Raw genomic sequence first — 115,343 nt, 5'->3', positions numbered from 1 at the left:
GGCGGTCGCCCGTCCCGGGTCCGCCGGGCACACCGGGCTCACCGGGCTCACCGGGCTCACCGGGGCGGCGGGCCACCGCCCCGGCATGCGGATGCCCGGCGGCGAGGGGGCGTACGACGTGCGGTTCTTCGTGTTCGTCGTCGCCTGCTGGCTGGTGGCGCGGACGGGCGTCCACGTCGCCGCGCTGGCGGGCTCCGGCGCGGGCCCGGCACCCGGGCGTGGGCGCGCCGATCCCGGGCCGGACGATCCCGGGCCGGCCGCGGCGCTGCTTCACGAGGCGGGCAGCGCCGCGATGGTCGTCGCGATGGCGGCGATGCTCGCGTGACGGCGCAGCTGCGTACGTTTGACAACCACCGCCGCCCGGAACGTCCGGGCGGCACGAGGGAAGGGGCGGTACCCGAGGGTGCGTTCGACCGATGACTCCGCGACGATCCTGACCGCGCACCTGGGCCACGGCCTCGCCGCCGCCAAGGCCGTGGTCGCCGTGCTGCCCGACGGCCGCGCGCCGCGTGTGGCCGAACTCCTGGGCCCGGGCGGCCCCCACCCGCTCACCGCGGGCCCGGTCGGTGCCGTCCCGGGCTGGCGGGCGGGGCCCTTCGCGCGCGTCCCGCTCCCCCGGGACCTGCCCGCCGGCACGTACACCGTGCGGATCGTGGACGGCGGCGGGCGCGAGACGGTCTCGGAGCCGTTCGAGATCGCCCCGGACCGGCTCCAGCGGCAGACGATGTCCGACGTGCTCGCGTACTTCCGGGCGATGCGCTCCAGCGGCGAGATCGACCGCAAGGACCGGCACGCGCGGCTGTGGGCCGACGACAGCGGGCGGGAGGTGGACGCGAGCGGCGGCTGGCTGGACGCGAGCGGCGACCCGAGCAAGTTCCTCAGCCACCTCACCTACACCCGCACCATGAGCCCGCAGCAGATCCCGCTGTGCGCCTGGGCGTTGGCGGCGGCCGGGGACGTGCTCGCCGAGCGGCATCCCGAGCTGGTCCGCTCGCTCGGCGCCCGGCTGCGCGACGAGGCCCTGTGGGGCGCCGACTTCCTGGTCCGCTTCCGTGCCCCCGAGGGCTACTTCTACACCGGCGTCTTCGACGCGCTCACCAAGCGGCTGGACGAGCGGTTCGTGACGGCGCCGCTGGCGGAGTGCGTCCGTACCGACGGCTACCAGGCCGCGTACCGGCAGGGCGGCGGCCTCGCGATCGCCGCGCTGGCCCGCGCCTCCACCCTCGACGACCACGGCGACTTCACCGGCGCGCAGTACCTGGACGCGGCGCTGGGCGGCTTCGCGCACCTCGAAGCGCACAACCTGGAGTACCTCGACGACGGCACCGAGACGGTGGTCGACGACTACGCGGCGCTGCTGGCGGCCTGCGAACTGGTCGCGGCCGGCGCCCCGGTGGTCGCGGCGGCCCGGCGCCGGGCACGGCTGCTGGTGCGCCGGTACGTACGGCCGGACGGCGGCGGGCCCGGCTGGTTCACCGCCGACGCGGAGGGGCGGCCCTTCTTCCACGCGGTGGAGGCGGGCCTGCCCGTCCTCGCCCTGCTCCGTTTCGCGGCCGTCCTCCCCGACTCCCCCGAGGCCGGCGAGGCCCGTTCGCTGGCGGTGCGGGCGATGCTCGACACGCTCGCCCGCACCTCCGCGGTGCCGAACCCGTTCGGCTACCCGCGGCAGCGGGTGCGCCCTGCGGGCGGCACCGACCGTGACGCGTTCTTCTTCCCGCACGCCAACGAGACCGGCTACTGGTGGCAGGGCGAGAACGCCACCATCGCCTCGCTCGCCGCGGCGGCGTCCTTCTGCGCCGGCGCCGAGGGCGTGTCCGCGGCCGACCGGGAGCGGCTGCTGGACTTCGCCGACGACCAGTTGGCGTGGATCACCGGCCGAAATCCCTTCCAGGCGTGCATGCTTCAGGGCCGCGGACGCGGCAACGTGGACTACGCCTCGGACTTCCCCAACCTGCCCGGCGGCATCGTCAACGGCATCACCTCCGGCTGGACGGACGAGGACGACATCGCCTTCCTCCCCGCGAACGCCCCGGAGGAGGAGTCGTGGCGGTGGGCCGAGCAGTGGATTCCGCACACGGGCTGGTTCCTCCTCGCGGTGGCCGCCGCACGCTGACCCCGGGCGCCCGGGCGGCCCCGCGGGCGCTCAGGTCTGCACGGCGTAGAAGAGACCGCTCTTGCTGCCGACGTAGACGACGCCGTCCGCCACGGTCGGGGACCAGGCGGGGCCGTTCGTGGGGAAGGCCCAGCGCTGCTTGCCCGTCGCGGCGTCCACCGCGTAGAGGTGGCTGTCGGCGCTGCCGGTGTACACCACACCGTCCGCCACGGCCGGTCGGGAGTCGACGAGGTCGCCGGTGCGGAAGGCCCAGCGTTTGGCGCCCGTCCTCGCGTCGAGCGCGTACAGGCGCTGGTCGTCGGCGCCGAAGTAGACCGCGTCGCCGGCGACCGTGGGCGTGGAGTTCACCCCCTCCACATCGAAGGCCCAGCGCTTCGTGCCCTTGACGGCGTCGAGCGCGTACAGGTGGTGGTCGAGGCTGCCGAAGTAGACCGTGCCGCCGGCGACCGTGGCCGACGAGCCGACCACGTGGCCGGTCAGGAAGGACCAGCGCACCTTGCCGGTGGCCGCGTCCAAGGCGTGGAGGTAGTGGTCCAGCGTGCTGATGTAGACCAGGCCGCCGGCCACGGCGGGCGACAGGGTGATCAGGCCGTCGTGCGGGAAGTGGTGGCTCCAGCGCTTGCTCCCGGTGACGGCGTCCAGCGCGTACAGGTTCGCGTCGGCGCTGCCGAAGTAGAGCACCCCGTCGACCATCACGGGCGACGAGTCGATGAGGTTGCCGGTACGGAAGACCCAGCGCTTCCGTCCCGTCGTGACGTCCAGCGCGTACAGGTTGCCGTCGTCGCTGCCGGCGTAGAGCAGGCCGTCGGCGACGGCCGCCGTCGACCGCATCAGGCCGTCGCCGGCGAAGGTCCAGCGCTGCCTGCCCGTCGCGGCGTCGAGGGCGTAGAAGTTGTGGTCGTTGCTGCCGAAGTAGACGACGCCGCCGACGACGGTCGGCGTCGTCTCCACCTGGTCGCGCGCGATGAACTGCCAGCGCTTCTGGCCGGGTCGGAACGTGCGCTTCGGTGTGGAGGGGGTCGGTCCGGTGGTGGGGGCTCCTCCGGCGGAGGGCGAGCCGGCCGAGCCGGAACCGTCGTCGTTGGCCTTCCACAGGGCGATGCCCGCTCCGGCGGCCACCGCGACGCCGGTCAGGGCGAGCAGGGCGCTGCGCCGCGAGAGGGGGCCGGGAACGACGCCGGGGTACGGAATCACCGGTGGTGCCGGGTCGGGTGCCGGGTGGTCCGGAGCTTGCGGCGGGACGAGGCCCGGGGCAGCCCGGTCGCCGGGCTGGGTGAGCGCCTCGTGCAGGGCGGGAGCGGGGGCGGCCGGCGGCTCGGCGGCAGCGTGCAGCGTCGGCGCGTGGGGTATGTCCGGCGCCGCGGGAGGTACGGCCGTACCCCGCGGTGGCGCGGAGGCGGCGTCCGCAACGGTCGGAGTGGGGCGGGGAGTCGGAGTCGTCCCCGCAGCCGGGGCCTCGCTGTGCCCCGCAGGCGCGTCCCCGGTCGACGGCGACGACGGCTCGGGAGCCGCGGCCGGTTCGGCGCCCTGGTTGCGGGGCAACGCGGCCGCGCTCCGCTCCCGGACGAAGCGGTTGACCGCGTCCGGCATCCAGCCCTCGGTCAGCAGCAGCGTCGCGTCGGACGCCGCCCGGTCCTCTCGCGTGCCCATCAGGCGGAGCAACTCCCCCACCTCCGGCCGGTCTTCGGGCCGCTTCGCCAGGCAGGCCGCCACCAGGTCGCGCACCTCGGCCGGCAGGGCGGAGAGGTCGGGCTGCTCGTACACCGCGCGGAAGTGCAGGGCGTGCGGGGTGCCGGTGCCGAACGGGCCGATGCCGGCGGCGGTGAACGCCAGGACCGCGCCGAGCGCGAAGACGTCGCCGGCCGGGCCGACCGGCGTCCCGGTCAGTTGCTCGGGAGACATGAAGCCGGGTGTGCCGATCGTCATGCCGGTGTGGGTCAGCGCGCTGGCCTCGCTCGCCGACGAGATGCCGAAGTCGATCACCCGGGGTCCGTCGGGCGCCAGCAGCACGTTGGACGGTTTCAGGTCGCGGTGGACGACACCCGCCGCGTGGATGGCCTCCAGCGCCTCGGCGAGACCCGCGCCGAGCGCCAGGACCGGCTCGGCGGGCCAGGGACCGTGCTCGGCCACCGCCTCGCCCAGCGACACCCCGGAGACGTAGACGGTCGCCAGCCACGCGGGCGCCCCGTCGGGGTCGGCATCGACGACGCCCGCGGTGAAGGCCCCGTTCACGCGCCGGGCGGCCGTCACCTCGCGGGCGAAGCGGCGGCGGAAGTCACCGTCCCGGGCCAGTTCCGGCCGGACCACCTTCACCGCGACCGGGCGCCCGCCGGGCGAACGCCCCAGGTACACCTGCCCCATGCCGCCCGCGCCGATCCGCGCCACGATCCGGTACCGCCCGACCTGGTGCGGGTCCTCTGGTTCCAGGACGTCGAACACGGCCCGCTCCTCCTTGCGACACGGCAGCTGTCCCCGGGTACTTGACAGCGCATCATGTCAGATCGGCATCCTGCGCCGACCAGGCCCGCGGGGTGGGGTCAGGAGTCGAAGCCGGCGGTCCAGGGCTCGTGCCACGGCGGGCGGCCGTGGACGAGCGCGTCGGCCTCGGTGGGTCCCCAGGTGCCGGGCTCGTAGGGGTGCAGCGGGGCGGGGTCGTCGAGGAGGGGCTGGACGATCCGCCACGCCTCCTCGACGCCGTCCTCCCGGGTGAACAGGCTGTGGTCGCCGACGAGGGCGCCGTGCAGCAGGCGCTCGTAGGGTTCGAAGGGCTCGCCGAGTTCCCGCATGAAGGACGCGTCCAGGGTCAGCGGGCGCCAGGTCTGCTCGCCCTGGGCGACGAGTTGCAGGCGCACGCCCGGGTCCGGGTCGATCCGCAGCACGATCTGGTTCTGCTCGGCCTGGTGGGGGGTGGGCAGGAACGCCAGCCGTGGGGCGCGGCGCAGGACGAGGCGCACCTCGGTGTTGCGCACCGGCAGGTTCTTCCCGGCGCGCAGGAAGAACGGGACGTCGATCCACTTCCAGTTGTCGACCTCCAGCCGCAGCGCGATGTACGTCTCGGTGTCGGAGTCGGCGGCCACGCCGGGAGTGTCGCGGTAACCGGCGTACTGGCCGCGGACGCTGTGGCGGGGGTCGGCGGCGCGTACGGCCTTGAGCACCTCGGCCTTGCGGTCCCTGAGGCTGTCGGCGCCCGCGTCGGCGGGCGGGTCCATGGCGACGGCGGCGAGCACCTGGAGCAGGTGGTTCTGGACCACGTCGCGCAGCGCTCCGACGGGGTCGTAGAACGCGCCGCGGTCCTCGATGCCGAAGTCCTCCGCCATGGTGATCTGTACGGCGCAGACGCTGTCGCGGTCCCACAGGCCGGCCAGGGCGGGGTTGGCGAAGCGCAGGTACTCCAGCTCGATGACCGGTTCCTTGCCGAGGAAGTGGTCCACGCGCAGGAGCTGGTCCTCGCGCAGGACGGCGCGCAGGCGGGTGTTGAGGGCGCGCGCGGAGGCGAGGTCGTGGCCGAACGGCTTCTCGACGGCGACCCGTGCGTCGGACAACAGGTCGGCGACGCTGAGCTGTTCGACGATGGGGCCGAAGAGCTGGGGCGGCATTTCGAGGTAGTACAGGGCGGAGTGGCCGGGGCCGATCTCCGCGCCGAGCCGCGTGTAGAGCGCGGGGTCGGTGACGTCGCCGTGCAGGTAGGTGACGCGCTCGGCGAACCGCCGGAAGACGCCGTCGTCGATCTGCTGCCCGGTGGCGGCGATACGGTCCCGGGCCTGCGCGACGAAGTCGGCCGTGGTCATCTCGCTGCTGGCCACGCCGATGACGCGGCAGCTGAGGAGGCCGCGCTTTTCGAGCCGGTACAGGGCGCGCAGTGTCATCTTGCGGGCGAGGTCGCCGGTGATGCCGAACACGACCAGGGTGTCCGCGGCTCTCGGCTGCTCGGTGGGGGTCATCACGCGGTCCTCCCGGTGCTGCGGAGCCTGGCGCGCGCCGGGCCGGGCACACGCGCGCCCTTTTTCCAGGGTGCGCCCTGGCGGGGCGGATCACCAGGAAGGCTCGCCGGGGAGCGGGGAACGGGGCGGCCGGTACGGGGGCGGTGTGGGGCGTTCTGGCGTTCAGTGACGGTCGGGACCGGGGTCCGGGTAGGGAGCGGGGTCCGGCTCTTCGGGGGCGTCGGGTATCGCGTCGAGGCAGCAGCGGACGAAGTCCTGGATGACGGGATCGCCGTCGTCGGCGGGCGCCCAGGCCACGCAGACCCGGCTGGGACTCACGCCGGTGACCGGGCGGTAGGTGACGCCGGGCCGTGCGTAGAAGCGGGCCGCGGACTCGGGGGCGAGCGCGATGCCGTCGCCGTTGGCGATCGCGCTGAGCCACTCGTCGGGCTGGTCGGTGACGGCGCCGATCCGGACCGGGCGGCCGTCGCGTTCACCGGCCGCCGTCCAGTACTCCTGCCACTGGCCGGTCTCGGCCTTCGCCGCCACGTACGGCTCGTCCCACAACTCGCGGAAGGCGATGGAGGTGCGCGAGGCCAGCGGGTGGGCGGACGGCAGCGCGACGCACCGCGGTTCGGTGAACAGCACCTCCCACCGGTAGGAGTCCTGGTCCGGGAAGGGCATCCGCAGCAGCCCGACGTCCACCTCGCCCGCGGCCAGCCCGGCGGTCGGGTTCGACCAGGACGCCTGCCGCAGGTCGGCGCGCCAACCGGGCCGGCGGCGGGCGAACTCCGCGACGATGGACGGCGTCGCCTCGTTGGCCGCGCTGGCCAGGAAGCCAACCCGCAGCACGCGCGCCGCCCGTCCTTCCGCGGCCTGCGTCTGGCGCAGCACGCGGTCCCAGTCGGCCAGCAGCGCGGGCACCCGCTCGGCCAGCGCGCGGCCCGCCTCGGTCAGCGCCATACCGGACCGGGACCGGGTGAACAGCCGCATCCCGAGCTGGTTCTCCAGCTGCTTGATCTGCTTCGTCAGCGCGGGCTGCGACACGTACAGCCGCTCCGCGGCGCGGGTCAGCGTCCCCTCGGCGGCCACGGCTGCGAAATAGCGCAGCAACCGCGTGTCCACATCCATTCCGCCAGGTTATAGATGCAGGTATTGGACGGCAACTGGGGGTTCGACCAGGGTGGGTCGTGCGGGTGGACGGGGTTCCGGCGCAGGAGCGGAGCCCGCCGCCGACGGCGCTCCCCGCGGTCTCCACGTGCCGTGCGGTCGGACGCCCGGTAGCCGTCCGCCGCCCTCCACCCCACCGCCTCGCTGCCCTACCGCCGCACCGGACGGGACCCCCGTACCGGACCCACCGAACAGGAGACGTACGTGTACCTCGCCTACGCGACTATCACCGCCGTCACGATCGCGATCAACGGCGGCATGGCCGTCGCCGACCTCGCGAAGGCGGACTTCGTCCTCGCCAACTCCGCGCGGGTGGGCGTGCCCGCGTCCTGGGCCCGCCCGCTCGGCACGCTCAAGGGCGCCGGCGCGGTCGGGCTGCTGCTCGGACTGCTGGGCGTGCTGCCCATCGGCATCGCCGCCGCGATCGGACTCGTGCTGTACTTCGTCGGCGCGATGGCGGTGCACATCAAGACCCGCGTCTTCGCCAACATCGCCTTCCCCGCCGCCTACTTGGCGCTGGCCGTCGCCTCGCTCGCGCTGGCCGTCGCACGCTGAGCGCGGCGCCCGCCCCGGAGCGACGCCGGGTGCGCGCGCCCTCCACGGCGCGCGCGTCCTCCGGCGTACGCCTGTCCTAGCTGTCGGCGGCCGTCGCCCCGTGCCAGCGCACCTCGCCGTCGTGCCACTGGCCGGTGGGTGCGAGCCCGGCGGCGGTGGCGACGGCGGCCGAGGCGGCGTGGTCCGGGTGGATGTGGGCGATCACGGTCGGAACGCGCTGCCCGGCGAGCCAGTCCACCAGCCCGCGCGCGGCCTCCGTGGCGATGCCGCGGCCCTGCCACGGCGTGCCGACCACCCACGCGATCTCGGCGACCTGCCCGCCGTCCTCGATGCCGACGGTCGCCTGGACGGTGCCCACCAGGCAGCCGTCCGCGCGCAGCCGGACCACCCAGTTCAGCCAGCCCACGGCGGGGTCGGGCGAACCCGCGGCCAACCGCTCGTACCGCGACCGCAGCGCCTCGGGGGTGGCCGGCTCGCCGCCGATGTAGTGGTGCAGGGCAGGGTCGGCGAGCACGCCCGCCATCTCCCCGGCGTGCCCGGGCTCCAACGGCAGCAGGTCGAGACGGCCGGTCTCGAACGGCAGCGGGGCCAGGCACCCGGCGCGGGCCCGGTCGATCGCCACGTCATTGCTCCTTCTGCGGTGTCCGGTCGGGCGGCGTCCGCCCGCGGGGTGTGCGTGGACCCGGATGCGGTGGTCGCGGCCACCCCCGCCGGATTCGTACGCGGGTGCGGGTCGTACGGCTCCCGGTGGTACTTTCCCGCGTCCGTGCCGACCGCGCCCGCAGCATACACAGCAGGCGGCATCTCACAATGCGGTCCCGTCGTTGACAATGACGACGTGGTGGCACGGTCCGGTCCGCGGCTCCGCATGGGGCCGGCCGGGCGGGACGGGACGAGGGGGAAGGTCGGGATGGCCGGGACGGGCAGCGCGGGCAGAACGGGTGGAGCGGATTCGGCGGACGCGGCGGGCTCCGCGGACCCGGCGGCCGGGGCGGACGACGCGACGGCCGCCGTGCTGGCCGAGCGGGCCGCGCGGGCGGCGGGCGGGCTGTTGCGGCGGCTGCGCGGGACGCAGGCGGCGCGGGGACGCCCGAAGGACGGCCACGAGATCGTCACCGACGCGGACTTGCGGGCGGACGCGCTGATCAGGGACGTGCTCGCGGCGCGTTTCCCCGCGCACCGGATGGTCAGCGAGGAGACCTGGGACGGGTGGCGGGAGGGCATGTTCGACGGTCCGGTGTGGGTGGTGGACCCGATGGACGGCTCGACGAACTTCGCGCACGACTACCCGTACGTCTCGGTGTCGGTGGCCTTCGCGGTCGACGGTGTGGTGCGGGCGGGCGCGGTGCACGCGCCGTTCCTGGGGCAGACGTTCACCGCGGTGAAGGGCGGCGGGGCACGCTGCAACGGGTCGCGGCTGGCGGTCGCGGACACGTCGGTGCTGGGCGACGCCCTGGTGGGCACGGGATTCCCGCACCGGCGCGAGGAGTTGGACGCGGTGCTGGAGCGGGTGCGGCGGCTGCTGCTGAACTGCCGTGACGTGCGGCGCGCGGGTTCGCCCGCGCTGGACATCTCGCTGGTCGCGACGGGCATGCTCGACGCGCACACCGAGAGCCTGGCGCCCTGGGACGTGGCCGCGGCCGGGCTGATCGCCACGGAGGCGGGGGCGCGGCGCGGGAACCTGCTGCCCGAGCCGTTCCCGCTGCCACCCGACCTGTCGGGCACGGGCGTCGTCGTGGCGGCGCCGGGGGTGTACGACGCGCTGTGGGAGTTGCTGGCGGCGGAGGGCGAGGTGGCCTGAGCGCTCGGCGCTTCCGCGTCACCGCCCACGCTCGGCGCTAGCGCATCACCGCCCGCGCTCGGCGCTTCCGCGTCACCGCCGTCCCGACGACATCGGTTACGCGGAGGCCCCGTGACCGGCCGAGTGGTCCATGCGGCGCAGCGCCGGGAGCATCAGGATGCCCAGCAGGATGGTCGGCACGCCGCCGATCACGAGCGACCAGCGGCTGCCGAAGTCCTGGGCGACCCAGCCGACCAGCGGCCCGCCGACCACGGTGGTGCCGCCCCAGGCCAGCGCCCACAGCGCCATCACGCGGCCGCGCATCGCGGGTGCCGCGGCGAGCTGGAGCGCGGTCTTGGACAGCGAGTTGAAGCTGATGCTGCCGTAGCCGACGAAGAACAGCGCGAGCAGTTCCCAGGGCAGCGTCGGGGCGAACGCGGCCGCGGTGATGGCGACGCCCCAGCCGGCGGCGGCGAACGCGAGGGTGCTGCTGCGCCGGGGGTTGCCGCGGCTGGCGGTCACGAGGCCGCCGATCACCGCGCCCACCCCCATGACGGCTGCCATCGCGCCGTAGGTGCCCGCGCCGCCGTGCAGGGCGCCGCGCGCCACCAGCGGGAGCGTGACCGGGAACTCGTAGGCGAGCGCGCCGGTGACCGTGATCATCACCAGCGGCAGCAGCAGCGCCGGGGTGCGGAAGGCGTAGCGCAGGCCGGCCCTGACCTGGCCCTTCTCGCGGGGCGGGCGGTCGACGGGGTTCATTTCGGCGGGCCGCATGAGGACGAGGCTGACCAGCACGCCCGCGAACGACGCGGCGTTGAGCACGAAGCAGGTGGTCAGGCCGGCCCCGGCGACGAGGGCGCCGCCGGCCGCCGCGCCGAGCACGCGGGCGAGGTTGACCGACACGGAGTTGAGGGTGACCGCGTTCGCGAGCCGCTCGCGCGGCACCAGGTCGCCGATCAGGCTCTGCCGGGCCGGGTTGTCGACCACGGTGAGCACGCCGAGCGCCAGCGACAGCGCGACCACCCCGGTGAAGCTCGCGGCGCCCAGGGCCGTCATGAGCGCGAAGGCCAGCGCGACCGCGGCGGACGCGGACTGCGTGACGTACAGCAGGCGGCGCCGGTCGTAGCGGTCGGCGATCAGGCCGCCGAACGGGCCGAGCAGTGCCAGCGGCAGGTAGCGGGCGGCGGTGGCGATCCCGAGGTCGGCGCCGCTGCCGGTCAGCCGCAGCACCAGGAACGCGAGCGCCAGCGTCTGCATCCAGGTGCCCGCGATCGACACCGCGTAGCCCCAGAAGTAGAGGCGGTAGTTGCGGATCGACAGCGAGCTGAAGGCGCGCGGCAGCCGGTGTGCGCGCGCCGCGCCCTTGCCGTAGTCGCCGAGGTCGCCGTGGCCGGGCCCGTCGCCGGTGGCGCGTGCGGCGGCTGTACGGGGGCCGCTCGGCTCGGGTCCCGGCGGCGGGGGCTGGGGCTGGGGCGGGGGCTGCGAAGGGCCGGTCGCGCCCGTCACGTCGGGCCCGCTGTCCGGCCCGGCGTCGCACCTTCGGGCAGCTCGAACTCGGCGAGCCGCTCCAGCAGCTCGCCCGCCGCGACCAACACGCGCTGCTCCTCCGGGTCCAGCAGCGCCTCGACCGCCCGACCCAGCCACGTGTCGCGCTGGCTGCGCGCGTCCGCGACGGCCGCGCTCCCGGCGGGGGTGACCGCCACCAGCACGCGCCGCGCGTCCTCCTCGTCCCGGCTGCGCCGCACGAACCCCGCGCCCTCCAACTCGCGCAGCGCCGCCGCCACGTTCGAACTGGTCATCTGCAGCTCCTCCGCGAGCCCGCGCGGCTGCGCACCCCCCAGCCGATCAGCCGCCGCGAGCACCTGCCGGGCCGTCCTCGACACCCCATGCGTCGGCCCCGCCTCGCGCCGCAACCGCCGCTGAAGCTGCTTGAACTGCGCGCGCAGCCGCAACACCTCACGATCCTCCATACCCCTATTCTACATAGCTATCCCACATAGCCAAGGGCTCCGAGCGAGCAGGGCTGGACGCGGTGGGCCGCGTGCTCCTTGTCCGCCCGGGGGCCGCAGCACGCCGCCCCGGGTGCCGATCCGGCGCGGGGTGGTCAACCCGGCGCTCCACCGCACCGAGTGGGCCGGCAGCAGCGACTGCACCTTGCGGTCCTCCGGCACGAGGCCGATCCCCGCCTCGACCGCGTCGGCCGGGCGCCGCGGGCGGACTTCTCCACCCCGTTCTCCCCCACCACGGCCACGATCCGCCCCCGGGCCAGGACCAGTCGCGGGATGCCGAGCACCTTCACCGTGCTGTACGACGTGCTCAGCGCGATCCCGCTGCCCCCCAGCACGCCTGGGACAAGACCTCCGCCACCGCTGCTCGATACGCGGCTCCGGCGGGCGGGAGTCAGCGCTCGTTGGGCCCCGGCGTCTGGGACTTACGGTGCTTTCCGGTGCCGGCGCGGAGGGGGTTCGGTGTCGGCAGCGGGGCTTGGGCGGGTGGTTCGTGGGCCGCGGGATGAAGGATGCGCTTCGCTTCCGCGAGGTTGGCCGCGACGGCGTGGGGCTCCCAGGTGTGGCCGTTCCACCGCTGGATCAGGCGAGGGGCCTCGGGGTTCACGTGCCCTGCTCGTGGGCCGTCGCCGGGGAGCAGCGGGAGCGCGCGGAGCCGTCCGATCTTGGCGTCGCGGCGTTCCGCCCACTCGGTCAGCGGTTCGTCGTCCATTCCGCTTCTCCATGATTCGACAGCCACTCATGCACGAGGGTAGTGCCTCCGTGAAGGCCCTTCTCGTCTCAGTCGAGGCGGTGCTCCCAGCGCAGGTCCGGTGCTCCGTCGATCCAGTAGCGGTGCGCCGCCTGCGTGACGCGGAGGCGAACCGAGTCGATCTCGGGGTGGCCTGCCGCCTGCCAGGCGAGGAGCGCCTGTTCGATCGTGTCCCAGAGAGGCAAAGGGCCGCCCTGCCGCGCCGTCCAGTTGTTGCCGTCGGCGGTGAACTCGGCGAAGCACTCGCGCTCCGGGTCGAAGAGGTACAGCAGCTTGGTCCCGTCACTGAGAGTGGCGCGGACGAGTTGGGCACTGGGGGCGGCGAGTTGGGCGACATACGCGGGCATCCAGTCGTCGAGCAGGGTCGGCGGCACCGTCGTCTTCCGCTCACTGTCGACGTAGGCCGTCCGGGCGGACAGGTCGCCGGCGATCGGCACCACGGCTTGGGCGCGGGCCTGCATGAAGGAGGAACGGGCGATGATGCGGCCTTCGGCGTTGCCGTCGTCGTCGACGGTGACCTTGGCCAGGCCGGTTCCGTACGGCCAGGAACCGATGGTGGCGAGGATGGTGCCGCCGGGCTTGGTCTGGCGGACCCAGGTGTGCGGGATGCGGCGGACGGCGCAGGTGGCGATCACACGGTCGTAGGGGGCGTTGCGGGGGTGGCCGAGGAGGCCGTCGCCGGTGACGGTCCAGGCGGAGTAGCCGAGCGTTTCCAGGGCGGTGTCCGCGCGCTGCGCTACCTGCGGGTCGAGTTCGACGGTGGTGACGTTGTCCGCGCCGAGGTAGTGGCACATCAGGGCGGCGGAATAGCCAGTGCCGGTGCCGATCTCCAGTACCCGGTGGCCCGGTTGCAGGTCCAGGCTTTCAATCATGCGGATCACGGTGGCCGGGGCGGTGGAGGAGGAGGTGGGCACCCCCGCCACGGGTTCGATGGTCTGGTCGGCGGTGAGGTGGCCGTCGAGTTGGGTGGTGAGGGTGTCGTAGCGGTACGCGCGCTCCAGCCATGCGGCCGGGGCGGTACCGGAGGCCGTGACGGGCCTCCACACGGGGCCTTCGTCGAGGAACACGCCGGGGTGGAGGAACGGTTCGCGCGGTACGGCCTCAACGGCCGCCCGCAGTAAGGGTGATACGAGTACCCCGTCGGCCGCGAGCCGCTCGGCCAGGCGGCGGCGTCGGCGTGTCGAGTCGGTCATCGGCGTTCTCCTCGGGCTTCGGTGAGCAGGTCGGCGAAGGCCGCGGACATCGGCAAGCCGGTTTCTGTCTCCAGCCACCCCCACTGGCCGTTCGGGTTCAGCTCCAGCCACCAGTAGTTGCCCGCCCGGTCCACTGCGAGGTCGAAGCTCCCCGATACCAGACCCTGGACTTCGAGATAGGTGCGCAGGGCTGTGGTCACCCGGTCGGGGATGTGCTCGACGGTGTAGGTGAGGGCGCTGTAGTCCCTGCGCCAGTCCAGGAGGGTGGAGTTGATCCGCACGGCGAAGGTCCGCCGGCCGACGACCAGGACGCGGATGTCGGCCATCTTGTCCACGCGGGCCTGGAACAGGTGCGGGGCGACGCGGATGCTCTCGTCGATCTCGCCGGCGGACACGGGTTCGGCCCAACCGGTGACCGGTACGCCGTCCCGCGTGTACGGGGTCCAGCGCAGCGTTTTGAACACCACGTCGCCTGGGGTGCTGGTGATGAACTCGCTTGCCTCGTCCGGGTCGTTGGTGATGAGTGTGGGCGGGACGGATAGTCCGAGGCTTTGTGCGAGGGCGAGCTGGGCGGGCTTGTAGTCGGCGGCGGCGATCTGAAGGGGGTGGTTCACCCACAGCGGGCGGTCCATGGCGTAGAGGATGCCGCCGAGTCCGAAGCGGACCTGGGTGGCCGCGAAGCGGGCGTCGTCCGGTTGCAGGTGGGCGAAGGCGGGCCACTGGGGGCGGCGCCAGTACACCGCACGGACCCGGGTCAGATCAGCGCTCCTCGACGGGGTGCGCACTCGCCCGGTCATGGCGGCCGGGCGGGTGCTGAACCGAGCCGAGACGGTCAGGTCGGCGCCGATGTCGGCGGGGTTGAACCTGACCACGGGTACGTTCCGCCGATTGAGTTCGGTGATCACCATGTCGGCGGTCAGGTCGTCCGCCTCGGTGACCACCAACACCGGCCGGTCCTCGGTCACGTCGTCAGTCCTGCTGCGAGTCCTGGTCGTGGCCCTGATCGTTCTTCGAGTCCGAGTTCGTGATTGTCGAGGTCTCGGTGCCCTTGCTGGTGCCGTGCGCGCCCATCTCGACGACCTGGCCGGTCCGGTCGCGGAACACGCCGAGTTGCGTGGCGGGGTCGAGAGCGACCGTGGAGTGCGGGCGGCGGATGGTGGTGGGGTACGGCGCGAGGCGGCGGGAGCCCCAGGGCGCGGTGGGCTGTTCGGCGATGGTCTTCACAGGGTGCTCTCCTCTTGTGGGCGGGCGGGTAACGGAATGGCTGATGTTTCGGGACTTGTCCGCGGGGTGCGTTGTGGAGGGCGGCCTCCGTGAGCCCGTCATCAGTCCTGGGACTGCAAACGCTTGAGAAGAGAATGGCGCTACAGTCCCAGGACTGTCAACAGTCCTGGGACTGTGTTTCACTGGACGCCTTGAGAGGAGGCACGATGGCGTCGAAGTGGCGGGAACTCGCGGATCGTCTCGCGGAGCAGATCCGGGACGGCAAGTACAGACCGGGCCAGCCGTTGCCGCATATCCGCGCGCTGGTGGAGGCAGGTGAGGGCTCCAAGTCCACCGTCCACATGGCGTACAAGGCGCTGGAAGCGGAGGGACTGGTTACGTCGTCGCGCGGCCATGGCACGGTGGTGCGGCACCGGACACCGCTCAAGCGGCTCGGCATCGCGCGATATGACAAGGCGAAGTGGCGGGACGGGGACGAGGTTGCGTTCATTGCCGACCGAGTCGCATCGGGCCGTCCGTACAACCGCGGCGAGCAGACGCAGACCGTGGGTCTGGTGAAGGGAAGCCACCTGGTCACCAGCGCGCTGGGGCTCTCGGACGGAGCGGAGGTGTACGCCCGCGCCCGGCTCGTCAAGGAGGGCCACCAGCCGACGCACACTCTGACCAGCTATTACCGCCCCGAGCATGTCGAGGGCACACGCATTGTCGATCCCAGTCCCGGGCCAGCCGGCCGTGGCGGCGGGTTCCGTGTCCTCTACGACGCGGGGTACGAGATCGACCACATGCAGGAGCAACTCTTCGCTCGCATGCCGACGGCCGAGGAAGCAGAGCTGCTGAAACTTCCCGCGAGTGAGCCTGTTGTGGAACTGCACAGGACTACCTACACCGCCGACGGCACGGTTGTGGAGTTCGCGCTCGGGCTCCACGCCGCATCTCGGTTCGCGTGGGAGTACGAATTCGATGTGCCGGACTCGGCGCAGGACGGGGAGCGTGCGTGACCCTCTCGCCGACCGCGCACGCGGACGCCCTGCTGCTGTGGGACTACCTGCGGATGCACCACGCGCCGCGCCCGTGCTCGGTCGCCATCGCCCTGGGCAGTCATGACCTCACCGTGGCGGACACCACGGCGGATCTGTACTCGCGCGACATGGCTCCTCTCGTGGTGATGACCGGAGCCACCAGTCCAACGTCCGCTGCTCGCATGCCACTTGGCGAGGCTGTGCACTACCGCAGGCGGGCACTCGAACTGGGCGTACCGGAATCAGCGGTCCTGCTGGAGTCGGAGGCGAGGAACACCGGGGAGAACATCACGAAATCCCGGGCGCTCCTGAAATCCACCGGCGTCGAGGTGACGTCACTCCTCCTGGTCAGCAAGCCGTACGAGGAACGACGGGCCTACGCGACGCTGCGGAAGCTCTGGCCGTCCGTGGACGCCGTCTGCGCATCGGCGCCCATGACCTACGACGACTACGTCTCCGCCATCGGCGACGAAGACCTGGTCGTAGCCATGATGGTCGGCGCTACACAGCGGATCATCATCTACCCCGAGCGAGGACTCATCATCGACCAACATGTCCCGGCCGAAATCCACGCTGCCTACGGACGGTTGTGCGACCGCGGCTTCACCGGCCGCCTGGTTCGTGACGAGTCGCGAACCGAGCCGCGGCGCGTCTGAGCTGATCGCACAGTCGGTTGAATCCGTCGGAGTACAGCGTGGCGGACCGGTGCCTGGATCAGCCCCCGCGCAGACTCGCGCTCCACCCTCGCACGCCCGACCGACCCGCCGACGCGCCTACCCGCCGAACCGCCTACCCGCTCACGCCCGCACCGCGTGTTCCGCCGCGCCGAGCAGCGCCAGGTCCTCTCCGTCCCGGCGCACCGCCAACCGCAGTGCGGCCAGGGCAGGATGACGGGCCGTCAAGCCCGCGGTGAACGGGGGGCCGAGCCGGTCCCACGCCGCAGTGGCGGAGCCGCCGACCACCAGCGTGTCCGCCTCGAAGGCCGCCAGCCAGGGCGCCAGGGCGCCGCCCAGGGCGTGCAGGGCGTCGTCGATGACCACCTGGGCGACCGCCTCGCCGTCCGCGGCCCGGGCGGACAGCCCGCGCAGCCCGTCCACCGGCGCGCCGGTGAGCGCGGTGTAGCGGGCGGCGAGCGCCCGGGTCGAGACGGCGTCCTCCAGCGGCCGGCCGCCGATGGCCAGCAGGTCGGCGCGGCCTTCGGGCGGGACGCTCGGCCCCGCCACCACCGGCGTGCCGCGGTCGAGGAACGCCGAGCCGACACCGGTGCCGAGCGTGATGGCGACCAGCCGCCGCCCGCGGCCGCCCGTGCCGCGCCACGCGCCGAGGCCGAACGCGTGGGCGTCGTTGAGGAAGCGCAGCCGCGCCGGCCCGCACCGCAACCGCGGGGCGAGGTGCTCCGCGACGGGCAGGCCGTCCAGGGCGGCGAACTTCCCGACGTCCCGGTACCGGGCGGTCCCCGTGGCGTAGTCGAACGGGCCGGGCACGGCGACACCCCACGTGCCGCCGACCGTCCGGCCGCGCAGGGCGGGCGCGGCCAGCACGCGGTTGGCCGCGTCGGCGAGCGCGGCGAGGAAGTCCTCCGCGCCGGTGTCGGGCCGCAGCGCCAGGCGCTGCCGGGTGCCGTCGAGGACACCGGCCCGGTCGGGGTCGACGGCGGCGGCCGTGACATGCGATCCGCCGACTTCGAGGACGGGTATGGCGCCGGGCGCCTCGGTGGAGTTCACGGCGGCCTACCGGGGTACCGGGTGGTCGATGAGCGTGGTCGAGATGGTCACCCGCCGCGGGTGCAGGGGCACGGTGCTGCGCTGGCGTTCGAAGAGCAGTGTCGCGGCGGCCCTGCCGACCTCGGCCGGGTCGTAGGACACCACGGTCAGCGGCAGGTGCAGCAGGTCGGCGAGTTCGATGTCGTCGAAGCCGGCGAGGGCCACCGGCTCCTGGTCGGCGGGCCGGTCGCGCAGGGCCAGCAGCGCGCCGACGGTGTTCCGGTTGTTCGCCGTGAGCAGCGCGGTCGGCCGGTCGGGCAGGGCGAGCATGGCGCGGGCCGCCTCCTGGGCGAGCGCGCTGTCGCCGCGGTGCCGGCTGACGTAGCGCTCGTCCACCGCGATGCCGGCCTCCTCCAGCGCCAGGGCGTAGCCGCGGAAGCGCTCCGAGCCGGTCCACAGCGAGGGGGGCAGGCCGAGGAAGCCGATCCGCCGGTGGCCGCGCTCGATCAGCCGGCGGCACGCGGCGCGGGTGCCGCCGAAGTCGTCGACGAGCACGCAGTCCACGTCGACGTCCATCGGCGGGCTGGCCGCGAGCACCACGGGGGTGTCGCGGAGCCGTTCGCCGCCGAGGTGGCTGTGGTCGTGGCTGGCGGGCACGACCACCAGGCCGTCCACCCCGCGGTCCAGCAGGTCGGTGACGACGTCGCGTTCGACGTCGGGGTCCTCGCTGGTGCTGCCGAGCATGACGCGCGCCCCGTAGCGGACGCACACCTCCTCGACGCCGACGGCGAGTTGGGAGTAGAAGGGGTTGGCGAGGTTGGTGACCACCAGGCCGATCAGCTCGTTCGGGCCGCCGGAGCGCAGCCCCCTGGCGAGCTTGTTCGGGCGGTAGCCGAGCGCGGCCACCTCGGCGAGCACCCGCTGGCGGGTGGCCTCGCCGATGCCGCGCTGCCCGCGCAGGGCGCGGGAGACCGTCATCGTGCTGACGCCGAGCCGTTCGGCGACGTCCCGCATGGTCAGGGACGTCACGGGATCGGGTTCGGTACTCATGCCACCTGCGCCTTGACCAGGCGAGCCAGGTCCGGCCCCTGGTTCTGCACACGGTATGCGGTGACGGAGGCCGGAACCGCGAGAGTCTCCGCATAGTGTACGAAGTGCCGGTCCCCCGCGGCGGTCGTCACGAGCACGCCCTGCCCGTCGACGACGGTCAGCACGTGGAAGCGCCCGGCCGTGTCCTGCTCCGCGGTGCCTTCCGGGTCGATCACGAGCCGGCGCACCTCGAAGAACATGTCGGGCAGCGCGCCGAGGAGTTCCTCGCGCCAGCCGTCGCCCCGGTGCACGGTGCGGGGCCGCTGGACCAGGTCGCGGGGCACGGCCTCGCCGGAGCGGCGCGGGTCCAGGTTGCGGAAGGCGTGCTCGACGTGGACGGCGCGCTGCCGGTCGGCGGCGTCCCTGCGCAGCCAGTCGTAGAAGCGCAGGGAGTACAGGTACGGCGTGGCGCTGACTTCGAGGACGACGTTGCCCTCGCCGCTGCCGTGCGGGGTGCCGGCCGGCACCAGGTAGAGCTGGCCGTCTTCGGCGGGGAAGGTCTGGACGTAGCTCTCGATGTCGAACTCCTCGCCGTGCGCGTCGGCGGCGTGCGCGCGGGCGTGGAAGGCGTCGACGTCGGCGTCCTGGCGCAGCCCGAGGAAGACCTTGCTGTGCGCGCTGGTCCGCATCAGGTAGTAGCTCTCGTGCTGGGTGTAGGGCCAGCCGAAGACGGTCCGCATCTCGTCGGTGCGCGGGTGGCAGTGCACCGAGAGGTTGCCGCCGCCGACGGTGTCCAGGTAGTCGAAGCGGATCGGGAAGGAGGTGCCGAAGGTCTCGTGCACGTCGGCGCCGAGCATGTCCACGGGGGCGAGGGCGACGACGAGTTGGAAGGGCACCTCCACGCTGCGGCCGGTGCCGGTGCCGGTGCCGGAGCCGGAGCGGATGCCGGAGCCGGTGTCGGAGCTGGCACCGTCTCCGTCGTCGCCGAGCAGCACACCGCTCTCCGGCGCGATGAGTTCGTAGCCGAGTGCGGTGTTGGCGGCGCCCGGGTTGTGGCCCAGTTTCTCCTGACCCCAATGCCCGCCCCACGGAGTGGAGTTGAAGGTCGGCAGGGTGCGGAAGGGCTGCCGGGCGAGGCGGCGGCAGGAGGCCCGCAGCGCGTGCCCGCTGATCGAGGCCGGCGTTGAGGTATCGGTAACGTCGAACCAGCGGTCGATCCGGTCGGCCGTCGCGTCGCGGTGCCGGTCCTGGAGCGGCCAGTCGATGTAGAACAGCCGCCGCAGGCTCGGGAGTTGGCCGGCCGGTGCGCCGAGGTTGCGGCCGGCGCCGCGCCCGACGGCCGCTTCGGCGTACCGCTTGGGGACGTCGGCCCACCACACCGCGTCCACGCCGGGCGCCGACGCGGCGCCGGGGCCGACCAGGACGCGGAGCGCGCCGCCACTCTCGCCGCCCTCCGCCCCGCCGCCCGTTCCGCCCTCGGGCCCGGACGCCAGCGCCGCCAGCGCGCCCGGGCCCAACAGGTCGGACAGGCTGCCACCTGCGAGTCTCGCGAAGTCCGGGTCGTCGCGCAGCGTTTCGGACTCGGTGAGGCGGCGGATGTCGGCCCAGTCGCGCGCCGCGTCGCGGACGTCCGCGACGGTGACGCGGGGGCGGGTGGCGGCGAGGGCCGCCGTCAACTCGCGTGCGACGGCCTCCCATTCGACGGCCGCGGGACCATCGACCGCGAGCAGCCGGACGGTTGCGCCCAGGGCGTCCGCCGCGTCGGCCCATCCCACCATGACGGTGCCGTCGCTCACGGGGTAGCGCGGCCGGGGGTCGTACTGCGACGAGTGCACTGTGACCTCTGGACGGTCGACCATGTCACCAACCTTATCGAGATAACGTCAACGTTAAGTCTTCTCAAACCCTGAGCACACCTGTACGTTACCGATAACTTAGCAGGCCGCTGAACCCGTGACGAGGGGGTCCCATGGGGATGATCGACACGACGCGGACGGTAGGCCGGCGCACGGCGCTGGCCGCGTCGTTCGCCGGGGCCGCCGCCCTCGCGCTCAGTGCATGTGAGCGCGGCACACTCACCAAACCCGCACCGGCCGACACGCTCTCGCTCTTCAACGACAACCCGAGCTGGACGCCCGGATACCACGCCGCCGGGAACGAGTTGCGCCGGCTCGGCGGCTACCGGCTGGCACCGCAGGCCGTGCCCAACGTCAGCAACTACCAGCAGATCGTGCGGATGTCCGCGCAGACGGACTCCACCGCCGACCTCGTCAAGTGGTGGAACGGCTACCGGCTGCGGGACGTCGCCCGCGCCGGCATCCTCGCCGACGTCACCGGCGCGTGGGACGAGGCGAAGAGCCGCGGCTGGTGCGACGACCCGGCGCTGCGCGAGACGTTCACCGCCGACGGCCGGCAGTACGGCGTGCCCCTGTACAAGTCGTACTACGCCGTCTTCTACAGCAAACCGGTCTTCGCCCGGCTCGGCGTCGAGGTGCCCACCACCTGGCAGGAGTTCCTGCACGTGGTGGACACCGCGCACGCGCGGCACATCACGCCCATCTCGTCGGGCGGCGCGACCAGTTGGGAGTCGTCGATCTGGTTCCAGCAGCTCGTCAACGGGCTGGACCACCAGTTCTACCTCGACCTCACCGCCGGCAAGCGGTCGTACACCGACGCCGAGTGCCGCCAGGCGATGGGGGTGTGGAGCGACCTGTACCGGCGCGGCGCGTTCTCCTCGCCCGACGCGTCCGTCTCCGACCTGCCGGGACGCTTCGCGCAGGGCACCACCGCGATGTGCCTGCACGGCACCTGGAACACCGGCGCGTTCCTCACCGCCGGCATCAAGAACGCGGACCTCGGCGCGTTCCTGCTGCCCCCGCCGCCCGGCGGGACGAGTTCGGTGGTGGTGGAGAGCGGCGTGCTGGCGGTGTCGGCCAAGGCCCACAAGCGCCAGGGCGCCCTGGACACCGCCCGCACCTGGTTCGACCCGGCCGTGCAGCGGGCGTGGACCGGGTTCCTGCGCGACACCTCCGCGGACCCGTCGGTGGTGCCGGACGTGGGGGCGGTGCGCGAGGTCGCCGCGCAGGTCCGTACGCAGCGGCCGGCGCAGGCCATCCGCTACTGGGAGGCGTCCCCACCGGTGCTGATCGAGGGAAACGTGCAGGATCTCAGCGCCTTCATGATCGACCCCACGGCCGCCCGGGCCGCGCGGACCCTGGCGAGCATGCAGCGCCGAGCCGAAAAGGAGTGGAAGGCGTGGAAGTCCTGACCTCTGGAGCCAAGACGGTCCCCCGCACGACGACCCGCCGATCCGGGAACCCGGCCCGCGTGCCCCGGCACGGCGGCGTCCGGCGCGCCGCATGGGTGGGTGCGTTCCTCGCGCCCGCCGTGGCGCTCGTCGCGGCGCTGCTGGTGGTGCCGTTCGCGGTCACCTCCTACCGCAGCCTGTTCGACGACAACGGCATCACCGCCCGCTTCGTGGGCCTGGCCAACTACCGTGCGCTGCTCACCGATCCCGACTTCGGCCGGTCGCTGCTCAACACGGTCATGTGGGTGGTCGGCACGCTGGTCCTGCCGGTGCTGCTCGGTCTGGTGCTCGCGGTGCTGACCCACTCGGTGCGCTGGGGCGTGGTGGCCCGAACCGCCGTGGTCATCCCCTACGCCCTGTCCGGCTCCGCGACGGCCCTGCTGTGGACGTACCTGCTGAAGTCCGACGGCGCCGTCAACCAGACGCTGCACGCCATCGGGCTCGGCGCCTGGCAGCACGACTGGCTGCTGCACTGGCCGCTGAACACGATCGTGATGATCGTGGCGACGACCTGGCAGTCCACCGGCGCCGCCCTGCTGCTGTTCCTGATCGGTCTGCAGACCATCCCGACCGAGACCATCGAGGCGGCGAAGATCGACGGCGCGCAGGGCCTGCAGCTGTTCCTGAAGGTGATCGTGCCCCAACTGCGGCCCATGACCGTGGTCGTGGTGGGAATGTCCATCGTCAACAGCCTCAAGACCTTCGACATCGTGTGGCTGCTGACGCAGGGCGGCCCCGGCACCGCGTCCGAGACGCTGGCCCTGACGATGTACCGGCAGACCTTCACCCTCAACCGGTACGGCTACGGCGCCGCCGTGTCCGTCGTGCTGACCGCGGTGGTCGTCGCGGCGTCCTGGCTCTACCTGCGCCGGCAGGTCCAGCCGCAGCGGGGAGGCGTGGCATGACCGGCCGGGCGGTACGCCATGTGCTGGTCGCCCTGGTCTCGGTGCTGTGGCTGCTGCCGACCTGGCTGGTGGTCGTCAACGCGTTCACCCCGTCGAAGCAGTACACCGGCTCGCCGCGGTGGTGGTTCGGCTCCTGGGGCCTGACCCGCAACATCCGCGCCGCGTTCTCCAGCGCCGACGTCGGGCGGGGCCTGCTGAACACCTTCCTGTACGCCGTCGTGGGCGCGGCGATCGCGGTGGTGATCGCGGCGCTGGCCTCCTTCGCCGTCACCGTCATGCCGGTCCGCCGCCCGGCGATCTGGTTCTGGGCCATCTTCATCGGCACCGTGCTGCCGCTGCAGACCTTCCTGTCCCCGCTGTTCACCGGATACGCCCGCACCGGCCTGTACGACACCCAGTACGGCATGGTGCTGATCTACGTGGCGCTCACCGTGCCCTTCGCGTTCTTCGTCAACCGCAACTTCATGATGACCGTGCCGCGGGAGATCTCCGAGGCCGCCCAGCTCGACGGCGTCAACTGGCTGCGGATGTTCCTCTCCATCCACCTGCCGCTGGCCAGGAACGCCCTGCTGGCCGCGTTCATCTTCCAGTTCACCTGGATCTGGAACGACCTGCTCTTCGGCATCACGCTCTCGCTCAGCCCCAACGTGCGTCCGGTGATGGCCACCCTGGCGGACCTGAGCGGCAACTACTCCACGGTGGGCCCGCCCGTCGTGCTGGCCGGCGCGCTGGTCGCGTCGGTGCCCACCGTGGTGCTCTTCTTCGTCTTCCAGCGCTTCTTCGTCAACAGCCTGCGCCTGACGTCCTGACGTCAGCCCCTCCGGACCGCAGCACCGGCGTCCCGACGTCGACACCTGCGGACCGCACCACCGACGTCCTGACCGAACCACCTTGGGAGAGACAGCTCATGACGACGCGTGCCCTCGTACGCGACCGCCGATGGTCGACCGACAAGGCCCGGACGAGCATGGTCGGCCTCGCGGTCGCCGCCACCGCCCAGGCCGGCGGCACCCGGCTCCGCGCCATGCCGGAACACCTGGTCCGGCGTACCCCGTCCGGCGCGCTGCGCTGCGTACGGATACTGATCGACGGCGACCGGCCCGACCACGGCGGGTGGACCTTCACCGCCGAGGCCGCCGGCGGCGGGACGATACCCGTGCAGGCCGTGCCCGCACCCGGCGGGCAGCGGCTGCTGCTGCCCCTGGAGAGCGCCCCGCGCGACCTGCGGATCACCGCCACCGGCCACGGCACCTCCGCGGTGCTCGCCTTCGTCCTTCAGCCGCCGCGCGAGTGGACGATCCACCTGGTGCACCACTCGCACCTCGACATCGGGTACACCGACCCGCAGGGCACGGTGCTCGGCGAGCACGTCGCGTTCCTGGACTCCTGCCTCGACCTGACCCGGGCCACCGACGACTGGCCGGACAACGCCAAGTTCCGCTGGGCGGTGGAGTCGCTGTGGTCGTTCGAGCAGTGGGCTGCCGCCCGGCCGGCGGCACGGGTCGCGGAGTTCATCCAGCGGGTGAAGGCCGGCCAGATCGAGCTGACCGCCATGCCGTACAACCTGCACACCGACACCTGCTCCACGGACGAGCTGCACGAACTGCTGCGGCTGGCCCGGGGCGTCCAGCAGACCCACGGCATCGACTTCCGCAGCGCCATGCAGACCGACGTGCCCGGCACCGTCGCCGGGCTGCCCGACGCCCTGACCCCGCTCGGCGTGCGCTACCTGTCGGTGGCGCACAACTGGGCCGGCCGCTCGGTGCCCAACATGAACGGCGGCGCGCAACTCCCCCGGCTGTTCCGCTGGCGCGCCCCGTCCGGGAACGAGCTGCTGACCTGGATGACCGACAGCCCGCACGGCCTCGCCTACATGGAGGGCCCGGTGCTCGGCTTCGACACCTCCTACGAGATGGTCGACGACCTGCTGCCCGCGTATCTGACCGCGCTCGCCACCAACCCCTACCCCATCCCGCCCGAGCTGTTCGGCTCGCCGGGGCCGACCGCGGGCCACCGCGACCCGTACCCGTGGGACCTGCTGCACCTGCGGGTCCAGGGCCACTTCGGGGACAACGCGCCGCCGCGGCTGATCCTCGCGGAGACGGTGCGCCGCTGGAACGAGACCTGGGCCGCGCCGACCCTGCGGCTGTCCACCAACACGGACTTCTTCACCGACGCCGAACAGCGGCTGGGCGACGCCGTCCCCGTCTTCGAGGGCGACTGGGGCGACTGGTGGGTCGAGGGCGTCGGCTCCGGCGCCCGGCCGCAGGCGATGGTCCGCCGCGCGCAGGCGAAGGTGGCCGACGCGACCACGCTGTACGGCATGGCCGCGCTCACCGACCTCGCCGGCCGGGCCGGAACCGCCCCCTCCGCCGAAGCCGCCGAAGCCGCCGGCCCCGCAGCGCAGGCCCCACCCGCCGCGCACGCCGCCGACGCCCGGCTCGGCGCGGCCGGCGTCTACCGGTCGATCTCCCTGTTCAACGAGCACACCTGGGGCGCGGCCGACCCCTGGACCCACGGCGACGAGGGGATGAACTCCGGTGACCAGCAGTGGCACTGGAAGTACGGCTACGCCCTGCACGGCGACAACGACGCCGACACCTTCCGCGACCACGCGTCGGCCGCGCTGGGCGCCGCACTGCCGACCGCGGCCGGCGCCGACGCCACCTTCTGGGCGGTCAACACCACGTCGGCGCAGCGCACTTCGGTCGTCGCGCTGTTCGTACGCGAGAGCCGCGTCCCGCTGGACCGGGCGCTGGCGGTGACCGACGGCCGTACCGGCAAGCCGCTGCCCACCGTCGTGACGCCGCAGGTCAACCCGGTGCACCGGGACGCGGGCCGATGGGTGCACGTCGAGGTGCCGGACGTCCCGCCGCTCGGGCTGGTCCGGCTGGACCTCACGGCGGGCGAGCCGGGCACCGCGGTCGCCCCGCGCACCGACGGCCACGCCGAGGACGGCGGCCGCCGGGTCCCGCTGCCGACCGCCGACGACCTGGTCCTGGAGAACGACCACCTCACGGTGCGGGTCGACCTCGCCCGCGCCTGTGTCGCCTCGATCACCGAGAAGGCCACCGGCCGCGAACTCGTCGACCAGGACGCCGTCGTGGGCTTCAACGGCTACGTCTACGACACGTACACCTCGGCGCCCGGCTACAACCACCAGGCCAACAAGACCACCACGTCCGACGAGCTCGAACTCCTCGGTTCGCGCTCGCTGGCCCGGCCCGCCGTCCTGCTCGAACGCGTCGACGACGCCCTCGGGGCGCGTCTGACCTACGAGTACGCGGCCGACGGGGTCCACCTCGCCCGCACCACCGTCAGCCTGGGCCGCGACGACGCCCACGTCGTCCTCGACAACCGCTTCGACAAGCCCGCGACCATGGCGAAAGAGAGCGCCTACCTGGCCTTCCCGTTCGCCCTCACCGACCCCGCCGTCCGCTACGAGATCACCGGCGCCCTGACCGGCACCGGCCTCGCCCACGTCCCCGGCGCTCCCCAGCACATGCGCGCCGTACGGTCGTTCGTCGCGCTCGGAGACGCCGGCGGGCCGGTCGCGTGGGTGACGCGCGACGCGCCCCTGGTCGAGCCGGAGACCATCCCGCTGCCGTACGCGCCGTTCCCCGACTCCACGGCGCCCCGGCAGCCGGGCACCCTCTACTCGTGGGTCCACAACAACCTCTGGGACACCAACTTCCCGGCCCAGCAGGCGTTCGACACCACCTTCCGCTACGCGGTCGGCGTCCGCCGGCGCGGCGAGACCATCGCCGCCGAGGCGCTGGGCCTGCGCACCGCCCAGGAGATCGACCACCCGCTGGTGGGCGTCGCCGCGCACGGCGAACCCGCCGCGGACGACCCGGGCGAGCGCGCGCTGCTCGCCCTCGACGATCCGTACGTGCGGGTCGTCGACGCGGCGCCGGTCCCGGCGCAGGGGCGCGAGGCGGACGAGGGCGGTTCCGCGCCGGCCGACCTTTTGGTCCGCCTCCAGTCCTACGCCGACGAACCCCGTACCGTCCGGCTGCGCTGCGGCTTCTCCGTCGCGCACGCCGAACGCGCGACCTACCTCGGCGACCACGCGGGCGAGGCCACCCGCGACGGCGCCGACGTGCTCGTGGAGATCCCGCGCCTGGGCAGCACGGCGGTCCGCCTGCGCCCGCGGGCAGGCGGCTGACCGTTTCGGGGGCGGCGCCGCCACGGCGCCACCCCCGGGCGGTTCGGCCCGCTGTCCGTCCCGACCTGCCTACCCTGAGGAGCGTGCCGACCTCGACCTACCACGTACGCAGGACCTCTCTCGGGCTCCCAGAGCGCGCGCACCGAGCGGCGTCTGCCGCTCGGTGAGCACGGTCCGTCCCCACGAGGTCGCGGCAGCGGTTCGAGGGTGTGGCGGTTATCGCTGCCGTGTCACGCGTCGATCTGCTCGAAGATGTGCGGGTAGGACACGATGTCGTCGGGGAACTCGGCCGCCATGCGCTGGAACTCCGGGCTGCCGAACGCCGTGGCGAGCGCCTCGGTCGACTCCCAGACCGCGACGTTCATCAGCAGCCGGCTGTCCCCCGTTCCCTGGTGCATCTGCAGGGAGACGAATCCCGGCTGGGCCTTCATGAACTCGGCCTGCCGTCGGAAGAGCGCGAGAAACGATTCGGTCCGCTCCTTCGGGACGAAGAAGGTGTTGGCCAGGACGATGGGCCCGGTCGCCTCCTTGAACTGCGTGAACATGGGCGTGTGCGGGTCGAGACTCTGCAGCTTGGCCATTTTCGGCACTTCCTCTCGCTGTCGGTCGGGGGGTTCAGACGAGGGCCGCGACCAGCAGGGTGAAGGCGGCGATGATGACGGCGACGCGGACGTAGTGGAGAAGGAGCCAGCGGTCCATCTGCTCCTTCCAGTCGGCGGGCCGGTTGTCAGGGGTCCACGTCTTGTTCCGGTTGTTGATCGGGACGAGCAGCAGGACTGACATGACCACGCTGAGGATCAGCAGCGCGCCGGCCGTGACGACGAGGCCGGTGTGGTGGTGGTGCCACCTGGCGACGGCCCAGACGACGGTGAGGACGAGCGAGGTGATGTACCAGACCGGCATCACGGCGCCGAGCATCCGGCCCCCGTGCGCGTGGCCTTGTTGCCTGCTGTCCTCGGGGAGCGCGTTGAGGATCGGATTCATGACGAAGGCGACGGAGAACTCCACCCCCACCATCACGCCGACGACCACGGTGGTGAGCACCTCGAGCGCGTTGACCATGACGACCCCCTGAGAATCTAGTGTTGCTAGGTGATGAGTCAACGCTAGTACTACTAGAGCTTGCTTGTCTAGCGCTGCTAGGATCGGATCATGTCGGTAAAGGAACGCAAGGAGCGCGAACGGGCGGCCCGCGAGCGCCTGATCTTGGCGACGGCCCGCGAACTCGCCGAGCAGCAGGGCTGGGACGCCGTCACCACCCGCCGGCTCGCCGAGCGCATCGAGTACAGCCAGCCGGTCCTCTACAGCCACTTCCGCGGCAAACGGGAGATCATCGGCGCCGTCGCTTTGGAGGGCGCCGCCGAGCTGGCGGCGGCGGTGCGGGCCGCGGCCGCCAGGGCGAACGGCCCGCGCGAGCGGGTCACCGCCCTCGCCCGCGCCTACCTCGACTTCGCCGAGCAGAACCCGGCGGTCTACGACGCCATCTTCCAGCTCGACGGCGGCCTGGCGTTCGCCCAGGAGGAGACCCCCGAGCCACTGAAGGACGCCTTCGCCGCGCTGCTGGAGAGCCTGGGCGAGGTCGCCGGGGACGGCGTCCACCCGGGGCTGTTCACCGAGGTCTTCTGGGCTTCCCTGCACGGCCTGGCAACCCTGACCCGGTCAGGCCGCCTCCTCCCGCAGGACGCCGAACCGCGAGTGGCCCTCCTGGTCGACCGCCTCGCCCACCTCTGACCCCGCCCGACCGGTCCGCGGCCGGGGCGCCTGGTCGGGGGTCAGTTCGGCTCGGGCTCGTCGGCGTCGAGGAGGTCGTGGACGCGTCGGCGTAGCGCGTAGCGGACCGTGGCGGGGGTCAGGACGCGCAGGGGTGTGGCGAGGTGGAGGAGGTGGTCGGCGAGTTCTTCGGGGCTGGTGCCGCCGATGGTGACGAGGGTCGCGCGGGTGCCGTCGGGCCGGTGAGTGGCGCGGTTGCGGGGGACGAGCACCTGGGCGCGGTCCAGGGGAAGGGGGACTCGCACGGTGGTGTAGAGCGGGTAGCCGCTGGTGAGCATCGCGGCTACGGGGACACGTTGCGCACGGAGCGTGCCGACGGCGGGCCGTCCACCACGACCGCGAGACCTCGGTGGTCGTCCTGGAGTAGGTGGTGCACGGCCGGGTGCTCGCCACCGGAAAGCGGTACAGCAACCACTTCGTGTCGGTGATCACCATCCGGGACCGCAGAATCACGCACTGGCGCTCCTCTCTCGACCCCCTGGCCGTCCTCGACGCGCTCGGCGCCGACGTGCCGGTACGCGAAGCGAACTGACGGAGCGTCACCGCCACGCGACGGCTACGGGGCCGCTGGTTCAATGGCTGCGTGGATGAGGTGGATGACACAGTCGCGTGGGCCGGTCGTCGCGTGCTGGAGGGCGGCGTCCGGGAGGCGGTGTTCCGTCTGCCCCGAAACACGGGCACCGTTCCGGGTGTGCTCTGGCTGCCGCCCACCCCGTCCTCCGCACCCCCCGCTCTGGTCCTGCTGGGACACGGCGGCAGCGGGCACAAGAGGAGCGCGCGGGTCACCGGCCTGGCCTGCTGGTTCGCGTCGCGGGTGGGAATCGGCGCGCTCGCCATCGACGGGCCGTATCACGGCGACCGGGTCCCCCGCCCGCTGCCGGCCGAGGAGTACCAGCCCCGCATCGTCGAAGAGGGGCTCGACGTCGTTCTCGACCGGATGACGGGCGACTGGCTGGCGGTGGTGGATGCCCTCGGGGCCCTGGGCCTCGTGGACACCGCGCGCCTCGGCTACCTGGGCCTGTCGATGGGGACACGCTTCGGCCTTCCGCTGGCGGCCGCGCTGGACGACCGCATTCGCTGCGTCGTCCTCGGCAAGTTCGGCCTCCGGCAGGCGCCCGGCATGCCCGCCGGTCTGGACGTCCCCCGGCGCGTCGTGGCGGACGCGCGGCGGATCACCGCGCCGGCCCTCTTCCACCTCCAGTGGTACGACGAGATCTTCCCCAGGGAGGGCCAGTTCGCGCTCTTCGAGGAGCTCGGGTCGCCCGACAAGCAACTGCTCGGCTACGCGGGCGCCCACGCGGAGACCAAGCCCGAAGCCGTCGCGTACTGGCGGGACTTCGTCGCGCGCCACCTCCGCGATGCGCCCCCGCTGGGGTCCCCCGCATGAAGTGCGCCGCGATGAACGTGCTGACGCCGACGCCGGAGAGTGTCCCGGCGCGCCGGCCGAAGTCTCAAGTCATCGACACCGAAAGCCACTTCACCGACGCCGGCACGGTCAGCGGGAGAGGTTCGGATAGGCCACGCGGGCCAACCCCTCGGCGATCGAGCAGCCGGTTTGCTGATCGGGCGCATAGGTCAGGTCCGCTGTCCCGAATGACGTCGGCCATGTGACGACGCACGTGCCCTGGTTGGCGCGATAGACCTCATAGGCGCCCTTGATGCCCGCGTACGGCACCGATCCGGGGTCCCCCGACCGCGCGTCCGCCATGCTCTCGGTGTCGTAGCCGACCGTGAGGTCCCGGTCCTGGCCCGCCCCCCACTCGCACCACCGGGAGCGCCCACGAACGTTGTCCGTGTGGCGGGTCGGAGGCTCAGGCAACCCGAGTTGTTCGAAGTAATAGTGTGGCACGGCCGCACAAGGGTCACGCAGGCCGCTCAGCGGGTCGGCGGCATGGTGCCCCGGTGCCCACAGCACGAGTGGGACCACGATGGCGGCGACCACCGCGAGGCTGCCCACGGCGACGGCCGCGATCCGGCCCGGTTTCGGCCGGCGGGACTCCTGATGTGGTGCGTCCCCGCTCTCGGGTGAGGTTCCGGGCTCGGGTGCGGGTGTGGCCTCGGGTGCGGGTGCGAGTGCGGTCTCCACCACGGTCGCGACCGCAGGGTCCCCCGCGGGATCAGCCGCCACGGCAGGGTCCCGGACCGTGGCCACCCCGGAGTCCGGCGCCGCCACCGCGAGATCCGTCGCCGCAGGCTCAGGCACCGCAAGCTCGGGCACCGCAGGCTCAGGCACCGTGCCCACAGCGGTCGCGCCGCTGCCGCGCGGCACACCGTGCGGCATGCCCTCCAGCATGGCCTTCGCCGCCGCGACGCTGGGCCGCAGGTCCGGGTCCTTCGCCATCAACCGCGCGATCAGCGGCGCCAGTTCGCCGGCGCGGCGTGGCGCGGGCGGCTCGTCCAGCAGAACCGCGGCGAGCGTCGCGGCCGGGGTGCCCCGGCGGAACGGCGAGACGCCCTCCAGTGCCTGGTACAGCGTCACCCCCAGCGAGAAGAGGTCGCTCGCCGACCGCTCCTCCGCGCCGCGCGCCCGTTCGGGCGCGATGTACTCGATCGAGCCGATGAACCCGCCGGCCGCGGTCAGCGCGGTGTCGGCCTGGTGGACCGAGATACCGAAGTCGGTGAGCAGCACCTGGCCGTCGTCGGCCAGCATCACGTTGTCCGGCTTGACATCCCGATGCACGATCCCGGCGTCGTGGGCGGCGCCGAGCGCCGACAGGAGCGCCGCCGCGACGTTCACGGCGTCCGCCACCGGCAGCGGTCCCCGCGCCGTACCGTGATCGGCCAGCGAGGTCCCGTCGACCAGTTGCATGACCGTCCAGGGCACCCCGTTCTCGACGACCACGTCGTGCACCGTGACGATGTTCGGGTGGTTGCGCAGCCTGGCGGCGTTGCGGGACTCCCGCTCGGCGCGCACGACCCGCTCGGCACGCTCCGCGCCGTTCATCGCCGGCGGCAGCCAGACCTCCTTGACCGCGACCTCGACGCGCAGCGACTCGTCGTGCGCCTGCCAGACCCGCCCGAACCCCCCGGCCCCAAGCCTCCGCACCAACCGGTAACGCCCGCCGACCAGTTGGCCCGGCTGCGCCTCACCCGCCACTGTCCCCACCCGACCCCCGTACGCCGCTCCCGTGCTGCTCCCACGGTACGGCGTCCCCGCCCGTGTCGGGACGGCCCCGGCGCGGAAACCGTGGTCGGAAGGGTGGCGGAAACCATTGGCGTACCGCACCGGGCCCCTGTTACGGTCCTCCGCATGAAGCGCGCCGCGATGATCGCGATGACGACGACGCCGGAGAGTGTCCCGGCGCGCTGACCGATGTCTTGAGTCCGAAGCCCCGGGGCGATCGCCCCGGGGCTTCGTGCTGCCGCGGGCCGCCCCACCACCGCGGAGAGGCGACACCATGAACGACATCCCCAGGAACGACCACCACGACGCGGCCGCACCCGACGCCGTGCACGACCACCGCGAACTCGGCCGCGAGCTGGGCCTGTTCGGCACCGACCCGCTGATCGGCGCGGGCCTGCCGTACTGGCTGCCCGACGGCGCGGCGGTGCGGCACGCGCTGGAGGAGTACATCCGCGGCCAGGAACGGGCGGCCGGCTACCGGCACGTGTACTCCCCGGTGCTCGGCAAGCGCGAGCTGTACGAGATCTCCGGGCACTGGGCGCACTACCGCGAGGACATGTTCCCGCCCATGGAGGTCGGCGGCGAGCAGATGGTGCTGCGCCCGAGCCTGTGCCCGCACCACGCGGTGCTCTACCGCTCACAGTCCCGCAGTTACCGCGAACTACCCTTGCGCATGGCGGAGTTGGGCGGCATGTTCCGCGCCGAACTGTCGGGGGTGCTGGGCGGGTTGACCCGGGTGCGGGCCATCCAGCTCAACGACGCGCACATCTTCTGCACCCCCGGGCAGGTCGAGCAGGAAGCCGCGGGCGCGCTGGAGCTGATCGGGCGCGCCTACGCCGCGATGGGCATCCGCGCGGCCCGCTACCGGCTGTCGCTGCCGGGCCCCGGCGGCAAGTACGCGGCCGCGCCCGAGGCGTGGCAGCGGGCCACCGAGGCACTGGTCGGCGTGCTGGAGCGGCTGGGCCTGCCGTACGAGGCGGAGCAGGGCGAGGCGGCGTTCTACGGCCCGAAGATCGACGTGCAGGTCGCCGACCACGCCGGGCGGGAGTCGACCCTGTCCACCGTGCAGGTCGACTTCCACCAGCCGGAGCGGTTCGGGCTGCGCTACGTGGGCGCGGACGGGGCGAAGCACCGGCCGGTGATGGTGCACCGCAGCGTCGTCGGCAGCGTGGAGCGCGCGGTGGCGCACCTGGTCGAGGTGCACGGCGGCGCGTTCCCGGCGTGGCTTGCGCCGGTGCAGGTGGCGGTGCTGCCGGTCGGGGCGGAGCAGATGGCGGACGCGGAGGCGTTCGCCGCGCGTTGTGCGGCACTTGGGCTGCGGGCCGAGGTCTCCCACCCGCACCAGGGCAGCCTCGGCGCCCGGGTGCGGCAGGCGCGCCTGGTGCCGTACCAGGCGGTGATCGGCGCCCGGGAGGCCGCGGCCGGGCTGGTCGCGGTGCGGTTGCGGGACGGCCGGCGGCCCGCACCGCTGCCCGCTCCTGAGCTGGCGGCGCGGATCGCCGCGGTGGTCGGCGGTCACGGCGTACGGCTGTGGGACGAGGAGGAGGCGGACGCCGCGGCGGGGTGAGGGCCGGCGGACGGCGTCTGCCCTTGGGACTGATCCGCGCCCGAGTCGGTTCCCGGGCCCGCCCCGCCCCCGGGCTGACGCACCGTCAACATCGCGGCACCGCTGCGGATACGTGCTGCGCGGCCCGCGCACGGCGAGCGGGGTCGGGCGGCCCACCCGCAGGCAGGCCGCCCGACCCCGCGAAGGCGCGCGACCCGGACGAGGCCGTCGCGCGGGCAGCCCGGCGGGTCAGAACTGGACGTCCGCGCAGGAGTAGAAGGCGTTGCCCGTGTCGGCGATGGTCCACACGCCGATGATGAGCTGCTTGCCGGTGTGGCCGGTGGGGATCGTGCCCTGGTGGACCACGGTGGCGGGCGGTTGGGCGCCGTTGTAGGGCACCGTCAGGAACGGGGTGGTGTCGATCTCGGAGCGGGTCAGCGGCTTGGTGGGGTCGTAGGTGCTGTTGGTCAGGTAGTAGGAGAAGTCGGTGGTGGAGTGCTCCGCGGTGAGCGTCCACGTGAAGGTGTAACTCTGGCCGCCGGTCACCTGGGTGGCGGGCCACGCGCCGCCGCGGGGGTCGTCGAGCTGGGAGAAGCGCGCGTTGCCGCCGCTGCAGATGCTGCCGTCGGCGGGGCCGGCGGCCGGGAAGCCCTTGGGGCCTTCGACGCTCTGCGGTTCGTACTGGATGTCGCCGCAGTTCGTCACGGTGCCGGCGGCGCAGAGCGCGGCGCGGCTGGGCGGGGTGCTGATGTAGCCGTGGCTGCTGGCGCTGCCGGTGCTCAGCGCGAACGCGGAGGCGACGCCGACGCCGACCACCGCGGTGGCGATCTTCTTGCGCATGGTGGACTCCAGAGGTGGGGGTACGGTCCAGGTCAGGTCTAGACCAACTCGCACGCTAGTGGCGGCGATTCGCCATGTCCACATCAACTCTCGGCCAATCCCCCACGCGAACCGGCCGAACCGGCCGAACCGGCCGAACCGGACCGACCAGCCGGGACCGACCACACGGCCGGGCCCGACCAAGCGGCCGGACCTGGCCGATCGACCGGGCCGAACAGACCGGGCAGACCGCCCGCAACGCCCGAACTCCCGGACCGCCCGGCCCGGGAGTTCGCCAGCACGGACCCTCAGCCCTCCAACCGCCCCGCGATGTCCGCCAGATGCCTGCCCTGGTAGTGCGCCGCGTCCAACGTCGCCTGGTCCGGTCCCTGGCCGCCACCGCTCGCCCAGCTCGTGCCGTACGGGTTGCCGCCGGCCGCGAAGAGCACCGGGTCGGTGTAGCCGGGCGGCACGATGATGCAACCCCAGTGGTAGAAGACGTTGTTCAGCGACAGCAGCGTGGACTCCAGGCCGCCGTGCGCGTTCATCGCCGAAGTGAAGCTCGTGGCGGGCTTGTTGTGGAAGACGCCCGCCTGCCACTGCACGCCGGTCTGGTCGATGAACTGCTTGAGCTGGGCGGTGACGTTGCCGAAGCGGGTCGGCGTGCCGAAGGCGTACGCGGTGGCCCACTCCAGATCGGTGAGGGTCGCCTCGGGCACCGCGTCCTTCGTGGCGTCCACGTGCGCGCGCCAGGCCGGGTTGGCGTCGATGGCCGAGTCGGGCGCGAGCTCGGGGACCCTGCGCAGACGCACCTCGGCGTCCCGGCTCTCGGCCCCCTTGGCGACGGCCTGGGCCAGCTGATGGACGTTCCCGGTGGCGCTGTAGTAGATGACGGCAACTCGGACAGCCACGTGCGTTTCTCCGCCCGCTCGACAGTGATGCGGTGTGCGTGCGCGTGCCGCGCGCCGCTACGGCGCCGCCCGGTCGCACACCCCCAACTCTCCGCGCCCCAACCGCCTCCAGCGGCGACCGGCGGCCCGCGCCGCCCTCGGTTCACCCGTACGGCCGCGCGACGCGGCCGGGAGAGAGGAAGATCGTCGAGCGGCACCTCACACGGCGGCTTCCCGTCCTCGCAGGCGCGGGAACGACCACCGTCGCGCCTCTCGCCGCAACCCGGCTGCTCGGGCGGGCGACCCCGCGCGTACCGAGCGGCCACGACTACCTGACGGAGATCTCATGCGCCTCACTTCGAGCGGTCCCCTCCACGCCACCTTCGAGTTCGGCGACCTCCGGGTCATCTCCCTGCGAGACGGCTACATCGACATGCCGCCGGCCCGCCTCCGCGACGAGAGCGGGGGCCCGTTCGACACGCTGCCGGACACGGTCCCGCTGGTCGACGGCAACCTGCGGCTGTCGGTCAACGCCTTCCTCGTCAGCGACGGCACCACGTCCGTCCTCATCGACACCGGCGCGTCCAACACCTGGCACTCCACCATGGGATCGCTCTTCGACGCCCTGGACGAAGCCGGAGTCGACCGGGACGGCATCACGGACGTGGCGATCACCCACCGCCACGAAGACCACGTGGGCGGCCTCGTCGCCCCCGACGGCACGGAGGCGTTCCCCGAGCTCCGGCGCGTGTGGATCGGCGCGGGCGACACCTCCGTCTTCACCGGGCGGCTCGCACCGTTCCGCGACCGCGCCGTCCCCGTCACGGACCCGGTCGCCGTCACCGACCGGGTCACGGCCGTTCCGGCTCCCGGGCACACACCCGGTCACACCGTCTACGAGGCCAGGAGCGACGCCGGTCGGCTGCTCGTGTGGGGCGACACCGTTCACGTGCCCTCCCTGCAGTTCGCCCGGCCGGACGTGTCATGGGAGTTCGACAAGGACCAGGCGCAGGCACGCGCGGCGCGACACGCTCTCCTCGACCAACTGACCGCGCCGGCACACTTCGTGGCCGGCGCCCACCTGGACTCGCCCGGCGTGGGACGCGTGACCCGCGACGGCGCCGCCGGCTACGCGCTCGAATACCTCGCGCCGCCGATCGCCTGACTCCTCACCGCCCGCGCGCCGTACGGCCTCTCCGCGCTCCAGCCGGTTCCGTCGGCTGGAGGCGGCCCGGACGGACCAGGCCGGTCCTCTTGACGCCGGCCAGGATCGGGGTGACCTCGACGGTCGAGATGTGTTCGAGGACGCCGATGGTGCCGCTCATGAAGAGGTAGAGCGCGTCGAGGTCGGCTGCCGCGACGGCCACGAGGAGGTTGGCGGGGCCGGTGGTCGCGGCGGCGAAGCGGACCTGGGGGTGGCGGCTGAGCTGCCGGCCCGTCTCCTCCATGCCGCCGGACGCCACGGTGATCCACAGCAGCGCCTCGGCGCGGACGCCCAGCCGGGCAAGGTCGACCTCGGTCGCGAGCCGCAGGACCTGGCCGCCGACGAGCGCCTCCAGACGCCGACGCGCGGTGAGCGCGGTGGTGTCCGCGTAGTGGGCGAGGTCGGTGTACGGGGCCCGGCCGTCCTCGATCAGCGCGGTGATCAACTGGTGGTCGAGGGGCTGGAGCGCGGGCCGGGGCGCGTCGGTCCCCTCGGATACCGCGGGTATGTCCGGGCGCAGGCCCGCCAGTTCGCTCGCCGTCAGCAGGCCGCCGCTCCAGTCGAACGCGGCCGGGAAGGTCCGCAGCAGGACGTGCGAGGTCCATGACAGGACCGCGGGGGTTGCGGGGAGGTCGCGCAGCAGCAGGTTGTTGCGGGCGTCCGGCCCGTCCAACTGCAGGATCGTGCAGATCTCGTCCCCGCCGCCGAGGACGTCCACCCAGAGGGTGTCGGGGCGGCGGGCGAGGGTGGCGGCGATGGCGCCGATCCGGTCGGGCTTGCAGCGGATGCGCAGGGCCAGCGGGATCACGTCGGGGAAGTGCACGGGGTTGCGCACCGCCGTGGCCCGAAGGGTCCCGTCGCCGAACAGCGGCGCCGCGCGGCGTACGACAGTGCGCTCCGAGATACCGAGCACACGGCCGACGGTGCGCCACGACGCACGCGGTGCGGCCAGCATCGCCGCGGCGATCCGACTGTCCGTCCCATCCAGTCGATGACGCATATTCTCCATATCCCAAGATCCTATGTCCGTCTTCCTCGATTCCGGCGGGCATTTCTGGCTCGGATCTCCGTCCCGGTCGAGAATCGTTTCCAGAGCAGACGAGACGAGAGAGCAGGTGAGCACGATGACCGGTATCGAGCGCACGGTCGTGGACACCGACCGGGGCCGGGTCAGGGGAATCGTGGAGGGCGAGGCGGTCTCCTTCCGCGGCATCCCCTACGCCGCCTCGCCGGTGGGCGAGTTGCGGTTCGCGCCGCCGCGGCCGCACCCGGGCTGGACGGACGTGCGGGACGCGGCACAGGCCGGACCGTCCGTGCCGCAGGCGGCCTCCCGGCTGGAGAAGGTGCAGGGGCCGCGCGTGCCGGACTGGAACGAGGACGGCAGTCTGACCGTCAACGTCTTCGCCCCGCGTGGCGCGTTGACCGACGGTGCGGCCCGTCCGGTGCTCGTCTGGTGGCACGGCGGCGGCTTCACCAGCGGCTCCGGCGGCTGGGACTGGTACGACGGCGGCCGGCCGGCCGCCCTGGGCGACATCGTGGTCGTCACCGCCAACTACCGTGTCGGGCCGCTGGGTTACCTCTACCTGCCGGAGGTCGGCGCGGCCAACCTCGGCCCCCAGGACCAGGCCGCCGTACTGCGCTGGGTGCAGGACAACATCGCCTCCTTCGGCGGAGATCCGCGCACCGTCACCGTCGGCGGGCAGTCCGCCGGGGCCTACTCCGCCTTGATGCTCGCCCTCGACCCCGCGACGAACGGGCCCCTCACCCGGCTGCTGCTGCAGAGCGGCCCCTTCGGCCTGGACCCGCAGGACCCGCACCAGGCCGCCGAGAACGCCGTCGCCTATCTGCGCCTGCTGGGCATCCCGGCCGGCGCGGACACCGCGACGGCCCTGCGCGCGCTGCCGGTCGAGCGGTTGCTGGACGCCTACGGGCGCCTCTCCGCCCAGCTCGCGGCGCCGGGCAAGGCGGCCCCGCCGATGTACCCGGTCCTCGGCGCTCCCGGCGTGCCCCGCACCCGGCAACAAGCGCTCACCGAGGGGGCGTTGGCGGGCAAGCAGCTTCTGATCGGCACCACCCGCGACGAGGCGACGGCCTTCTGCGCCTTCGACCCCCACGTCCAACACCTCACCACCGCCGCCGCCCTGGACCTGCTCACCGAAGAAATCGGCCGGTCGGCCGCCCAGGACCGGTATGGGCAGCACGCCGCGCTCCGCCCGCAGGCGACACCCGCGCAGATCTTCACCGCGGTGCAGACCGACAGCCTCTTTCGCGACACGTCGCTGCAGACCGCCGACCACCACGCGGCGGGCGGCAACACCACCTACGTGTACCAGTTCGACCGCGCACCCGCCGAGGACCCGTACGCCTTGGGCGCCACGCACTGCGCCGAACTGCCCTTCCTGTTCGGCACCTTCGACGCCTTCCCCGACAGCCCCGCTCTCGCCGGGGCCGGCGCCGCCGAGCGTGTCCTGGGCCGTGAATTCGCCACCGCGGTCGCCGAGTTCGTCAGCTCCGGCAAGGCCGCCGGCTGGCCGCCCTACCACCCCGCCGCCGGCGCCCGCGTCCGCCACTTCGGCTGAGCGGGCGGGAGGTCACGCGTCGTCAGCAGGCCGATCGCTCGACACCGCCCCGGATTCCCCACCGTGCCGCGCCCGACGGGAACACCGGGGGCGCCGGGAACCCTGGGAGCCCAGGGAACGCCGAAAGTGCCGGGACCCGCGTGCCGCGCGAGCAGGTCGAGGTGGACGGGACAGTGACATACTGTCGCAGTACTCCCGCAACATTCGCCCACCATGCTGGTCGTTGATCAACGAGCGCCCTCCCGCAGCGGCGGGAGTTCGGGACATCGACGTTCGTGGCGCTTCAGCCCACGCGGGCCCGGGTAGATCTTCCAAGCCGATGCGTGTCGTGCACCTGCCATATGCCACGTCGTCATCGGTCCCGATGTGGTGCCGCACGAGTGGGGAGGGCGATGACACGCATGCGCGTGATCCGACGTACCAGAGGTGTCGCGGTGGCCGCGGCCTTGGCGATGGCCGCCGTGGCGTGCACCGGCGGCGGGGGCGGAGGCGGCCACGGCTCGATCTCCGACGGCCAGCACGCCACCGCCACGAAGCGCCCGGTGAAGAAGGGCGGCACCCTCACGGTCGCGGAGGTGGCGGCGGTACCCGACTTCATCTTCCCGCTGGTCCCGGCGACCAACCAGAACGGCTGGAACGCCAACCTCACCGAGGCGCTGTGGCCGTACCTCGTCTACCCCGGCGACGGCGCCAAGGCGGAGGTGAACAAGGAGAAGAGCCTGTTCACCTCGCTCGACTACTCGAACGGCGACAAGCGGCTGACCATCCACCTCAAGGACTGGAACTGGTCGGACGGAAAGCCCCTCACCAGCCGGGACTTCACCTTCGTCTACAACCTCCTCAAGGCGAACTCCAAGAACTGGGCCGCGCACCTGCCCGGGCTCTTCCCGGACGACGTGGCGAAGGTGGCCACCCCGGACGCCCATACGGTGGTGCTCGACCTCACCCGGGCGTACAACCCGGACTTCTACACCGACGACGTGCTCAGCACGATCCCGCTGCTCCCCCAGCACGCTTGGGACAAGACCTCCGCCACCGGCGCGGTCGGCGACCACGACACGACCACCGCGGGCGCGAAGGCCGTCTACTCCTACCTGCAGAAGGAGGGGGCGAAGATCGGCAGCTTCGCCACCAACCCGCTGTGGCAGGTGGTCGACGGGCCCTGGAAGCTCAAGGAGTTCCGCAGCAACGGCTACTACAGCTACGTGCCCAACCCGGCGTACTCCGGTTCCGCGAAGCCGTCGGTCGACAAGCTCGTCATGCAGCCGTTCACCACCGACACCCCGGAGCTCAACGCGCTGCGCTCCGGCAGCTCCCTCGACGTGGCCGGGCTGCCGCTCAACGACGTCAAGCAGGCGCAGGCGCTGCGCTCCAGCGGCTACTCGATCGCCAGCGTGCCCATCCCCGGCGTCGCCGGCATCCTGCCGAACCTGTACAACGCCAAGGTCGGCACGGTGCTGCGGCAGCTCTACGTCCGCCAGGCCATGCAGTACCTGATCAACGGCCCGCAGATCGTCTCCAAGGTCTACAACGGCTACGCGGACCCGGGCAACGGACCGGTGCCGGTCAAGGCCACCGAGACCTGGGCGACCCCGCTGGAGAAGTCCGGCGGACCGTACCCGTACTCGCCGGACAAGGCGAAGTCCCTGCTCCAGGCGCACGGTTGGAAGGTGGTGCCGGGCGGCACCACGACCTGCCAGAGCCCCGGCACCGGCGCGGCGCAGTGCGGCGCGGGGATCAAGGCGGGCCAGCCGCTGACCTTCCAGATGGTCTACTCCTCCGGCCGCGCCACCACCGAGGAGCAGGAAGCCGCCATCAAGTCCTCCGAGGCGCAGGCGGGCATCACCCTCAACCTCAAGGCGGAGCCGTTCAACACGCTGCTCGGCACCATGGGCGCCTGCACCGCGCAGTCCCACCCGGCGTCCGGCTGCAGCTGGCAGCTGTCGGACTTCGGCTACGAGCCGTACCCGCTCTACCCCAACGGCACCGGCTTCTTCGACACCGGCGGCTCCGGCAACCTCGGCGGCTACTCCGACCCGACCATGGACAAGCTGATCAAGGCCACCGAGTACGGCTCCTCCTCGCAGGCGTTCTCCACCTACGAGGACTACGCCGCCAAGCAACTGCCGTGGCTGTGGGTGCCGTTGCGCAGCAGTCTGCTGGTGTACCGGAGCAAGCTCCAGGGCGTGGTGCCGCTCAACCCGTTCTCCGGCACGGTCGCCTACGAGGACTGGGCGTACACCTCGTGACGGGCGCGGGCCTCGTGGCTGACGTGGGCCTCGTGACGGGCACCCGGTGACGGCCTACCTCCTGCGCCGGACCGGTCAGGCGGTCGTGGTGGTGATCGGCGTGATGGTGGTGACCTTCGCGCTGATCCACCTCGAACCGGGCAGCGCCGCGCGGGCCACGCTCGGCATGCGGGCCAACTCCGAGCGGATCGCGGTCTTCAACGCCGCCAACGGCCTGGACCGGCCGTTGGCGGTCCAGTTCGTGGACTTCGTCAAGCAGGCGGCGCAGGGGAACTTCGGCACGTCGTACTCGCTGCACCAGCCGGTGTCCACGCTGATCGCGCAGCGGCTGCCGCGCGACGCGGTGCTGCTCGGGCTGTCCACCGTGGTCGCCCTGGCCGTCGCGCTGCCGATGGGCATCTACCAGGCCGTCCGGCGGGACCGCGCGGTGGACCACGTGCTCACCGTGGTGTCGTTCGTGCTGTACTCGATGCCGGACTTCTTCTTCGCGCTGCTGCTGGTCGCGCTCTTCTCGGTGCAGCTGCACGTGCTGCCCTCCCAGGCGCCGCAGGCCGAGTCGGTCGCCGGCATCCTGTCCGACCCGCGCGGCCTGGTGCTGCCGGTGGTGACGCTCTCGCTGGTCACCGTGGCCGGGTTCAGCCGGTACATGCGCTCGTCGGCGATCAGCACGCTCGCCCAGGACTACATCCTGGTGGCGCGCGCGAAGGGGCTGCCGGGCCGGCTGGTGCTGAGCCGGCACGTGCTGCGCAACTCCCTGCTGCCGGTGATCACCGTGCTGGGCCTGTCGGCGCCGGCCATCGTCACCGGCGCGGTGATCGCCGAGTCGGTCTTCAACTACCCGGGCATGGGGCTGCTGTTCTACCAGGCCGCCACCGGCAAGGACTATCCGGTCCTGCTCGGCTCGACGCTGGTGGTCGGCGTGGCCACCGTCGTCGGCAGCCTGCTCGCGGACATCGCCTACAGCCTCCTCGACCCTCGGATTCGCTATGACCACTCATGACACCGGGCCGGCCGCGGCCGGCTCACCGGAGGCGGACCCACCGGGAGGCGGTGCGAAGGGGACCGGTGCGCCGCAGGCCGATGCGAAGGGGACCGGTGCGCCCCGAGCCGGTGCGCGTCAGGCGGGTGCGCCGGAGGCCGGCACCCTGGCCGTCCGGCGCGGCTCCGGGCGGCTGTCGGCCGCCGCGTTCCTGCGCAACCCGCGGGCGCTGACCGGGCTGTGCATCGTCGCGGTGGTCGCCGCCTTCTGTTTCATCGGACCCCTGCTGTACCGGACCGACCAGGTCACCGTCCACCTCGACCTCGCCGAACTGCCGCCCGGGGGCGGCCACCCGCTCGGCACCGACGCCTCCGGTTACGACGTGCTCGGCCGGCTGATGGCCGGCGGCCGCTCCTCGCTGGAACTCGGCTTCGCGGTCGCGCTGGCCACCACCGTCATCGGCACCCTGTACGGCGCCTTCGCCGGGTACTTCGGCGGGGTGGTGGACGCGGTGATGATGCGGGCCGTCGACACCTTCCTCGCCATCCCCGGCCTGGTGCTGCTGCTGATCGTGGTCAGCATGTTCACGCCGTCGCTGTGGCTGATCATCGTGGTGATGTCGCTGCTGTCCTGGCTCGCCGCGGCCCGGCTGGTCAGGGGCGAGGTACTGACGCTGCGCACCCGGGAGTTCGTCCAGGCGGCGCGGATGATGGGCGGCACCGGCCGGCGGATCGTGCTGCGCCACCTGGTGCCGAACGCGGCCGGCGTCATCATCGTCAGCGCCACCTTCACCATCGCCGACTCCATCCTCACCCTGTCGACCCTGAGCTTCCTCGGGCTCGGACTGCCGCCGCCGCACGCCGACTGGGGCACGATGCTCACCGGCGGCCTCGACTACCTGTACGACGGGTACTGGTGGCTGGTGTACCCGCCCGCGGTGGTCCTCATCATCACCGTCGTGGCCTTCAACCTGATCGGCGACGCCTTCCACGACGCGCTGGACGTCCGCCTGCAACGCACGTGACCGCTCCGCCGCCGCGCCCGTTCCCGGGCCGGCGGCCGGGGCCGGCGACGAATCGAGGAACGGCATGCCTCCCCTGCTCGACGTCCAGAACCTCACCACCCACATCCGCACCAGTCGCGGTGTCGTCCGGGCGGTGGAGGACGTCTCCTTCCACCTGGAGGCCGGCGAGACGCTGGGCCTGGTCGGCGAGTCCGGCTGCGGCAAGTCCATGACCGGCCTGTCCCTGATGGGCCTGCTGCCGCCCGGTGGCCGGCTGCTGGACGGCTCCTCGGTACGGCTGGACGGCCGCGAGCTGGTCGGGCTGCCCGACCACGAGCTGCGCCGGGTGCGCGGCAACGACATCGCGATGGTCTTCCAGGACCCGATGACCTCCCTGGACCCCACCAAGAGCATCGGCCACCAGGTCGCCGAACCCGTCCTGCTGCACCGCGGCTGCACCCGGGCCGAGGCCGCCGACCGCGCCGCCGAGGTCCTCGGCCTGGTCGGGCTGCCGCACCCGCGCGAACGCCTCGACGACTACCCGCACCAGCTCTCCGGCGGCCTGCGCCAGCGCGTGCTGATCGCCATGGCGCTGGCCAACGAACCGCGGGTGCTCATCGCCGACGAGCCCACCACCGCACTCGACGTCACCATCCAGGCCCAGATCCTCGCCCTGCTCGCCGACCTGCGCACCCGGCTCGGCATGGCGATGATCCTCATCACCCACGACATGGGCGTCACCGCCGGCCACGCCGACCGGGTCAACGTGATGTACGCCGGCCGGATCGCCGAAAGCACCCGCACCGAACGGCTCTTCCGCGGCATGCGCCACCCCTACACCCAGAGCCTGCTGGCCTCGGTGCCGCGGCTCGACCAGGACCCGGACCGGCAACTGCCCACCATCCCCGGGCTGCCGCCCGACCTCACCGACCCGCCGGCCGGCTGCCGCTTCGCCGACCGCTGCTCGTACGCCACCGATCGGTGCCGCACCGACGAGCCGGTGCTCATCGGCACCGCGGAGCACCGGTACGCCTGCTGGCACCCCACCGACGGGCCCCGGCCGGCCGGCGCCACCGCGGTCGTGCCGCGCCCCGCGGCGCCCAAGGCCAAGACCGCCGCCCCCGAGACGAAGCCGGCCGACCCGGACCGGCCGCTGCTCGAAGCGCACGGCCTGGTACGGGAGTTCCCGGTGCACGGGGCCCGGCTGCCCGGGCGCGGCCGGCGGGTGGTGCACGCCGTGTCCGGTGTCTCCTTCACGCTCGGCCACGGCGAGACCTTCGGCCTGGTCGGCGAGTCCGGCTGCGGCAAGACCACGCTCGGCCGCCTGCTGGTCGGCCTGGATCGGCCCGACGCCGGCACGGTCACCCTCGACGGCACCGACTTCGCGAAGGTGCGCGGCCGCGAACTGCGCCGCCGCCGCCGGGATCTCCAGATGGTCTTCCAGGACCCGTTCTCCTCGCTGGACCCGCGCATGCGGGTCGGCGGCATCCTGCGCGAGCCGCTGCGCATCCAGGGCATCGGCACCGCGCGCGAGCAGAAGGCCCGGGTCGCCGAACTACTCGGCGAAGTGGGCCTGCCCGAGCGGGGGCTGGACCTCTTCCCGCACGAGTTCTCCGGCGGCCAGCGCCAACGGGTCGGCCTGGCACGGGCGTTGGCGCTCAATCCGCGGCTGATCGTGGCCGACGAGCCGGTCTCCGCGCTGGACGTCTCGGTGCGGGCCCAGGTGCTCAACCTGATGAAGCGGCTCCAGGCGTCGCACGGCCTGTCGTACGTGGTCATCTCGCACGACCTCGCCGTGGTCCGCTACCTCGCGGACCGGATCGGCGTGATGTACCTCGGCCGGCTGGTGGAGGTCGGCAGCGCCGACGACATCCACCTGCGCGCCGCCCACCCCTACACCGCGGGCCTGCTGGAGGCCGTCCCGGTGCCGGACCCGGCGACCGAGCGCGCCAAGCAAGGCGCCGCGATCACCGGCGAACTGCCCAGCCCCGCCGCCCCGCCGTCCGGCTGCCGCTTCCGCACCCGGTGCCCGCTGGCCACCGATCTGTGCGCGGCCGAGGAGCCCGCGCTGCGCTCCTTCGGCCCCGGCCACACCGCGGCCTGCCACTTCCCGCTCCAGCAGCCGGTCCCCGAGGGGACGGTGCCCGCACCCGTCTGACCGCCCACCGTCCCGGCCGGGCCGCGAACCAGGGCTCCGGGCAGCCACGGGCAGAGCCGAGGCGGCTACGGGCGCCAGGTGTACCGCGGGGTGAAGCCGAGCAGTTCGCGGCTGCGGGCCAGGGCGAAGGGGACGGCGAAACCGTCGAGGGGCGTGTCGTGGCGGGCGGTGGGGTGGTAGCGGCGCAGCAGTTCCGCGGTCGGTTCCAGGGCGGTGGTGTCGGGCGCGGCGACGTTGATCACCGGGTGCCCCTCGACCGGTGCGGTGAGCGCGGCACCGATCGCGCGGGCGGCGTCGCGGGTGTCCAGCCACCCCCACAGCGAACCGCGGTCGACGCCGGGGTCGCGGTGCACCGCGGCCAGGTGGCCGCGCAGCCGTTCGCCGGTGCCGAGGAAGGGGAAGCGCAGCGAGACGAGGGTGCCGCCGTACCGGCGGGCGGTGGTGGCGGCGATGGTCTCGCTGACGTACTTCGACAGGCCGTACACGTCGTCGCCGACGTAGGGGTGGTCCTCGGTGACGGGCACGAAGCGGGGTGACGCGTCGTGCGCGGAGAACGCCAGCCCCAGCGCGGACAGGCTGGAGATGTTGACGGCGCGGCGGACACCCGCGCGGCCGGCGGCGTCCAGGACCAGGTAGGCGGCCCGGACGTTGTTGCCGAAGACCTCGTCGTGGGGCGCGGCTTCCGGTGAGGGCAGCGCGGCGGCGTGCACGACGGCGTCGACGCCGTCGAGGAGTCCGGTCAGCCGGGTGTGGTCGAGCAGGTCCCCACCGGCGACCTCGTCGGCGGTCGCGGGGTCCGGGGCGGTGCGGTCGTGGGCCCGTACGGTGTGCCCCGACTCCCGCAGGTGCGTGACGACTTCGCGGCCGAGCAGGCCGCCCGCGCCGGTGACCAGAACCTTCACGGTGGCTTCTTCCTTTGGGTGGCGCCGACGGTCACACCGCCCGTGGACCGGACGAATGTTGTGTTCTTGCGCGATGACAAAAGCAATATGACGTTGCCGTGCGGGAAACGTAACATGATCCCGTCCGCTCGCTCTATCCGCGAACAGGGGAATCCCCATGACCGGTTCAGGCCCCGACCGCCTGCTCGACGACTCCGGCGCGCTCCCGCAGGCCGCGCCGCCCTGGCCGGGCCGGGACCGGCTGCGGGTCACCGCGGTCCGCGCGATCGTCACGGCGCCGGAGGGCATGCCACTGGTCGTCGTCCGCGTCGACACCTCGGAGCCGGGCCTGTACGGGCTGGGCTGCGCGACCTTCACCCAGCGGTACGCCGCGGTCGTCGCCGCCGTCGAGGAGCACGTCGGCCCGCTCGTGGTCGGGCGGCACCCGGCCGACATCGAGGACATCACCCGCATGATCCACTACTCGTCGTACTGGCGCGGCGGCCCGGTGCTGGGCAACGCGCTGTCCGGGGTGGACCAGGCGCTGTGGGACATCGCGGGCAAGCGCGCCGGGATGCCGGTGTACGAACTGCTCGGCGGGCGCAGCCGATCCGCCGTCGAGGTGTACTCGCACGCGGCGGGCGGCACCGTCGAGGAGACGCTCGCCGAGGCCGAGGAGCTGCTGGCGCGGGGCTACCGCCATGTGCGGCTCCAGGTCGGCGGCCCGGGGCTGGGGACGTACGGCGCGCCCGGCACCCGCGGCGGCTATCCGCGCTCGCCGCACCCGGACGGCTGGGACGTGGCGCAGTACCTGCGGGCCACGCCGGAGCTCTTCGCGGCGGCGCGGGAGCGGCTGGGGGCGGAGGTGAGCCTGATGCACGACGTGCACAGCCGGCTGACCCCGAAGCAGGCGGTGGTCCTCGCCCGCGAACTGGAGCCGTACCGGCTGTCGTTCCTGGAGGACGTGATCGCTCCGGAGTACTACGACCGGCTGCCGGAGGTGCGCGCCGCGTCGCCGGTGCCGATCGCGGTCGGCGAGCAGATCGGCAACGTCACGGACGCGGCGCGGCTGATCAAGGACGGCGGGATCGACCTGCTGCGGCTGCACACCTCCGCGGTCGGCGGCCTGACCCCGACCCGCAAACTCGTCGCGCTGGCCGAACTGCTCGGCGTGCGCACCGCGTTCCACTCCCCCGGCGACATCTCCCCGGTCGGCGTGGCGGCGAACCTGGCGGTCGACATCTCCACTCCGGCCTTCGGCTACCAGGAGTCGCACACCTACAACGACGCAACCCACGAGGTCTTCCCGGGCACCCCGGTGGTGCGCGAGGGCCACCTCGCGCCCTCCGACGCGCCGGGCTGGGGCGTCGACCTCGACGAGAAGGCCGCGGTCCGCTTCCCGCCGACGAAGTTCCTGCACGAGCGCTGGGCGACCGGCGTCCGCCACCCGGACGGCAGCCTGAACGCGCCCTGAGCACACCCTCGACGCGCCTTGTGCGGAGTGGAATCGGCCACGGGTCGTCTGCCCCGACCCCGTGGCCGGAGCCGTGTCCGCGCTCGCCCGCGGCCGCGCCACGGGCGCCGGTCAGAGGTCCTGCGGGGTGAGCCGGCCGGCGGGGGGCTGCTCGCGGTGCAGCCGCAGGGCCACGCCGACCGGCTCGACCGTGTCCAGGGCGGGCACGTCCGCGAGCGGCACCCAGGCGGCGCGGTCGGTGGAGCCGCCCACCTCGTCCCGCAGCTCGCCGCCGATGACGTGGACGCGGTAGATGATCCGCATCCCCTGGAAGTCGTCGACGACTCCCGAGTCGAGGACGCGGCTGCGGTGGAAGGAGTCGATGCCGAGCAGCCGGTCGACGACGACCTGGTAGCCGGTCTCCTCCTCGACCTCGCGGACGACCGCGTCGAGCGGGTCCTCGCCGTGTTCGAGGCCGCCGCCCGGCATCGTCCAGCCCGCCGGGTACGGTCCGAACGCGACCACGTGCGACAGCAGGAGCTGCTCGTCGCGCACGCACACCCCGTACGCGGCCACCCGCAGCCTGCGCTGCACCTGCCGCTCCGGCTCGTCCCCGCTTCCGCGCCCGTCGTCCGCCCGCGCCGCCGATCCCGCCACCGTCATCGTCCGTCCTCCGCCCGTGCGTTGCGCCGTCGCCACGTCAAAGGGGCGATCCTCGCACAGGGTTGGGCGGCGCCGCCGCCGGATTTCAGCGGTCGAGGGCCGGCGACGCACCGGACGGCGCCGCGGCCCGGTGGTCGGTGGCGCCGTCGCACCGCACCACCAGGGCGGCGATGTCGTCGTCGAGCGCGCCCTCGCTGAAGCTCAGGAGCTGCTGGTGCAGCAGGGCGAGCAGGTGCGGCGGGGACACCGCGGTCTGCTGGGCGATCCACTCGGGCAGCGGGAAGAACCGGCCGTCGCGGTCACGGGTCTCGGTGACGCCGTCGGTGTAGAACAGCAGCCGGTCGCCGGGGGCGAGCGCGACGGTGTCGAGGGTGTACTCCCCGCCGATCAGCGCGGCCATGTTCAGCGGCGGGGACGGCGCCGACGGGTCGAGCACGCGGGTGCGGCCCCCGCCCGGGCTCCCGGAGCCGCCGGCGCCGCTGCCGCCACTGCCCCCGCTCAGCAACAACGGTGACGGATGGCCGCAGTTGAGCAGCGTGACCTCGCGCCGGGCCGGCCGGACCTCGGCGAAGATCGCGGTGGCGAACCCCTCGCCCGCGTCCGGCGAGGTGCTGGTGTCGTTGTAGCGGTTGACGCTCTTCTCCAGCCGGCGGGCGAGCCGGGCCAGGTCGGGTTCGTCGTAGGCGGCCTCGCGGAAGCCGTTGGCGATGGCGCTGGCCACCCCGACCGCCGACAGGCCCTTGCCGCGCACGTCGCCGAGCAGGACCCGTACGCCGTGCGGGCTGTCGACGGCCGCGAAGAAGTCCCCGCCGATCCGGGCCTCCTCGGCGGCGGCCAGGTACAGCGTCTCGATGCCGACGCCGCCGAGCAGGCGCGGCACCGGCCGCAGCACCACGGCCTGGGCCGCGTCGGCGACCGAGCGGACCTGGGTCAGCGTGCGCTCCCGCTGCAACCGCACATGGGCGGCGTACGCGGCGGCGGCGGTGACGGCGGCGAGCGCGACCGCGGTGAAGGCGGTCGCGGGCTCGTCGAAGGCGAGTTGGATGGCGAACATCGCGGCCAGCGTCAGCACGCCGAGCAGCACGGTGGCGGTGACCGACCACATCGACGCGGCCAGCGCGGGCGCGGCGGGCAGCAGCCGGCTCACCGCGAAGTCCTTCGGCGTGGCCACCGCGAGCGCCCCGATGACGACGGTCAGCAGCAGCGGCGACCACTGGGCGAGGCCGCGCCGCCGGCTGCCGGGCGCCCGGGAGCGGCGGCTTCGGTGAGGGATCGTCACGTAGGCGAGCGTATCGCCATGTTCGTCCTTTCCTACGGTAGTACGGCGCCGGACGGTCGGTGGTGCCGCCCGGCCCCGTGGCACGCCGCGCCCGTGCCGCGCCGTACCGCCGGGTCGGCGCGGTCCCGGCGCGGCCGGCTGGGATGCTGGCGGCCGGACCGCCCGCGACGGGGCGGCGGGAGAGGAAGGCGGTGCGGCCCGTGCGGGCTGTGGTGTTCGAGGAGTTCGGGCGGCTCGCCGAGGTCCGGGAGGTGGCCGACCCCGAACCGCCGCCGGGCGGTGCGGTGGTGCGCGTGGCGGCGACGGGGCTGTGCCGCAGCGACTGGCACGCGTGGCAGGGCCACGACGACTCGGTGACGCTGCCGCACGTGCCGGGCCACGAGTTCGCCGGCGAGGTGGTCGCGGTCGGCGCCGGGGTGCGGGGCGTGCGCGCGGGGGCGCGGGTGACGGCGCCGTTCGTCCACGCGTGCGGCCGGTGCGCGGCCTGCGCGCGCGGCGACCAGCAGGTGTGCGAGCGGCAGGAGCAGCCCGGCTTCACCTACTGGGGCTCGTACGCGGACCTGGTGGTGGTGCGGCGCGCCGAGGTGAACCTCGTGGAGTTGCCGGAGGGGTTGCCGTACACCACCGCGGCGGCGCTCGGCTGCCGGTTCGCGACCGCGTACCGGGCGGTGGTGGCGCAGGGCCGGGTGCGGCAGGGCGAGTGGGTGGCCGTGCACGGCTGCGGCGGGTTGGGGCTGTCCGCGGTGATGGTCGCGGTGGCGGGCGGGGCCCGGGTGGTGGCGGTCGACCCGTCGCCGGAGGCGCTGTGGCTGGCCGGGTCGATCGGTGCGGCGGTGTGCCTGGCGCCCGAGCCGACCGCGGACGCCACCGCCGCCGCGGTCCGGGAGGTGACCGGCGGCGGCGCGCACGTGTCGCTGGACGCGCTCGGTTCCGCGGTGACGTGTGCCGCCTCGGTGGCCGGGCTGCGGGCCCGCGGCCGCCATGTGCAGGTGGGACTGCTGGCGGCGGGCGCCGTCGAGGTGCCGATGGGCCGGGTGCTCGCCTTGGAGCTGGAGTTGCTGGGCAGCCACGGGATGGCCGCGCACGCCTACCCGGAGCTGCTGCGGCAGGTGTCGGCGGGGGTGCTGCGGCCCGACCTGCTGGTCCGCTCGCAGATCGGTCTGCCGGAGGCGCCCGGGGCGCTGGCGGCGATGAGCGACGGGTCGCCCACGGGCATGACGGTGATCCTCCCCGAGGGAACCGGCGACGGCGCCACCGGCTGAACCCGGACCGGCGCCGCGGGCCCGATTCCCTTGCCCCGCACGGCGTGCCGGTACCGTACGATCCCCCGCATGGGTGACGTGATCAAGGGCGTACGGCTGCTCGTCGACGGCCAGCGCTGGGTGCTGCGGCACCGCCGTGACTGGCGGTTCGGCATGATCCCGGCGCTGATCACGCTGGTCGGATACGTCGTCGCGCTGGTCGCGCTCGTGCTGTGGGCCGGGGACCTGGTGGACTGGGCGACGCCGTTCGCCGACCACTGGGCGTCGCCGTGGTCCGGCGCGTTCCGCGGTGTGCTGACCGCGATGCTCTTCGGGGGCGGCCTGCTGCTGTCGGTGATCTCCTTCACCGCGGTGACGCTGCTGGTCGGCGACCCCTTCTACGAGGCGCTGTCGGCGCGCGTGGAGCGGAGCGAGGGCGACTGCCCCGAAGCCCCCGAGCGGCCGCTGTGGCGCGAGGTGTGGGTCGCCGTGCGCGACGGTGTCCGGGTGCTGCTGTGGGCGGTGGCCTTCGGGGTCGTGCTGTTCGCGGCCGGGTTCATCCCGGTGGCCGGGCAGACGGCGGTGCCCGCGGTCGGTTTCTGCGTGTCCGGCTTCTTCCTCGCCCTGGAGCTGTGCACGGTGGCGTGCGAGCGGCGCGATGTCGATCTCACCGCGCGCACGCGCCTGCTGCGGCGCCGTCTGCCGCTGGTGCTCGGCTTCGGGGTGCCGCTGGCGGTGGTCTTCCTGGTGCCGTTCGTCGCGGTGGTCCTGATGCCCGGCGCGGTGGCGGGCGCGACGCTCCTGGTCCGCGAACTCCTCCCGCCGCCCCCGCGCCCCGACCCCGAGCCGCACCCGGAGCCCGAACCCGGCCGGCTCGGCACCGCGCCCCCGCACGAGCCCTGGCCGCACCCGACCGAGCGGTCCGGCGGCGCGGGCGGAAGTGCCGGCGGAGGTGCGGGGGCGTAACCCGCCCGAAGGGCACGCGCCGCACGCGGTCCGGTGCCGGCCAAGACCGTCAACAGGGGCCGCCCGGCAGGAGTGTTGACGCCTGGCAGGGCGTTCCCGCTGATCGCCGTGCCGCCGGGCACAGCGGCCGGGCTCGCGGCGGCGCTACGTCACCCGCTGGAGCGCGACCATCGCGATGTCGTCGCCGAGCCCGGACGCGGAGTACCGCAGCAGGTCGGCGCGGATGTCCTCCAGCAGCGCCTCGGGGGTGTCGCGGGTCCAGTCGGCCAGGCGGTCCGCGAGCGGGTAGAAGGCGCCGCCGGCGTCGCGGGCCTCGATGACGCCGTCGGTGTAGAGCAGCAGGATGTCGCCGAGCGCCAGGTCGTGGGTGTCGATGTGCTGGTCGGGCCGGGCCAGGTCGCCGAGCCCGAGCGGCAGGTCGGGCAACTCGGGGAAGAGCTGGTGCACGGTGTCGCTGCGGATGAGCAGCGGCGGCGGGTGCCCGCAGTTCGCGATCCGCACGCCGGAGCCGTCCGCGGCGATGTCGACGACGACCGCGGTGACGAACCGCTCCAGGTAGTCGGACTCGCCGGGCACGTGCGGCCGGGTGTCCGGTGCGCACAGGTCGGCGTCGTCCTCCAGGTCGATCAGGTCGGCGCGCAGCCCCCGGTCGAGGAAGCCGGGCAGCGCCGGCAGCGAGACGCGGGCGCGTACCGACCGGCGGAACGCGCTCAGCAGCAGGCCCGCGACCTCGACGGCGGCCAGGCCCTTGCCCTGCACGTCGCCGACGAGCACCCGGGTGCCGCCGCGGTCGCTCACCCCTGCCGCGTACAGGTCGCCGCCGATCGCCGCCTCCTCGTCGGCGGCGAGGTACATCGAGGAGATCGTCACCGGGCCGAGCCGGTCCGGCAGCGGGCGCAGCACGGCCCGCTGGCTGACCTCCGCGACCTTTCTGGCCTGGGCCAGCTGGTGCTCGCGGCGCTGGCGGGTCCGGGCGGCGAGCACGGAGGCGACGCCGACCAGGACGGCGGTCACCATCACCACCGGGAAGTTGGTGGGGTCGAGAGCGCCGTTGTCCGCGGCGGCCCAGGTGATCGCGCCGAGAGTGAGGGTGGCGAGCACCAGCACCGCGATCGGGCCGAGGAACACCGCGGAGAGCGCCGGCACGGCGACCATCAGGCCGCCGATGCGGATGGAGCGGCCACCGGCGAGGTCGACGCCGAGCAGGAGGGCCAGCGCAGCCAGCGCGAGGGCGAGGCGGATCGGTGGGGACCGGAAGGCCCGCCCACCGACCGGCTGCCTGCCGGCGCCGCTCGACTCCATGTCACCAACCTAACTCCGGGGCCCGCACACTTCTCGTCCGAGCAGCGTCGATACGGCCTTCCCGTTCCTCCGGGAAACGGTTCCGAGCCGTCTCCGGCCGTCGCTCGGGCCCGCCCCGGCCCCCTCCCGGGCACCGCCCTGACCGTTCAGGGGCGCCAATGTCACCGGGCGGTGAGGACCAGGAGGGCCTGGTCGTCGTCCGTGGGGACGCCGGCGGTGTGCTGGGTGACAGCGCTGATCACACTGCCGAGGACCTCGTGCGCGGCGACCGGCCGGCCTCGGGCCAGCGCGCGGGTGATGCCGGCCTCGCCGAACTGCCGCCCGGTCGAGTCGCGGGACTCGGTGATGCCGTCGGTGCTCAGCACCAGGGACTCGCCGGTGTGCAGCCGCAACGTGGCCGCCTCGGGCACGGCCTCGGCGAACGCGCCGAGCAGCATCCCCTCGCTGCTGACGGTCGCGGGCAGGCGGCCGGGCCGGTGGTGCACCGGCATGAGGTGCCCGGCCCTGACCAGGTCGATGTCGAGCCGGTCGCCGCGCGGCAGCAGATGGCCGTAGACGAGGGTGACGAAGTCGCCGCCGGTGCCGGGGACCCGTTCGAGCAGCGCGGTGTTGATCGCGCCGGCCACGGCCACGGGGTCGGCGAGCAGCGGGGCGACGGCGCGCGCGGTGTGCCGGACGAGCGCGGTGATGGTGGCGGCCGGCGCGCCGCGCCCGCACACGTCGCCGATCATGAAGGCCCAGCGGTCGCCGGGCAGCGGGAACACGTCGTAGAAGTCGCCGCCGATGTCGAGGCCCTCGCCGGCCGGACGGTAGTACGCCGCCAGTTCGCCGCCGGGCAGTTCGGGCATGTCGGACAGCAGCAGGCCGGCCTGGAGGTCGTGCGCGAGCCGGGCCCGGTCGTGGTACTGGCGGGCGTTGCGGGCGACGGTGGAGGCGCGGTGGGCCAGTTCCTCGGCGAGGGCGACCCGGCGCCAGTCGAGCGGGTGGTCGCCGGTGGTGAGCAGGGTCAGGGTGCCGTAGCCGCTGCCGCGCTCGCGCAGCGGGATGCGTACGTGGCCGGTGACGTCGAGCGCGTCCCAGGGGCCGGGGGTGTCGGGGGCGCCGCGGGCGATCCTGGTGGTGTCGGGGGCGCCGGGCAGGTCGGCGCCGTCGACGTACGCGGCGAGCACTTGCTGCTGGCGCGGCTCCTGGGCGTGCGCGGCGACCCTGCGCATCCGCCCGTCGGAGACCGCGTCGATCACGCACACCGGGGCGAGGTCGGGCACGCACAGCCGGGCGAGGTGCTGGAGGGTCTGTTCGTAGTCCAGGTCGCGGCCGAGCGCGGTGCCGGCCTCCAGCAGGAACGCCAGGTCCTCCCGGGCGGCCTTCTCCTTGGCCTCGGCGACGGCTCTGGCCTCCTCGGCGCGGTGGCGCTCGACGGCGAGGGCGGCGATCCGGGCGAAGGCGGCACTGAGCGCGCGGTCGGATGCCCGCGGGGCGCGCGGGGCGCGGTGGTACATCGCGAAGGTGCCCAGCAGCTGGCCGCCGGCGGAGATGATCGGGGTGGACCAGCACGCGGCGAGCCCGGCGCGGGCGGCCAGCTCGCGGTAGCCCTCCCAGGAGGGGTCGGTGGCGATCTCGGTGACGACGACGGGCCGGCGCCGGTGCGCGGCGGTGCCGCACGAGCCCATGCCCTCCCCGGTGGCGAGGCCGTCGATCGCCTCGTTGTAGAAGTCGGGCAGGCTGGGCGCGGCGCCGTGCCGCAGGTGCAGGCCGTCGGGGTCGGCGAGCAGCACGGAGGCGATCACCCCGGGCGACAGCTCCTCGATGACCCGGGTCATGCCCTCCAGGACCTCGCGCACCGGCGCGTGCCGGGCGATCTGCTCCAGCAGCGCGCGCTGCTCGGCGGCGAGCGCCTGGGCGTGCTTGACCGGGGTGATGTCGACGCCGAGCAGCCGCACCCCGCGGACCTGGCCGGAGCTCGCGTGGCGGGGCTCGACGGTGAGGTCGAAGTACGCCTCGTGGCGGTGGCCGCCGACGTCGAGACGGAGCAGGATGTCCTGGCCGGAGTAGGGGCGGCCGGTGCGGTAGACCTCGTCCAGGAGCGCGGTCAGGGCCTGGTCGGCGAGCTCGGGCACGCTGTCGGCGAGCGGGCGGCCGAGGGCGCCTGCGTCGGTGCCGAGCACGTCGTGGAAGGCGGGGTTGGCGCCCCGCAGGGTGTGGTCGGGGCCGTCGAACTGTGCGAACACGGCGGTGGAGCGGCCGAACGGGCTGTCCGGCTCGGGGTCGCCGCCGTCCAGGGCGCCGTGAGCGGTCATCGTCCTCGGCTCCCCTCGCTGAGGTGCACACGCTGGAACCACACGCTGCACTTCACTGTCCCATAGTTGGCGAATGATGGTAAATGCCAGGTTTGTGCATGGCGGTGAAATTCGGCGGCACCGGCCGGGCCGGTGCTGTTACCGTCGAGGCATGAAGGTCACGCCACTCACTACCTCCGCGACCGCGCGAGCGACCAGCTCGCCGGTTGCCGCCGCCTGACCTCACCCCACTCCCCCGGCGACCGGAAACGGTCCGCCGGGTGCGCGTGGCTCGCGCTCCTTCTTCCTCGCAGCCCTCCGGCGGCCGCTTTCCGCTCGCCCGCCCCGGAAAGGCTCCCGCCATGGACAGCGAGCAGACCGTCCGCACCTTCCTCGACTTCTTCCGCGACCGCGGCCACCATGTGCTGCCCGGTGCCTCGCTGGTGCGGCCGCCCGGCGACCCGGTGCTGTTCACCACCTCGGGCATGCACCCGCTCACCCCGTATCTCACCGGCCGCCCGCACCCGGCCGGGGTGCGCCTCGCCGACGTGCAGCGCTGCCTGCGCACCACCGACCTGGACGAGGTCGGCGACGCCACCCACCTGACCGCCTTCCAGATGCTCGGCTCCTGGTCCCTGGGCGACTACGACAGCGCCCGCAGCATCGCCTGGGCCCACGAGTTGCTGGTCGACGGCTACGGCATCCCGCCCGCCCGGCTGCACGCCACCGTCTTCGGCGGCGACACCGGCCACCCCGGCGACGGGTTCGGACCCGACACGGGGGCCGAGCGCGCCTGGGGGGAGCTGGGTGTGCCGGTGGAGCGGCTCGGCCCGGACAACTGGTGGACCAACGGCCCTACCGGCCCGTGCGGTCCCGACTCGGAGATCTTCGTCTGGACCGGCGACGGCGAACCGGCCGGCACCCCCGGCACCGATCCGCGCTGGGTGGAGGTCTGGAACCACGTCTCGATGCGCTGGCAGCGCCAGGGCGACGGCACCCTGTGTCCGTTGCCGCGTGGCAGCGTGGACACCGGCATGGGCCTGGAGCGGCTAGTGACGATCCTGCAGGGCAAGCCGTCGGTCTACGACTCGGACGTCTTCGACGCCTGGCGCGAGGTGCTGCCCGGACTGTGGGCCGGCGACCTGGCCACGCACCGGATCGTCGCCGACCACCTGCGCTCGGCCGCCGTGCTGGTGGCCGACGGGGTACGGCCGGCCGCCACCGGGCACGGGTACGTCCTGCGGCGGCTGGTCCGCCGGGTGCTGACGCTGCTGTGGCGCGACGACCCGGACCGTACCCTCGGCGACCTGCCGCCGGAGCCGGTCGAGGTCGCGCTGCGCCACTTCGGCCTGCGCCCGCAGGGTACGCGGCAGAGCCCGCAGCACCGCCCCGGGGTGCGCGAGGTGCTGCTCGGCGAGGAGCGGCGGTTCGCCTCCCAGCTGGAGCGGGGCCGGCGGGTGCTGTCCCAGCGCCGCTTCGCCGGGCCGCTCGGCGAGGACGACTACGCCTACCTGCACGACACGCACGGGCTGCCCCGCGACCTGGTCACGGCCCTGCGCGCCGAGCCCGGTCGGTAGGCGGGGCGAGCCGCCAGGCGGCCGGGCTCGGCACGCAGAACGTCACCGGCGGCCGGCCCCCGAACGTAAGGCGCCCCCGCCGCGGGTGTTCCGCTGCGGGGGCGCCTTACGCCTGTATGGGTCAGGCGGAGGGCCGTACAGATGAGCGCGGGTGGCTCACTGGAGGGTCTTGACCGTGCCGGACTCGGTGATGACGACCTTCGCGCTGGGGGTGCCGCTGCGCGAGCCCTTGCCCTCGATCTGCTTGACCAGGTCCTGGCCCTCGACGACCTCGCCGAACACGACGTGCTTGCCGTCCAGCCACGACGTCACCACGGTGGTGACGAAGAACTGCGAGCCGTTGCTGTTCGGGCCCGCGTTGGCCATGGACAGCAGAAACGGGCGGTCGTGGCGGAGCTGGAAGTTCTCGTCCTCGAACTTGTTGCCGTAGATGCTCTTGCCGCCGCGGCCGTCACCGCTGGTGAAGTCGCCGCCCTGGAGCATGAACTCCGGGATGACACGGTGGAAGGCGGAGCCCGCGTATCCGAAGCCCTGCTCGCCGGTGGCCAGCTCACGGAAGTTGCGGGCGGTCTTCGGCACGACGTCGTCGAACAGGCGGAAGACGATCCGCCCGGCGGGCGCACCGTCGATGGAGATGTCGAAGTAGACGTTGTCCTTGTTGTCCATGGGCTCCATCCTGACATCTCCGCCGCCCGCCCCGGCACAGGGGGCGGCCCGGGCGCCCGCTTTCCGTCCCCTTTCGGACGATCACGTCCGGTCTCCCGTCGATGGCGGGACCTGTCGCCGTGCCACAAGGTGGAGCGGAACGGTCCTCCCAGGAGCGGGTGAGGAGAGCTGATGGCGGTCACGGCCCACAGCGGCGGGCGATCGAAGAACCTCGTGCTGGCCGCGATGATCTTCGCCGTGGCGATGACCTTCATCGACCAGACGATCGTGTCGATCGCCGTCCCGGAGATCCAGAACGAGCTGAAGCTGTCCAGCACCGGTGTGCAGTGGGCGGTCAACGCCTACCTGCTGTCGCTGGCCGCGTTCTTCGCCTACGGCGGGCGGCTCGCCGACACCCTCGGGCACCGGCGGGTGGTGGTGATGGGTGTGCTGATCTTCGCCACCTCGTCGCTGCTGTGCGGGCTCACCCCGAAGGGCGCCGTGGCGCAGACCTGGATCGTGGCGTTCCGGGCGGTGCAGGGCTTCGGCGGCGCGCTGATGTTCCCGGCGGCGCTGGGCATCGTGGTGCAGACGTTCGCGCTGCGCGAGCGCGGGAAGGCGCTGGCACTGTTCTTCGGCATCGCGGGCGGGCTGACGGCAATCGGCCCGATCCTCGGCGGCTGGCTGACCGAGTGGACCTGGCGGTCCATCTTCTGGGTGAACATCCCGGTCGCGGTGATCGCGCTGGTGCTGATCTCGCGGTCGAAGCCGGTCACCGAGCACCGTCCCGCCCCGATGGACTACCGCGGGCTGGCGCTGATCGTGACCGGTATCGGGCTGAGCGTCTTCGGCTTCCAGCAGTCCCAGATCTGGCACTGGTCCAATCCGGGCATCTGGGTGTGCATCGTGGTCGGCGTGGCGCTGCTGGTGGTCTTCCACCGGCTGGAGCTGCGCACCTCCTCCCCGCTGATCCAGGTACGGATCTTCGCCAACCGGGCCTTCGCGGTGGAGAACCTGGTGCTCGGCATCGCGATGCTGGTGTTCATCCCGTACTTCTTCTTCGCCAGCGAGTACGCGCAGATCTCGCTCGGCAAGTCCGCGTCCGGCGCCGGGCTGTACCTGCTCTACTTCTTCATCGGCTTCGTGATCGCCTCGCAGTTCGGCGGGCGGATGCTGGACCGCGGCGGCGCCAAGCGCCCGGTGGTGCTGGGCTGCGCACTGTGCGCGGTGGGCTTCTACCTGCTCGCGGGCAAGGTCACCGACCTCGATTTCGGCGACCAGGAGTGGTACATCGTGATCGCCGGCGCCGGGATGGGCCTCATGCTCACCCCGGCGAGCACCGACGCGGTGAACCGGGCCTCCCGGCTGTCCTACGGGGAGGCCACCGGCATCACCCAGACCGTGCGGAACTACTCCGCGAGCCTGGGCCTGGCGGTGCTCGGCACGATCTCGGTGGCCCGCTTCGAGTCCCATCTGCGCTCCTCGCTGGTGGGCCAGGGGGTGCCCGCCGCGCAGGCGGGTTCCGAGGCGCACCACCTCTCCCAGGCCCACCGCTCCACCCAGGGCAACTCGACCATCCCGCACTTCGTCCGCCTCGACTTCGCGTACTCCACCAGGACGGTCTTCTACGTGATGGCCGGGATCATGGCCGCGGCGGCGCTCGCGGCGTGGCTGGGGCTGCAGCGCGGCGTCCAGGAGGTCGACGAGGGTGAGGCCGCCGGTACGACCCCGGGCAGCGGGGGCTCGGGCGGCGGGGGCTCGGGCGACGGGTCCTCGGGCGGTACGGCGCAGGGGCCGCGCGAGCCGGGTGCCGAGAAGGACGGGCCGGGGTCGCCGTGAGCGGAGGAGCCGGCGGGCGGGCGCCCTGCCGCGGTCAGCGGGTGCCGTCGCCCGCGGTGCGCCCCGGTTCCCACACCGCGCAGTCGTGCGCGAACAGCACCCGGCGCGGGTCGAAGTCGGCGAGCCGGGCCAGCCAGGGGCGATAGGGCAACGGCGCTTCCACACCGTCGAGTTCAGCCTGCCGGGCCAGGTGGTCGGCGGTGAAGTCCGTGGCGAAGTCGTGTGCCTGCCCGGCCAGGATCACGGTGCCGTCGCGGCGCTGGACCACGAGGGACTGGTGCCCCTCGGTGTGGCCGGGGGTCGGCACGATCCGCACCCCGGGCCAGACCTCGGCCTCGCCGGTGAACTCCTCATAGCGGACGCCGGGGAAGTCGACCAGCTCGCCGAAGGTGTAGCCCTCCTGGCGGGCGGCGGCCAGCTCCGTCCGCTGCACGAGGACCGGGGTGCCGCCCAGCAGCCGGTTGCCGCCGCAGTGGTCGAAGTGCAGGTGGCAGTTGGCGACCAGCGCGATGTCCGCGAGGCGGACCCCCGCGTCCGCGAGCGCGTCCGCCAACTCCCGCCGCCGGGGCCGGTAGTGGGCCTCGGTCTCGGGGTCGGCGGCACCGATGCCGGTGTCGAACAGCAGCAGCCCGGCCTCGTGCCGGACCAGGTACGCGAGCACGGGTTCGACCCGCGGCTGCGTGCCGCCGGTCTCGACGGCGGGCCGGACGATGTAGCCGAGGTCGAGGCGGCGGACCGCCGTGTCGTCGCTCATCGGACCATGATGCCGCGCGCCGCCGGCGCACCCGGGCCCGTCCGCGAGCAGCGAACACGGCGTGCCGGATGCCACCTGCCGGGTGCCGCGTCATGCGTACCGCGTGCCGCGCGCCACGTACCGGATGTCCAGGGCCGCGCATCGCGGACGTCGGCGGGCTGTCCTGTTCGCGGCATGGATTGGCGGGTCGCAGGCAGCAGGACGGCAGGGGGGCGGTCTACCGTCGGGGTATGCCGATGAACGCAGCGCACCGGAGACTGTGCAGTTCGCGGAAGTGGGCGCGGACCACCGAGGAGCAGATCCTGCCCTGGGCCCTGGAGGACGTCGAGTTGGGCACCGACGTGCTGGAGCTGGGGCCCGGTTACGGGGCCAACCTGCGGGTGCTGGTGGAGCGCGTGCCCCGCCTGACGGCGGTCGAGATCGACGACTCCACCGCGCGGCTGCTGGAGCGGGACTACGGCGGGCGGGCGCGGATCGTGCACGCCGACGCGTCGGAGATGCCGCTGCCGGACCGGGCGTTCTCGGCGGTGGTCTGCTTCACGATGCTGCACCACGTGCCGACCCCGGCGCTCCAGGACCGGATCTTCGCCGAGGCCCTCCGGGTGCTGCGGCCCGGCGGGGTGTTCGCCGGCAGCGACAGCCAACCCGGCCTGCGCTTCCGGCTGTTGCACATCGGCGACACCATGAACACGCTGGTCCCCGACCGGCTGCCGGCCCGGCTCGGCGCCGCCGGGTTCACCGACGTGGAGGTGCGGCAGGACGCCCGCGGCAGCCGGGTCCGCTTCCGCGCCCGCCGTCCGGGAGGACCCGCTTGACGCCGACCAGGCATCGGTAGCGCTCGCGCGCGGCGAAGTCGGCCGCGCTCCACACGGCGGGCAGCCCGACCTCAGCGCAGAGGTGGAGGACCCGGCCGTCATCGGTCCCCACGCCGAGGTGGGCGCCGTACGCGTCGTCCACGGCGTTGAAGAGGAGCAGGTCGAGGGGGCGGGCGACCGGGACCCGCACGGTGGCCCGTACATCGTCCCACAGCTCGGCGGAGCGCAGCGCGGGCGGGGCGAGGCCGACGTGGCCGAGCACCGCGTAGGCGAACACCTGGCAGTTGGCGCCCCCGGCGAGGCCGGGCCGGTCGGCCACGGCCGCCGACCCCGGGAAGCGGGCGCCGACGTAGGGGACGCGCCAGAAGGCGGCCGGCAGCCGGGACAGCAGCGGTTCCACGGCGGGTCACCGCCTCGCGCGTGCCGGACCCCGAAGGGGCCGCCACGCGACCGGTTTCAGGACAGGGACGTGCGCAGCGCGGTGACGCGCTGGACCGCCGCGTCGAAGTCGGCGGCCGGGAGCTGGCCGCCGGTGTAGGCGTCGGCGAGGGCCTGCGCGGCGGCGTCGCCCTGGGAGGTGGCGCGCGCCGAGCACAGCAGCAGGTCCATGCCGGCGCCGGCCGCGAGGACGGCGCGCTGCGCGGTGCTGTACGAGGAGCTGATCGCGCCGGCCTCCAGGGCGTCGGTGACCGTCACGCCGGTGTAGCCGAGCCGGCCGCGCAGTTCCTGCTGCACGACGGTGGCGGACAGTCCGGCCGGCGCGGACGCGTCGAGCGCGGGGTAGACGGCCCAGGAGACCATGACCAGTCGGACGCCCGCGGCGATCGCCGCCTGGTAGGGGGCCTCGTCGACGCTCCGCAGCTTCGACAGGCTCTGGGTGAGCGTGACCGGGCCCGCGTCGGTGTCCTGCGAGGCGGTGGCGGCACCGAGGCCGGGGAAGTGCTTGGCGGTGGCGGCGACCCCGGTGCCCTGCTGGGCGGTGATGAACGCCTGGCCGAGGCTGGAGACGGTGCTCGGGTCGTTGCTGAAGGAGCGCTGGTACTCGTCGATGAAGTTGCCCGCCGTGTAGTACACGTCGAGCACGGGGGCGAGGTTGACGTTCATCCCGACACCGCCGAGGTTCTGGCCGGCGCCGGTGCCGGCCTGGGCGGCGGCGGTCTGCGGCTGCGCCGCCTCGCCGACCTGCTTCTCCGACAGCGTGGGCGCGCCGGGCAGCCGGCGCACCTCGCCGCCTTCCTGGTCGGTCATCAGCAGCAGCGGCGCCCGCACCGGACTGGACGCGTTGGCCTGCACCAACTGCTTGATCACCGAGGTGATCTGGCTCTCGCTGGAGATGTTCTCGCCGAAGAAGATGACACCGGCCGCCTCGCCCGCGCTGATCGTCGTCAGCAGCGCGGAGGGCACGGTGAGCCCGGGGTAGGAGTAGATGACCCGCTGGCCCGCGGTCTGGCGGGCGGTCAGCGCGGCGGAGCCGGTACGGGGCCGCTCGGCGGCCGAGGCGCGCGCGGCGGTGACGGAGGCCGCGACGGCGCCCGCGGCGGTCAGGACCGTACGGCGGCGGACGGGCCGGCTGCGTGGTGCGTCCATGGGGGGCCTCTTCCCGTGCGTGAAGGGGTGGACGTTGTCGCGTGGACGTTATTGCCGCGTCCATGACACGTCTCGGACCGTACGCCCCGCCCACCACGCCGTGGAAGGGGCGCCGTCCACCGCCAATGGCCTACGCCACAGGCGCCGGTCCGGAGCTGCGGCGACGCCCGCGGCCGGGGCGAAACCTTCACCGCGCCACCGCGGCCGCCGGAGCCGCGCCCTCGGTGGGCCCGGCCGCCGAATGGCACTGGATCGGTACGGGTCCCGGTCGGCCGAAGCGGTCAGCCGAGCCCCGGGTCCGCCATGAGCACCACGCGGCCGACCTCGGGGTCGAACCCGAGCACCGGGTTCGCGCGGTCGCCCTCGGCCGTCATGACCACCGGCTTGCCCAGCCTGCGGCCCACGGCGGCGATGGACGCGCACAGGACGTCCACGCCTTCCTGGCCCCGCAGTTCGCGAAGGTCGACGTCGAAGTCGATGTCCTCGGCCGACATCGGGCGGAAGACCACCAGCACCTCCGGGACCGGCCGGACCCGCAGATCGACGGTCTCCGCATCGGCGGGCCGCGACAGCACCTCGGCGGCGGACGGCAGCGGCCCGACCACGCCACCTGCGGAGCACTCCCACGCCCATCCGCTCGACCGGACCAGGTCGAACACCGCCTGCCAGTCCCCGTCCGAGGCGCCTGCCACGCTCACATCCGGCAGAGCCCCCATCAGGTCGGGGTCGAAGAAGTTCCTGACGTCGTCCCACAGCAGGTCCGGCATCCCGTCATACTGCCCGCCCGCGCCACCCGGCCGCAGCCCGATTCCCTTGACGCACCTTCTGGAGACACCCCGCCCTGCCACAGCGCCCCCACCCTCCCGCGGCACGCGCCTGCGGCGACGCGCCGGGCGCCGACGGCTCGTCAAACAGGAAGATTTGCGCTCATTACCGGTGTCCGGCCGCCCCGACTTCCGCATGATTGGCCGTGGACCGACAATCTTTGCGTGCGCCGGGCCATAATGTGCCCGGGTTCGCCCGCTGCGGCGGGCTCCGGTTCCTGCTGCGCGGCAGCTCGTCAACTCGGCGACGGCCGAGGGTGGTTCGGAGCCGCACACCCCGCATGGCGCACCACCGCACCGTTCCCGTACGACAGGCCGCGACGGCCGGGACGGCCGGGCCGCCCCGGTCCGGCGCGCCGGCGGCAGGACCGGCCGGAGGACCCATGGCCCAGTTCTTCACCCGCCCACGTCGCCCACGTCATCGCCCAAGCCGCCTGCGGCTCCCGGCCCGGGCGCCGGCCGTACTCGTGGCGACCGCCGTCTGCGCCACACTGCTGGCCGCCGGCGGCACACCGGCGAGCGCCGCACCCGACCGCCCGGCGACCGGTTCCCGGTCGTCGTGGCTGCCGACCACCCCCGACCAGTGGCCGCTGGTGGTCGACGAGAAGACGACCACGCCGCGCACCCTGACCCACGGCGTCAGCAACTACTCCGACACACTGCAGACCGTGGGCGGGGCGCAGCGCGCGCAGGTCCTCGACGTGTCGCTGACCGACCGGAACGTGAAGCTCGGCGTCGTGGAGTCGCACGACCGCCTCACCGACCCGGCCGACGAGGTGCCCTCCTCGATGGCGCACCGCACCGGCGCGGTCGCGGGGATCAACGGCGACTTCTTCGAGATCAACGCCAGCGGGCGGCCCGAGGGCATGGTGGTGCGCGACGGGCGGCTGCTGAAGAGCCCCGAGCCGAGCCGGCCCGCGGACTTCGTGGTGCACCGCGACGGGACCATCGGCATCGGCACCGAGACGTACACCGGCACCCTGACGGACGTGACGAACGCGGCGAGCACCCCACTGACCGGCGTCAACGCGGTGGACGACCTCGGCGCGGGCGCGCTGCTGCGGGTCACCGCCGACCTGGGGCCGACCTCCGTCGCGGCGGCCACGGTGGTCGCGGGGCACCTGGGCGCCGACGGGACCACGCTGACCGTGGACTCGGTGCGCACCGGCGTCACCGACCTGCCGCAACTGGCCGACGGCCAGGAGGACCTGGTCGGCTCGGCCGCGTACGGCGACTGGCTGACCGCACACGTGCACGCCGGCGACCAGGCCTCCACCACCGACCACCTGGGGCCGGACAGCGACGTCGTCCAGGCGCTCAGCGGCGGCGCGATCCTGGTCAAGGACGGGCAGCGGGCGGTGCCGCTGCAGGGCGGCGGCGACAACAACGTCGACAACCCGGTGACCGCGGTCGGCGTGACCAAGGACGGCAGGCACGCGGTCTTCGCGGCCTTCGACGGCCACCAGGCCGAGGGCGTCGCGCAGGGGCTGACCCGGCCGCAGCTGGCGGGCTGGATGCTGGAGCACGGCGCGTACGACGCGATCCTGTTCGACGGCGGCGGCTCGACCCAGATGGTGGGCCGGCTGCCCGGGCAGACCCAGGCGTCGGTGCTCAACACGCCGTCGGACGGGCACGAACGGCCGGTCGCCAACGGCCTGTTCCTCTACAGCCGGCAGACGGCGCCCGGCGCCGCGACCCGCGCGGTGGCGAACGACGGCAAGCCGCTGACCGCGCTGGCCGGCACCTCGGTCGACGTGCCGGCCTACGCCCTGGACCGGGCGGACAACCCGGCGGCGGACCCGGTCACGCTGAGCGTCAGCCCGCCGGGGCTCGCCACGGTGCACGGCACCACACTGGCCTTCTCCGGCCGGCCCGGCCACGGCACCCTGCGCATCCGGTCCGGCCACGCGTCCTCCACCGTCCCGCTGTCGGTGGTGACCGGGGTGCGCACGCTCACCGCCACCCCCTCGCAGGCCGACCTCGGCAACGGCGCGACCCAGGCGCTTTCGGTGACCGCGACCGCGACCGGCGGCGCCACGGTCAGCCTGCCGCCGTCCGCGGTGAAGTGGTCCGTGGACAAGCCGGAGTTGGGCACCGTCGGCGCCGACGGCACGTTCACCGCCGCGGCCACCGGCACCGGCATGGTCACGGTGACGGCCGCCGCCGGCGGCGCCAAGGCCACCGTGTCGCTGGCCGTCGGGTCCACCACGGTCCCGGTGGACCCGCTGACCGACCTGTCGAAGTGGTCGGTGACCAGCGACTACATGAACGTCTACCCGCGCAAGGTGGCCAGTCCGGGCCCGCACTCCACCACCAACGGCAACATCGCCCTGGACTCCGGCAGCACGGCCAGATCCGGGGACGCCGGCTCGATGGACGTGCACTACACCTACCCGAACCAGACCGGCACCTACGACCTGAGCGTCTACCTCAACGACCCGGACAGCGAGCAGATCCCGCTGCTGGGCGGCGACCAGGCGCCGATCGGGCTCGGCGTGTGGGTGAAGGGCAACGCCGACCTCGCCTCGCGGCCGGGCGACGGGCTCGCGCCGGGCATCGTGACCCTCAACGTCGGCATCTGGCAGGCCAGCAACCAGCCGACCAGCTTCTACCCGACCGGCATCACCTTCGACGGCTGGCAGTACGTCGTCGCGAAACTGCCGGCGGGCCTGCAGTACCCGCTGCGGATCAACTACCTGGGCCTGGTGACCATCAAGCCGGGCCCCGACCTCACCGGCGACATCCACCTCGCGGACCTGGAGGCGCTGTACTCGCCGCGCCCGCCCCAGCCCGCGACGTACACCGCGATCCCGAAGAACCCGTCCTGGCTCCGGTTCACCGACGCGTCCTCCTTCCGACCCGGCGGCACCACCGTCGCCGCGTTCGACGACGCGCACACCACGGCGGCCACGCCGGGCGCGACCGGCACGGTGGCCCTGAAGTCGCTGCCCGGGGTGTTCGGCGCGCTGCCGCCCGCCGCCCGCCCGCAGCAGGTGCAGGCGCTCGGCGACATGTCCGACAACGGGACGACCGGCGACCTGACGAACCTGCGCACCCTGATGGACGGCCTCGGCGTGCCGTACCGGGACGCGGTCGGCAACCACGAGATCACCCAGGGCGCCGACCCGGAGAACGGCGACTTCACCAGCGTCTTCGGGCCGACGCACTACGCGTACGACGCGGGCGCGGCGCGGATGATCGTGACCGACAGCGGGCACATCGGCATCACCGCGTCGGACGCCTTCCAGGTGCCGGACGAGGGCGAGTCGCAGTACCTGTGGCTGGCCGGGCAGCTCAGCGCGAACACCAGGAAGGTCGCGGTCGTGATCACCCACACGCCCGCGTACGACCCGCACCCGCGCGCGGACAGCCAGTTCACCGACCGGTGGGAGGCGCGGATGTACGAGGCGCTGGTGCAGCGGTACCAGCGCACCCATCCCGGGGTGCACGTGCTCATGATGTTCGGGCACGCGCGCGGCTTCGCCGAGGACCTGCGCGAGCCGGACGGCACCGACGCGCCCGGCGGCATCCCGAACTTCGTGGTCGCCGACCTGGGCACGCCGCCGTACGCCACCCCCGACCAGGGCGGGTTCTTCAACTACGGCCTGTTCCACATCCTGCCCGACGGCACCGTGCAGTTCGCGGTGCAGCCGCTGCTCGCCTCGGTCGCGGTGAGCGCGCCCGCGCCGTCGCTGGCGCGCGGCGGGAAGGAGCGGTTGACGGCGACCGGCACGTCCATCGCGGGCGACGACCTGACGGCACTTCAGGTGCCGGTGCAGGACCCGGTCTCCCGCCGCTGGACCAGCTCCGACCCGCGCGTCGCGACCGTCGACGCGGCCACCGGCGAGGTGACCGGACGGGCTCCGGGTACGGCGCGGATCAGCGTCACGGCAGGCGGGGTGACCGGGACGGCGACGGTCACCGTGCCGGCCGGGTGAGCTGACGGATCGGGCGGTCCCAACCGGTCCGGCCGAGCCGGGGGGCAGCACGAGGGCCCGTCCCGCACTCCTCCCCCGCCCGGGAGGGCGCGGGGCGGGCCCCGAGCCGTCGTCAGGACCGGCGCGGGTCCGAGGGCGCGGCGACCTCGGGGGCGACGCACCGGCGCGGTCGCCGCGGCACCGTCACTTCGGCTCGGGCCGGGGTGAGTTGGGCGGGCCGACCGAGCCGCGCGGCTGGGCGACCGGCGGCAGCACCCGGCGCCGGCTGCGCCGGCCCGAGGTGATCGCCTTGACCGTGCGCTCCACCACCAGGTCCACCAGGAGTTCCACCGGCCACCGGTAGGTGGACAGCGGCGGTGTCAGCAGGCGGGACAGCGGATGGTCGTCGTAGCCGACCACCGAGACGTCGCCGGGCACCTCCCTGCCCAGCTCGCGGGCGCCCGCGTACACGCCGTACGCCATCGAGTCGGCCATGCACAGGAACGCGGTCGGCGGGTCCTGCCCGGTGAGCACCGCGCGGGCGATCGCGGCGGCGCCGTCCAGGTCGTGCGGCGAGCGGTGCAGCGTGACGTGCAGGCCGAGCCGGCGGGCCACCTGCTCGGCGACCGTCTCGGCGGGGCGGTCCGGCGTGGTCATGCCGCCGGGCGTCATGACCGCGATCCTGCGGTGGCCGGCGGCGGCCAGGCCGTGCAGCGCGTCGGTGATCCCGGCCTCGTTGTCGAAGACGACCTCGGCGTGGGCCGCGCCGCCCGGCAGCCCGTCGCCGATGGAGATCAGCACGGTCCGCTCGGCGACCGCGGCCCAGTGCGCGGCGGCGGGGTCCACCGGCAGCACGATGAGCGCGTCCACCCGCTGGTCGGCGAGTTGGGAGGCGAGGGTGGTCTCCAGGACCGGGTCGTTGGAGGCGTCCACGATCAGCGCGTGCCGGCCGTCGCCGAGCAGCCGCCGGCCGAGCGCGGCGGCCGTGGCCTGCTGCCACACGTCGGTGAGGGAGCGGCAGAGCACGCCGATGTAGCCGGTGCGGCCGGAGGCGAGGGCGCGGGCGATGGGGTCGGCCTGGTAGCCGAGCCGTTCGGCCGCCTCGCGCACCCGCTGCTGTGTCTCCGGGGGCACCTGCATCCCGCGCAGCGCGTAGGACACCGTGGCGGTGGAGAGCCCGGTCTCCTCGGCGAGATCGCGCTGGGTGACCCTCGCTGGTCGTTGCGGCACGGGGACAGTGTAGGGGGCGCACTTGACGGCGGCCGGGATTAAGCGCTTCACTGAAGCGCTTAACTGAAGCGCATCAGTACACGTGAGGAGGGTATGTCCGACTACGGTCACATCACCGACGGCACCACCGCCCCCGCTGTCCCCACCGATGTCCACCAGCACCTGTGGCCCGCCGCTCTCCTCGAGCGGTTGCGCGCCCGCACCCGGCCGCCGCGTCTCGACGGCTGGACCCTGCATCTGGCCGGTGAGCCGCCCTACGAGGTGCGGCCCGAGGACCACGACCCGGCGCTGCGCGCACGCCTCGACCCGGATCTGCGCCGCATCGCCGTATCCCTGTCCAGCCCGCTGGGCATCGAACTGCTGCCGCCCGACGAGGCGGCGCCGCTGCTGGACGCCTGGCACGCGGGCGTGCTCGCGCTGCCGGCACCGTTCGAGGGCTGGGCGTCGGCCCAACTGACCTCGCCGGAACCGGAGTCGCTGGCCCCGCTCCTGAACTCCGGTGCGGCGCACCGCGGTCTGGTCGGCCTCCAGGTCCCGGCGGTCGCGATGGCCACCCCGCAGGCGCTGGAGCGGCTGGCGCCGGTGCTCGCGGTGGCCGAGGCGGCGGGCAGACCCGTGCTGGTCCACCCGGGGCCGCAGCCGCCGTCGGCCGAGCGGTTGCCCGCCTGGTGGCCGGCCGTGGTCGGCTACACCGGCCAGCTCCAGGCGGCGTGGTGGGCCTGGCAGACCGCCGGGCGCGCGCTGCTGCCGCGGCTGCGGATCTGCTTCGCCGCGGCGGCCGGGCTCGCCCCGGTCCACCACGAGCGGGCGGCCATGCGCGGCGGCGGGCCGTTGCGGCTCGACCCGGGCGTGTTCGTGGACACCTCCTCCTACGGCCGGCAGGCGCTGGACGCCGTGGTGCGCGTGCTGGGCATCGACGCCCTCGTGCTGGGCAGCGACCGCCCGTACGCGACCCCGACCGACCCCCATCTGGGCGCGGCGGCGCGGTTCGCCGTCCGCGTCGGCAATCCGCTCCACCTACTCGAAGGGATCAGCCCGTGACCGCTCCGCCGTCGTCCCTGCCGTCGCCCGAGGACCACGACACCGCTCCGGTGCAGCGCGCCGAGCCCTGGCTCGGCGTGCCGTCCTCCCTCAGCCTCGACGCGCTGCCCGGACGCGACCTGGACAAGCGCGAACTGCTCGAACTCGCCTGCTCCGTCGCCGCGGACCCCTCGCTCTGGCGGCGCCACGTGCTCTTCGCCGACGACCGACGCCACTACGTCTCGCTGCACCGCGACGCCCACGTGGACGTCTGGGTGCTGTGCTGGACGCCGAGCAACGACACCGGCTGGCACGACCACGACATATCCTCCGGCGCGGTCGCCGTGACCCAGGGCACCCTGGTCGAGCACAACCTCGCGGTGGGCATGCCGAGCCTGGCCACCCCCGTCCCGGCCGGCCAGGTCTACTGCTTCGGCCCGGACCACATCCACCGCCTCACCGGCCGGGACGCCGGAAGCGTGTCGATCCACGCGTACTCGCCGCCGCTGTGGCGGATGGGCCAGTACGCCGTCAGCCGCACCGGAATCCTGCGGCGCACGTCGGTGTCGTACGCGGACGAACTGCGCCCGCTGGACGACATCGTCTGACGGAAGGCGGGTCAGTCCGGGTCCCGGCCCACCCGCAGGGTCTCGCGCAGCACCTCCCACGCGTCGGCCACCGGACCCATGTGCCCGAGCTTGTCGGGGTTGATCACCGCACGGATCGTCCGGACCCGCCCCTCGACGATCTCCAGCGCGAGGATGTTGACCACCTTGCCGTCGCGGTCGCGCAGGACCGCGCCCGGCTGCCCGTTCACCTCCTGCCGCCGCATCACACCGCCGATCCGGGCGAACGGCGGCAGGAGCGAGGCGAGCAGCCGGCCCACCTTGTCCGCGCCGAAGAACTCCGGCGCCCACTGCGGTGCCTTGCCGCCGCCGTCGCCGACCATCCGGACGTCGGCGGCCAGCAGTTCCCGAAGGCCGTCGAGGTCGCCTTCGCGCAGGGCGTCGAAGAAGCGGGCGGCGAGTTCCTCGCGCTCCTTGCGGTCGGCCTCGAACCGGGGCCGGCCGTCGTCCATGTGACGGCGCGCCCGCACCGCGAGCTGGCGGCACGCCGCCTCCGACCGGCCCACGGCCGAGGCGATCTCCGGGAAGTCGAAGGCGAACACCTCCCGCAGCACGAACACCGCGCGCTCCAGCGGGCTGAGCCGCTCCAGCAGCAACAGGGCCGCCATCGACACCGAGTCGGCCAGCTCGGCCGAGCGCTCCGGGTCCTGGTACGGGTCGGCGAGCAGCGGCTCGGGGAACCACGGCCCGACGTACTCCTCCCGCCGGACGCGGGCCGAGCGCAGCACGTCGATCGCCACCCGGGTGACCACGGCCGACAGGAACGACCGGACCGACGCGGGCCGGGTCGGGGAGAGTTCGTAGCGCAGCCAGGTCTCCTGCACCGCGTCCTCGGCCTCGCTCACGCTGCCGGTGATCCGGTAGGCGATCGAGAAGAGCAGCGGCCGCAGTTCCTCGAAGTCCTCCGCCCGCGTCACGCCGTCGACTCCGCGAAGCCCTGCCGCCACGACGGATGCTCCGGCTGCCAGCCCAGCTCCCGCTTGGCCTTGGCGTTGGAGAAGCCGCGCCCTTCGGTCATCATCGCCACCACCACCTCACCGGCCAGCAACCGGGCCAGCCAGACGGGAATCCGCAGCGGCTTCTTCGCCCCCGCGCACGCCGCCAGGTGCGGCAACCACTCGGCGGCCGGGGCCGGTTCGTCGTCGACGATGTTGAACACGCCCGCCGCCTTCTGCTCCACGGCCAGCACGGTGGCGCCCGCCGCGTCGTCCAGGTGCACCCACGAGGCGTAGCCGCCGCCCGAGCCGACCAGCGGGAACTGCCGCTTGCGCACCAGCTCGATCTGGTCGTCGGTGGCGCCCGGCCCGTAGAACGCGCCGTACCGCAGGACCGCGCCGCCGGCCGCGCCGACCGCGGTCTCGACATGGCGCAGCGCCGCCATCGACGTGTGCGCCGCGGTCCCCTCGTACAGGTCCAACGGGTCGGCCTCGGTCTTGACCCAGCCGCCCTCGCGAAGGCCGTTCCAGTTGGCGTAGCCCTGGGCGACCACGTGGGAGACGCCGTTCGCCTCGGCGGCCTCCAGCAGGTGGTCGGTCCCCGCGGTGCGCAGCCGGATGGTGGGCAGCGCCCACCGGTCGAAGTGCTTCAGGTCGGCCTTGCCGGCGTGCGCCAGGGAGATCCCGGTCATCTGGTGCACGATCACGTCCGGCCGGGCGGCCGCCACCGCCCGGCCGACCGAGGCCGCGTCCAGGCCGTCCATGACGGCACCCGTCGCGCCCAGCCGCTCCAGCGCCTCCACCTTGGCCGCGCTCGTGGTCGTGGCCGTCACCTCATGACCGCGGTCCACCAGTCGCGGCACCAGCCGCCGCCCCAGCACCCCGGTCCCACCCGCCACGAACACCCGCATGACGATCACCCGTTCCTTCCGTCGGCCGACTCTCACCCCTCATGACGAGACAGCCCCGGCTCCTGTGACATCAGGGACGTGGCCGGGGTGGGGCGCCCGTGGGGTGGCGGGGTCCGGGGTCGGCGAGGACGGCGGGGCGGACCGCGTGCGGGCCGAAGCGGTGGCGGGCGCGGTCCGCGGCCTGTTCGGCGGCTCGGGCGCGGTGGTCGGCGGCGTCGAGGGAGAGCTGGTGGTGGGCGTCGGTGGCGGGGCGGAGCCGGTCGGCGCGCAGGGTGTAGCCGCGGACGCGGGCGCGTTGCAGGCCGAGGGAGTGCAGGAGGATCAGGGTGGCGGTGGCGAGGTCGGGGGTGTGGGCGGTGGGTTCGGGCAGGGTGCGGGTCCGGGTGGTGGTGGAGCGGTCGGCGTAGCGGAGGGTGAGGGTGAGGTGGTCGGTGGTGTGGGCGGCGTCGCGCAGGCTGGTGCCGAGTTCCTCGGTGAGGCGGAGGACGGCGCGGCGGTGCTGGTCGGGGTCGAGGGTGTCGTGTTCGGCGAGGTGGTGGGCGGTCAGGTGCAGGGCGGCGGGTCGGGGGGTGACGGGGCGGGGGTCGTGGCCGTGGGCGCGTTCGGCGAGCAGGCGGGCGGGGGCGGCGCCGAGGAGGCGTTGGAGGGTGGCGGGGGGCAGGTCGGCGACGTCACCGATGGTGGTGAGGCCGTAGCGGTGCAGGGTGTCGGCGGTGGCGCGGCCGATGCCGGGCAGGGCGGTGACCGGGTGAGGGTGCAGCCAGGTGGTGATGCCCTGGGGGTCGTGGGGGACGCGGGTGGTGTGTCCGGGTGGGCCGGCGGCCGCGGCCATGGCGGCGAGCATGCGGTTGGGGGCGAGCCCGGCGCTGGTCCGGACGCCGAAGAGGCCCGCCAGCCGCATGGCGATCATGTGGACCATGTCGTCGGCGGTCTTGTCGAAGTAGCGCAGGGCTCCGGTGATGTCGAGCTGGGCGGCGTCGGGCGGGAAGGGCTGGAGGCGCGGGGTGATGCCGGCCAGGGCGTCGAGGATCTCGGCGTACTGGTCGTCGGTGAGGGTGGCGTGCAGGTGCAGGTGGACGATGTACGTGGGGCGGGGCGGTGTCGTCATCGGGCGCCGTCGGGCGCTGCCGGGGGTCATCCGGCGCTGCCGGGACTGCGGTGGCCGAGGCGGCGCAGGTCGGCGGCGCGGGTGCCGGCGGGTTGGAGGTCGGCGTAGGGGTGCAGGCGCGCGCCCGCGGTGCCGTTGGTCAGCGTCCGGCCGTCGTCGGCGGGTTCGCCGGCCGGTGCGGGCCCGGTGGGCGGGGTCGGTGTGGGGTGGGGACCGGCGCCGAGGAGGTCCAGGGCGGCCTTGGGGCCGTGGTCGCGACGGGTGGCGGCGAGGTGGTCCAGGTCCCAGGCCATGGTGCCGACGATGGTGCGGCGCCCGCCGCGGACCTGGACGGTACCGCGGACCAGGAGCAGCGCGGAGTGGAAGACGGTGTGGGCGCAGGCTTCGTGGGAGTCCTCGAAGAACGCGAGGTCGACCAGGCCGGAGCCGTCTTCGAGGGTGGCGAAGATGATGCGCTTGCCCGAGGCGATGGGCGGGGTCTGCGTGGAGGCTTTGACGCCGGCGACCAGGACCTGACGGCCGGGCCGTACACGGGCGAGGTGCGCGGCATCGACGGCGCCGATCTCGCGCAGCAGCCGGTGGTGGTACTCCATGAGGTGCTGGGACACGTCGATGCCCAGGACGTGGAGCTCCGCGCCGAGGGCTTCCCGACCGGTCATCTCGCGCAGCCCGCTGGGTTCGGCGCCGCCCACCGGATCGGTGGTGAGCGGGACCTGGCCGTCGCTGGTGGTGCGGTTGCGGGTCTGGCGGTGCAGTTCGGTGATCTGCAGCAGCAGGTCCCTGCGGGTCAGCCGCCCGTCGTGCAGAGCGTCCAACGCGCCGATCTCGGCGAGGTGTTCGGCCAGCGGCCGGGACGGGCGGGCGCGCTGCCAGAAGTCGGACAGGGAGGTGTACGGCTGACCCGCCGTGATCCGCTCGGTCTCCGCTTCGGTGATGCCGCGTACCGCGCTCAGCGCGAGCCGCACGCCGAAGCGGCCCGGCCCGGCCGGAGCGCCGGGCGCGGCCCGTACACCTTGCTCGATCGGCTCGATCGGCTCGATCGGCTCGACGGGCTCGACCGGTTCGACCGTGTGCTGGAGCCGGGAGCGGTTGACGTCGACGGGCAGCACCGGCACGTCATGCCGGCGGGCGTCGGACACGATGACGCGTTTGGGCCACATGCCCGGGTCGTGCTCCAGCAGGCCCGCGTACAGCGCGGCCGGATGGTGGGCCTTCAGCCACGCCGACTGCAGGGCCGGTACGGCGAAGGCGACGGCGTGCGCGCGGCAGAACCCGTACGCGCCGAACGCCTCCACGGTCTGCCAGACCGTGTCGCGTACGGGCTGGGTGTAGCCGCGGGCGGCGGCCCGCTGGTGGAACCAGGTCCGGAGCTTCGGCAGCCGCGCCCGGTCGGCCAGCGCGCGGCGGGCGATCTCGGCGAGTGCGTAGTCGCAGCCGGTCATGACCGCGAGCGTCATGATGATCTGCTCGTGCCAGATCGTCACGCCGTAGGTGTCGGCCAGGACGGGTTCGAGGTGCGGGTGCGGGTAGGCGGGATCGCCGCCGTGGCGGGCGGCGATGTACCGCTCGGGCATCCCGCCGGCCACCGGCCCGGGGCGGAACAGCGAGATGTCGGCGATGACGTCCTGCGGGTCGCGCGGCTGCAGACGCGACAACAGGTCCTGCTGGCCCGGTGATTCGAGCTGGAACATGCCGAGGGTGTCGCTGTTCTGGATGAGCTTGAAGGCGAAGAAGTCGTCCAGCGGGACCTGCGCGCCGTCGTCGAGGTCGATGTGCTCGCCCGTGACGCGCGCCACCTCCTGCACGGCGTGCGCCATCGCGGACTGCATCCGCACCCCCAGCACGTCCAGCTTGATCAGCCCGAGCGCCTCCACCTCCTCCTTGGCGGCCTGCACCATCGGATACCGGTCGGCCGGGGTGGGCTGCACCGGCAGCCGGTCCAGCAGGGTGCCGTCGCTGATGATGACCCCGCACGGGTGCATCGCCATGCCCCGCACCAGCGCGTCCAGCCCCTCGGCCAGCTCGAACAGCGGCCCGAACCGTCCCGTCGCCGCCTGCGCCGCCAGCGCCCGCAACTCGGGCAGCTCGGCGAGCGCGCCGGTGACGTCACCCGCCCTCAGGTGCGGGAACGACTTCGCGATCCGGTCCACCTCGCCGGGTGCGATGCCCAGGGCGAGACCGGTGTCCCGAAGCGCGTGCCGGGCCCGGTACGTCTCGGGCATCGCGGTGACCGCGACCCGCTCGGTCCCGAACCGGTCGATGATCGCGTCGTACGCCTCCAGCCGTCGCGCGCTCTCCACGTCGATGTCGATGTCCGGCAGCCCGGCCCGCCGTACCGACAGGAACCGCTCGAACAGCAGCCGGTGCTGGAGCGGGTTGGCGGTGGCGATCCGCAGCGCGTGGCAGACCAGCGAACCGGCGCCCGAGCCGCGGGCGGCCACCCGGATGCCCAGGGCCCGGATGTCGGCGACGGCCTGGCCGACCGCGAGGAAGTACGCGTCGTAGCCGAGCCGGCCGATGACCTCCAGTTCCTGCTCCAGCCGCGCACGGGCCGCGCGGTCGCGGTCCAGGCCGCGGTCGGCCAGGCCGGCCTCGCACCGCTCCCGCAGCGCGGCCGCCGCGCCCCCCGGCCCGTCGCCGGCGCCCACCACCCGCGCCTCGGGGAAGTGCGCCACGCCCAGGCCCAGGTCCGCCACCGGGTCGATCCGGCAGGAGTCCGCGGTCGCGGCCGTGTCCGCCAGCAGCAGCTCGGCACGCCGCCCGTCGCCGCCCGCGCACCGGGCGATCTCGCGCGCGGCGTGGGACATCGCGGCCGGGTCCTTCAGCCACCGCTCCCCCGAATCCAGCCGCCGCCGGTCGATCGGCCGCAGCAGCCGCGCCGCGTCCAGGACATCGGCCAGCCGGTGCTGTCCCGGGTCGGCGTACCGGACCGCATTGGTCAGGACGGCGGTGGTCCCGGTCCGGTCGGCGAGCGCCACCGTACGGGCGGCCAGCCGCAACGACCCCGGGCCCGTACCGCCCCGCCCGTGCCAGACCGCCTCCATCCGCACCCCCGGCCCGAACACCTCCCGCCACGGCCCCAGCAACCGCACCGCCACGTCCTCCCGCCCCGCCGACAGCGCCCGCACCGGCTCCGAGACCGGCCCCAGCAGTACGACCAGCCCCGGCCCGCCGTACATACGCAGCGCCTCCCACGACACCACCGGGCTCCCGCCGCGCGGCACGGCGGCGTGCGCGGCCGACACCAGCCGGCACAGCCGCGCCCAGCCGGCCCGGTCCTGCGCCAGCAGCACGACCCGCAGCCCCGGCTCGACCACGTGCGCGCCGCCGCGCGCCGGCGCCGGACCGCGCCGCCCGGGGGCAGGCGGCACCAGCGGTTCCACGGCCACGTCCACGCCGAACACCGGGCGCACCCCGCTCGCCGCGCACGCCTGGGCGAACCGCACCACGCCGGTCACGGTGTCCCGGTCGGTCACCGCGAGGGTGTCCATCCCGCGCTCCGCCGCCCGCGCCACCAGCTGCTCGGGGTGCGAGGCGCCGTACCGGGGCGAGTAACCGGACGCGACGTGCAGATGGGCGAAGCCCACCACCGCGCACCTCCATCACTCCGCCCCTCTCAGCGCGCTCCGGCCGACCCGGCCGAAACCCTTGTTCGCACGTTCGTTCGATTAGGGTAACGCGATTTCCCCAGGTCAGCGACCCGGCCCGCCGGCAACCCACGACTCGGCCCGCACACAAGCGAGTTGACCGATCAGGGGCGGCGCCCGGCCGCATCGGCAGCCACCCCCGCGACGCACCCGGCACCCGCGGGGCCACCCGGGCCTCCCCCGCCGAGGTCGATGCCGCTGAGGTCGATACCGCCGTACGAGCGGCGCCCGGCCGCATCGGCTCGCCGGACACATCGGCTCGCCGGACGCGAAGAGCGGGAGCCCGGCGTGCTCCGGCTCCCGCTCCCGCTGCCCGCTCGATCGACAGACCCTCGTCCGGTCAGGGCCGAAAGCTGGCCCGGTACTCCGTCGGCGTGCGGCCGGTCAGCTCCCTGAATGCGGCGTTGAACGCCGAGAGCGAGGTGTATCCGACCATGAATGCGATCTTGGTCACCGGGGTGTCACCCGCGGCGAGTTCCTCGATCGCACCCAGGACCCGCATCCGGCGCAGGACAGCCCGCCAGGTCATGCCGGTCTCCTCCTCGAAGCGCCGTGCCAGCGACCGCGGCGCGAGGCCGACTTCGTCCGCCACGTCCTCGAAACGGAGCTCACCGCCGAGCCGCCGCTCGGTCAGCTCGAGGGCCCGGCGAAGCTCCGGTGATCGGCCCGCCGGGACGGCGACCGGGCTCGGCTGCTCGGCGAGCCGCCAGGTCACCGCGGCGAGCGCGGCGAACAGCGTCTCCGCGTACACCGTGAGGGGCTCGTCGCACTCGCCCCACGTGCGGCACTCGGTCAGCAGTGCGCGGGCCAGCGGGTTGAGGTCGAACACGGTCAAGGGTGCCGGCGGGGCCGGAGCGAATCGGGTGTCGAACAGGACCGACGCGGTCGTGACCGGCCGTGGGATGCTCACCCGGATATGCCGGCCCGCCTCGATCAGGGCGGCCCGCGCCGGCGGCAGCAGCCATGCCTGGCCCTGCGCCTCCAGCCGGAGGGTTCCGGCGGAGGCGCAGAGCAGGTAATGGCGGTCCGCACACAGGTCGCGAGCGAACTCCGGCGCGAACGTGCGGACGAAGGCGTACGCCCTCCGGGTCATCGACAGCCTCGCACAGCCCGATCCCAGGAGTCCGTCGCGCCGCCGGTCACGCCACCGTCTCCAGCAAGTCGGCGCGAAAGCGCCGACTCACCGGTGCTCCGGTCATCATCGGCCGAATCGCGTCGCTCAGTCGGGCGAAGGAGTCCGACCTCAGGTAGTCGGCGAACGACGCCTCGTCGTCCCACTCGTGGACCACGGCGACTGCGACGTCGTCCTCACGCGCGGCGTAGACCCGGAAGGCGATGTTGCCCGGCATGGCGCGTACCCGATGAGCCTCCCCGTCGAATCGGGCGAGGACAGCGGGCCGGTCGGTGGCGGCAGTCCTGAAATCGAGGATCGCGATGAACACGGGGATCTCCTTGGCAAGGCGGCGACGGCCGCGGGTCGGATGGCCCCGATCCTCCGGCAGCACGCGCCCGGCCCGCCTCTGTCAGCCGGACCCGTTCACGCTCCCAGCGGACACGCCCGCTCTTCGCCCGGCCGGCGGGATCAACGCGCAGGACCCGTGTCCGCGGACGGTTTCGGTGGCGGGCCTCCTTGGTGCGCCAGGAGGCGGGTGATCCCGGTGCGGACGAACTCCCGGGCCAGTTCCGCGCGTCGGGCCGGCCAGCCGGCGGACGCGGACGGGTCCGCCAGGCGGTCCGTCCGGTATCTGCGTCGACGGATGTCGTCGACGACCTCCGCCGGCGCTCCCAGGGAGCGCAGTTCTTCGAGGGCTTCGCGCTTGGTGACCAGCCGGCCGTCGCGCAGGGTCACCGATGCCCTCGCGAAGGTCAGCATTCCCAGGTCCACCCAGATGTCCTGGAGCCACAGCGCGGCCTTGGCGTCGCCCGTCACACGCAGCCAGTAGTCCGCCAACTCGGCACGGACGAAGCCGGCGAGCTCCTGGTCGCTCACCTCGGGCAGCAGGCCGCCCGGCGGCGGCCCACTCAAGACCGTTGCTCCCAGGGCAAGTTCGCGTCGGCTCACAGGGGTGACCGGACGCTCGAACCACTCGCCCTGAGCCCAGGTCGGATGCGCCCGCGCCGGATCGGACTCCGCCCCCTTGGGCACGTAGGTGCAGTGCAGGGTCCGGGCCAGGGGGACATCGGCGACCAAACGTCCATGGACGGACCGCAGTTCCTCCTGCTGCGCGTCGGTGGGTGCCGCGCCGACCAGCGCCACCAGATCGAGATCGCTGCGTCCCACCTGGTAGTCCCCCAGGGCCAGCGATCCGTGCGCCCAGAGGGCGACCAGGGGCACCACCGCTTCGATATCGGACCTGAAGCGTTCGAGCAGGGGCTTCACCTGCTCCCGGACCGGGTCTTCTTCGGCGGACAACGTGAAGCTCACTCTCCTCTGGCTGCTACCCGTCCAGGGCCGGCCGTTCCGCCCTCGCCGTCACGGCAACCACCCTACCGATCAAACCGATCGAGACCGCCTCCGAGGGACGCTCGCGTACTGCGGCGGTGAGGTCCTCGCAGGGAGCGGCCGGAGCGGAGGCGGGCCGTCCGTTTCCGGGTCGTCATCTCCCCGCCCGGTGAGGCGAATTGCCCCGACATGACGCCAAACTCCCCTTTTCCCGAGGCGCACTTGGCGCGGTCTTTGCCGATCGTTGGCACGAACGGGTGCCTCCCCGTCGGTGATTGTCTGCACACTGTCAATCACTGGCGGCACGCTAACCCCACTGACCGCCGCTGGTTACACGCCTGCACCGCGAGATCCGCGAGAAGGAGCAGCATGTCGGCAACCAAGCGCTTCACCGCCGCAACAGCCGTCAGCGCGGCGGTCCTGTCCGCACTGGCCACCGCCCCGGCCGTGGCGAGCGCCGCCCCCACGGTATTCCAGGCGCCGGTCGGCAGCCACCGTGTCATCGGCCCCGACGGCCGCATCGAGCACAGCACCAGCTCCAACTGGGCCGGCTACGCGGCCACCGGACAGACCTTCAGCAGTGTCTCGTCCAGCTGGGTGCAGCCGGCGGTCAGCTGCTCCGGCTCGACGGCCTACTCGTCGTTCTGGATCGGCCTGGACGGCGACGGCAGCAACTCGGTGGAGCAGACCGGCAGCGAGGGCGACTGCTCGGGCGGCAGCCCCCAGTACTACGCCTGGTACGAGATGTACCCGGCGTACCCGGTGAACTACAGCAACACCGTGAAGGCGGGCGACCACTTCACCTCGACGGTCAGCGTCAGCGGGACCAAGTACACGCTCACGCTCTCCGACACCACCCAGGGGTGGACGAAGACCACCACCAAGTCGCAGAGCGGCCTGTCCAACGCGTCCGCCGAGATCATCGCCGAGGCGCCGTCCAGCTCCACCGGCGTGCTCCCGCTGGCGAACTTCGGCACGGCGTCGTTCACCAACGCCACCGCCAACGGCCAGCCGATAGGCAGCTTCTCGCCCGACCAGATCAACATGGCCTCGGGCAGCACCACGAAGGCGACCACCTCGGCGCTGTCGTCGAGCGAGAACTTCACGGTGACCTGGAAGCACAGCTGACCGCGACGTCGTAGGGCCGCATCCGTGAGGACGGCGGCCGGCTGACCCCCTCGGCCCCGCCCGGACCTGCCCCGGGCGGGGCCGAGTGGCGCCCGGGCCGAGTGGCGGCAGGGGCGGGCGACAGCGGGGACGGGTGGCGGCAGGGGCGGATGCGGCAGGGGTGGTTTCGGGACGTGACGGTCGGGTACCCGATGAAGCCAAGCCCCGGCCGGGGGCGCGGTGGATGTGCCGCGCGGCCCGGCGATCGACAAGGGAGGCCATCGCCGCATGACGGACCAGGGAACCAACAAGACCGGCTTCGCCCGTGACGACGAACTGAAGAGGGAGACGCAGGTCGCGCTGAAGGCGAACCGGGCGGTGCAGGCCGGCGAGGAACTCGCCGAGCCCCAGCCCTCCGACCAGGACCCGACCCTCACCGCGCCCGCCCGCGGTGGCGCCGCACCGGCCGGGATGACGCCGCAGGGCGTCTACGTGCGCAGCGACCTGGCCAGGCATCTCGACCGCAGCGTCTACCCGGCCCGCCGCAGCGCCCTGCTCGGCGCGCTCCACCGCCACCAGGCACCGGACACGCTCGTCGAGCGGGTGGCCGGCCTTCCCCCGGACGAGATCTACCCGAACGTCCAGGCCGTCGTGCAGGCCCTGGGCTACGGGACCGAGGACCGCCGCGACTGAGCGGCCCGCCCGCCCCGCCGCTCCCCCGGAATCAGGGCGCCCCTCCGGAAACGGGTTCCCCTGCCAGGGACGAGGGCTGGCGCCAGCAAGATCGGCGCCCCCTCCACGGACCGGGGCTCCCGTCCGCGAGCGGGCCGCCCCTCCACCCCCGAGGGCCGCCGTCCCACCGGCGCATCCGGATCGCTAGATTCGCGGTGTGACCGGTGAGCCGGCGCCCGCCGCTGGGGCGCGCACGACATGCGAGGCCGTCCCTGTCGCGGTACGGAACGGTGGCCACGGGGACGTGGCCGAGGTGGTGCGGCTGCGGCGGGTGATGTTCGCGGCGATGACCGGGACCGACGCGCCCGGGCCGTGGGAGGCCGAGGCGCGGCGGCTGCTGGCCGGGCAACTGGCCGTCCCCGACCCGGCGACCGGGGTGTTCGTGGTGGACGCCGACCAGGGTGCCGGGCTGGCCGCGTGCGCGGTGGGCACCGTCGAGCAGCGGCTGCCCTCGCCGTCGTCGCCCGCCGGCCGGTTCGGCTTCATCTTCAACGTGTGCACCGATCCGGAGTACCGCGGGCGCGGCTACGCGGGGGCGGTGACCGAGGCGCTGCTCGACTGGTTCGCGGCGCACGGCGTGACACGGGTGGACCTGCACGCCACGCCCGAAGCCGAGCACCTTTACCGGGAGTTGGGGTTCGCGGCCCACTCCACGGCGCTGTCGCTCGACGTCTCCGGCCGCGCCGGGGCCTGACCGGCGTCCGCCCCCGGCCGTACCGCCACGGATTCCTGCGCCGCCACGGACTCCGGCGCGGCCTCGGACCCCGCCACCCTGCGGCCGGTCACCCTACGGCTCCGCCCGGCCGTGGTGCGCTGCCCGCGCTCCAGTGCGGCGGAGATCAGCGCCAGGACCAGCGCCCCGGCGGTGAGCGCCGCGCCGACCCAGTTCGCCGCGGTGTAGGAGTGGCCGGCCGAGATGACCAGTCCGCCCAGCCACGCGGCGAGCGCGTTGCCGAGGTTGAAGGCGCCGATGTTGAGCGCCGAGGCGAGGGTGGGTGCGCCGGACGCCTGGTCCAGCACCCGCTTCTGCAGCGGCGGCACCGTGGCGAAGCCGAGCGCGCCGATCAGGAAGACGGTCACCGCGGCGGCGGTCTTGTCGTGCGCGGTGACGGTGAACGCGGCCAGTACGACGCCGAGCGCGCCGAGCGCCGTGAACAGCATCGGCATCAGGTGCCGGTCGGCGAACCGGCCGCCGACCAGGTTGCCCGCGACCATGCCGAGCCCGAACAGCACCAGCAGCCAGGTCACCGAGCCGTCGGCGTACCCGGTGACGTCGGTCATCATCGGCGCGAGGTAGGTGATGGCGGCGAACACCCCGCCGAAGCCGAGCACGGTCATCGCCATGGCGAGCAGCACCTGCGGCTTGCGCAGCACCGCGACCTCGTGCCGCAGCCGCACGCCCTCGGGCCTGGGCAGGTCGGGGACGAGCTTCACCACGCCGAGCAGCCCGAGCACGCCGAGCCCGGCGACCAGCACGAACGTGATCCGCCAGCCCGCGCTCTGCCCGACGAAGGTGCCGAGCGGCACCCCGACGACGTTGGCGACCGTCAGCCCGGTGAACATCATGGCGATCGCGCCGGCCCGCTTGTGCGGGGCGACCAGTTCCGAGGCCACCACCGAGCCGATGCCGAAGAACGCGCCGTGTGCGAGGGAGGCGATCACCCGGCCGACGAGCATCACCGCGAGCACCGGCGCGACCGCGGAGACCAGGTTGCCGACCACGAACAGCCCCATCAGCAGGATCAGCATCCGTTTGCGGGAGACCTTCGTGCCCAGCGCGGTCATCAGAGGGGCGCCCGCGACGACACCGAGCGCGTACCCGGTGACGAGCAGGCCCGCGGTGGGCACGGAGACGCCGTAGTCGCCGGCGATCTGCGGGAGCAGGCCGACGACGACGAACTCGGTGGTGCCGATGCCGAAGGCCCCGATGGCGAGGGCCAGGAGCGCGAGGGGCATGGAAGGGCCTTTCGAAGGGGAGGGCAGGGCGGCACACCCCGCCGACTAGCAGGCATGCGCGGTTATCAGGCGCCCACAATACTTGCACGCGCTGGTTATCTGCAAGCGCGCTATGATGTCGGTATGACCGCCACCGACCCGGCACTGACCGCCCTGGCCGACAGCTGGTGCGCGCTGTCCTTGCTGCACGGCCGTATCGAGGCGCACATCGAGCGGGCCCTGCAGTCCGGCCACGGCCTGAGCGTGCGCGAGTTCTCGCTGCTCGACGTGCTCAGCCGGCAGCACGACGGCGACGGCGGCCACCTCCAGATGAAGCAGGTCGCCGACGCGGTGGTGCTCAGCCAGTCCGCGACCACCCGCCTGGTGACGCGGCTGGAGGAGCGCGGGCTGCTCTCCCGCTACCTGTGCCCGACCGACCGGCGCGGCATCTACACCGACGTCACCCCGGCCGGCCGCGACCTGCTCGCGGCGGCCCGCCCCACCAACAACGCGGCCCTGCGCGAAGCGCTCGACCACGCCGCGGCCGACCCGCAGCTCGCGCCGCTGGTCACCGCCGTGGAGGAGATCCGCCGCCCGACGGCGGTCCGACCCTGACCTTCGCGCCGACCGCCGCGTAGGGCGCAGCGCGTACGGCGCAGCTCGCATACGGCCGGCTCACGTACGGCTCGACCCGTGCACGGGTCGACGGCTCAGCCCGCGCACGGCTCACCCGCGTACGGCTCGGCCCCGGATGCCGAACCGCCGGACGGCGCACCGCCGGAACCACGAACGCCCCCGCAGCGCGCCGACCGCGCCGCGCCCTCCCGGCACTCAGCTCGGCCGGCGCAGCCCCGCGATGAGGAACTCGACCAGCCGGCGGGTGTCGTAGCGGGGACCGCCGGCCCCCACGCACAGGCTCGCGACGCCGCGCAGCAGCTCGTAGGAGTCCACGTCGGGGCGGATCTCGCCGGCGGCGGCCGCGGCGTCGAGCATCTCGGTGCACACCGGCAGGAGCCGGTCGAGGAAGTAGGCGTGCAGCGGGTCGAAGCAGGGGTCGTCGGACTGGAGCACGGCGGCGAGTCCGAGCTTGGTGACCAGGAAGTCGACGAAGAGGTCGATCCATCGGCCCAGCGCGGCGTGCGGTGTTGCGGCGGACTCCAGCAGGGCCGGGCCCGCGTCCGCGAGGGCCTCGACCTGGTGCCGGTACACGGCGACGATGAGGTCCGCCCGGGTCGGGAAGTGGCGGTAGATCGTGGCCGTGCCGACGCCGGCCTTCGCCGCGATGTCGCGCAGCGGCGCCTCGACGCCCGAGGTGACGAAGACCGCGGCGGCCGCGTCGAGCAGGTTCTCCTCGTTGCGCCGCGCGTCCGCCCGCTTGGGCCGGGCCGCCGCGCGCCCCGCGCCCTCGCCCTGGTCGCCCTCGCCCATCGCGCTCACCCTCTCTCCGCTTACGGGGTTTGCTAACCGGGACAGCGTCCCGTATCGTCAATCGGGACGGTGTCCCGTTTATCCATGATGGCAGATCCGGGCGCCGGCGACCAACCCGGGCGCGCCGCCGACCGCACGTAACGGCGTACGCGCCGGACCGGGCGGGGCACCCGCGCCCCGATACCGCGCGGCCGCCGCTCGCCCGTACGACCCGACCCCGCCGGCCTGAGGCACCCCGCCTCCCGCGGACCCCGCCGGCGTCCACCGCATCCGAGAGGAAACCCCGCCATGACGCATTCCGATCCCGACCCGACAAACCCCGACCGGACGAGCGCTGCCCCGACACGCAGCGACCTCGCCCACCCGACGAGCGTCGAAGCAGCCGGCGGCGCGCGCCCGCCGCGGATCGTCTCGGTGAAGCCGATCGTGCTGGACGCGCCGGACCGCGGCGAGGACCTGCGGGTGCGGGTGACCGCGCCGGTGTCCGGGCGGGACCTGCCGGTCGTCGTCTTCTCGCACGGTTTCGGCTCGTCGGCTGATGGCTACGGCCCGCTGACCGACTTCTGGGCCGCGCACGGCTTCGTGGTGGTGCAACCCACCCACCTCGACTCGCGGACCGTGGGCCTTCCCGCCGACGATCCCCGTACCCCGCGGATATGGCGGCACCGGGTGGCGGACGTGAAGCGCGTCCTCGACCGGCTCGACCTGCTGGAAGCCGCCGTTCCCGGGCTCGGCGGGCGGGTCGACCGGAGCCGTGTCGCCGCGGCCGGGCACTCCTTCGGCGGCCAGACCGCGGGGAACCTGCTGGGGCTGCGCGTCCTCGACCCGGGCAGCGGCACCGGCGAGGACCTGTCGGACCCGCGGGTGCGGGCGGGCGTGCTGCTCGCCACGGCCGGACGGGGCGGCGCCGACCTGTCGGCGTTCGCCGCCGAGAACTACCCGTTCATGAACGCGGACTTCACGCACATGACGGCCCCGGCTCTCGTCGTCGCCGGGGACCGGGACGACTCCCCGATGACCGTCCGCGGACCGGACTGGCTCGCCGACCCGTACGTCCTGAGCCCGGGCGACAAGAGCCTGCTCACCCTGTTCGGCGCGGAGCACTCGCTCGGCGGCGTCCCCGGCTACGAGGCCAGGGAGACCACGGACGAGCACCCCGGCCGGCTCGCCCTGATCCAGCGCGCCACCACCGCCTACCTCCGCCACACCCTCGGCCTCGACGACACCGGCTGGACCGCGGTCCGCAAGGAACTGGCCGACAGCACAAGCCCGTTGGGCCGCATCGAGTCCAAGTCGTCCTCCCGTCCCTGACGGCCCCGACCTCTCCCCGCGGCTCCAAGGCCCCCGCCCCGCCCGGCCTCCGCGACGAGCGAGGGCCCATCAGCGACCGTCGCGAACCGCAGCCCCAGGGCAACCGGACGGTCCGGGCTTCAGCGGAGGGCGAGCATCAGCGCGAAGTCCGCGACCGTGAGGGCGAAGAGCAGCAGAAGGTTGCGGGACTGGGTGCCCATCCCGCCGTAGCGGTCGTAGGGCGCGTACGGATGGTCGGGGTGGACCAGGACGGTCATGCCGCCGCCGACACCGCCGGGTGCGCCGTTGGGGTTGCACAACGCGGCCGTGTAGGAGCGGCCGTTGAGGCGGTAGCGGACGACCGGGGTGAGGAAGTACGTGTTCCGGTTGCCGACGGGGCTCGCGTCGTTGTCCACGACGTCGGCCTGGACTTCTATGCCCCGGCGGCGGACCCGGAGGAAGGCGGCCTCGTCTTTGACCGCCTTGACGGCGGCGCCGATTCCGACGACGAGGCCCGCCGAGGCGAGAACCGTGAAGAACATGGCGCCATCCTGGCGGGAACCGGCCGGCGGACGCCAGGGTTCCGGCCCGCCGCGCACACCGATCCGCACGGCGGGCCGGCCCGTTCAGCCCGTTCAGCCCGCGGTCAGGAGGCGAAGCGGACCTCTGGCAGGCGCGGCGAGGGGCCGTCGAGCAGGCCGTGGTCGTCACGGTCGCTCAGGAAGCGGCCGAAGAACGCGGCGAGCAGCGTCCGGTCGGCGGTGACGGCGCGCCGGGTGGCGATCGTGCCGACGTTCTCGGTGAGGGTGGCGCGCGGCAGGTCGAGCCGGCGGGTGATCTGCGGCACCAGGACGACCGCGTCGGTGTACGTGCCGTGCGCGGCGCCGTGCAGCGTGAGCGCGCGGTGCCAGCCGTGGCTGTGCCGGACCAGCTCGCCCCAGCAGGGCACCGTGCCGGGGGTGTTGCCGTCCTTGCCGACCAGCAGGAAGGGCCGGTCCAGCCCGTCGGTGGTGAGGGTGGACGGGAAGCCGTCCTGGTCGTCGTCCTGGACGTAGGAGGTGACGCCGTCGAAGTCGGCGGCCGCGTGGATGCGCCGGTCGTCGTGCATGGCCTGGAGCGCGGTGAAGCCGCCCGCGGACTGGCCGAAGGCCCCGACCCGGGCGAAGTCCGCCACCGCGCGCAGCGGCGCCGGCAGCGCGCCGGGCAGCGTGTCGAGGACGAAGCGGACGTCCGCGACGCGCACCGCGACGACCTTCTCCAGCAGCGCCGCGATCTTCACCGGGTCGGGGTGCGCGGGATCGGGTACGGCCTTGGCGAACTCCGCGGGCAGCAGCGTGCGTTCGACCCGGCCGCCGGGGAACTCGACGGCGGAGGCGTCGTAGGTGTGGTCGACCATGACGACGACGTGGCCGCGCGAGGCGAGGTCGTCGCACAGCACGCTGCCCAGCGAGCGGGGGTCGCCGGCGCCCGGCGAGTAGAGCACGACCGGGTACGGCCCCACCGCGGCCGGCGCGCCCTGGTGCGCGTGGGTGCGGGTGGCGGCCCAGTCCACCCGGTCCGCGGGGATGTCGGAGAGGCTGTTCAGCTCGGTCCAGCCGGCCGCCTCCCCGGGCAGCATCTGCGGGGCGGCGGCGAACCCGCGGATCGCGCGAGCCGGGTAACGGACGCTCACCATCAGCTCGCGATACGGTCCGCCGGTCCACGGGTCCGGGCGTGAGGTGTCGACCAGCCGCAGCGCCAGGGTGCCGACCGGGTGGGGACCGCTCGGCGCGGGCAGCTTCAGCCGCAGCCGGCCGTCGGCCTCGCTCTCGTCGGCCGATCCGCCCGCACCCGCGGTGCCCGGTGCGGATCGGGGCCCCGGCGCCGCCACCGCCCGCGCGGGGACGGCGAGCAGGACGGCGGCGGCCGACAGAACGGTGGCGCGGCGAGTGGGCACGGTGACTCCCTGATGTCGTACGGCTGTTGTGCGCGTGCGGGTCGTACGGATGCGTGCGGGCACGTACAGATCGGTGCGGGTCGTGCGGGTCGGCGCGGGTCCTGCCCGCGGCGCGGCTCCTCCCCCAGCTTCGCGCGGTGATCGCCGCCGCCCCATCCGGCAGGCCGGTACCTCGCCCGGGGGTTAACCCGAAGGCGGACCACGGAGGGCGCCTGACGGAGCGGCAAGATCGCCGCGGCGCCGAGTGCGGCACACTGTCCGATGGCGCCGCGCGATCCGCGCGGCCGCCGACGGCGGGTGCGGGACGGACGGAAGGCGGCGACGGCCGGCGATGAAGGTGATCCTCTTCGGTGCCTCGGGGATGGTCGGGCAGGGCGTCCTGCGGGAGTGCCTGCTCGACCCGGACGTGACGGAGGTGGTCGCGGTCGCCCGCAGCCCGCTGAAGCGCGCCGACCCGAAGCTGCGGCAGGTCTTCCACGACGACTTCACCGACTTCTCGGCGGTCGCCGGGGAACTGTCGGGCGCGGACGCCTGCTTCTACTGCCTGGGCGTGTCGGCGGCCGGACACAGCCAGCAGGACTACACCCGGATCACCTACGACTGCACGCTCGCCGCCGCCCGTACGGTCGCGGCCGGCCGCCCGGAGCTGACCTTCACCTACGTCTCCGGCGAGGGCACCGACAGCACCGAGCAGGGCCGCTCGGGCTGGGCCCTGGTCAAGGGGCGCACCGAGAACGCGCTGCTGGCGATGGACATGCGGGCGTACATGTTCCGGCCCGGCTGGATTCAGCCGCTGCACGGCGAGCGGTCCCGCACCGGCTGGTACCGCGTGATGTACAAGGCGACGTCGCGGCTGTACCCGGTGCTGCGCCGGGTGGCGCCGAAGCACGTGACGACCACGCAGGCGCTCGGCCGGGCGATGCTGGCGGTGGCGCGGCTCGACGGGCAGGGGCCGCACGTGCTGCACAGTCCGGAGATCAACCGGCTCGGCGGCTGACCTGCCGCTCCGGGCGGTTTCGGCGCGCCCGGGCCCGGGGCGGCGGGCCGTTCGGCGAGCCGGGGGGACTTCGCCCGGAGCGGGCATGCCGACCGCCGGATGGGGGCACATGGTGCGCATGACGCAGATCGGCCTTCCGAGCAGAGTACGTGCCTGCCTCTTCGACCTCGACGGTGTGCTGACGCCGACGGCGCTGGTGCATGCCGCGGCCTGGAAGGAGATGTTCGACGCCTTCCTGCACGACCGGGACGGCGACGGTTTCCGGCCGTTCGACAGCACCGCGGACTACGACACCTACGTCGACGGCCGGCCCCGCGCGGACGGGGTGCGGACCTTCCTCGCCTCGCGCGACATCGAACTGCCCGAGGGCGACGACGACGACCCGCCGTCGGCGCTCACCGTGCACGGCCTCGGCAACCGCAAGAACGACCTGGTGCTGGAGAAGATCCGCACCGACGGCGTGACCGCGTACGAGGGCTCGGTGCGCTACGTGACGGCGGTACGCGCGGCGGGGCTGCGCACCGCGGTGGTGTCCTCCAGCGCGAACACCCGCGACGTGCTGGTCTCCGCGGGCATCGAGCACCTGATGGACGTGCGGGTGGACGGCGTGACCGCCAAGGACCAGGGGCTGCGCGGCAAGCCGAAGCCCGACACCTACCTGGCCGCGGCCCAGCAGCTCGGCTTCGACCCCGGTCAGGCGGCGGTCTTCGAGGACGCGCTGGTCGGGATGGACGCCGGGCGGGAGGGCAGCTTCGGGTACGTGGTCGGCGTGGACCGGGTCGGGCAGGCCGACGAGCTGCGCAAGCACGGCGCCGACACCGTGGTGAAGGATCTGGCCGACCTGATCGGGAGGAGCGCGTGATCACCGATCCCGCCTACGAGGTCGCGCCGTGGTCACTGCGCGAGTGCGAACTGAACCTGGAACTGCTGCCGCAGAGCGAGTCGGTCTTCGCCCTGTCCAACGGGCACATCGGCTGGCGCGGCAACCTCGACGAGGGCGAGCCGAACGGCCTGCCGGGGTCGTACCTCAACGGCCTGCACGAACTGCACCCGCTACCGTACGCGGAGGCCGGCTTCGGCTACCCGGAGTCCGGCCAGACCGTCATCAACGTCACCAACGGCAAGCTGATCCGGCTGCTGGTGGACGACGAGCCGTTCGACCTGCGGTACGGCACCACCCGCTCGCACGTGCGCGAGCTGGACATGCGGGCCGGGGTGCTGCGCCGCGAGTGCGTGTGGGTGTCGCCGGCCGGGCGGGCGGTGCGGGTGCGCTCGGTGCGGATGATCTCCTTCCGGCAGCGCGCGGTGGCGACGATCTCCTACGAGGTGGAGCCGCTGGACGAGCAGGTGCGGGTGGTGGTGCAGTCGGAGCTGGCGGCCAACGAGGAGATCCCGCGGGCCACCGGCGACCCGCGGGTGGCGGCGGCGCTGGAGTCGCCGCTGGTCTCCGAGGAGCACTTCGCCGGCGGCACCCGGCTGGGGCTGATCCACTCCACCACCCGCAGCGAGCTGCGGGTCGCGGCGGCCGCCGACCACCGGGTGGACGGGCCGCGGGCCACCACCCAGATCTCCTCGGAGTCCGGGGACGACATCAGCCGGCTGACCGTCACCGCCGTGCTGGAGAAGGGCGAGCGGCTGCGGCTGGAGAAGTTCGTCGCCTACGGCTGGTCGGCGACGCGCTCGCTGCCCGCGCTGCGCGACCAGGCCGACGCGGCGCTGGTGGGCGCGCGCGACACCGGCTGGCAGGGCCTGCTGGACCAGCAGCGCGAGTACCTGGACGACTTCTGGGAGCGGGCCGACGTCGAGGTCGACGGCGACACCGAGATCCAGCAGGCGGTCCGCTTCGCGCTGTTCCACGTGCTGCAGACCGCCGCCCGCGCCGAGCAGCGGGCGATCCCCGCCAAGGGCCTGACCGGCTCCGGCTACGACGGGCACACGTTCTGGGACGCGGAGACGTTCGTGCTGCCGCTGCTGACGTTCACCGCGCCGCAGGCCGCCTCCGAGGTGCTGCGGTGGCGGCACAACACGCTGCCGGCCGCGCGCGAGCGGGCCGCCCAACTCGGCCTGGCCGGCGCCACGTTCCCCTGGCGCACCATCAACGGCGACGAGGCGTCGAGCTACTGGCCGGCCGGCACCGCCGCCTTCCATGTGAACGCGGACATCGCCGACGCGGTGGTGCGCTACGTCGCGACCACCGGCGACGACGAGTTCGAGGCCGAGACCGGGCTGGAAATCCTCACGGAGACCGCCCGGCTGTGGCGGTCGCTCGGCCACCACGACCACTCGGGCGCCTTCCACATCGACGGCGTGACCGGGCCCGACGAGTACAGCGCGGTCTGCGACGACAACGTGTACACCAACCTGATGGCGCAGGCGAACCTGGTGGCCGCCGCCGACGCCGCCGAGCGCCATCCGCGGCACGCCGCCGCGCTGGAGATCACCGACGAGGAGACCGCCGCCTGGCGGGACGCGGCCTCGGCGATGACGGTGCCCTTCGACAAGGACCTGCGGGTGCACGAGCAGTCCGCCGGTTTCACCCGGCACCAGCGCTGGGACTTCGAGAGCGCCGACCCCGATCGCTACCCGCTGCTGCTGCACTACCCGTACTTCGACCTGTACCGCAAGCAGGTGGTCAAGCAGGCCGACCTGGTACTGGCGATGTACCTGCGCGGGGACGCCTTCACCGCCGAGGAGAAGGCGCGCGGCTTCGCCTACTACGAACCGCTGACGGTGCGGGACTCGTCGCTGTCGGCGTACTGCCAGTCGGTGATCGCGGCGGAGGTCGGGCACCTCCAGCTCGCCTACGACTACCTGGGCGAGTCGGCGATGATGGACCTGGAGGACCTGGAGAACAACGCCCGCGACGGTCTGCACATCGCGGCGCTGGCGGGCACCTGGACGGCGCTGGTGGCCGGGTTCGGCGGGATGCGGCTGTTCAACGGGGACTCGATCCGGTTCGCGCCGCGGCTGCCGGACGCGCTCAGCAGGATCGCCTTCCGGCTGGACTTCCGCGGCCGGCGGCTGCGGGTGGAGGTGAAGCGGACCTCGGCGACGTACTCCCTCGCCGACGGCGCGCCGATCGAGATCCTGCACTACGAGAAGCCGTTCACGCTCACCACCGAGCGGCCGGTGGTGCAGGACCTGCCGGGGATCACCCACCGCGAGCCGCCGAGGCAGCCGCCGGGGCGCGCGCCGAGGCGCCGCAAGCAGGCGCCGGGGCCGCAGAAGTAGGGGCCGTCAGCAGGTGCCGGGGCCGCTGGCCGCTGACGTGGCGGCCTCGGCGGGCAAGGGTGGGGCCGGGGGTGCGTGGTCCCCACCCCCGCTGTCACAGCCAGCCGCGGCGCTTGAAGAGCCGGTAGAGCACCAGGACGACCGTGACCATCAGTGCGAGCACCGCCGGATAGCCCCAGACCTGGCGCAGTTCCGGCATGTGGTGGAAGTTCATCCCGTAGATCCCGGCGATCATCGTGGGCACCGCGGCCATGGCCGCCCAGGCGGAGATCTTGCGCATGTCGTCGTTCTGCCGCACGCCGACCTGGGTGAGGTGCGCGGCGAGGATGTCGGACAGCAGCCGGTCCAGGGACTCCCCGGCGTCGGCGACCCGGGTGAGGTGGTCGGCGACGTCGCGGAAGAACGGCTGGGTACGCCGGGGGGTGTACGGCATCCCGCCCGCGGCCATCCGCGCCATCGGCTCGGCGAGCGGGCCGCTGGCCCGCCGGAACTCCATCACCTGCCGCTTGAACTCGTAGATCGTCGCGGCGACGCGCGCCGAGTCGCCGCCGATCGGCGCGAACACCTTCTCCTCCAGCTCCTCCAGGTCCACCTGGAGCTCCGCGGCGACCTCGAGGTAGTCGTCCACGACGCTGTCGCAGATCGCGTAGAGCACCGCGACCGGGCCGTGCTTGAGCACCGACGGCCTGTCCTCCAGCCCGGCGCGCACCTCGGCGGCCGTGGCGGCCTCGCCGTGCCGGACGGTCACCACGAACGCGTCGCCGATGAAGACCATCAGCTCGCTGGCGCTGACCGTGCCGCTGTCGTCGTGGTAGCGCAGCGGCCGGACCACGGCGAACAGCGCGTCGGGGTAGATCTCCAGCTTGGGCCGCTGATGGGCCTTGAGCACGTCCTCGACCGCCAGCGGGTGCAGCCCGAACTCCGCGGCGATGCCGGCGAACTCGGCCTCGGTCGGGTCGTGCACGCCGACCCACACGAAGGAGTCGCCCTGCGCGCGGGCCTGGTCCAGCGCGTCGGACAGGTCGTCCGGGGTATGGGTGCGGCGGCCGTCCTGGTAGATGGCGCAGTCGACGATCACGTGCACATTCCTTCCTCGGCGGCCCGCGGATCTATCACCCACGGGCCTGTCGGCGAGCGCCGCACTGCCGTGGGGGCGGGGCGCCGCGCTGCCGTGGGGGCGGTCGGCTCGGGCCCGTCGCCGGGGACGCTCACCGGTCGGTGGCCGCGACGGCGGTGCCGCCGGGCGGGTGCGGGCGGGCGTTGGTCCCGGGAAGGGCGACCGCGCCGCTCCCGTCGCGCGAGCCTGGACCGGTGCCCGCCGCGGCCCCGCCGTCCGTGCTGTCCGCGGTGCCCGTGCCATCCGTACCGTCCGTGCCGCCGCCCGCGGCCGTCTTCGCGGCGGCGGCCCGGGCCGCCCTGGCCCGCGCGTGCTCGACGTTGAAGTGGGCGCCGATCATCAGCGCCAGGTTGGAGAACCACAGCCAGACCAGGAAGATCACCGTGCCGGCCAGCGGCCCGTAGAGGCGGTTGTACGTCCCCATGTGCGCGGTGTAGACGGCGAATCCGGCCGAGCCGGACAGCCACAGTCCCACCGCGAGCGCGCCGCCGGGCGCCATCGCGCGCAGCGACCGGGTGCCGCGCGGGCCGGTGCGGAAGAGCACCAGGACCAGCGCGGCGGCCACCGCCAGCAGCAGCGGCCAGCGCATGCCGCGCCACGCCGCCTGCGCGGGCCCGCTCATGTGCAGCACCGAGCCGGTACGGTGCGCGATCGCGCCGGTGACCACCAGGCAGACCGCGCTCGCCACCAGCAGCACCAGCAGCGTCAGGGAGGTCAGCACGACCCGCGGGCCGGTGCGCCAGGCCGGCCGCCGCTCGTCGGAGCCGTACATGGTGTGCAGGGCACGCCGGAAGACCGCCGCGTAGCTGGACGCCGACCACATGGCGCCCAGGCCGCCTCCTATCGCCAGCGACAGGGTCGCGCGGTGGTCCTGCGCCATGTCCTGGAGCGCCGACGCCACCACGGGCCGCGACTCGGCGGGCAGCAGCGTGGTGACGCCCGCGGCCAGGCTGCTCTCCGAGGGCCCGCCGGCCATGCCCAGCAGCGACACCGTCATCAGCAGCGCGGGGAAGAGCGCGAGCACCGCGTAGTAGGTCAGGGCCGCGGCGCGCTCGGTGACGTCCTTGTCCCATGAGGCGGCCAGCGCCCGGACCAGGGTGCGGCCGAACCTCCACACGGCGCGGGTGCGGCGCAGGCCGGTGCGGGGTGCGGCCGTCGAGGACGGCGCGGACCGCTTGGACGGCTTGGGCCGCTTGGACGGCTTGGCGCGCGTGACCCGCCCGGGTCGCCCGGTCTCCGGCTCGGCCGCCCGCTCGGTCGGCTCGGCCCGCCCGGCCGTGCCCCTGCTTCTCGCCACAGTGCTCCTTCCGCCACGCCACGCTCCGTGTGCCGGTCGTGTGCCCGGCGGCGGCGCTTTCATGGCGGGCGGCGGCGGGCGGCGGCGGGCCCCGCGGGCGGACCTTGCCGGTGAGGGGCGCCCATGCGCGTCGCCGGTGGACCGCACCCGCGGGCCGCGCGCGTCGGAACGTCACCGAACCGCCGTCTCCCACGCCTTCCGGTGCCGTGGCGGCGATGACAGACTCTGCGGGTGCGCGACTACGACATACTGGTCATAGGTTCCGGTCCCGGCGGGCAGAAGGCGGCGATCGCCGCGGCCAAACTCGGCAGACGGGCGGCGATCGTGGACCGCCCGCAGACGCTGGGCGGGGTGTCCCTGCACACCGGCACCATCCCGTCCAAGACGCTCCGCGAGGCGGTGCTCTACCTCACCGGCCTCAACCAGCGGGACATGTACGGGCAGAGCTACCGGCTCAAGGACGACATCACCATCGGCGACCTGACCTCCAGGACCGAGCACGTGGTCGGCCGCGAGGTCGACGTGATCCGCAGCCAGCTCAGCCGCAACCAGGTGCCGCTGCTGCCCGGCACCGGCCGCTTCCTCGACGAGCACACCGTCGCCGTCACCGACGCCGCCGGCCGCGAGCGGGCGGTGACCGCGGACTTCGTGGTGGTCGCCACCGGCACCCGCCCGGCCCGCCCGGCGAGCGTGGAGTTCGACGACCGCACCGTGCTGGACTCCGACAGCGTGCTGAGCATGGAGCGGGTGCCGCGCTCGATGGTGATCGTGGGCGCCGGGGTGATCGGCATGGAGTACGCCTCGATGTTCGCCGCCCTCGGCAGCAAGGTCACGGTGGTCGAACAGCGCGACGGCATGCTGGACTTCTGCGACGCCGAGGTGGTCGAGGCGCTCAAGTACCACCTGCGGGACCTCGCGGTGACCTTCCGTTTCGGCGAGACCGTCGCGGCCGTGGAGCGGCACGAGCACGGCACGCTCACGGTGCTCGCCAGCGGCAAGAAGATCGCCGCGGACGCGGTGATGTACTCCGCGGGCCGGCAGGGCCTGACCGACGGACTCGGCCTGGAGCGGGCCGGGTTGAGCGCGGACAAGCGCGGCCGGATCTCGGTGGACGAGCACTACCGCACCGCGGTGCCGCACATCTACGCCGTCGGCGACGTGATCGGCTTCCCGGCGCTCGCCGCGACCTCGATGGAACAGGGCCGCACCGCCGCGTACCACGCCTTCGACGAGCCGGTGCACGGCATGCCCGACCTCCAGCCGATCGGCATCTACACCATTCCCGAGATCAGCTTCATCGGCCGTACCGAGGACCAACTCACCGACGCGGCGGTCCCGTTCGAGGTCGGGGTGTCCCGCTACCGCGAGCTGGCCCGGGGCCAGATCATCGGCGACGCGCACGGCATGCTGAAGCTGCTGGTCTCCCCCACCGACCGCAAGCTCCTGGGCGTGCACTGCTTCGGCACCGGCGCCACCGAACTCATCCACATCGGCAGCGCGGTGATGGGCTGCGGCGGCACCGTCGACTACCTGGTGGACGCGGTCTTCAACTACCCGACACTTGCTGAGAGTTACAAGGTCGCGGCGCTCGACGTCACCAACAAGATCCGGCAGATCGACCGGCTGGGCGACTGAGCCGCCGACCGCCCCACCGCCCGCCGGCCGTTTGTGAGGCGGCCGTACCCGCGAAAACCGGGTGCGGCCGCGCCAGGCCGCTTCATAGAGTGCGGGCATGGACTGGCACGCCTGGCACGACGCCTACGCCTCCCCCGACTCCGCCCTGACCGCGCGGCTGCGCACCGTCACCGAGCGGATCAGGGCCGCCCTGGACGCCGCTCCGCCGGGCCCGTTCCGGGTGGTGAGCGTGTGCGCCGGGCAGGGCCTGGACCTCCTCGGCGCCCTCGCGGACCACCCGCGCCGCGCCGACGTCTCGGCCCGGCTGGTCGAACTCGACCCGCGCAACACCGCCGCCGCACGGGAGGCCACCGCCGCACTCGGCCTGCACGACGTCGAGGTGGTCACCGGCGACGCCTCCCTCACCGACTCCTACGCCGGCGCCGTGCCCGCCCAACTCGTCCTTTTCGTCGGCGTGTTCGGCAACATCACCGCCGCCGACGCCGAGCGCGCCACCGGCTTCCTCGACGGCCTCTGCGCCCCCGGCGGCTCCGTCATCTGGACCCGCAACCGCAAGGAGCCCGACCTCTTCCCCCGCGTCTGCGAGTGGCTGGAGCAGCGCGGCTTCGAACGGACCTGGACCTCCGCCCCGGGTGTCCGGCAGGGCGTCGGCGTGCACCACTTCACCGGCGAACCCCGCGAACTCCCCACGGGCGAGCGGATGTTCACCTTCGTCGGCTACGACGTCCTGTCCGGCGGGTGACCCGGCAACCGGGTGCGGGGCAGCTCGCGACGAGGACGAACCGCCCGGCGCGCAAAAGGAGTTGGCGGCCCGCCGCCCGCTCCGGATAATCCACCTGGCCGGGGGACGGAAGGCGCCGTGCCGGGCACCACGGCCGGGGGGACGACATGGACGTGTTCGCGTGCGGGCGCTGCGGCGCCGTACTGACCGTGCCCGTGGCAGAGGTCGCCCTTCCCGTCCGGGCCCATCAGACCTACGGCCACGACATGCTCCCGGCGCTGATGGAGCCGGGAACGTACGCGGTGGACCCGGAGCCCTCCGGACTGCCCTGGCGGCGGTGGGAGGAGATCGGCGCGGAGGCGGCCGAGGCCCGCGGCGTCTACGCACCGGTGCACGCCCTGTCCTACGGCCCGCCCGGGGAAATCGTGCTGGCGCCGGGCGACACCCGGGGCACCGTGTTCATCCCCGGACGGTTGGACGGCTACTGCCTGGGGATCGACGGTCGGGACGGTCTCAACCTGGCCTGCGCCCGCTGCGGGAGCTTCGTGGCCACCCGCGTCGACGACTGCGCGTGCTGGCAGACCGTGTGGCTCTCCCCGCGCGCGGTGCACCGCCTGCCCGCCGGCGGCCCGGCTCAACTACCCGCGGACTGGAGCGTGGTGACGGACAGGCGGCGCGACGAGGGGCGCGACACCCCGCCGGTCGACCAGCTCGGCGCGTGGAGCCCGCACTGGGAGGCGGCGGCCGGCGCGGCACTCGCCCACCTGCTCGCGGCATCGGCCGGCGCGCCGCTGGTGCTCCCCCGCGGCCTGGTCACGGACCTGTTCGGCCCGACCCTCGACCGGTTGCTCGCCGCGGCGCCGCCCCGGCCACCGGGCCCGGCCGCGCCCCGGCGGGTGGTGGTGGCAGGACCGGAACTGCCACCACCCGAGCGCGGCGACTCCCTCGCGCTGGTGCCGCGCCACCCGCACACGGGCAGGACCTGGCAACCGCCGGAATCGGTGGCCGCCGTGCCGCTGGAAGCCGACGTGTGGGCCCAACTGGCCTTCCCCCGCGAGCGGCTGGCCGTCCCGGCCACCGGCGGGCTGCCGGCCGGGGTCCTCCGCGACGACCCGCCGCCGCTCCATCCGCACCGCCTCTTCGAGCCGGACCGGAGGGTGTTCCTCCGCACGCTGGCCCGGCTGCCCGCGGTCCGCCGACCCGAACTCCGCGCGATCTACGACCACGCGCGGGTCACCCCGTACGGTCCGGTGGTGTAGCGCCGGGGCGGGGCGGCAACGGGACTTCGGCGGAAGGTCAGCGGAAGGTCGGCCGCGAGTGCCGCGGACCGCCCGGGGAGCGGGACGGGATGGAGACCGAAACGTTGCGCTGCCGCCCTCTGGGTGGACGACCATGCACGTATGGGTCATCCGGCGGGGGCGGTCCCGGGCGCACGTGCTCCGGGCCGCGGATGTGCGGCCACCTTCGTGGTCGCGTTGGGACTGGTGTGCGCGCTGCTCGGCTACATGTGGTGGGATTTCGACCACCGTTTCCACCGGCCGCCACCCGACGTCGCCGCCTTCGCCCGGGCCGACGCCACGCGGACGGCGGGCGCGAGCGCGGCGCGGAGCGACAACGCACTGTTGAAGAAGCTGCGTTCGGCCGTACCCTGGGCGGTCCCGCTCGGCACGTCGGTGGCGGACTCGTGCACGTCGATCAACCAGGGTTCGTTCGGCGGGGACCGCTGGTCGCCGATCTCCTGCACCCGGTCCACCGTGCTGTACGCCGCGTTCGACGGCGAACTCCACGCCCGCCTGCACCAGTTGGACACCGCGATCGACACCCAGGGCTGGGCCGGCACCCCGTCCGGCGGGCCGCCCGGCACGCTGACGGCGATGGCCACCTGGATGGGACAGGTCGGCGGCGGCGACCCGCCGTCGGGGACCGCGACGCCCAGCCCGTCGGCCTCCGCGCCGAAGCAGATCGCCCTGTTCGTGCGGTACGACCGCCGGTCGAACGGCACGCTCGACACCGCCGCCCAACGCGCCCAGCCGCGCCTCCAGGTGGGCGTCGCCGGACGCCCGTACTCGCCCTTCGCCAGCACCGGCGACAACCAGGCGCTGGACGGACCGCCGAGGCGACTGGCGAGCGAAGGCACCGTCTACCGGGCCTGGCATCCGCTCTCCACCGACACGGTTGCCCGGTCCGCGTACGTCAGCCACCACTACGTCGTCGCCTTCTCGATCACTTCCGCCTACATCACCGAGACCGTCCCCACCACCCCTCCGTACCGGCCGCCGACCGGCAACGGCGTACCGCCCTGCTACAGCGGCAGCCACTGCCCCTGAGGCGAAGCCGCGCCGCCCCACCACCCGCGCGGCCCTCCGCCAATCGCCCTTCCGCACAACGGAGTTGAGCCGCGCGCACGTCGGGAGCATTGACACGGGCGGCGCACCGGGCCAAATATGGGAGCGCTCCCACACACTGTACCGGCAGACCCGCACGCCCCCCACGTCCCGCCTCCCGAAGGTGAGAACCCCGTGCCCGTCCTCGTCCGCAGACACCTGTCCACCGCGCCCTGGCGGCGCCGGCTCGCCGCGGTGGCCTCGGCCGCCGTGCTCGGCGCCGCGCTCCTGGCCGGCGGTGCCACGGCCGCCGCCACCGACTCCGCGGCCTCCTCCCCCGTCGACGTGACCGTGAACGCCGACGAAGGGTCCGGCACCATCCCCGGCACCGCGTACGGGCTCAACAGCGCGGTGTGGGACGACCAGATGAACGTCCCCCAGGTGCAGGATCTGCTCCAGGCCGCGAACGTCGGGATGCTGCGCTATCCCGGCGGCTCCTACGGCGACATGTACCACTGGCAGGACAACTCCGCGCCGGGCGGATACGTGGCGCCGGGCACGGACTTCGACGCGTTCATGGGCACCGTGAAGAAGATCGGCGCGCAGCCGATGCTGATCGCGAACTACGGCTCGGGCACCCCGCAGGAGGCGGCGGACTGGGTGAAGTACGCCAACGTCACCAAGGGGTACGGCGACAAGTACTGGGAGGTCGGCAACGAGGTCTACGGCAACGGGCACTACGGCTCCGGCTGGGAGACCGACGACCACGCCGACACCTCGCCGACGGCGTACGCGAACAGCGTGGCCCAGTACGCGTCGGCGATGAAGGCGGTGGACCCGTCGGTGAAGGTCGGCGCGGTGCTGACGCTGCCGGGCAACTGGCCGGACGGCGTGATGGCCGCCGGGGAGAGCGCGGACTGGAACCACACGGTGATCCCGCTCATCGCCGGCCACGCCGACTTCGTGATCGTGCACTGGTACCCGGGCGGTTCCGACGCCGCCACGATGCTCGGCGAACCGACCCAGCTCACCGGTGAACTGGCCCAGCTGAAGGACCAGTTGGCCCAGGCCGGGGCGGGCGCACTGCCGATCGCGCTGACCGAGGTGAACTCCGACGTCGACGAGGACACCCAGCCGGACGCCCTGTTCGGCGCCGACACCTATCTGACCGCCCTGGAGAGCGGGGTGTTCACGGTGGACTGGTGGGACACCCACAACGGCCCGCAGGCGATCAGCACCGCGCCCGACGGCGCGACGGACTTCGACGACTACGGCATCCTGTCCAGCGGCACCTGCGTCGGGGACGTGTGCGAGCCCGCGCTCAACACGCCGTTCCCGACCTACTACGCGATCAAGATGCTCAGCGAACTCGGGCGACCCGGCGACCAGTTGGTGGGCGCGGGCACCACGAGCCCGCTGGTGTCCGCGCACGCCGTGCACCGCGCGGACGGCTCGCTGAGCGTACTGCTCATCAACAAGGACCCGTCGAACTCCCAGCACGTCGCCCTCCACTACGCCGGGTTCACCCCGGACCCGGCATCCGCGAGCGTCGCGCTCTACCGCGACGAGGCCGACTCCATCGACACCTCGACCACCGGCGACCCGAACTCCGCGACGCTGCCGCCGTATTCGGTCACCACGCTGACGCTGCGCGCCGCCGCCGGCAGCGCGTCGGCGCTGTCCGCGCCGGGCGCCCCGAAGGTGACGGCGGCCGGCTCCACCACGGCCACCGTCTCCTGGACCCCCTCGGCGGGCGGGACCGCCGACCGGTACGAGGTCTACCGCTCCGACGGCACCACCAGCGAGCTCCTGGCCACCTCCACCGGCACCTCCGCCACCGTGGCCAACCTGACGCCCGGCACCACCTCCACCTGGAACGTGCTCGCCCGGGACGCCGCCGGGCGGCTCTCGCGGCCCTCGGACCCGGTGACGGTGCGCACCGGGACCCCGGCGGACTCGACCTGCCGGGTGTCGTACCGGCTCACCGGCGGCTGGGGCAACGGCTTCAACGCGGACGTCAACGTCACGAACACCGGACCCGTACCGATCACCGGTTGGACGCTGGCGTTCACCTTCCCGAGTGGCGCGGACGAGTCGGTCACCGGGTTCTGGAACGCCGAGCTGAGCCAGTCCGGGCGTACGGTGGTGGCCACACCGGTCGACTGGAACGGCACGCTCGCCGCGAACGGCGGCAACTCGGCGGACTTCGGGTTCACCGGGGCGAACAGCGGCGCGTATCCGCCGCCGACCGTCTTCACCTTGAACGGCACGGTCTGCACGACCACCTGAGCCACCGTCATGTGGTGCCGTGCGGCATCCGGCCCGCGCGGCCGAGCGTCTGGGATGATCACGCCATGCTCCAGGTATGCCTGAACGGCGCCAGAGACCGATCCGAGTGCGAGTGGCTGCCGGTGACGCCCCAGCAGCTCGGCGACGCGGCCGCGGAGGCCGTCTCCCTCGGCGCCCGCTCGATCCATGTCCATCCCAAGGACGAGAAGGGGGCGGACACGATGGCGGCGGTGAGTGTGGACGCCGCGGTCGCGGCGGTGCGGGCGTCGGCACCCGGCGTTCCGATCGGCGTCACCACCGGGGAGTGGACCGAGCCGGACCCCGAGCGGCGGGCCGCGCTGGTGCGGTCCTGGTCGGTGCTGCCGGATCACGCGTCGGTGAACTGGCACGAGGAGGGGGCGGAGGTCGTCGCTGACGCGTTGCTGTCGGTGGGGATCGGGGTGGAGGCGGGGGTGTACTCCGGGACGGATGCGGCGGTCAGGTTGCGGGGGTGGCCGGGGGTGGGGCGGGTGGTGCGGGTTCTGGGGGAGGTGGTCGAGCGTGATCCGGAGCGGGCGGTGGGGGTGGCGGAGGCGTTGCTGCGGGAGTTGGCGGGGTTGGATGGGCTGGATCGGGTGGGGAGGGGGGTGCTGCTGCTGCACGGGGAGGAGGGTGGGGCGTGGCCGGTGTTGAGGGTGGCGGCGGGGAGGGGGCTTGATGTGCGGATCGGGGTGGAGGACACGTTGGTGTTGCCGGATGGGAGGGTGGCGGGGGGTAATGGGGCACTGGTGCGGGCTGCGCTTGAGGAGGTGGCGGGGGCGGGGGCTGGGCGGTGAGGTTCGCCGACGGTGGGTGGTGAGGTTCGCCGGGGCTCCGGTGGCGGGGTTCGAGACTGCATATTTACGGCGCCTGCGGGGTGCTTCGTTGCCTGATTCTTCTTCCTCGCGCCACAAATATACGAACGTCTCGAACCCCGCCCCCTGCGCCCCGGCTTCCGTCCTCCCGCGGCTTCGGGTGGGGGGTGGCCGGGGTAGGAGTGGCCTGGGTGGGGGGTGGCCGGGTGGGGGTCGGTGGCCGGGGTGGGGGGTGTTCGGGGAGCGGCTTGGGGGTGGGGTGGTCTGGGCGGTGGGCGGGTTGGGGGTGGGGTGGTCTGGGGGGGTGGGCGGCTTGGGGGGTGGTTTGTGCGGAGGGTGGCCTGGGGTCAGGTGGTCCTGGGGGGCGTGCGGGTGGTGGTCCAGGTGAGGAGTTGGGGGGCGGTCCAGGTGGTGAGGATGCGGGGTGGGGGGATGGCGGCGGATTCGGCGCGGGCGCAGCCGTTGATCTGCCAGTCGAGTTGGCCGGGGGCGTGGGCGTCGCTGTCGATGGAGAAGAGGGTGCCGAGGTCGCGGGCGAGGGTGAGGAGGTGGGGGGGCGGGTCGAGGCGGTGGGGGCTGCTGTTGATCTCGACGGCGGTGCCGTACTGGGCGCAGGCGGCGAAGACGGCTTCGGCGTCGAAGGTGGACTCGGGGCGTTGTTTGGCCTCGCCGATCAGCCGGTTGGTGCAGTGGCCGAGGACGTCGACGAGGGGGTTGGTCACGGCGGCGATCAGGCGGCGGGTGAAGAGGGGTGCGGGCATGCGGAGTTCGGAGTGGGCGGAGGCGACGACCAGGTCGAGGCGGTCGAGGAGGTCGTCGCGCTGGTCGAGGCCGCCGTCGGAGAGGATGTCGCACTCGATGCCGGTCAGCAGCCGGAAGGGCGCGAGGCGTTCGTTGATCTCGGCGACGACGTCGAGTTGCCGGAGCAGCCGTTCGGCGGTGAGGCCGCGGGCGACCTTGAGGCGGGGGCTGTGGTCGGTGAGCACCATCCAGGAGTGGCCGAGGTCGCGGGCGGTGCGGGCCATCGCCTCGATCGGGCTGCCGCCGTCGGACCAGTCGGAGTGCACGTGGCAGTCGCCGCGCAGCGCGGCGCGCAGTGACCGGCCGGCGCCGTCGGCGGGGGGCGCGGCCTGGTCGCGTTCGAGGTCGGCGAGGTAGGCGGGGGTGCGGCCGGCGCATGCCTCGGTGATGACCGTGGCGGTGGTCTTGCCGATGCCCTTGAGGTCGGTGAGCCGGCCGGTACGGGCGCGCTGGTGGACCTCGGCGGGCGGGAGTGCGGCGATGACGTCGGCGGCGTTGCGGAACGCCCGGACCCGGTAGGCGGGTGCGAGGGCGCGTTCCAGCAGGAAGGCGATCCGGTCGAGTGCCTCGATGGGCTCCATGGTGGCGCTGTTCCCGTCCGGCGCCGCGGCTAACGGCCGAGCGGGTGGGCGTCACCCGCTCGGCCGCGGCGCCCGTACCTCTGCCGGGCGCGGGCCCGCATCGGCCGGGCGGAACGCGACGAGGTGCGGGTCACGCCTTCGGTACGTGCAGGGCGTCCCAACTCTCTTTGCCGGGAGGCCACTTGAGGGCGGCGCCGGTCCAGCCCTTGTGGTGGTCGGTGCTGTACTTGCGCTGCCATGCCTCGTAGGAGGCGATGTCGCCGGAGCCGATGACGTCCTTGTTCGCGGTGCTCTTGTAGTGGTCGCAGCCGACCGCGACCAGGCGGGCGTGCATCGCGGCCACGATCGGGGACTTGCGGCCGACGGTGAACCAGGCCGCGCCCGGGAACGCCTCGTAGCTCGGGGCGCCGCCCGACGTGCTCTTCGCGGCCCAGGTGGTGAGCGCGGCGGTGTCGGCGAAGTGGGCGACGTTGAGGTCCATGCCGTCGGTCGAGCTGTACTGGTGGATGGTCCAGGCGTGCTCCACCCGCGGGTGGCCGGCGGCCGCGCCGGGGTCGGCGATCCACAGGCCGTCCCCGCAGAAGGAGGTGGTGTCGCGGTGCAGCCAGAAGTCGAGGTTGCAGTAGAGCAGCACCCGGTGGGCGGCCGACGCCTTCTGCAGCGCCTTGATGAAGGCGTCCTTGTCCGCTCCCGACACGCCCGTGTCCTCCCAGTCCATGGCGAGGATGTCGCCGGCGTTCACCCCGGCGTGCTGGAGGAAGTAGGTGACCTGCGTGGCCATGCTGCCGGGCCGGGCGAAGTGGTAGTGGCCGACGGCCACGCCCGCGGCCCGGGCGTGGGCGACCTGCGCGGCGTGCTTGGGGTTGACGTAACTGGTGCCCTCGGTGGCCTTGACCATGACGAAGCCGAGGCCGGAGGTGCTGTAGGTGCTGGACTGGTAGGACGCAACGTCGATGCCCTTGACGGTCATGGGCGGCCTTTCACTCACGTGGTGCTGTGCGGTGGTTCGTCCGTGGGTTCGGGTACGGACACGGGTACGGGTCGGTGCGGGTACGGGTGGGTGCGAGCGGTTCGGTGCTCCGGCTCAGTGGACGCTCCCCACGTCGAACGTGCCGCCGCAGACCACGGGATCACCCGTGGCCAGGGTCATGGCGTCCTTCGACCCGGGCGGGTACGCCTTGAGCAGGGTCGGTCTGCGCCAGCAACTGTCACCGTCGACCCCCTGGTTGAGCGTGTGCAGGTCCGCCTCGACACTCGCGCCCGGCTTGAGGCCGACCGCGGCGCCCCGCGGCCCCTGCCGGCCGGCGGGCTTCCCTATCGTGCTGCCGTCGCCGCGGATCAGCGACACCCCCGGGAAGCCGTCGAGGACGCAGGTGCGTGAAGAGGTGTTCGTGAATCGCAGGGGATAGTACACCTGGCCCGCACCCGGGTCGCCGCGGCCGAGCCGCATGGTCAGGTCGGTGACGGTGCATCGGCTGCCGGCCGCCTCGGGCTGCGCGGCCGTGGACTGCGGCGCGGACGCCCCCGGTACGGCGGACCGCGGTACGACCGTCCCCGCCGTCGATCCGGGCGCCGCGCTGCCGCTCGGGGCCGCGGCGCCGGAACCGCCCGCCGGGCTCGCCGTCGGCGACGTCGACCGCGCGGACGTGTCCGACACCTTGCCGCTGTTGCCGCACCCGGCCGCGCCGAGCGCCAGCACCGCGACGGCCGCCGCGGCGAACGGGGCCGTACGCGCCAGGGGGTGCCGTCCGGCGGCCTTCCTTCGGCTCTGCGATGACGTGGTACGCATACCTACCCGGTTCTCGCCCCGCGCCCCTTCGAATCACCGCCGCCCCGAATTGTTGCCGTATCCGCACATCCTGTACGCCCCGTTCGAACCCCGCCCCCCGCCCGTGCGACGTCAGTTGTCGAACCAGACGGCCAGCCGCACGTTCCCGCCGCCGTGGACGGCCACGAGGGTGCGCATGACCGTCCACACCGGGGCCCATTCGCCGTCCGCCGGGACGGCCTCACGGCGGGTCATCCGGGCGACGCGGAAGCAGCGGCCGCCCGAGGCCCACTGTGCGCCCTCGGGCCGACCCGTCGTGTCCTGGAACGACTTGCCGGCGAGCTCCCAACCGCCCCCGGGCGCACGGACGTACTCGTGGACCCGACCGTCCACCCGCTCCGCGGCTTCGTCCCAGTCGACCGACGCCAGCTCCGGCCAGCCGATCCATGTCGGGCTGTGGTGGAGGTCGGGGAACGACTCGAACTCCTGCCGGACGTGGTCCGACACGTCGTGGGGCAGTCCGCGCCCGGCGGCCAACGGCCGGAACCCGGCGTAGTTCCGCACGCCGAACAGGCAGCCGAACGCGTCGTAGTCCCGCCCTCCGTACAGCATGTTCAGGTCGATCGCCGGGTACCAACTCGCGTCGTCCTCGTCGAGCGTGCCGTAGGTCGGCCTGCACTCGACGTACCCGTGGATATCGGCGCCCATGGGGCCGATCATTCTCCGGCCCGAGCCGCCGGGCCAAGCCGATTTCCTTGCCCGGCGGGGCTGTTCGACGGGAGCGCCGGTGACATCCACTCCGGCAGCGGCGTGGCCTCGGTTCAGGAGTGTGGCCGGGTGTCCGGCTTCGCGTCGTCCGCTGCCGGGCCGCCGAGGATGTCGGCGAGGGTGCGCCGGTAGCGCGCGAAGGCGGTCCTGCCGTCCTCGGTCAGGGAGTACCAGGTACTCGCGCGCTTGTCCACGAAGCCCTTGGTGACCCGGATGTATCCCGACGCCTCCAACTGCGCAGCGTGCTTGGACAGCAGCGAGTCGCTGATCTCCAACGACTCGCGCAGAAAGCGGAAGTCGGCCTCTTCCGCGGCTGCCAGCGTGGCCATGATGGACAGCCGCACCGGCGAGTGGATCAGTTCGTCGAGCATGTGCCGCGGGTGTCGTCCGACCTCGCTCACGCCTGGACGGCCAACCACGCACCGGCCACGCAGGGCACGGCGGGCACGATGCCGACCAGCGCGGCCGGCCAAGGGTGCGGCAACAGCGTGGCGAGCGCACCTGCCACGAAGACGAGCATGCCGAACACGACCGCCAGTCGGTGCTCCCGCCGCACCGACCGCCGACTGTCCGGCGAGCGGTGCCGGTTCCAGACCTCCGCCATCGACAGGACCACCATAGTCGGCGCCATCGTCAGCACCACCCCCGGCAGGCCGGACGACGCATCGTCGACCCCGCCCATCAGCGCGAAGTAGGCCAACGTCACCACTGCGACCAGCGCGAAGCCCATGGCCCGCCAGCGTCTGCCGTCCTCCACCTGGCGCCGCGCATCCTCGATCCGCGCCATCGCCGCTGGTACGTCCATCGGTTCGTCCGCCACCCCGACCACTTCCCCCGGTCCACTGTCCGATCCTGCAACTACTTTCCAATCTAGCGAGCACTTGACAAATCGGCAAGTGTTCGGGGTCAACGACCAACGGGTCTTAGGAGCAGAGGAGTTGAGGTCCGTCACGACGGCGGACGGCCGGGCCGGACGAGGGGGCTCGTCCGGGCCGGCCGGTTGTTGCTGGTGGGGCCGACTACAGGTCGAGTTGGTACTGGAGCGTCGTGTGGGTGGGCGTGTAGCCGAGGCTGTCGTTGACGCGTCGCATGGGGGTGTTGCTGTCGGCGGTGTCGGTCAGGAGGCCGCCGAGGTCGGGGTGTTCCGCGCGGGCCTGGCGGATCGACTCGGCCTTCATCCAGCGGCCGAGGCCGTGCCCGCGGTGCTCGGGCAGCACCGCGGTGCCGTAGTGCTGCCCGTCACCCGATCCGCCGCCGGGGACGACGAGTTCGGTGAAGCCGGCGATCGAGTCGTCGCGGGTGTCGAGGGCGACGACGGTGTGCAGGTGGTCGCCGCGATCCGCGACGGCCTTCGCCACGGCCCGCACCCGGTCCACGTCCCAGGTCATGGTGCCGTAGTCGGTGTCGTCCATGGGCATGTCGTCCATGGCCCGGCGTGAGGCGGCGAAGGTCGGGGCGAGGTGGTCGGGGACGGTGCCGTGCCACGACGCCAGCCGGTAGCCGGGGTGCGGGTGCGCGACGACCGCGGCGAGGGCGGCGTCGTCCACGTCGGCCAGCGGCAGGCGGGCGAAGCGCAGGGTCAGGACTTTGCGGAAGCCGCGGGCCGGCAGGAAGCGATCGCCGGGTGACCCGGCCTCGGCCTGCGCGATGACGCAGCGTCTGGTGTCGTCCCGGGCGGCGGCCACGGCGGTCTCCAGGAGCCCCGAACCGACGCCCGCGCGCCGCTCCACGGGGTGGACGCCGAGGGTCAGTTCGGCCAGGTGCTTCTGCCCGGGATCGGTGGACAGCCGCAGGAAGGCCGTGCCGACGGGGATGGAGTCGGCGTCGGACGCCAGCCAGGCGAGACGTCGGCTGTGCGACCCCTGCGCGGGGTCGGTCAGTGCGGTGATGTGAAACGACAAGGTGTCTCCGTCGTGAGTGTGAGGAGGTGGGAAAGGTCGGTACGCGGACTCACCTGCTGGTCACTCCTGCGCATGAGCTCCACACCTCCTGGTCACGACGGTGCCGGCCCGGAAGACCCCCCGGAACGACATGGACAGCCGGGCGAACCTAACCGCTCCCCCGGCCCCCGGCAAATGATTAACGGTCCGCTGCCCCCGGCGGTGCGCTCCCGAGGTGGTCCGCCTCGGGCGCGTACCGGTCACTTCCAGGGGCGGCGAGGTGCTTGCGTACGTTCTTCGGGTGCTCCCCCGTGGACGGTTCGTCGGGTGCTCCCCCCGTGGACGGGGGTGGGTGGGCCGCCGCGAAGGCGGTCCCGCCGTCCGGCCCGGCGTCCGTGATCCAGCGTCCCGTCCGGCCCGGTCGTGTCTTGAGCCTGCGGCGCACGCGACTTGGCGCACTCCGCACTGTTCGGGGCCGCCACCCACCGGCGATGATCGGATACGTGGCCGGTGGACGGGCGACCCTCCGTCACATCGGCCCGATCAGCCGGCACCACCCAGGGAACGTCATGCTCACCACCGTGCTGGACACCGCCCACCTCCCACCCTCCGACCGGGCGGCGGCCTGGGTGGAGACCACGGAACAGGCCCTCATGGCCACCCGTATCGACTTCCTCTCGCCCGACCGGATCAGAGCCCGAATCCGGACCATGGCCCTCGGGCCGGTGCAACTGTCGGTGATGTCGTACTCGCCGCTCAACTCCCGGCGCACACCGCGGCTCATCCGGCAGTGCGACCCCGAGCAGTACCAGCTCGCGCTGACCCTCACCGGACAGCAGAGCATCGAACAGGCCCGGGCGTACGCCGCGCTCGGCCCCGACGACCTGCTGCTGTACGACAGTTCACGGCCGTTCAGCGCCACCGCGGGTCCGGACCCGGCGGGGGCCAGGGCGTTGCTGCTGCAGTTCCCCCGGCGCCTTCTGCCGCTGCCGGAGCGGGCCGTCGCGCCGCTGTGCGGACAGGCGCTTCCGGGGCGAACGGGCGTCGGGCGGCTGCTGTGCCAGATGCTGACCGGGCTCACCGACGCGCACGCCGATCTCACGTATCCGGACAGCGCGCGGCTCGGCAGCACCGCGCTCGATCTCACGGCGGCTCTGCTGGCCCACCACGCGGACCGGCCGGCCCTGCTTCCGGCCGAGTCGCGGCAGCGCGAACTGTTCGAGCGGATCAGCGACTTCATCACCGCCCACCTGCACGATCCGGGGCTGACGCCGGGCACCCTCGCATCGGCGCACTTCATCTCCACGCGCTATCTGCACCGCATCTTCCAGTTGCACGGCAGCACCGTCGGCGACGTCATCCGTCAGCAGCGCCTCGCCCGCTGCCGCCGGGATCTGGCCGACCCCGCCCAACGCGCGGTCCCCATCGGCGCGATCGGGGCACGCTGGGGATACCCGAGGCCCTCCGACTTCACCCGCGCCTTCCGTTCCGCCACGGGCATGTCGCCCAGCGAGTACCGCGCCTTGTGCGCCCCGATGATCACGAGTTAGGGTCCCCGAGCACGTATGGGGAGATCGTCGCAGGTGGGGGATATGACGGACGAGAAGGACGCGCCCGCGAAGGGCGCGGGCGCGTGGGGGCAGGCCGTGACGGCCGTGGTACTGGTGGGGGTGCTCGCGGTGGGTCTGTGGACCGTTCAGAAGACGTCGTCGTCGCACGGCGAGAGCGCCTCGGCGCCGGCCACCTGCCCGGGCGGGCGGTCCGCGACGGCGTCGACGGGGGCCGCGGAGGAGGGCGCCAAGGACGGCGCCAAGGACGGCGCGAAGGGCAGCGCGAACGGTGGCGCGAAGAAGGCGGCGAAGGCGCCCCGACAAGCCTCCGGGCTGCAACTGTGCGAGGCGCTGAACCGTCCCGACCTCGCCGACCTCCTGGGCGCTCCGGGCGAGACGGCGAAGACCGCGAGCGGCAGCGACGGCGCCTTCACGTCTCCCGGCGGCCACGAGACCGCCACTCCCTCGGCCCGCGTGGAGTTCGGCACCTACACCGTGAACCTGGCGGCCAGTTACGACCGTATGCCGGTGACCGAGTACGCGTCCCTGCTCGGGGACGGCGACGACGCGCGGCGGCAGACGGTGCTGGGCCGCACCGCGGTCCTGTACGCGGACCGCACCCTCAGCATCAGCTTCCGGCTCGACGGGAGCGACTCCGACAGCCGCCCCGGCGTCCCGGCGCGTTCCCTCGCCGTGGCCCTGGACGCGAAGGACAGCGGCGGCTCGTTCGAGTTCACCCTGTGGCGCACGGACGGCGGGGCGGCGGACGACGCGGCGCTGCTGAGCGTCGCGCAGAAGGTGCTGCCCACCATCCCGGGGTGGACCGCCGAGGGCTGAAAGCCGCGGGCGCGTGCTCCGCACCCGGTCGTTGCCGACTCAGCGTCTGGAGGGCTGCCTCCAGGCGCTCTTCGTCTGCTGCGCCCGAGTCCGCTCCGTTGTGACGCACCTCTCATCCCGTTGCACCTCCGCACCCCCACCCCGAAGCGGAATCTCCATTCCTCATCCGCTACCCTCCTAGGATCGGAATGCGCATTCCGCTTACGGAACGGGAACCGAGGGAGCTCTATGGCCACGACGGAGCGGCGTACACATCATCAGGTCACATTCGCGGTGCTGGCGGCGGCCGTCGCCGCGTACGCGCTGCTCCAGTCGCTGGTGACACCGGTGCTGGGCGTCATCGCGGTGGACCTGCACACGAGTCAGAACACCGTCACCTGGGTGCTGACGGCGTATCTGCTCTCGGCGTCGATATTCACGCCGATCATGGGCCGCATCGGCGACATGATCGGCAAGGAGCGCGTGTTCGTGGCGACCCTGGTCGCCCTGTCCGTGGGATCGCTGCTGGCCGCGCTCGCCACCAACGTGACGGTGATGATCATCGCCCGGGTCATCCAGGGCATCGGCGGCGGCGTGCTCCCGCTGGCGTTCGGGATCATCCGCGACGAGTTCCCCAAGGAGAAGCTGAACGGCGCGGTCGGGGCGATCGCCTCGCTCAGCGCGGTCGGCGCGGGCCTGGGCATCGTGCTGGCCGGCCCGATCGTCAACGCCCTTGACTACCACTGGCTGTTCTGGCTGCCGATGATCCTCACCGTCGCCGCGGCGGTGGCGGCCCACTTCTTCGTGCCGGAGTCGCCGGTGCGCACGGAAGGCAGGATCAGCTGGCTGCCCGGCATCCTGCTGTCGGCGTGGCTGGTGGCCCTGCTGGTCGCGCTCAGCGAGGCACCGGACTGGGGCTGGGGCTCGGCCAAGGTGATCGGGCTGATCGTCGCCGCCGCCGTGCTCGCGGTCGCCTGGGTCATGGTGGAGCAGCGCTCGGCGTCCCCGCTGATCGACATGGGCATGATGCGGCGTACCGCGGTGTGGACCAACAACCTGGTCGCCCTGCTGATCGGCGTCGGGATGTACGCGGTCTTCGCGTTCCTGCCGGAGTTCGTCCAGACCCCGTCGAGCGCCGGCTACGGATTCGGCGCGAGCATCACCGCGTCGGGTCTGATGCTGCTCCCCTCGACCGTCACGATGTTCTTCGTCGGCATGTGGTCCGGCCGGCTCGCCCGGCTGATCGGCGGCAAGGCCGTCGTCGTGATCGGCTGCCTGGTCGGCGTCGCCTCGATGGCCATCCTCGCCTTCGCCCACCAGGACAAGTGGGAGATCTTCGTCGCCACCGGCGTCATGGGCATCGGCTTCGGCCTGGCCTTCGCGGCCATGTCCAGCCTGATCGTCAACGCGGTGCCGCCGGAGCAGACCGGCGTCGCCAGCGGCATGAACGCCAACATCCGCACCATCGGAGGCTCGATCGGTGCCGCCTTGATGGCCAGCATCGTCACCGCCGACACCGGTGCCGGCGGCCTGCCCAAGGAGGCCGGCTACACCCACGGGTTCGCCATGCTGGCCGGCGCCCTGGTCATCGCGACGCTCGCGGCGACCCTCATCCCCGCCGCGCGGCGCGGCGCGGGCGCGAACGACGAGCCGGAGCACGGCGAGTTGGCCATGGTGGCGGGCGGGACGGTCGTCGGCGACAAGTCGGAGTGACCGGACCTCATCGAGCGCGGGCCCGGCGGGCCCGGCGGGTCCGGATCGGGGCGGTCGTCGGCCGTCCCCGTCCGGGCCCGGCCCACAGCCCGGCGCCGTAGGCTTCGGCCCGGGCGCGTGGACCCGTGAAGGAAGTGGTGAGCATGGCGGTACGGGACGACACCGGCCGGCCGATGCGCCGGGACGCCGCGCGCAACCACCAGTTGATCGTCGAGGCCGCCCGCGAGGTCCTCTCCGAGTTCGGTACGGACGCGACCATGGAACTCATCGCGTCGCGTGCAGGAGTCGGCGTCGGCACGGTGTACCGCCGCTTCCCCAACAAGGAAGCGCTCGTGGACGAGTTGGTGCACCTCATCCTCGGCGAACTCGACGAGGCCGCCACGAAGGCGCTGGCCCGCGGCGACGGCAGCGGGCTGGAGCACTTCCTGCGCGTGCTCGGGCAGTCCTACAGCGACCACCGCGGCTACGCCCGCGAACTCGTCGGCCGCGCCGGCATCGAGCGCGGCGCCGACCGGCTGCGCCGGCTGATCGACGAACTCCGCCGGCAGGCGCAGGAACACGGGCACATCGGCCCCGACATCAGCCTCGGCGACGTCCTGGCGACCGCCTGGGCACTCCGGGGCATCATCGAGACGACCGGGGCGGTGGCTCCGCACGCCTGGAAGCGCCACCTGGACATTCACCTGGCCGGGCTGCGATCCGCCGGCCCGCCGAGCGACAGGCCCGCCGTCAGCACCGCCGATCTAGTGCGCATCAGCCGCAGTACGTCCTGACCTTCCCGCGGCCCCGCCCCGGAGAACCGTCACGGGAACAGCCGCGTGAACGGCCCTCCGGACGCTGGACGCCGGACGGTCAGCCGAGCCGCGCCAGGTGAGCGTCGAGGACCCGCACCGCCCAACCGGTGTCCTCCTCCGGGTCCTGCCGGACGAGGTGCAGCGCCAGACCGTCGACCAGTGCGTGCAGCCGCTCGGCCTCGACGGGGACGTCGGCGGCGGCCACCCGCACGGACCGCACCACCCGCTCGCACAGCGCGCGTTCGTCCCGGTGCACGCTCCGGAAGGTGTGGCGCAGTTCCGGGTCCGTCATCGCCGCGGTGCCGAACGCGAGGCAGACCTCCATCTCCAGCCGGCGCTGCGCGTCCAGCGGCAGGAGTTCCAGCAGCACCAGCCTGGCCCACCGCTCGCTGTCGGGGGAGAGCGCCGCGACACGGGCCATCAAACGCTCCGCGACCATCTCGTACGCGCCGATCCGCACGCTCGCCTGCGTCGGGAAGGTGTAGCGCAGCGAGCTGGGCGGCAGCCCGGCCTCCGCGGCGATCCTGCGCACCGACAGCGCCTGGATGCCGTCGCGCACCAGGACGCGCCAGGCCGCCTCGGAGACCAGGCGGTTGCGTTCTTCGGCGTCGAGCACGCGGGGCATGGCGCCATAGTCGCACAGTCGTACGGGAAATGTGCTATACCTGGTTTCAGTACAGTCGTACGAGAACGACTGCGCGAACGATGGGGAGGCACGACGTGACGTGGATCGTCCTGATCACGTCGGGGGTGATGGAGGCCGTCTGGGCCAGCGCACTCGGCGCGACGCAAGGGTTCCGGCGTCTTTGGCCGACCGTAGCGGTCGTGGCCGCGATGGCCCTCAGCATGGCCGGGCTGGCCTTCGCCATGAAGACGCTGCCCGTCGGCACCGCCTATTCCGTCTGGGTCGGCATCGGTGCTGTGCTGACCGCCCTGGTGGCCGCCGCCCGCGGCCAGGACCGGCTCACCTCCCTGCGGGCGGCACTGCTGGCCGGCCTGATCGGCTGCGTCGTCGGACTGAAGGCGGTGAGCTGAGTGCCCTGGCTCGTCCTGTTCTGCAGTTCGCTGCTGGAGGCCGTCTGGGCCACGGCGCTGGGCGCCAGCGACGGCTTCACCGAGGCCGTGCCGACCCTGGTCTTCTTCGCCACCCTGGCCATCAGCCTGACCGCCCTGTCCTACGTGGTGAAGCGCATCCCGATCAGCGTCACCTACGCGGTATGGAGCGGGTCCGGCGCCGCCTGCACCGTCCTCTGGTCCATGGCCACCGGCCACGAGACCGTCAGCGGTCTGAAGTTGCTCTTCCTCACCGGCATCATCGGCTGCATCGTGGGGCTCAAACTGGCCAAGCCGCACTCCGGTGACGCCGGCTCCGCGTAAGTCCCCTGCCCGCCGCGCCCCTTCGCCGCCAGGCGCATCGACCCGCGGCTGCGCCCCACGCTCAGCCGGCAGAGCGCGGGGGCGCCGGTCGTCACCGTCGTCGGCTTCTCGACGATCTTCACGGTGCTGCTGTCCGCCGTCACCGCGCTGGGCGTGTTCAACACGGTGCTGCTGACCACGCGGGAGCGGCGCCGGGACCTGGGCATGCTCAAGTCGATCGGGATGACACCGCGCCAGGTGGTGGTGATGACGGTGACGTCGGTGGCGGGGATCGGCCTGGTCGGCGGGCTGCTCGGCATCCCGCTGGGCATCCTCGCGCACCGGACGGTGCTCGACCACGTCTCCGTGATCGCCTTCCCCGCGTCGATGCGGGACGTGTGGCACGCGCCTCAGTTGGCCGGGCTGGCCCTGGCCGGGGTGGTGATCGCCGCGCTCGGCGCGCTCGTACCGGCCCGCCAGGCGGCTCGGCTGACGATCTCGCAGGTGCTGCACAGCGAATGACGGCCCGCGGTACGGCGGGCGCCGCTCCCACGGCGCCCGCCGTCCGGGTCGGCTCGGTCGTCACCCGGCGGCGCTCTCGTACGGCGCGGGGCGGGCGTTCCGCCGTGGACGGGTCAGCGGTCGGCGTCGTCGGGGTCGTCGGGGTCGTCCGCCCGGGTGGCCCCGCCGCCGCCCGCCCGATCGGTCCCGCTGTCCGCCCGGTCGGTCCCGCCGTCCGGGTCCGACCGCTCGGCCTCCTCCGCCCGCTCCTCCCCCGCCTGCTCCTCCCCCGCCTCCTGCCGCCTGCGCCTGAAGTGCCAGTAGACGAGGGCCGCGACCACGACCACCGCGACGACGATCGCGACGGCCGTGCCCGCGGTGTGCTCGACCCGCTTGTAGGCGTCGCCGGCGTAGTAGCCGAGCAGTGTGAAGCCGACGCCCCAGATGAGGCCGCCGGCGGCGTTGAAGGCGAGGAAGACCCGGTAGGGCATGCGGGAGATGCCCGCGAGCGCGGGCATCAGGGCGCGGAAGAAGGCGATGAAGCGGCCGAGGAAGACCGCGGCCGGCCCGCGCCGGCGGATCAACTCCTCGGCTCGGCCGATGCGTTCGCGGTGCCCGCGCAGCGCGCGGGTCTCCAGGATGCGCGGCCCCAACCGCTTGCCGACCTCGTAGCCCACGCTGTCGCCGGCCACCGCCGCGAGCACCACCACCACGCACAGCCAGAACACCGACACCCGGCCCTGGCTGGCGACGACCCCGCCGAGCACCGCCGCGGTCTCGCCGGGCAGCACGAAGCCGAAGAAGAGGGCGTCCTCGCAGAAGACGAGGGCGCCGACGATC

At 73.4% G+C, this 115,343-nt stretch carries 102 protein-coding genes and 1 pseudogene (2 of these 103 running past the window's edge); 50 read left to right on the top strand and 53 right to left on the bottom strand.

What is annotated here, in order from left to right:
- A protein-coding gene (locus OG370_RS40600) for a hypothetical protein (protein ID WP_328473444.1) crosses the window boundary here: on the top strand, positions 1-325 show its 3' portion. 263 nt of this gene lie to the left of the window's left edge; the window shows 325 of its 588 coding nt (coding positions 264-588); its start codon lies beyond the left edge, outside the window; its stop codon occupies positions 323-325.
- Positions 326-403: 78 nt separating this feature from the next.
- A complete protein-coding gene (locus tag OG370_RS40595) occupies positions 404-2,113 on the top strand; it encodes a glycoside hydrolase family 9 protein (RefSeq protein ID WP_328473442.1) in 1,710 nt (569 codons plus the stop codon).
- Positions 2,114-2,143: 30 nt separating this feature from the next.
- Here OG370_RS40595 and OG370_RS40590 read toward each other — a convergent pair whose 3' ends face one another.
- The 3 genes from OG370_RS40590 to OG370_RS40580 all read right to left on the bottom strand — a co-directional run bounded on the left by OG370_RS40590 (position 2,144) and on the right by OG370_RS40580 (position 7,164).
- Positions 2,144-4,552, bottom strand: coding sequence for an outer membrane protein assembly factor BamB family protein (locus OG370_RS40590; RefSeq protein ID WP_328473440.1), 2,409 nt, complete (start codon positions 4,550-4,552; stop codon positions 2,144-2,146).
- Between the two features lie 98 nt (positions 4,553-4,650).
- Entirely contained in the window at positions 4,651-6,054 is a 1,404-nt protein-coding gene (locus OG370_RS40585) for a glucose-6-phosphate dehydrogenase (RefSeq protein WP_328473438.1), read from the bottom strand.
- 162 nt (positions 6,055-6,216) lie between these two features.
- Positions 6,217-7,164 (bottom strand): LysR family transcriptional regulator, encoded by a 948-nt coding sequence (locus OG370_RS40580; RefSeq protein ID WP_328473436.1) that lies wholly within the window; start codon positions 7,162-7,164, stop codon positions 6,217-6,219.
- A 243-nt stretch (positions 7,165-7,407) separates the two neighbouring features.
- On the opposite strand from OG370_RS40580, the gene OG370_RS40575 reads away from it, so the two are divergent.
- A complete protein-coding gene (locus OG370_RS40575; RefSeq protein WP_328473434.1) occupies positions 7,408-7,758 on the top strand; it encodes a DoxX family protein in 351 nt (116 codons plus the stop codon).
- Between the two features lie 76 nt (positions 7,759-7,834).
- On the opposite strand, the gene OG370_RS40570 is transcribed toward OG370_RS40575, so the two are convergent.
- Positions 7,835-8,380 carry a GNAT family N-acetyltransferase gene (locus tag OG370_RS40570; RefSeq protein WP_328473432.1) on the bottom strand — a complete coding sequence of 182 codons (546 nt, stop codon included), beginning with the start codon at positions 8,378-8,380 and terminating at the stop codon, positions 7,835-7,837.
- 288 nt (positions 8,381-8,668) lie between these two features.
- On the opposite strand from OG370_RS40570, the gene OG370_RS40565 reads away from it, so the two are divergent.
- Positions 8,669-9,559, top strand: coding sequence for an inositol monophosphatase family protein (locus OG370_RS40565; RefSeq protein ID WP_328473430.1), 891 nt, complete (start codon positions 8,669-8,671; stop codon positions 9,557-9,559).
- A gap of 96 nt (positions 9,560-9,655) precedes the next feature.
- On the opposite strand, the gene OG370_RS40560 is transcribed toward OG370_RS40565, so the two are convergent.
- The 6 genes from OG370_RS40560 to tgmA all read right to left on the bottom strand — a co-directional run bounded on the left by OG370_RS40560 (position 9,656) and on the right by tgmA (position 14,712).
- Entirely contained in the window at positions 9,656-11,044 is a 1,389-nt protein-coding gene (locus OG370_RS40560) for an MFS transporter (RefSeq protein WP_328473428.1), read from the bottom strand.
- Positions 11,041-11,508, bottom strand: coding sequence for a MarR family winged helix-turn-helix transcriptional regulator (locus OG370_RS40555; protein WP_328473426.1), 468 nt, complete (start codon positions 11,506-11,508; stop codon positions 11,041-11,043). The genes OG370_RS40560 and OG370_RS40555 overlap by 4 nt, the downstream gene beginning before the upstream one ends.
- A 430-nt stretch (positions 11,509-11,938) precedes the next feature.
- The gene (locus tag OG370_RS40550; RefSeq protein WP_328473424.1) at positions 11,939-12,256 is read right to left on the bottom strand and encodes a DUF6087 family protein; all 318 of its coding nucleotides are present in this window, start codon (positions 12,254-12,256) and stop codon (positions 11,939-11,941) included.
- A gap of 68 nt (positions 12,257-12,324) precedes the next feature.
- On the bottom strand, positions 12,325-13,488 hold the full coding sequence (gene tgmC / locus OG370_RS40545) for an ATP-grasp peptide maturase system methyltransferase (protein WP_328473423.1): 1,164 nt from the start codon (positions 13,486-13,488) through the stop codon (positions 12,325-12,327).
- A complete protein-coding gene (tgmB, locus tag OG370_RS40540) occupies positions 13,485-14,453 on the bottom strand; it encodes an ATP-grasp ribosomal peptide maturase (RefSeq protein WP_328473421.1) in 969 nt (322 codons plus the stop codon). Before tgmB ends, tgmC begins: the two co-directional genes overlap by 4 nt.
- Positions 14,454-14,457: 4 nt before the next feature.
- Positions 14,458-14,712 (bottom strand): putative ATP-grasp-modified RiPP, encoded by a 255-nt coding sequence (gene tgmA, locus OG370_RS40535; protein ID WP_328473419.1) that lies wholly within the window; start codon positions 14,710-14,712, stop codon positions 14,458-14,460.
- A gap of 206 nt (positions 14,713-14,918) precedes the next feature.
- Here tgmA and OG370_RS40530 point away from each other — a divergent pair, with 206 nt between their 5' ends.
- The gene (locus OG370_RS40530; RefSeq protein ID WP_328473417.1) at positions 14,919-15,710 is read left to right on the top strand and encodes a GntR family transcriptional regulator; all 792 of its coding nucleotides are present in this window, start codon (positions 14,919-14,921) and stop codon (positions 15,708-15,710) included.
- Between the two features lie 53 nt (positions 15,711-15,763).
- Positions 15,764-16,387, top strand: a complete 624-nt coding sequence (locus tag OG370_RS40525; RefSeq protein WP_328474866.1) for a YdcF family protein — start codon at positions 15,764-15,766, stop codon at positions 16,385-16,387.
- A gap of 141 nt (positions 16,388-16,528) precedes the next feature.
- Here the strand turns inward: OG370_RS40525 and OG370_RS40520 are convergent, their stop codons facing one another.
- Genes OG370_RS40520 through OG370_RS40510 form a run of 3 tightly spaced genes read right to left on the bottom strand, consistent with a single transcriptional unit; the run spans position 16,529 to position 20,322 of the window.
- Positions 16,529-17,455 carry an ROK family protein gene (locus OG370_RS40520; protein ID WP_328473415.1) on the bottom strand — a complete coding sequence of 309 codons (927 nt, stop codon included), beginning with the start codon at positions 17,453-17,455 and terminating at the stop codon, positions 16,529-16,531.
- 6 nt (positions 17,456-17,461) lie between these two features.
- Entirely contained in the window at positions 17,462-18,484 is a 1,023-nt protein-coding gene (locus OG370_RS40515) for a LacI family DNA-binding transcriptional regulator (RefSeq protein ID WP_328473413.1), read from the bottom strand.
- Positions 18,481-20,322, bottom strand: coding sequence for a class I mannose-6-phosphate isomerase (locus tag OG370_RS40510; protein WP_328473411.1), 1,842 nt, complete (start codon positions 20,320-20,322; stop codon positions 18,481-18,483). The genes OG370_RS40515 and OG370_RS40510 overlap by 4 nt, the downstream gene beginning before the upstream one ends.
- Positions 20,323-20,438: 116 nt before the next feature.
- On the opposite strand from OG370_RS40510, the gene OG370_RS40505 reads away from it, so the two are divergent.
- From OG370_RS40505 to OG370_RS40490, 4 genes are all read left to right on the top strand, one after another.
- On the top strand, positions 20,439-21,731 hold the full coding sequence (locus OG370_RS40505) for an ABC transporter substrate-binding protein (RefSeq protein ID WP_328473409.1): 1,293 nt from the start codon (positions 20,439-20,441) through the stop codon (positions 21,729-21,731).
- A complete protein-coding gene (locus OG370_RS40500; protein ID WP_328473407.1) occupies positions 21,719-22,675 on the top strand; it encodes a carbohydrate ABC transporter permease in 957 nt (318 codons plus the stop codon). Before OG370_RS40505 ends, OG370_RS40500 begins: the two co-directional genes overlap by 13 nt.
- Positions 22,672-23,484 carry a carbohydrate ABC transporter permease gene (locus tag OG370_RS40495; RefSeq protein ID WP_328473405.1) on the top strand — a complete coding sequence of 271 codons (813 nt, stop codon included), beginning with the start codon at positions 22,672-22,674 and terminating at the stop codon, positions 23,482-23,484. Before OG370_RS40500 ends, OG370_RS40495 begins: the two co-directional genes overlap by 4 nt.
- A 98-nt stretch (positions 23,485-23,582) precedes the next feature.
- Positions 23,583-26,843: an alpha-mannosidase gene (locus tag OG370_RS40490; RefSeq protein WP_328473403.1), complete on the top strand. Its 3,261-nt coding sequence runs from the start codon at positions 23,583-23,585 to the stop codon at positions 26,841-26,843.
- Positions 26,844-27,073: 230 nt separating this feature from the next.
- On the opposite strand, the gene OG370_RS40485 is transcribed toward OG370_RS40490, so the two are convergent.
- Both OG370_RS40485 and OG370_RS40480 read right to left on the bottom strand, forming a co-directional pair.
- Positions 27,074-27,424: an antibiotic biosynthesis monooxygenase family protein gene (locus tag OG370_RS40485; RefSeq protein WP_328473401.1), complete on the bottom strand. Its 351-nt coding sequence runs from the start codon at positions 27,422-27,424 to the stop codon at positions 27,074-27,076.
- Positions 27,425-27,458: 34 nt separating this feature from the next.
- On the bottom strand, positions 27,459-27,905 hold the full coding sequence (locus tag OG370_RS40480; RefSeq protein WP_328473399.1) for a DUF1772 domain-containing protein: 447 nt from the start codon (positions 27,903-27,905) through the stop codon (positions 27,459-27,461).
- Positions 27,906-27,995: 90 nt separating this feature from the next.
- Here OG370_RS40480 and OG370_RS40475 point away from each other — a divergent pair, with 90 nt between their 5' ends.
- Positions 27,996-28,574 (top strand): TetR/AcrR family transcriptional regulator, encoded by a 579-nt coding sequence (locus tag OG370_RS40475; protein WP_328473397.1) that lies wholly within the window; start codon positions 27,996-27,998, stop codon positions 28,572-28,574.
- Between the two features lie 41 nt (positions 28,575-28,615).
- Here the strand turns inward: OG370_RS40475 and OG370_RS40470 are convergent, their stop codons facing one another.
- A complete protein-coding gene (locus OG370_RS40470; protein WP_328473395.1) occupies positions 28,616-28,891 on the bottom strand; it encodes a hypothetical protein in 276 nt (91 codons plus the stop codon).
- A 104-nt stretch (positions 28,892-28,995) separates the two neighbouring features.
- Here OG370_RS40470 and OG370_RS40465 point away from each other — a divergent pair, with 104 nt between their 5' ends.
- Positions 28,996-29,145, top strand: a complete 150-nt coding sequence (locus OG370_RS40465) for a nuclear transport factor 2 family protein (RefSeq protein WP_328473393.1) — start codon at positions 28,996-28,998, stop codon at positions 29,143-29,145.
- Between the two features lie 51 nt (positions 29,146-29,196).
- Entirely contained in the window at positions 29,197-30,000 is an 804-nt protein-coding gene (locus tag OG370_RS40460) for a hypothetical protein (protein ID WP_328473391.1), read from the top strand.
- 108 nt (positions 30,001-30,108) lie between these two features.
- Here OG370_RS40460 and OG370_RS40455 read toward each other — a convergent pair whose 3' ends face one another.
- A complete protein-coding gene (locus OG370_RS40455) occupies positions 30,109-31,719 on the bottom strand; it encodes a serine/threonine-protein kinase (RefSeq protein WP_328473389.1) in 1,611 nt (536 codons plus the stop codon).
- A 292-nt stretch (positions 31,720-32,011) separates the two neighbouring features.
- Between OG370_RS40455 and thrS the strand changes: the two genes are divergently transcribed.
- A complete protein-coding gene (gene thrS, locus OG370_RS40450) occupies positions 32,012-33,304 on the top strand; it encodes a threonine--tRNA ligase (protein WP_328473387.1) in 1,293 nt (430 codons plus the stop codon).
- Positions 33,305-33,532: 228 nt separating this feature from the next.
- Here thrS and OG370_RS40445 read toward each other — a convergent pair whose 3' ends face one another.
- Both OG370_RS40445 and wrbA read right to left on the bottom strand, forming a co-directional pair.
- Positions 33,533-34,123 carry a lytic polysaccharide monooxygenase auxiliary activity family 9 protein gene (locus tag OG370_RS40445; RefSeq protein WP_328473385.1) on the bottom strand — a complete coding sequence of 197 codons (591 nt, stop codon included), beginning with the start codon at positions 34,121-34,123 and terminating at the stop codon, positions 33,533-33,535.
- 287 nt (positions 34,124-34,410) lie between these two features.
- Positions 34,411-35,013: an NAD(P)H:quinone oxidoreductase gene (wrbA, locus tag OG370_RS40440; protein ID WP_328473383.1), complete on the bottom strand. Its 603-nt coding sequence runs from the start codon at positions 35,011-35,013 to the stop codon at positions 34,411-34,413.
- 325 nt (positions 35,014-35,338) lie between these two features.
- On the opposite strand from wrbA, the gene OG370_RS40435 reads away from it, so the two are divergent.
- Positions 35,339-36,157, top strand: a complete 819-nt coding sequence (locus tag OG370_RS40435; RefSeq protein WP_328473381.1) for an MBL fold metallo-hydrolase — start codon at positions 35,339-35,341, stop codon at positions 36,155-36,157.
- Positions 36,158-36,161: 4 nt separating this feature from the next.
- Here OG370_RS40435 and OG370_RS40430 read toward each other — a convergent pair whose 3' ends face one another.
- Entirely contained in the window at positions 36,162-37,109 is a 948-nt protein-coding gene (locus OG370_RS40430) for an Lrp/AsnC family transcriptional regulator (RefSeq protein WP_328473379.1), read from the bottom strand.
- Between the two features lie 211 nt (positions 37,110-37,320).
- Between OG370_RS40430 and OG370_RS40425 the strand changes: the two genes are divergently transcribed.
- The 5 genes from OG370_RS40425 to OG370_RS40405 all read left to right on the top strand — a co-directional run bounded on the left by OG370_RS40425 (position 37,321) and on the right by OG370_RS40405 (position 45,164).
- Positions 37,321-38,775 carry a carboxylesterase/lipase family protein gene (locus OG370_RS40425; protein WP_328473377.1) on the top strand — a complete coding sequence of 485 codons (1,455 nt, stop codon included), beginning with the start codon at positions 37,321-37,323 and terminating at the stop codon, positions 38,773-38,775.
- Between the two features lie 434 nt (positions 38,776-39,209).
- Entirely contained in the window at positions 39,210-41,024 is a 1,815-nt protein-coding gene (locus tag OG370_RS40420) for a peptide ABC transporter substrate-binding protein (protein ID WP_328473375.1), read from the top strand.
- A 46-nt stretch (positions 41,025-41,070) separates the two neighbouring features.
- Positions 41,071-42,024, top strand: coding sequence for an ABC transporter permease (locus tag OG370_RS40415; RefSeq protein WP_328473373.1), 954 nt, complete (start codon positions 41,071-41,073; stop codon positions 42,022-42,024).
- Entirely contained in the window at positions 42,011-43,027 is a 1,017-nt protein-coding gene (locus OG370_RS40410; protein WP_328473371.1) for an ABC transporter permease, read from the top strand. Before OG370_RS40415 ends, OG370_RS40410 begins: the two co-directional genes overlap by 14 nt.
- 64 nt (positions 43,028-43,091) lie before the next feature.
- Positions 43,092-45,164 carry an ABC transporter ATP-binding protein gene (locus tag OG370_RS40405; RefSeq protein WP_328473369.1) on the top strand — a complete coding sequence of 691 codons (2,073 nt, stop codon included), beginning with the start codon at positions 43,092-43,094 and terminating at the stop codon, positions 45,162-45,164.
- Positions 45,165-45,229: 65 nt separating this feature from the next.
- On the opposite strand, the gene OG370_RS40400 is transcribed toward OG370_RS40405, so the two are convergent.
- Positions 45,230-46,066, bottom strand: coding sequence for an NAD-dependent epimerase/dehydratase family protein (locus tag OG370_RS40400; protein WP_328473367.1), 837 nt, complete (start codon positions 46,064-46,066; stop codon positions 45,230-45,232).
- A 157-nt stretch (positions 46,067-46,223) separates the two neighbouring features.
- Between OG370_RS40400 and OG370_RS40395 the strand changes: the two genes are divergently transcribed.
- Positions 46,224-47,519 (top strand): enolase C-terminal domain-like protein, encoded by a 1,296-nt coding sequence (locus OG370_RS40395; protein WP_328473365.1) that lies wholly within the window; start codon positions 46,224-46,226, stop codon positions 47,517-47,519.
- A gap of 111 nt (positions 47,520-47,630) precedes the next feature.
- Here OG370_RS40395 and OG370_RS40390 read toward each other — a convergent pair whose 3' ends face one another.
- A complete protein-coding gene (locus tag OG370_RS40390; protein WP_328473363.1) occupies positions 47,631-48,161 on the bottom strand; it encodes an NUDIX hydrolase in 531 nt (176 codons plus the stop codon).
- Between the two features lie 85 nt (positions 48,162-48,246).
- A complete protein-coding gene (locus OG370_RS40385) occupies positions 48,247-49,440 on the bottom strand; it encodes a PP2C family protein-serine/threonine phosphatase (RefSeq protein ID WP_328473361.1) in 1,194 nt (397 codons plus the stop codon).
- 200 nt (positions 49,441-49,640) lie between these two features.
- Here OG370_RS40385 and OG370_RS40380 point away from each other — a divergent pair, with 200 nt between their 5' ends.
- Positions 49,641-50,702 carry a zinc-dependent alcohol dehydrogenase family protein gene (locus OG370_RS40380; protein WP_328473359.1) on the top strand — a complete coding sequence of 354 codons (1,062 nt, stop codon included), beginning with the start codon at positions 49,641-49,643 and terminating at the stop codon, positions 50,700-50,702.
- A gap of 69 nt (positions 50,703-50,771) precedes the next feature.
- Positions 50,772-51,647 (top strand): EI24 domain-containing protein, encoded by an 876-nt coding sequence (locus OG370_RS40375; RefSeq protein ID WP_328473357.1) that lies wholly within the window; start codon positions 50,772-50,774, stop codon positions 51,645-51,647.
- Between the two features lie 144 nt (positions 51,648-51,791).
- On the opposite strand, the gene OG370_RS40370 is transcribed toward OG370_RS40375, so the two are convergent.
- Together OG370_RS40370 and OG370_RS40365 are read right to left on the bottom strand one after the other, a co-directional pair.
- Positions 51,792-52,949: a PP2C family protein-serine/threonine phosphatase gene (locus OG370_RS40370; RefSeq protein WP_328473355.1), complete on the bottom strand. Its 1,158-nt coding sequence runs from the start codon at positions 52,947-52,949 to the stop codon at positions 51,792-51,794.
- A 161-nt stretch (positions 52,950-53,110) separates the two neighbouring features.
- Positions 53,111-55,246 (bottom strand): SpoIIE family protein phosphatase, encoded by a 2,136-nt coding sequence (locus tag OG370_RS40365; RefSeq protein ID WP_328473353.1) that lies wholly within the window; start codon positions 55,244-55,246, stop codon positions 53,111-53,113.
- Between the two features lie 341 nt (positions 55,247-55,587).
- Here OG370_RS40365 and OG370_RS40360 point away from each other — a divergent pair, with 341 nt between their 5' ends.
- Positions 55,588-56,802: an alanine--tRNA ligase-related protein gene (locus OG370_RS40360; protein WP_328473351.1), complete on the top strand. Its 1,215-nt coding sequence runs from the start codon at positions 55,588-55,590 to the stop codon at positions 56,800-56,802.
- 156 nt (positions 56,803-56,958) lie between these two features.
- Here OG370_RS40360 and OG370_RS40355 read toward each other — a convergent pair whose 3' ends face one another.
- On the bottom strand, positions 56,959-57,468 hold the full coding sequence (locus tag OG370_RS40355) for a peptidylprolyl isomerase (RefSeq protein ID WP_328473349.1): 510 nt from the start codon (positions 57,466-57,468) through the stop codon (positions 56,959-56,961).
- Between the two features lie 171 nt (positions 57,469-57,639).
- Between OG370_RS40355 and OG370_RS40350 the strand changes: the two genes are divergently transcribed.
- Positions 57,640-59,286, top strand: a complete 1,647-nt coding sequence (locus OG370_RS40350) for an MFS transporter (protein ID WP_328473347.1) — start codon at positions 57,640-57,642, stop codon at positions 59,284-59,286.
- A 34-nt stretch (positions 59,287-59,320) separates the two neighbouring features.
- On the opposite strand, the gene OG370_RS40345 is transcribed toward OG370_RS40350, so the two are convergent.
- Positions 59,321-60,040, bottom strand: a complete 720-nt coding sequence (locus tag OG370_RS40345) for an N-acyl homoserine lactonase family protein (protein WP_328473345.1) — start codon at positions 60,038-60,040, stop codon at positions 59,321-59,323.
- A gap of 230 nt (positions 60,041-60,270) precedes the next feature.
- Between OG370_RS40345 and OG370_RS40340 the strand changes: the two genes are divergently transcribed.
- Positions 60,271-60,855: a class I SAM-dependent methyltransferase gene (locus OG370_RS40340; RefSeq protein ID WP_328473343.1), complete on the top strand. Its 585-nt coding sequence runs from the start codon at positions 60,271-60,273 to the stop codon at positions 60,853-60,855.
- Here the strand turns inward: OG370_RS40340 and OG370_RS40335 are convergent.
- The 3 genes from OG370_RS40335 to OG370_RS40325 form a co-directional block, all read right to left on the bottom strand.
- Entirely contained in the window at positions 60,776-61,255 is a 480-nt protein-coding gene (locus OG370_RS40335; RefSeq protein WP_328473341.1) for a hydrolase, read from the bottom strand. The genes OG370_RS40340 and OG370_RS40335 overlap by 80 nt on opposite strands.
- Positions 61,256-61,311: 56 nt before the next feature.
- Positions 61,312-62,442, bottom strand: a complete 1,131-nt coding sequence (locus tag OG370_RS40330; RefSeq protein WP_328473339.1) for a glycoside hydrolase family 3 N-terminal domain-containing protein — start codon at positions 62,440-62,442, stop codon at positions 61,312-61,314.
- A 281-nt stretch (positions 62,443-62,723) separates the two neighbouring features.
- Positions 62,724-63,209 carry a hypothetical protein gene (locus OG370_RS40325; protein WP_328473337.1) on the bottom strand — a complete coding sequence of 162 codons (486 nt, stop codon included), beginning with the start codon at positions 63,207-63,209 and terminating at the stop codon, positions 62,724-62,726.
- A gap of 524 nt (positions 63,210-63,733) precedes the next feature.
- Here OG370_RS40325 and OG370_RS40320 point away from each other — a divergent pair.
- Positions 63,734-67,204 carry a phosphodiester glycosidase family protein gene (locus OG370_RS40320; RefSeq protein WP_328473335.1) on the top strand — a complete coding sequence of 1,157 codons (3,471 nt, stop codon included), beginning with the start codon at positions 63,734-63,736 and terminating at the stop codon, positions 67,202-67,204.
- Positions 67,205-67,387: 183 nt separating this feature from the next.
- On the opposite strand, the gene OG370_RS40315 is transcribed toward OG370_RS40320, so the two are convergent.
- Entirely contained in the window at positions 67,388-68,413 is a 1,026-nt protein-coding gene (locus OG370_RS40315) for a LacI family DNA-binding transcriptional regulator (RefSeq protein ID WP_328473333.1), read from the bottom strand.
- A gap of 93 nt (positions 68,414-68,506) precedes the next feature.
- Here OG370_RS40315 and OG370_RS40310 point away from each other — a divergent pair, with 93 nt between their 5' ends.
- Together OG370_RS40310 and OG370_RS40305 are read left to right on the top strand one after the other, a co-directional pair.
- Entirely contained in the window at positions 68,507-69,454 is a 948-nt protein-coding gene (locus tag OG370_RS40310; protein ID WP_328473331.1) for an amidohydrolase family protein, read from the top strand.
- Positions 69,451-70,041 carry a cysteine dioxygenase gene (locus OG370_RS40305; protein ID WP_328473329.1) on the top strand — a complete coding sequence of 197 codons (591 nt, stop codon included), beginning with the start codon at positions 69,451-69,453 and terminating at the stop codon, positions 70,039-70,041. The genes OG370_RS40310 and OG370_RS40305 overlap by 4 nt, the downstream gene beginning before the upstream one ends.
- Before the next feature lie 11 nt (positions 70,042-70,052).
- Here OG370_RS40305 and OG370_RS40300 read toward each other — a convergent pair whose 3' ends face one another.
- The 7 genes from OG370_RS40300 to OG370_RS40270 form a co-directional block, all read right to left on the bottom strand.
- A complete protein-coding gene (locus OG370_RS40300) occupies positions 70,053-70,976 on the bottom strand; it encodes an RNA polymerase sigma-70 factor (protein WP_328473328.1) in 924 nt (307 codons plus the stop codon).
- Positions 70,973-71,905 (bottom strand): NAD-dependent epimerase/dehydratase family protein, encoded by a 933-nt coding sequence (locus OG370_RS40295; RefSeq protein WP_328473327.1) that lies wholly within the window; start codon positions 71,903-71,905, stop codon positions 70,973-70,975. The genes OG370_RS40300 and OG370_RS40295 overlap by 4 nt, the downstream gene beginning before the upstream one ends.
- Positions 71,906-71,975: 70 nt before the next feature.
- Positions 71,976-73,013, bottom strand: coding sequence for a DNA polymerase Y family protein (locus tag OG370_RS40290; RefSeq protein WP_328473326.1), 1,038 nt, complete (start codon positions 73,011-73,013; stop codon positions 71,976-71,978).
- A 26-nt stretch (positions 73,014-73,039) separates the two neighbouring features.
- Entirely contained in the window at positions 73,040-76,603 is a 3,564-nt protein-coding gene (locus OG370_RS40285) for a DNA polymerase III subunit alpha (RefSeq protein WP_328473325.1), read from the bottom strand.
- 397 nt (positions 76,604-77,000) lie between these two features.
- Positions 77,001-77,753, bottom strand: a complete 753-nt coding sequence (locus OG370_RS40280) for a helix-turn-helix transcriptional regulator (RefSeq protein ID WP_328473324.1) — start codon at positions 77,751-77,753, stop codon at positions 77,001-77,003.
- Between the two features lie 46 nt (positions 77,754-77,799).
- Positions 77,800-78,102 (bottom strand): antibiotic biosynthesis monooxygenase family protein, encoded by a 303-nt coding sequence (locus OG370_RS40275; RefSeq protein ID WP_328473322.1) that lies wholly within the window; start codon positions 78,100-78,102, stop codon positions 77,800-77,802.
- A 140-nt stretch (positions 78,103-78,242) separates the two neighbouring features.
- Entirely contained in the window at positions 78,243-79,073 is an 831-nt protein-coding gene (locus OG370_RS40270; protein ID WP_328473320.1) for a hypothetical protein, read from the bottom strand.
- A gap of 399 nt (positions 79,074-79,472) precedes the next feature.
- Between OG370_RS40270 and OG370_RS40265 the strand changes: the two genes are divergently transcribed.
- The 3 genes from OG370_RS40265 (at position 79,473) to OG370_RS40255 (ending at position 81,636) form a co-directional block, all read left to right on the top strand.
- Positions 79,473-80,231 (top strand): G1 family glutamic endopeptidase, encoded by a 759-nt coding sequence (locus OG370_RS40265; RefSeq protein WP_328473318.1) that lies wholly within the window; start codon positions 79,473-79,475, stop codon positions 80,229-80,231.
- 267 nt (positions 80,232-80,498) lie between these two features.
- Positions 80,499-80,903: a DUF2795 domain-containing protein gene (locus OG370_RS40260; protein ID WP_328473316.1), complete on the top strand. Its 405-nt coding sequence runs from the start codon at positions 80,499-80,501 to the stop codon at positions 80,901-80,903.
- A gap of 313 nt (positions 80,904-81,216) precedes the next feature.
- Positions 81,217-81,636 (top strand): GNAT family N-acetyltransferase, encoded by a 420-nt coding sequence (locus OG370_RS40255; protein WP_328474864.1) that lies wholly within the window; start codon positions 81,217-81,219, stop codon positions 81,634-81,636.
- A 38-nt stretch (positions 81,637-81,674) separates the two neighbouring features.
- Here the strand turns inward: OG370_RS40255 and OG370_RS40250 are convergent.
- Positions 81,675-82,898 (bottom strand): annotated as a pseudogene (locus OG370_RS40250) (MFS transporter); the annotation flags it as partial.
- Positions 82,899-83,021: 123 nt separating this feature from the next.
- On the opposite strand from OG370_RS40250, the gene OG370_RS40245 reads away from it, so the two are divergent.
- Entirely contained in the window at positions 83,022-83,492 is a 471-nt protein-coding gene (locus OG370_RS40245; protein ID WP_328473314.1) for a MarR family winged helix-turn-helix transcriptional regulator, read from the top strand.
- Between the two features lie 216 nt (positions 83,493-83,708).
- Here OG370_RS40245 and OG370_RS40240 read toward each other — a convergent pair whose 3' ends face one another.
- Complete coding sequence (locus OG370_RS40240) at positions 83,709-84,305, bottom strand: TetR/AcrR family transcriptional regulator (RefSeq protein WP_328474862.1); 597 nt, start codon at positions 84,303-84,305, stop codon at positions 83,709-83,711.
- Positions 84,306-84,593: 288 nt separating this feature from the next.
- On the opposite strand from OG370_RS40240, the gene OG370_RS40235 reads away from it, so the two are divergent.
- Positions 84,594-85,616 (top strand): alpha/beta hydrolase family protein, encoded by a 1,023-nt coding sequence (locus OG370_RS40235; RefSeq protein WP_443060828.1) that lies wholly within the window; start codon positions 84,594-84,596, stop codon positions 85,614-85,616.
- A 119-nt stretch (positions 85,617-85,735) separates the two neighbouring features.
- Here OG370_RS40235 and OG370_RS40230 read toward each other — a convergent pair whose 3' ends face one another.
- Positions 85,736-86,137, bottom strand: coding sequence for a DUF3592 domain-containing protein (locus OG370_RS40230; RefSeq protein ID WP_328473308.1), 402 nt, complete (start codon positions 86,135-86,137; stop codon positions 85,736-85,738).
- Between the two features lie 104 nt (positions 86,138-86,241).
- Positions 86,242-87,531: an alpha/beta hydrolase gene (locus tag OG370_RS40225; protein ID WP_328473306.1), complete on the bottom strand. Its 1,290-nt coding sequence runs from the start codon at positions 87,529-87,531 to the stop codon at positions 86,242-86,244.
- Between the two features lie 331 nt (positions 87,532-87,862).
- Here OG370_RS40225 and OG370_RS40220 point away from each other — a divergent pair, with 331 nt between their 5' ends.
- The 3 genes from OG370_RS40220 (at position 87,863) to OG370_RS40210 (ending at position 91,759) form a co-directional block, all read left to right on the top strand.
- Positions 87,863-88,528 carry an NAD(P)H-binding protein gene (locus tag OG370_RS40220; protein ID WP_328473304.1) on the top strand — a complete coding sequence of 222 codons (666 nt, stop codon included), beginning with the start codon at positions 87,863-87,865 and terminating at the stop codon, positions 88,526-88,528.
- Positions 88,529-88,646: 118 nt separating this feature from the next.
- Positions 88,647-89,390, top strand: a complete 744-nt coding sequence (locus OG370_RS40215) for an HAD family hydrolase (protein ID WP_328474858.1) — start codon at positions 88,647-88,649, stop codon at positions 89,388-89,390.
- Entirely contained in the window at positions 89,387-91,759 is a 2,373-nt protein-coding gene (locus tag OG370_RS40210) for a glycoside hydrolase family 65 protein (RefSeq protein ID WP_328473302.1), read from the top strand. Before OG370_RS40215 ends, OG370_RS40210 begins: the two co-directional genes overlap by 4 nt.
- Positions 91,760-91,853: 94 nt before the next feature.
- On the opposite strand, the gene OG370_RS40205 is transcribed toward OG370_RS40210, so the two are convergent.
- Positions 91,854-92,837: a magnesium and cobalt transport protein CorA gene (locus OG370_RS40205; RefSeq protein ID WP_328473300.1), complete on the bottom strand. Its 984-nt coding sequence runs from the start codon at positions 92,835-92,837 to the stop codon at positions 91,854-91,856.
- A gap of 130 nt (positions 92,838-92,967) precedes the next feature.
- Complete coding sequence (locus tag OG370_RS40200; RefSeq protein WP_328473298.1) at positions 92,968-94,173, bottom strand: YihY/virulence factor BrkB family protein; 1,206 nt, start codon at positions 94,171-94,173, stop codon at positions 92,968-92,970.
- 231 nt (positions 94,174-94,404) lie between these two features.
- On the opposite strand from OG370_RS40200, the gene sthA reads away from it, so the two are divergent.
- The 6 genes from sthA (at position 94,405) to OG370_RS40170 (ending at position 101,957) form a co-directional block, all read left to right on the top strand.
- Positions 94,405-95,808, top strand: a complete 1,404-nt coding sequence (gene sthA / locus OG370_RS40195; protein ID WP_328473296.1) for a Si-specific NAD(P)(+) transhydrogenase — start codon at positions 94,405-94,407, stop codon at positions 95,806-95,808.
- A gap of 97 nt (positions 95,809-95,905) precedes the next feature.
- Entirely contained in the window at positions 95,906-96,550 is a 645-nt protein-coding gene (locus OG370_RS40190; protein WP_328473294.1) for an SAM-dependent methyltransferase, read from the top strand.
- Positions 96,551-96,696: 146 nt separating this feature from the next.
- Positions 96,697-97,788: a hypothetical protein gene (locus OG370_RS40185; protein ID WP_328473292.1), complete on the top strand. Its 1,092-nt coding sequence runs from the start codon at positions 96,697-96,699 to the stop codon at positions 97,786-97,788.
- A 207-nt stretch (positions 97,789-97,995) separates the two neighbouring features.
- The gene (locus OG370_RS40180) at positions 97,996-98,856 is read left to right on the top strand and encodes a hypothetical protein (protein WP_328473290.1); all 861 of its coding nucleotides are present in this window, start codon (positions 97,996-97,998) and stop codon (positions 98,854-98,856) included.
- A gap of 192 nt (positions 98,857-99,048) precedes the next feature.
- Positions 99,049-101,142 carry a cellulose binding domain-containing protein gene (locus OG370_RS40175; RefSeq protein WP_328473288.1) on the top strand — a complete coding sequence of 698 codons (2,094 nt, stop codon included), beginning with the start codon at positions 99,049-99,051 and terminating at the stop codon, positions 101,140-101,142.
- Between the two features lie 65 nt (positions 101,143-101,207).
- Entirely contained in the window at positions 101,208-101,957 is a 750-nt protein-coding gene (locus OG370_RS40170; RefSeq protein WP_328473286.1) for a 3-keto-5-aminohexanoate cleavage protein, read from the top strand.
- Between the two features lie 365 nt (positions 101,958-102,322).
- Here the strand turns inward: OG370_RS40170 and OG370_RS40165 are convergent, their stop codons facing one another.
- The 7 genes from OG370_RS40165 to OG370_RS40135 form a co-directional block, all read right to left on the bottom strand.
- Positions 102,323-103,357: a PHP domain-containing protein gene (locus OG370_RS40165; RefSeq protein WP_328473284.1), complete on the bottom strand. Its 1,035-nt coding sequence runs from the start codon at positions 103,355-103,357 to the stop codon at positions 102,323-102,325.
- Between the two features lie 130 nt (positions 103,358-103,487).
- The gene (locus OG370_RS40160) at positions 103,488-104,327 is read right to left on the bottom strand and encodes a GH25 family lysozyme (protein WP_328473282.1); all 840 of its coding nucleotides are present in this window, start codon (positions 104,325-104,327) and stop codon (positions 103,488-103,490) included.
- A gap of 114 nt (positions 104,328-104,441) precedes the next feature.
- Entirely contained in the window at positions 104,442-105,146 is a 705-nt protein-coding gene (locus tag OG370_RS40155; protein WP_328473280.1) for a DUF4232 domain-containing protein, read from the bottom strand.
- A gap of 111 nt (positions 105,147-105,257) precedes the next feature.
- Entirely contained in the window at positions 105,258-105,833 is a 576-nt protein-coding gene (locus OG370_RS40150) for a hypothetical protein (RefSeq protein WP_328473278.1), read from the bottom strand.
- Between the two features lie 113 nt (positions 105,834-105,946).
- Positions 105,947-106,264 carry a winged helix-turn-helix domain-containing protein gene (locus tag OG370_RS40145; protein ID WP_328473276.1) on the bottom strand — a complete coding sequence of 106 codons (318 nt, stop codon included), beginning with the start codon at positions 106,262-106,264 and terminating at the stop codon, positions 105,947-105,949.
- Positions 106,265-106,290: 26 nt separating this feature from the next.
- Positions 106,291-106,713 carry a hypothetical protein gene (locus tag OG370_RS40140; protein ID WP_328473274.1) on the bottom strand — a complete coding sequence of 141 codons (423 nt, stop codon included), beginning with the start codon at positions 106,711-106,713 and terminating at the stop codon, positions 106,291-106,293.
- 199 nt (positions 106,714-106,912) lie between these two features.
- Complete coding sequence (locus OG370_RS40135; RefSeq protein WP_328473272.1) at positions 106,913-107,794, bottom strand: GNAT family N-acetyltransferase; 882 nt, start codon at positions 107,792-107,794, stop codon at positions 106,913-106,915.
- A gap of 548 nt (positions 107,795-108,342) precedes the next feature.
- On the opposite strand from OG370_RS40135, the gene OG370_RS40130 reads away from it, so the two are divergent.
- From OG370_RS40130 to OG370_RS40115, 4 genes are all read left to right on the top strand, one after another.
- Positions 108,343-109,323, top strand: a complete 981-nt coding sequence (locus OG370_RS40130) for a helix-turn-helix domain-containing protein (protein WP_328473270.1) — start codon at positions 108,343-108,345, stop codon at positions 109,321-109,323.
- Between the two features lie 42 nt (positions 109,324-109,365).
- The gene (locus tag OG370_RS40125; RefSeq protein ID WP_328473268.1) at positions 109,366-110,160 is read left to right on the top strand and encodes a DUF6215 domain-containing protein; all 795 of its coding nucleotides are present in this window, start codon (positions 109,366-109,368) and stop codon (positions 110,158-110,160) included.
- Between the two features lie 228 nt (positions 110,161-110,388).
- Positions 110,389-111,852 carry an MFS transporter gene (locus OG370_RS40120; RefSeq protein WP_328473266.1) on the top strand — a complete coding sequence of 488 codons (1,464 nt, stop codon included), beginning with the start codon at positions 110,389-110,391 and terminating at the stop codon, positions 111,850-111,852.
- 143 nt (positions 111,853-111,995) lie between these two features.
- Positions 111,996-112,625, top strand: a complete 630-nt coding sequence (locus OG370_RS40115; RefSeq protein ID WP_328473264.1) for a TetR/AcrR family transcriptional regulator — start codon at positions 111,996-111,998, stop codon at positions 112,623-112,625.
- A 79-nt stretch (positions 112,626-112,704) separates the two neighbouring features.
- On the opposite strand, the gene OG370_RS40110 is transcribed toward OG370_RS40115, so the two are convergent.
- Positions 112,705-113,271: a TetR/AcrR family transcriptional regulator gene (locus tag OG370_RS40110; RefSeq protein WP_328473262.1), complete on the bottom strand. Its 567-nt coding sequence runs from the start codon at positions 113,269-113,271 to the stop codon at positions 112,705-112,707.
- A 95-nt stretch (positions 113,272-113,366) separates the two neighbouring features.
- Between OG370_RS40110 and OG370_RS40105 the strand changes: the two genes are divergently transcribed.
- The 3 genes from OG370_RS40105 (at position 113,367) to OG370_RS40095 (ending at position 114,524) form a co-directional block, all read left to right on the top strand.
- Complete coding sequence (locus OG370_RS40105; RefSeq protein ID WP_328473260.1) at positions 113,367-113,681, top strand: DMT family transporter; 315 nt, start codon at positions 113,367-113,369, stop codon at positions 113,679-113,681.
- Positions 113,682-114,023 carry a DMT family transporter gene (locus tag OG370_RS40100; protein WP_328473258.1) on the top strand — a complete coding sequence of 114 codons (342 nt, stop codon included), beginning with the start codon at positions 113,682-113,684 and terminating at the stop codon, positions 114,021-114,023.
- Between the two features lie 123 nt (positions 114,024-114,146).
- A complete protein-coding gene (locus OG370_RS40095; protein WP_328473256.1) occupies positions 114,147-114,524 on the top strand; it encodes an ABC transporter permease in 378 nt (125 codons plus the stop codon).
- Positions 114,525-114,637: 113 nt separating this feature from the next.
- Here OG370_RS40095 and OG370_RS40090 read toward each other — a convergent pair whose 3' ends face one another.
- Positions 114,638-115,343, bottom strand: the 3' portion of a protein-coding gene (locus tag OG370_RS40090) for a DedA family protein (RefSeq protein WP_328473254.1). The gene runs 53 nt beyond the window's last position; 706 of the gene's 759 nt are visible here — the last part of the coding sequence; its start codon lies off the right edge, out of view; its stop codon occupies positions 114,638-114,640.

This window comes from Streptomyces sp. NBC_00448, from assembly GCF_036014115.1.
GTDB lineage: Bacteria > Actinomycetota > Actinomycetes > Streptomycetales > Streptomycetaceae > Actinacidiphila.
The sequence above is the reverse complement of the archived record's forward strand: the minus strand, read 5'-3'. Positions and strand labels throughout refer to the sequence as shown.

Coding starts and splice junctions, on each gene's coding strand:
- OG370_RS40585 (WP_328473438.1), bottom strand. CDS start 6,054: ATGACCCCCACCGAGCAGCCGAGAGCCGCGGACACCCTGGTCGTGTTC.
- OG370_RS40580 (WP_328473436.1), bottom strand. CDS start 7,164: ATGGATGTGGACACGCGGTTGCTGCGCTATTTCGCAGCCGTGGCCGCC.
- OG370_RS40565 (WP_328473430.1), top strand. CDS start 8,669: ATGGCCGGGACGGGCAGCGCGGGCAGAACGGGTGGAGCGGATTCGGCG.
- OG370_RS40555 (WP_328473426.1), bottom strand. CDS start 11,508: ATGGAGGATCGTGAGGTGTTGCGGCTGCGCGCGCAGTTCAAGCAGCTT.
- OG370_RS40550 (WP_328473424.1), bottom strand. CDS start 12,256: ATGGACGACGAACCGCTGACCGAGTGGGCGGAACGCCGCGACGCCAAG.
- tgmC (WP_328473423.1), bottom strand. CDS start 13,488: ATGACCGACTCGACACGCCGACGCCGCCGCCTGGCCGAGCGGCTCGCG.
- OG370_RS40530 (WP_328473417.1), top strand. CDS start 14,919: ATGGCGTCGAAGTGGCGGGAACTCGCGGATCGTCTCGCGGAGCAGATC.
- OG370_RS40525 (WP_328474866.1), top strand. CDS start 15,764: ATGCACCACGCGCCGCGCCCGTGCTCGGTCGCCATCGCCCTGGGCAGT.
- OG370_RS40515 (WP_328473413.1), bottom strand. CDS start 18,484: ATGAGTACCGAACCCGATCCCGTGACGTCCCTGACCATGCGGGACGTC.
- OG370_RS40510 (WP_328473411.1), bottom strand. CDS start 20,322: ATGGTCGACCGTCCAGAGGTCACAGTGCACTCGTCGCAGTACGACCCC.
- OG370_RS40505 (WP_328473409.1), top strand. CDS start 20,439: ATGATCGACACGACGCGGACGGTAGGCCGGCGCACGGCGCTGGCCGCG.
- OG370_RS40495 (WP_328473405.1), top strand. CDS start 22,672: ATGACCGGCCGGGCGGTACGCCATGTGCTGGTCGCCCTGGTCTCGGTG.
- OG370_RS40490 (WP_328473403.1), top strand. CDS start 23,583: ATGACGACGCGTGCCCTCGTACGCGACCGCCGATGGTCGACCGACAAG.
- OG370_RS40485 (WP_328473401.1), bottom strand. CDS start 27,424: ATGGCCAAGCTGCAGAGTCTCGACCCGCACACGCCCATGTTCACGCAG.
- OG370_RS40480 (WP_328473399.1), bottom strand. CDS start 27,905: ATGGTCAACGCGCTCGAGGTGCTCACCACCGTGGTCGTCGGCGTGATG.
- OG370_RS40475 (WP_328473397.1), top strand. CDS start 27,996: ATGTCGGTAAAGGAACGCAAGGAGCGCGAACGGGCGGCCCGCGAGCGC.
- OG370_RS40470 (WP_328473395.1), bottom strand. CDS start 28,891: ATGCTCACCAGCGGCTACCCGCTCTACACCACCGTGCGAGTCCCCCTT.
- thrS (WP_328473387.1), top strand. CDS start 32,012: ATGAACGACATCCCCAGGAACGACCACCACGACGCGGCCGCACCCGAC.
- OG370_RS40445 (WP_328473385.1), bottom strand. CDS start 34,123: ATGCGCAAGAAGATCGCCACCGCGGTGGTCGGCGTCGGCGTCGCCTCC.
- OG370_RS40435 (WP_328473381.1), top strand. CDS start 35,339: ATGCGCCTCACTTCGAGCGGTCCCCTCCACGCCACCTTCGAGTTCGGC.
- OG370_RS40425 (WP_328473377.1), top strand. CDS start 37,321: ATGACCGGTATCGAGCGCACGGTCGTGGACACCGACCGGGGCCGGGTC.
- OG370_RS40410 (WP_328473371.1), top strand. CDS start 42,011: ATGACCACTCATGACACCGGGCCGGCCGCGGCCGGCTCACCGGAGGCG.
- OG370_RS40405 (WP_328473369.1), top strand. CDS start 43,092: ATGCCTCCCCTGCTCGACGTCCAGAACCTCACCACCCACATCCGCACC.
- OG370_RS40395 (WP_328473365.1), top strand. CDS start 46,224: ATGACCGGTTCAGGCCCCGACCGCCTGCTCGACGACTCCGGCGCGCTC.
- OG370_RS40390 (WP_328473363.1), bottom strand. CDS start 48,161: ATGACGGTGGCGGGATCGGCGGCGCGGGCGGACGACGGGCGCGGAAGC.
- OG370_RS40375 (WP_328473357.1), top strand. CDS start 50,772: ATGGGTGACGTGATCAAGGGCGTACGGCTGCTCGTCGACGGCCAGCGC.
- OG370_RS40370 (WP_328473355.1), bottom strand. CDS start 52,949: ATGGAGTCGAGCGGCGCCGGCAGGCAGCCGGTCGGTGGGCGGGCCTTC.
- OG370_RS40365 (WP_328473353.1), bottom strand. CDS start 55,246: ATGACCGCTCACGGCGCCCTGGACGGCGGCGACCCCGAGCCGGACAGC.
- OG370_RS40360 (WP_328473351.1), top strand. CDS start 55,588: ATGGACAGCGAGCAGACCGTCCGCACCTTCCTCGACTTCTTCCGCGAC.
- OG370_RS40355 (WP_328473349.1), bottom strand. CDS start 57,468: ATGGACAACAAGGACAACGTCTACTTCGACATCTCCATCGACGGTGCG.
- OG370_RS40350 (WP_328473347.1), top strand. CDS start 57,640: ATGGCGGTCACGGCCCACAGCGGCGGGCGATCGAAGAACCTCGTGCTG.
- OG370_RS40345 (WP_328473345.1), bottom strand. CDS start 60,040: ATGAGCGACGACACGGCGGTCCGCCGCCTCGACCTCGGCTACATCGTC.
- OG370_RS40340 (WP_328473343.1), top strand. CDS start 60,271: ATGCCGATGAACGCAGCGCACCGGAGACTGTGCAGTTCGCGGAAGTGG.
- OG370_RS40330 (WP_328473339.1), bottom strand. CDS start 62,442: ATGGACGCACCACGCAGCCGGCCCGTCCGCCGCCGTACGGTCCTGACC.
- OG370_RS40325 (WP_328473337.1), bottom strand. CDS start 63,209: ATGCCGGACCTGCTGTGGGACGACGTCAGGAACTTCTTCGACCCCGAC.
- OG370_RS40310 (WP_328473331.1), top strand. CDS start 68,507: ATGTCCGACTACGGTCACATCACCGACGGCACCACCGCCCCCGCTGTC.
- OG370_RS40295 (WP_328473327.1), bottom strand. CDS start 71,905: ATGCGGGTGTTCGTGGCGGGTGGGACCGGGGTGCTGGGGCGGCGGCTG.
- OG370_RS40290 (WP_328473326.1), bottom strand. CDS start 73,013: ATGACGACACCGCCCCGCCCCACGTACATCGTCCACCTGCACCTGCAC.
- OG370_RS40280 (WP_328473324.1), bottom strand. CDS start 77,753: ATGACCCGGAGGGCGTACGCCTTCGTCCGCACGTTCGCGCCGGAGTTC.
- OG370_RS40265 (WP_328473318.1), top strand. CDS start 79,473: ATGTCGGCAACCAAGCGCTTCACCGCCGCAACAGCCGTCAGCGCGGCG.
- OG370_RS40260 (WP_328473316.1), top strand. CDS start 80,499: ATGACGGACCAGGGAACCAACAAGACCGGCTTCGCCCGTGACGACGAA.
- OG370_RS40255 (WP_328474864.1), top strand. CDS start 81,217: ATGTTCGCGGCGATGACCGGGACCGACGCGCCCGGGCCGTGGGAGGCC.
- OG370_RS40245 (WP_328473314.1), top strand. CDS start 83,022: ATGACCGCCACCGACCCGGCACTGACCGCCCTGGCCGACAGCTGGTGC.
- OG370_RS40240 (WP_328474862.1), bottom strand. CDS start 84,305: ATGGGCGAGGGCGACCAGGGCGAGGGCGCGGGGCGCGCGGCGGCCCGG.
- OG370_RS40235 (WP_443060828.1), top strand. CDS start 84,594: ATGACGCATTCCGATCCCGACCCGACAAACCCCGACCGGACGAGCGCT.
- OG370_RS40230 (WP_328473308.1), bottom strand. CDS start 86,137: ATGTTCTTCACGGTTCTCGCCTCGGCGGGCCTCGTCGTCGGAATCGGC.
- OG370_RS40220 (WP_328473304.1), top strand. CDS start 87,863: ATGAAGGTGATCCTCTTCGGTGCCTCGGGGATGGTCGGGCAGGGCGTC.
- OG370_RS40215 (WP_328474858.1), top strand. CDS start 88,647: ATGACGCAGATCGGCCTTCCGAGCAGAGTACGTGCCTGCCTCTTCGAC.
- OG370_RS40190 (WP_328473294.1), top strand. CDS start 95,906: ATGGACTGGCACGCCTGGCACGACGCCTACGCCTCCCCCGACTCCGCC.
- OG370_RS40185 (WP_328473292.1), top strand. CDS start 96,697: ATGGACGTGTTCGCGTGCGGGCGCTGCGGCGCCGTACTGACCGTGCCC.
- OG370_RS40170 (WP_328473286.1), top strand. CDS start 101,208: ATGCTCCAGGTATGCCTGAACGGCGCCAGAGACCGATCCGAGTGCGAG.
- OG370_RS40165 (WP_328473284.1), bottom strand. CDS start 103,357: ATGGAGCCCATCGAGGCACTCGACCGGATCGCCTTCCTGCTGGAACGC.
- OG370_RS40160 (WP_328473282.1), bottom strand. CDS start 104,327: ATGACCGTCAAGGGCATCGACGTTGCGTCCTACCAGTCCAGCACCTAC.
- OG370_RS40155 (WP_328473280.1), bottom strand. CDS start 105,146: ATGCGTACCACGTCATCGCAGAGCCGAAGGAAGGCCGCCGGACGGCAC.
- OG370_RS40150 (WP_328473278.1), bottom strand. CDS start 105,833: ATGGGCGCCGATATCCACGGGTACGTCGAGTGCAGGCCGACCTACGGC.
- OG370_RS40145 (WP_328473276.1), bottom strand. CDS start 106,264: ATGCTCGACGAACTGATCCACTCGCCGGTGCGGCTGTCCATCATGGCC.
- OG370_RS40130 (WP_328473270.1), top strand. CDS start 108,343: ATGCTCACCACCGTGCTGGACACCGCCCACCTCCCACCCTCCGACCGG.
- OG370_RS40125 (WP_328473268.1), top strand. CDS start 109,366: ATGACGGACGAGAAGGACGCGCCCGCGAAGGGCGCGGGCGCGTGGGGG.
- OG370_RS40120 (WP_328473266.1), top strand. CDS start 110,389: ATGGCCACGACGGAGCGGCGTACACATCATCAGGTCACATTCGCGGTG.
- OG370_RS40115 (WP_328473264.1), top strand. CDS start 111,996: ATGGCGGTACGGGACGACACCGGCCGGCCGATGCGCCGGGACGCCGCG.
- OG370_RS40110 (WP_328473262.1), bottom strand. CDS start 113,271: ATGCCCCGCGTGCTCGACGCCGAAGAACGCAACCGCCTGGTCTCCGAG.